The sequence below is a fragment of the Marinobacter sp. RI1 genome, assembly GCF_041155085.1.
Classification (GTDB): domain Bacteria; phylum Pseudomonadota; class Gammaproteobacteria; order Pseudomonadales; family Oleiphilaceae; genus Marinobacter; species Marinobacter nauticus.
Genome location: NZ_AP031605.1, coordinates 3,438,060 through 3,551,915, shown reverse-complemented (window position 1 = coordinate 3,551,915; position 113,856 = coordinate 3,438,060). Strand labels below are relative to the sequence as shown.

General features: G+C 57.8%; 105 protein-coding genes, 3 tRNA genes and 1 pseudogene (1 of these 109 cut by a window edge). 59 read left to right on the top strand and 50 right to left on the bottom strand.

The annotated features are described in order from the left end of the window. Positions 1 to 838 precede the first annotated feature (838 nt). A complete protein-coding gene (locus tag ACAM27_RS16095; RefSeq protein ID WP_369612301.1) occupies positions 839 to 2,515 on the bottom strand; it encodes a hypothetical protein in 1,677 nt (558 codons plus the stop codon). Beyond that, positions 2,515 to 3,846, bottom strand: coding sequence for a DNA cytosine methyltransferase (locus tag ACAM27_RS16090; RefSeq protein ID WP_369612300.1), 1,332 nt, complete (start codon positions 3,844 to 3,846; stop codon positions 2,515 to 2,517). Before ACAM27_RS16090 ends, ACAM27_RS16095 begins: the two co-directional genes overlap by 1 nt. 414 nt (positions 3,847 to 4,260) lie before the next feature. Here ACAM27_RS16090 and ACAM27_RS16085 point away from each other — a divergent pair, with 414 nt between their 5' ends. Further along, positions 4,261 to 4,821: a recombinase family protein gene (locus ACAM27_RS16085; RefSeq protein WP_369612299.1), complete on the top strand. Its 561-nt coding sequence runs from the start codon at positions 4,261 to 4,263 to the stop codon at positions 4,819 to 4,821. A 1,050-nt stretch (positions 4,822 to 5,871) separates the two neighbouring features. Here ACAM27_RS16085 and ACAM27_RS16080 read toward each other — a convergent pair. The 3 genes and pseudogenes from ACAM27_RS16080 to ACAM27_RS16070 all read right to left on the bottom strand — a co-directional run bounded on the left by ACAM27_RS16080 (position 5,872) and on the right by ACAM27_RS16070 (position 7,677). Beyond that, positions 5,872 to 7,266: a tyrosine-type recombinase/integrase gene (locus ACAM27_RS16080; RefSeq protein WP_369612885.1), complete on the bottom strand. Its 1,395-nt coding sequence runs from the start codon at positions 7,264 to 7,266 to the stop codon at positions 5,872 to 5,874. Positions 7,267 to 7,302: 36 nt separating this feature from the next. Then, positions 7,303 to 7,482, bottom strand: a pseudogene (locus ACAM27_RS16075) (DUF6538 domain-containing protein); the annotation flags it as partial. A gap of 108 nt (positions 7,483 to 7,590) precedes the next feature. Continuing rightward, positions 7,591 to 7,677 (bottom strand) — tRNA-Leu (locus ACAM27_RS16070). A 273-nt stretch (positions 7,678 to 7,950) separates the two neighbouring features. Here ACAM27_RS16070 and rnr point away from each other — a divergent pair. The 8 genes from rnr (at position 7,951) to alr (ending at position 16,060) form a co-directional block, all read left to right on the top strand. Then, positions 7,951 to 10,398: a ribonuclease R gene (gene rnr / locus ACAM27_RS16065; protein ID WP_014420680.1), complete on the top strand. Its 2,448-nt coding sequence runs from the start codon at positions 7,951 to 7,953 to the stop codon at positions 10,396 to 10,398. Positions 10,399 to 10,423: 25 nt separating this feature from the next. Beyond that, positions 10,424 to 11,161 (top strand): 23S rRNA (guanosine(2251)-2'-O)-methyltransferase RlmB, encoded by a 738-nt coding sequence (rlmB, locus tag ACAM27_RS16060; protein ID WP_369612298.1) that lies wholly within the window; start codon positions 10,424 to 10,426, stop codon positions 11,159 to 11,161. A gap of 245 nt (positions 11,162 to 11,406) precedes the next feature. After that, the gene (gene rpsF / locus ACAM27_RS16055; protein ID WP_011785849.1) at positions 11,407 to 11,820 is read left to right on the top strand and encodes a 30S ribosomal protein S6; all 414 of its coding nucleotides are present in this window, start codon (positions 11,407 to 11,409) and stop codon (positions 11,818 to 11,820) included. Positions 11,821 to 11,844: 24 nt separating this feature from the next. After that, on the top strand, positions 11,845 to 12,075 hold the full coding sequence (rpsR, locus tag ACAM27_RS16050) for a 30S ribosomal protein S18 (RefSeq protein WP_011785848.1): 231 nt from the start codon (positions 11,845 to 11,847) through the stop codon (positions 12,073 to 12,075). A 25-nt stretch (positions 12,076 to 12,100) separates the two neighbouring features. Next, a complete protein-coding gene (locus ACAM27_RS16045; RefSeq protein ID WP_014420682.1) occupies positions 12,101 to 12,964 on the top strand; it encodes a hypothetical protein in 864 nt (287 codons plus the stop codon). A gap of 20 nt (positions 12,965 to 12,984) precedes the next feature. Next, on the top strand, positions 12,985 to 13,431 hold the full coding sequence (rplI, locus tag ACAM27_RS16040; RefSeq protein WP_369612297.1) for a 50S ribosomal protein L9: 447 nt from the start codon (positions 12,985 to 12,987) through the stop codon (positions 13,429 to 13,431). 149 nt (positions 13,432 to 13,580) lie between these two features. Continuing rightward, on the top strand, positions 13,581 to 14,987 hold the full coding sequence (gene dnaB, locus ACAM27_RS16035; protein WP_014420683.1) for a replicative DNA helicase: 1,407 nt from the start codon (positions 13,581 to 13,583) through the stop codon (positions 14,985 to 14,987). Continuing rightward, entirely contained in the window at positions 14,987 to 16,060 is a 1,074-nt protein-coding gene (alr, locus tag ACAM27_RS16030) for an alanine racemase (RefSeq protein WP_022991954.1), read from the top strand. The genes dnaB and alr overlap by 1 nt, the downstream gene beginning before the upstream one ends. On the opposite strand, the gene ACAM27_RS16025 is transcribed toward alr, so the two are convergent. Continuing rightward, positions 16,029 to 16,391, bottom strand: a complete 363-nt coding sequence (locus tag ACAM27_RS16025) for a hypothetical protein (protein WP_022991953.1) — start codon at positions 16,389 to 16,391, stop codon at positions 16,029 to 16,031. The genes alr and ACAM27_RS16025 overlap by 32 nt on opposite strands. Positions 16,392 to 16,560: 169 nt before the next feature. Here ACAM27_RS16025 and ACAM27_RS16020 point away from each other — a divergent pair, with 169 nt between their 5' ends. Beyond that, complete coding sequence (locus tag ACAM27_RS16020; protein ID WP_113879837.1) at positions 16,561 to 17,433, top strand: sugar nucleotide-binding protein; 873 nt, start codon at positions 16,561 to 16,563, stop codon at positions 17,431 to 17,433. 30 nt (positions 17,434 to 17,463) lie between these two features. On the opposite strand, the gene fnr is transcribed toward ACAM27_RS16020, so the two are convergent. Both fnr and ylqF read right to left on the bottom strand, forming a co-directional pair. After that, entirely contained in the window at positions 17,464 to 18,210 is a 747-nt protein-coding gene (gene fnr / locus ACAM27_RS16015; protein ID WP_011785841.1) for a fumarate/nitrate reduction transcriptional regulator Fnr, read from the bottom strand. 267 nt (positions 18,211 to 18,477) lie between these two features. Further along, the gene (gene ylqF / locus ACAM27_RS16010) at positions 18,478 to 19,401 is read right to left on the bottom strand and encodes a ribosome biogenesis GTPase YlqF (RefSeq protein ID WP_369612296.1); all 924 of its coding nucleotides are present in this window, start codon (positions 19,399 to 19,401) and stop codon (positions 18,478 to 18,480) included. A 236-nt stretch (positions 19,402 to 19,637) separates the two neighbouring features. Between ylqF and ACAM27_RS16005 the strand changes: the two genes are divergently transcribed. Further along, complete coding sequence (locus tag ACAM27_RS16005; RefSeq protein ID WP_014420689.1) at positions 19,638 to 20,087, top strand: Spy/CpxP family protein refolding chaperone; 450 nt, start codon at positions 19,638 to 19,640, stop codon at positions 20,085 to 20,087. A gap of 62 nt (positions 20,088 to 20,149) precedes the next feature. Here ACAM27_RS16005 and ACAM27_RS16000 read toward each other — a convergent pair whose 3' ends face one another. From ACAM27_RS16000 to ACAM27_RS15980, 5 genes are all read right to left on the bottom strand, one after another. Further along, positions 20,150 to 22,627 (bottom strand): RND family transporter, encoded by a 2,478-nt coding sequence (locus ACAM27_RS16000; protein WP_113879839.1) that lies wholly within the window; start codon positions 22,625 to 22,627, stop codon positions 20,150 to 20,152. Positions 22,628 to 22,675: 48 nt separating this feature from the next. Then, positions 22,676 to 23,896: a methyl-accepting chemotaxis protein gene (locus ACAM27_RS15995; protein WP_113879840.1), complete on the bottom strand. Its 1,221-nt coding sequence runs from the start codon at positions 23,894 to 23,896 to the stop codon at positions 22,676 to 22,678. Positions 23,897 to 23,905: 9 nt separating this feature from the next. After that, positions 23,906 to 24,952, bottom strand: coding sequence for a lipoyl synthase (gene lipA / locus ACAM27_RS15990; protein ID WP_011785836.1), 1,047 nt, complete (start codon positions 24,950 to 24,952; stop codon positions 23,906 to 23,908). A 130-nt stretch (positions 24,953 to 25,082) separates the two neighbouring features. Further along, positions 25,083 to 26,360, bottom strand: coding sequence for an O-acetylhomoserine aminocarboxypropyltransferase/cysteine synthase family protein (locus tag ACAM27_RS15985; protein ID WP_113879841.1), 1,278 nt, complete (start codon positions 26,358 to 26,360; stop codon positions 25,083 to 25,085). Between the two features lie 117 nt (positions 26,361 to 26,477). Continuing rightward, positions 26,478 to 27,674, bottom strand: coding sequence for a serine hydrolase (locus tag ACAM27_RS15980; protein ID WP_181800068.1), 1,197 nt, complete (start codon positions 27,672 to 27,674; stop codon positions 26,478 to 26,480). A 117-nt stretch (positions 27,675 to 27,791) separates the two neighbouring features. On the opposite strand from ACAM27_RS15980, the gene ACAM27_RS15975 reads away from it, so the two are divergent. After that, on the top strand, positions 27,792 to 28,493 hold the full coding sequence (locus tag ACAM27_RS15975) for a transporter substrate-binding domain-containing protein (RefSeq protein WP_011785833.1): 702 nt from the start codon (positions 27,792 to 27,794) through the stop codon (positions 28,491 to 28,493). 25 nt (positions 28,494 to 28,518) lie between these two features. After that, the gene (locus ACAM27_RS15970) at positions 28,519 to 29,391 is read left to right on the top strand and encodes an ABC transporter substrate-binding protein (RefSeq protein WP_235853666.1); all 873 of its coding nucleotides are present in this window, start codon (positions 28,519 to 28,521) and stop codon (positions 29,389 to 29,391) included. Between the two features lie 379 nt (positions 29,392 to 29,770). Here ACAM27_RS15970 and ACAM27_RS15965 read toward each other — a convergent pair. The 9 genes from ACAM27_RS15965 to ACAM27_RS15925 all read right to left on the bottom strand — a co-directional run bounded on the left by ACAM27_RS15965 (position 29,771) and on the right by ACAM27_RS15925 (position 36,877). Beyond that, positions 29,771 to 29,847, bottom strand: a tRNA-Met gene (locus ACAM27_RS15965). Positions 29,848 to 29,938: 91 nt separating this feature from the next. After that, positions 29,939 to 31,030, bottom strand: a complete 1,092-nt coding sequence (ychF, locus tag ACAM27_RS15960) for a redox-regulated ATPase YchF (protein WP_011785831.1) — start codon at positions 31,028 to 31,030, stop codon at positions 29,939 to 29,941. 83 nt (positions 31,031 to 31,113) lie between these two features. Further along, the gene (gene pth / locus ACAM27_RS15955) at positions 31,114 to 31,704 is read right to left on the bottom strand and encodes an aminoacyl-tRNA hydrolase (RefSeq protein WP_369612295.1); all 591 of its coding nucleotides are present in this window, start codon (positions 31,702 to 31,704) and stop codon (positions 31,114 to 31,116) included. Between the two features lie 21 nt (positions 31,705 to 31,725). Then, positions 31,726 to 32,364, bottom strand: coding sequence for a 50S ribosomal protein L25/general stress protein Ctc (locus ACAM27_RS15950; RefSeq protein ID WP_011785829.1), 639 nt, complete (start codon positions 32,362 to 32,364; stop codon positions 31,726 to 31,728). Positions 32,365 to 32,529: 165 nt separating this feature from the next. Then, positions 32,530 to 33,480: a ribose-phosphate diphosphokinase gene (locus ACAM27_RS15945; protein ID WP_011785828.1), complete on the bottom strand. Its 951-nt coding sequence runs from the start codon at positions 33,478 to 33,480 to the stop codon at positions 32,530 to 32,532. A gap of 52 nt (positions 33,481 to 33,532) precedes the next feature. After that, a tRNA-Gln gene (locus tag ACAM27_RS15940) sits at positions 33,533 to 33,607 on the bottom strand. A gap of 22 nt (positions 33,608 to 33,629) precedes the next feature. Next, entirely contained in the window at positions 33,630 to 34,493 is an 864-nt protein-coding gene (ispE, locus tag ACAM27_RS15935; protein WP_369612294.1) for a 4-(cytidine 5'-diphospho)-2-C-methyl-D-erythritol kinase, read from the bottom strand. A gap of 3 nt (positions 34,494 to 34,496) precedes the next feature. After that, positions 34,497 to 35,123, bottom strand: coding sequence for a lipoprotein insertase outer membrane protein LolB (gene lolB / locus ACAM27_RS15930; RefSeq protein WP_369612293.1), 627 nt, complete (start codon positions 35,121 to 35,123; stop codon positions 34,497 to 34,499). Next, positions 35,120 to 36,877: a tetratricopeptide repeat protein gene (locus ACAM27_RS15925; RefSeq protein ID WP_369612292.1), complete on the bottom strand. Its 1,758-nt coding sequence runs from the start codon at positions 36,875 to 36,877 to the stop codon at positions 35,120 to 35,122. The genes lolB and ACAM27_RS15925 overlap by 4 nt, the downstream gene beginning before the upstream one ends. A gap of 234 nt (positions 36,878 to 37,111) precedes the next feature. On the opposite strand from ACAM27_RS15925, the gene hemA reads away from it, so the two are divergent. Genes hemA through ACAM27_RS15905 form a run of 4 tightly spaced genes read left to right on the top strand, consistent with a single transcriptional unit; the run spans position 37,112 to position 41,091 of the window. After that, positions 37,112 to 38,401, top strand: coding sequence for a glutamyl-tRNA reductase (hemA, locus tag ACAM27_RS15920; protein WP_014420702.1), 1,290 nt, complete (start codon positions 37,112 to 37,114; stop codon positions 38,399 to 38,401). After that, positions 38,398 to 39,489, top strand: a complete 1,092-nt coding sequence (gene prfA / locus ACAM27_RS15915; protein WP_011785823.1) for a peptide chain release factor 1 — start codon at positions 38,398 to 38,400, stop codon at positions 39,487 to 39,489. Before hemA ends, prfA begins: the two co-directional genes overlap by 4 nt. Continuing rightward, positions 39,476 to 40,333, top strand: a complete 858-nt coding sequence (prmC, locus tag ACAM27_RS15910) for a peptide chain release factor N(5)-glutamine methyltransferase (protein WP_369612291.1) — start codon at positions 39,476 to 39,478, stop codon at positions 40,331 to 40,333. Before prfA ends, prmC begins: the two co-directional genes overlap by 14 nt. Positions 40,334 to 40,344: 11 nt before the next feature. Further along, complete coding sequence (locus ACAM27_RS15905) at positions 40,345 to 41,091, top strand: molybdopterin-synthase adenylyltransferase MoeB (protein WP_141067728.1); 747 nt, start codon at positions 40,345 to 40,347, stop codon at positions 41,089 to 41,091. A 147-nt stretch (positions 41,092 to 41,238) separates the two neighbouring features. On the opposite strand, the gene phrB is transcribed toward ACAM27_RS15905, so the two are convergent. Continuing rightward, entirely contained in the window at positions 41,239 to 42,630 is a 1,392-nt protein-coding gene (phrB, locus tag ACAM27_RS15900) for a deoxyribodipyrimidine photo-lyase (RefSeq protein ID WP_369612290.1), read from the bottom strand. A 151-nt stretch (positions 42,631 to 42,781) separates the two neighbouring features. Between phrB and ACAM27_RS15895 the strand changes: the two genes are divergently transcribed. The 11 genes from ACAM27_RS15895 (at position 42,782) to ACAM27_RS15845 (ending at position 55,994) form a co-directional block, all read left to right on the top strand. Then, positions 42,782 to 43,594 carry a hypothetical protein gene (locus ACAM27_RS15895; protein WP_369612289.1) on the top strand — a complete coding sequence of 271 codons (813 nt, stop codon included), beginning with the start codon at positions 42,782 to 42,784 and terminating at the stop codon, positions 43,592 to 43,594. 20 nt (positions 43,595 to 43,614) lie between these two features. Then, positions 43,615 to 44,502 carry a mechanosensitive ion channel family protein gene (locus tag ACAM27_RS15890; protein ID WP_011785818.1) on the top strand — a complete coding sequence of 296 codons (888 nt, stop codon included), beginning with the start codon at positions 43,615 to 43,617 and terminating at the stop codon, positions 44,500 to 44,502. After that, positions 44,483 to 44,974: an ATP-dependent zinc protease gene (locus ACAM27_RS15885; protein WP_011785817.1), complete on the top strand. Its 492-nt coding sequence runs from the start codon at positions 44,483 to 44,485 to the stop codon at positions 44,972 to 44,974. Before ACAM27_RS15890 ends, ACAM27_RS15885 begins: the two co-directional genes overlap by 20 nt. A 2-nt stretch (positions 44,975 to 44,976) precedes the next feature. Continuing rightward, positions 44,977 to 45,882 (top strand): 30S ribosomal protein S6--L-glutamate ligase, encoded by a 906-nt coding sequence (gene rimK, locus ACAM27_RS15880; protein WP_011785816.1) that lies wholly within the window; start codon positions 44,977 to 44,979, stop codon positions 45,880 to 45,882. Positions 45,883 to 45,888: 6 nt separating this feature from the next. Further along, the gene (locus tag ACAM27_RS15875; RefSeq protein WP_011785815.1) at positions 45,889 to 46,956 is read left to right on the top strand and encodes a succinylglutamate desuccinylase/aspartoacylase family protein; all 1,068 of its coding nucleotides are present in this window, start codon (positions 45,889 to 45,891) and stop codon (positions 46,954 to 46,956) included. Between the two features lie 18 nt (positions 46,957 to 46,974). Beyond that, a complete protein-coding gene (locus tag ACAM27_RS15870) occupies positions 46,975 to 47,400 on the top strand; it encodes a secondary thiamine-phosphate synthase enzyme YjbQ (RefSeq protein WP_011785814.1) in 426 nt (141 codons plus the stop codon). 222 nt (positions 47,401 to 47,622) lie between these two features. Further along, positions 47,623 to 48,600, top strand: coding sequence for a TAXI family TRAP transporter solute-binding subunit (locus ACAM27_RS15865; protein ID WP_011785813.1), 978 nt, complete (start codon positions 47,623 to 47,625; stop codon positions 48,598 to 48,600). Positions 48,601 to 48,684: 84 nt separating this feature from the next. After that, positions 48,685 to 50,880 carry a TRAP transporter fused permease subunit gene (locus ACAM27_RS15860; protein WP_014420714.1) on the top strand — a complete coding sequence of 732 codons (2,196 nt, stop codon included), beginning with the start codon at positions 48,685 to 48,687 and terminating at the stop codon, positions 50,878 to 50,880. A 107-nt stretch (positions 50,881 to 50,987) separates the two neighbouring features. Beyond that, positions 50,988 to 52,802 carry an ATP-binding protein gene (locus ACAM27_RS15855; RefSeq protein ID WP_369612288.1) on the top strand — a complete coding sequence of 605 codons (1,815 nt, stop codon included), beginning with the start codon at positions 50,988 to 50,990 and terminating at the stop codon, positions 52,800 to 52,802. Then, positions 52,799 to 54,151 carry a sigma-54-dependent transcriptional regulator gene (locus ACAM27_RS15850; protein ID WP_369612287.1) on the top strand — a complete coding sequence of 451 codons (1,353 nt, stop codon included), beginning with the start codon at positions 52,799 to 52,801 and terminating at the stop codon, positions 54,149 to 54,151. The genes ACAM27_RS15855 and ACAM27_RS15850 overlap by 4 nt, the downstream gene beginning before the upstream one ends. Positions 54,152 to 54,299: 148 nt before the next feature. Further along, complete coding sequence (locus ACAM27_RS15845; protein ID WP_369612286.1) at positions 54,300 to 55,994, top strand: methyl-accepting chemotaxis protein; 1,695 nt, start codon at positions 54,300 to 54,302, stop codon at positions 55,992 to 55,994. Positions 55,995 to 56,066: 72 nt separating this feature from the next. Here the strand turns inward: ACAM27_RS15845 and ACAM27_RS15840 are convergent, their stop codons facing one another. The 3 genes from ACAM27_RS15840 to ACAM27_RS15830 are packed head-to-tail and all read right to left on the bottom strand — an operon-like array spanning position 56,067 to position 60,527. After that, positions 56,067 to 57,725 (bottom strand): acetolactate synthase large subunit, encoded by a 1,659-nt coding sequence (locus ACAM27_RS15840; RefSeq protein WP_369612285.1) that lies wholly within the window; start codon positions 57,723 to 57,725, stop codon positions 56,067 to 56,069. Further along, a complete protein-coding gene (locus tag ACAM27_RS15835) occupies positions 57,722 to 58,909 on the bottom strand; it encodes an L-lactate dehydrogenase (RefSeq protein ID WP_369612284.1) in 1,188 nt (395 codons plus the stop codon). Before ACAM27_RS15835 ends, ACAM27_RS15840 begins: the two co-directional genes overlap by 4 nt. 4 nt (positions 58,910 to 58,913) lie before the next feature. Next, complete coding sequence (locus tag ACAM27_RS15830) at positions 58,914 to 60,527, bottom strand: FAD-binding dehydrogenase (protein WP_369612283.1); 1,614 nt, start codon at positions 60,525 to 60,527, stop codon at positions 58,914 to 58,916. 90 nt (positions 60,528 to 60,617) lie between these two features. Between ACAM27_RS15830 and ACAM27_RS15825 the strand changes: the two genes are divergently transcribed. Then, positions 60,618 to 61,625: an AraC family transcriptional regulator gene (locus tag ACAM27_RS15825; protein WP_031210119.1), complete on the top strand. Its 1,008-nt coding sequence runs from the start codon at positions 60,618 to 60,620 to the stop codon at positions 61,623 to 61,625. 3 nt (positions 61,626 to 61,628) lie between these two features. Here ACAM27_RS15825 and ACAM27_RS15820 read toward each other — a convergent pair whose 3' ends face one another. From ACAM27_RS15820 to ACAM27_RS15810, 3 genes are all read right to left on the bottom strand, one after another. Next, positions 61,629 to 63,014 (bottom strand): PhoH family protein, encoded by a 1,386-nt coding sequence (locus ACAM27_RS15820; RefSeq protein WP_011785804.1) that lies wholly within the window; start codon positions 63,012 to 63,014, stop codon positions 61,629 to 61,631. A 24-nt stretch (positions 63,015 to 63,038) separates the two neighbouring features. Then, on the bottom strand, positions 63,039 to 63,530 hold the full coding sequence (locus ACAM27_RS15815; protein ID WP_369612282.1) for an HPP family protein: 492 nt from the start codon (positions 63,528 to 63,530) through the stop codon (positions 63,039 to 63,041). Positions 63,531 to 63,613: 83 nt separating this feature from the next. Next, entirely contained in the window at positions 63,614 to 64,339 is a 726-nt protein-coding gene (locus ACAM27_RS15810) for an START domain-containing protein (RefSeq protein WP_011785802.1), read from the bottom strand. A 137-nt stretch (positions 64,340 to 64,476) separates the two neighbouring features. Here ACAM27_RS15810 and ACAM27_RS15805 point away from each other — a divergent pair, with 137 nt between their 5' ends. Continuing rightward, entirely contained in the window at positions 64,477 to 65,484 is a 1,008-nt protein-coding gene (locus tag ACAM27_RS15805) for a DUF2804 domain-containing protein (RefSeq protein ID WP_369612281.1), read from the top strand. Positions 65,485 to 65,498: 14 nt separating this feature from the next. Here ACAM27_RS15805 and minE read toward each other — a convergent pair whose 3' ends face one another. The 5 genes from minE to ACAM27_RS15780 all read right to left on the bottom strand — a co-directional run bounded on the left by minE (position 65,499) and on the right by ACAM27_RS15780 (position 68,045). Next, a complete protein-coding gene (gene minE, locus ACAM27_RS15800; protein WP_011785800.1) occupies positions 65,499 to 65,750 on the bottom strand; it encodes a cell division topological specificity factor MinE in 252 nt (83 codons plus the stop codon). Between the two features lie 3 nt (positions 65,751 to 65,753). Next, the gene (gene minD, locus ACAM27_RS15795; protein ID WP_011785799.1) at positions 65,754 to 66,566 is read right to left on the bottom strand and encodes a septum site-determining protein MinD; all 813 of its coding nucleotides are present in this window, start codon (positions 66,564 to 66,566) and stop codon (positions 65,754 to 65,756) included. Positions 66,567 to 66,631: 65 nt separating this feature from the next. Continuing rightward, complete coding sequence (minC, locus tag ACAM27_RS15790; RefSeq protein ID WP_014420726.1) at positions 66,632 to 67,381, bottom strand: septum site-determining protein MinC; 750 nt, start codon at positions 67,379 to 67,381, stop codon at positions 66,632 to 66,634. Further along, complete coding sequence (locus ACAM27_RS15785; RefSeq protein ID WP_011785797.1) at positions 67,378 to 67,767, bottom strand: HopJ type III effector protein; 390 nt, start codon at positions 67,765 to 67,767, stop codon at positions 67,378 to 67,380. The genes minC and ACAM27_RS15785 overlap by 4 nt, the downstream gene beginning before the upstream one ends. Then, a complete protein-coding gene (locus ACAM27_RS15780) occupies positions 67,767 to 68,045 on the bottom strand; it encodes a DUF1244 domain-containing protein (RefSeq protein WP_011785796.1) in 279 nt (92 codons plus the stop codon). Before ACAM27_RS15780 ends, ACAM27_RS15785 begins: the two co-directional genes overlap by 1 nt. Positions 68,046 to 68,157: 112 nt before the next feature. On the opposite strand from ACAM27_RS15780, the gene dinB reads away from it, so the two are divergent. From dinB to ACAM27_RS15765, 3 genes are all read left to right on the top strand, one after another. Next, a complete protein-coding gene (gene dinB / locus ACAM27_RS15775; protein WP_023011501.1) occupies positions 68,158 to 69,219 on the top strand; it encodes a DNA polymerase IV in 1,062 nt (353 codons plus the stop codon). 161 nt (positions 69,220 to 69,380) lie between these two features. After that, a complete protein-coding gene (locus ACAM27_RS15770) occupies positions 69,381 to 69,755 on the top strand; it encodes a hypothetical protein (RefSeq protein ID WP_369612280.1) in 375 nt (124 codons plus the stop codon). 72 nt (positions 69,756 to 69,827) lie between these two features. After that, the gene (locus ACAM27_RS15765) at positions 69,828 to 70,790 is read left to right on the top strand and encodes a pectin acetylesterase-family hydrolase (RefSeq protein WP_369612279.1); all 963 of its coding nucleotides are present in this window, start codon (positions 69,828 to 69,830) and stop codon (positions 70,788 to 70,790) included. On the opposite strand, the gene ACAM27_RS15760 is transcribed toward ACAM27_RS15765, so the two are convergent. The 3 genes from ACAM27_RS15760 to ACAM27_RS15750 all read right to left on the bottom strand — a co-directional run bounded on the left by ACAM27_RS15760 (position 70,778) and on the right by ACAM27_RS15750 (position 73,268). Continuing rightward, positions 70,778 to 71,440: a hypothetical protein gene (locus tag ACAM27_RS15760; protein ID WP_022991021.1), complete on the bottom strand. Its 663-nt coding sequence runs from the start codon at positions 71,438 to 71,440 to the stop codon at positions 70,778 to 70,780. The two genes, ACAM27_RS15765 and ACAM27_RS15760, sit on opposite strands and share 13 nt — an antisense overlap. 66 nt (positions 71,441 to 71,506) lie before the next feature. Further along, positions 71,507 to 72,055, bottom strand: coding sequence for a phosphatase PAP2 family protein (locus ACAM27_RS15755; RefSeq protein WP_031211463.1), 549 nt, complete (start codon positions 72,053 to 72,055; stop codon positions 71,507 to 71,509). Continuing rightward, the gene (locus tag ACAM27_RS15750; RefSeq protein ID WP_081432101.1) at positions 72,021 to 73,268 is read right to left on the bottom strand and encodes a glycosyltransferase family 1 protein; all 1,248 of its coding nucleotides are present in this window, start codon (positions 73,266 to 73,268) and stop codon (positions 72,021 to 72,023) included. Before ACAM27_RS15750 ends, ACAM27_RS15755 begins: the two co-directional genes overlap by 35 nt. Positions 73,269 to 73,372: 104 nt before the next feature. Here ACAM27_RS15750 and ACAM27_RS15745 point away from each other — a divergent pair, with 104 nt between their 5' ends. The 4 genes from ACAM27_RS15745 to ACAM27_RS15730 all read left to right on the top strand — a co-directional run bounded on the left by ACAM27_RS15745 (position 73,373) and on the right by ACAM27_RS15730 (position 77,827). Then, entirely contained in the window at positions 73,373 to 74,410 is a 1,038-nt protein-coding gene (locus tag ACAM27_RS15745; protein ID WP_023011505.1) for an NADP(H)-dependent aldo-keto reductase, read from the top strand. A gap of 233 nt (positions 74,411 to 74,643) precedes the next feature. Further along, entirely contained in the window at positions 74,644 to 74,997 is a 354-nt protein-coding gene (locus tag ACAM27_RS15740; protein WP_011785789.1) for a hypothetical protein, read from the top strand. A gap of 140 nt (positions 74,998 to 75,137) precedes the next feature. Then, positions 75,138 to 77,351, top strand: coding sequence for an acetyl-CoA hydrolase/transferase C-terminal domain-containing protein (locus ACAM27_RS15735; protein WP_369612278.1), 2,214 nt, complete (start codon positions 75,138 to 75,140; stop codon positions 77,349 to 77,351). Beyond that, the gene (locus ACAM27_RS15730; protein ID WP_011785787.1) at positions 77,351 to 77,827 is read left to right on the top strand and encodes a peptidylprolyl isomerase; all 477 of its coding nucleotides are present in this window, start codon (positions 77,351 to 77,353) and stop codon (positions 77,825 to 77,827) included. The genes ACAM27_RS15735 and ACAM27_RS15730 overlap by 1 nt, the downstream gene beginning before the upstream one ends. On the opposite strand, the gene ACAM27_RS15725 is transcribed toward ACAM27_RS15730, so the two are convergent. Both ACAM27_RS15725 and ACAM27_RS15720 read right to left on the bottom strand, forming a co-directional pair. Continuing rightward, on the bottom strand, positions 77,787 to 78,605 hold the full coding sequence (locus ACAM27_RS15725) for a lysophospholipid acyltransferase family protein (RefSeq protein ID WP_369612277.1): 819 nt from the start codon (positions 78,603 to 78,605) through the stop codon (positions 77,787 to 77,789). The two genes, ACAM27_RS15730 and ACAM27_RS15725, sit on opposite strands and share 41 nt — an antisense overlap. A gap of 15 nt (positions 78,606 to 78,620) precedes the next feature. Then, a complete protein-coding gene (locus ACAM27_RS15720; RefSeq protein WP_022991028.1) occupies positions 78,621 to 79,382 on the bottom strand; it encodes a GNAT family N-acetyltransferase in 762 nt (253 codons plus the stop codon). A 242-nt stretch (positions 79,383 to 79,624) separates the two neighbouring features. Here ACAM27_RS15720 and ACAM27_RS15715 point away from each other — a divergent pair, with 242 nt between their 5' ends. The 3 genes from ACAM27_RS15715 (at position 79,625) to glpK (ending at position 83,715) form a co-directional block, all read left to right on the top strand. Then, positions 79,625 to 80,359, top strand: a complete 735-nt coding sequence (locus tag ACAM27_RS15715; protein WP_011785784.1) for a response regulator — start codon at positions 79,625 to 79,627, stop codon at positions 80,357 to 80,359. A 58-nt stretch (positions 80,360 to 80,417) separates the two neighbouring features. Then, positions 80,418 to 81,989: an ATP-binding protein gene (locus tag ACAM27_RS15710; protein ID WP_113879867.1), complete on the top strand. Its 1,572-nt coding sequence runs from the start codon at positions 80,418 to 80,420 to the stop codon at positions 81,987 to 81,989. Between the two features lie 244 nt (positions 81,990 to 82,233). Next, positions 82,234 to 83,715, top strand: a complete 1,482-nt coding sequence (glpK, locus tag ACAM27_RS15705) for a glycerol kinase GlpK (RefSeq protein WP_022991030.1) — start codon at positions 82,234 to 82,236, stop codon at positions 83,713 to 83,715. 3 nt (positions 83,716 to 83,718) lie between these two features. Here the strand turns inward: glpK and ACAM27_RS15700 are convergent, their stop codons facing one another. Beyond that, a complete protein-coding gene (locus ACAM27_RS15700) occupies positions 83,719 to 84,795 on the bottom strand; it encodes an ABC transporter ATP-binding protein (protein WP_011785781.1) in 1,077 nt (358 codons plus the stop codon). A 3-nt stretch (positions 84,796 to 84,798) separates the two neighbouring features. Then, positions 84,799 to 85,713 (bottom strand): ornithine carbamoyltransferase, encoded by a 915-nt coding sequence (gene argF / locus ACAM27_RS15695; protein WP_023008850.1) that lies wholly within the window; start codon positions 85,711 to 85,713, stop codon positions 84,799 to 84,801. A gap of 200 nt (positions 85,714 to 85,913) precedes the next feature. On the opposite strand from argF, the gene grxD reads away from it, so the two are divergent. After that, positions 85,914 to 86,240, top strand: a complete 327-nt coding sequence (gene grxD, locus ACAM27_RS15690; protein ID WP_014420735.1) for a Grx4 family monothiol glutaredoxin — start codon at positions 85,914 to 85,916, stop codon at positions 86,238 to 86,240. 8 nt (positions 86,241 to 86,248) lie between these two features. Here grxD and ACAM27_RS15685 read toward each other — a convergent pair whose 3' ends face one another. From ACAM27_RS15685 to ACAM27_RS15670, 4 genes are all read right to left on the bottom strand, one after another. Next, complete coding sequence (locus tag ACAM27_RS15685) at positions 86,249 to 86,983, bottom strand: hypothetical protein (RefSeq protein ID WP_369612276.1); 735 nt, start codon at positions 86,981 to 86,983, stop codon at positions 86,249 to 86,251. 35 nt (positions 86,984 to 87,018) lie between these two features. Then, positions 87,019 to 89,226 carry a DUF1631 domain-containing protein gene (locus ACAM27_RS15680; RefSeq protein ID WP_288036543.1) on the bottom strand — a complete coding sequence of 736 codons (2,208 nt, stop codon included), beginning with the start codon at positions 89,224 to 89,226 and terminating at the stop codon, positions 87,019 to 87,021. A 128-nt stretch (positions 89,227 to 89,354) separates the two neighbouring features. Then, the gene (locus ACAM27_RS15675; protein WP_011785776.1) at positions 89,355 to 90,635 is read right to left on the bottom strand and encodes an HlyC/CorC family transporter; all 1,281 of its coding nucleotides are present in this window, start codon (positions 90,633 to 90,635) and stop codon (positions 89,355 to 89,357) included. 92 nt (positions 90,636 to 90,727) lie between these two features. Then, the gene (locus tag ACAM27_RS15670; protein WP_014420738.1) at positions 90,728 to 91,534 is read right to left on the bottom strand and encodes an inner membrane protein YpjD; all 807 of its coding nucleotides are present in this window, start codon (positions 91,532 to 91,534) and stop codon (positions 90,728 to 90,730) included. 161 nt (positions 91,535 to 91,695) lie between these two features. On the opposite strand from ACAM27_RS15670, the gene ffh reads away from it, so the two are divergent. From ffh to ung, 13 genes are all read left to right on the top strand, one after another. Further along, positions 91,696 to 93,081, top strand: a complete 1,386-nt coding sequence (gene ffh, locus ACAM27_RS15665; protein ID WP_014420740.1) for a signal recognition particle protein — start codon at positions 91,696 to 91,698, stop codon at positions 93,079 to 93,081. A 165-nt stretch (positions 93,082 to 93,246) separates the two neighbouring features. Continuing rightward, positions 93,247 to 93,486: a 30S ribosomal protein S16 gene (gene rpsP / locus ACAM27_RS15660; RefSeq protein WP_011785745.1), complete on the top strand. Its 240-nt coding sequence runs from the start codon at positions 93,247 to 93,249 to the stop codon at positions 93,484 to 93,486. Positions 93,487 to 93,516: 30 nt separating this feature from the next. After that, positions 93,517 to 94,044, top strand: a complete 528-nt coding sequence (gene rimM / locus ACAM27_RS15655) for a ribosome maturation factor RimM (protein WP_011785744.1) — start codon at positions 93,517 to 93,519, stop codon at positions 94,042 to 94,044. 3 nt (positions 94,045 to 94,047) lie between these two features. Next, positions 94,048 to 94,806 carry a tRNA (guanosine(37)-N1)-methyltransferase TrmD gene (gene trmD, locus ACAM27_RS15650; protein ID WP_014420741.1) on the top strand — a complete coding sequence of 253 codons (759 nt, stop codon included), beginning with the start codon at positions 94,048 to 94,050 and terminating at the stop codon, positions 94,804 to 94,806. A 25-nt stretch (positions 94,807 to 94,831) separates the two neighbouring features. Further along, on the top strand, positions 94,832 to 95,188 hold the full coding sequence (rplS, locus tag ACAM27_RS15645) for a 50S ribosomal protein L19 (protein WP_011785742.1): 357 nt from the start codon (positions 94,832 to 94,834) through the stop codon (positions 95,186 to 95,188). A 96-nt stretch (positions 95,189 to 95,284) separates the two neighbouring features. Continuing rightward, on the top strand, positions 95,285 to 96,190 hold the full coding sequence (xerD, locus tag ACAM27_RS15640) for a site-specific tyrosine recombinase XerD (RefSeq protein WP_369612275.1): 906 nt from the start codon (positions 95,285 to 95,287) through the stop codon (positions 96,188 to 96,190). An 83-nt stretch (positions 96,191 to 96,273) separates the two neighbouring features. After that, positions 96,274 to 97,008, top strand: coding sequence for a DsbC family protein (locus ACAM27_RS15635; RefSeq protein WP_121208421.1), 735 nt, complete (start codon positions 96,274 to 96,276; stop codon positions 97,006 to 97,008). A 140-nt stretch (positions 97,009 to 97,148) separates the two neighbouring features. After that, positions 97,149 to 98,450 (top strand): homoserine dehydrogenase, encoded by a 1,302-nt coding sequence (locus ACAM27_RS15630; RefSeq protein ID WP_113879870.1) that lies wholly within the window; start codon positions 97,149 to 97,151, stop codon positions 98,448 to 98,450. An 11-nt stretch (positions 98,451 to 98,461) separates the two neighbouring features. Then, positions 98,462 to 99,862: a threonine synthase gene (gene thrC / locus ACAM27_RS15625; protein WP_222534727.1), complete on the top strand. Its 1,401-nt coding sequence runs from the start codon at positions 98,462 to 98,464 to the stop codon at positions 99,860 to 99,862. A gap of 6 nt (positions 99,863 to 99,868) precedes the next feature. Next, the gene (recJ, locus tag ACAM27_RS15620; protein ID WP_222534726.1) at positions 99,869 to 101,602 is read left to right on the top strand and encodes a single-stranded-DNA-specific exonuclease RecJ; all 1,734 of its coding nucleotides are present in this window, start codon (positions 99,869 to 99,871) and stop codon (positions 101,600 to 101,602) included. Between the two features lie 86 nt (positions 101,603 to 101,688). Next, positions 101,689 to 102,784 (top strand): peptide chain release factor 2 gene (gene prfB, locus ACAM27_RS15615; protein WP_113879872.1). Its coding sequence is split into 2 segments (ribosomal slippage): positions 101,689 to 101,760 and positions 101,762 to 102,784, totalling 1,095 coding nucleotides; the frame shifts between segments, so codons are not numbered across the junction. 52 nt (positions 102,785 to 102,836) lie between these two features. After that, positions 102,837 to 104,372 carry a lysine--tRNA ligase gene (gene lysS / locus ACAM27_RS15610; RefSeq protein ID WP_011785735.1) on the top strand — a complete coding sequence of 512 codons (1,536 nt, stop codon included), beginning with the start codon at positions 102,837 to 102,839 and terminating at the stop codon, positions 104,370 to 104,372. 4 nt (positions 104,373 to 104,376) lie between these two features. Further along, a complete protein-coding gene (gene ung / locus ACAM27_RS15605) occupies positions 104,377 to 105,108 on the top strand; it encodes a uracil-DNA glycosylase (RefSeq protein ID WP_222534725.1) in 732 nt (243 codons plus the stop codon). Positions 105,109 to 105,153: 45 nt separating this feature from the next. On the opposite strand, the gene ACAM27_RS15600 is transcribed toward ung, so the two are convergent. The 5 genes from ACAM27_RS15600 to nadB form a co-directional block, all read right to left on the bottom strand. Continuing rightward, entirely contained in the window at positions 105,154 to 105,987 is an 834-nt protein-coding gene (locus tag ACAM27_RS15600) for an HDOD domain-containing protein (protein ID WP_011785733.1), read from the bottom strand. Positions 105,988 to 106,087: 100 nt separating this feature from the next. Continuing rightward, positions 106,088 to 107,068, bottom strand: coding sequence for a folate-binding protein YgfZ (locus ACAM27_RS15595; protein ID WP_141067757.1), 981 nt, complete (start codon positions 107,066 to 107,068; stop codon positions 106,088 to 106,090). A 26-nt stretch (positions 107,069 to 107,094) separates the two neighbouring features. Further along, complete coding sequence (locus ACAM27_RS15590; protein ID WP_141067758.1) at positions 107,095 to 107,556, bottom strand: hypothetical protein; 462 nt, start codon at positions 107,554 to 107,556, stop codon at positions 107,095 to 107,097. Continuing rightward, complete coding sequence (locus ACAM27_RS15585) at positions 107,540 to 107,812, bottom strand: succinate dehydrogenase assembly factor 2 (RefSeq protein WP_141067759.1); 273 nt, start codon at positions 107,810 to 107,812, stop codon at positions 107,540 to 107,542. Before ACAM27_RS15585 ends, ACAM27_RS15590 begins: the two co-directional genes overlap by 17 nt. 38 nt (positions 107,813 to 107,850) lie before the next feature. Further along, positions 107,851 to 109,458: an L-aspartate oxidase gene (gene nadB / locus ACAM27_RS15580; RefSeq protein ID WP_181800070.1), complete on the bottom strand. Its 1,608-nt coding sequence runs from the start codon at positions 109,456 to 109,458 to the stop codon at positions 107,851 to 107,853. A 208-nt stretch (positions 109,459 to 109,666) separates the two neighbouring features. Between nadB and rpoE the strand changes: the two genes are divergently transcribed. The 5 genes from rpoE to ACAM27_RS15555 all read left to right on the top strand — a co-directional run. Beyond that, positions 109,667 to 110,284, top strand: coding sequence for an RNA polymerase sigma factor RpoE (gene rpoE, locus ACAM27_RS15575; protein WP_011785728.1), 618 nt, complete (start codon positions 109,667 to 109,669; stop codon positions 110,282 to 110,284). A 15-nt stretch (positions 110,285 to 110,299) separates the two neighbouring features. Further along, positions 110,300 to 110,866 carry a sigma-E factor negative regulatory protein gene (locus tag ACAM27_RS15570; protein ID WP_141067760.1) on the top strand — a complete coding sequence of 189 codons (567 nt, stop codon included), beginning with the start codon at positions 110,300 to 110,302 and terminating at the stop codon, positions 110,864 to 110,866. Positions 110,867 to 110,883: 17 nt separating this feature from the next. After that, complete coding sequence (locus ACAM27_RS15565; RefSeq protein WP_041654584.1) at positions 110,884 to 111,942, top strand: MucB/RseB C-terminal domain-containing protein; 1,059 nt, start codon at positions 110,884 to 110,886, stop codon at positions 111,940 to 111,942. After that, a complete protein-coding gene (locus ACAM27_RS15560) occupies positions 111,923 to 112,372 on the top strand; it encodes a SoxR reducing system RseC family protein (RefSeq protein ID WP_023008837.1) in 450 nt (149 codons plus the stop codon). The genes ACAM27_RS15565 and ACAM27_RS15560 overlap by 20 nt, the downstream gene beginning before the upstream one ends. A gap of 112 nt (positions 112,373 to 112,484) precedes the next feature. After that, positions 112,485 to 113,856: the 5' portion of a DegQ family serine endoprotease gene (locus ACAM27_RS15555; protein WP_222198101.1), read on the top strand. 77 nt of this gene lie beyond the right edge of the window; only the first 1,372 of its 1,449 coding nucleotides appear in the window; the start codon lies at positions 112,485 to 112,487; the stop codon falls past the right edge of the window.

The following is a 113,856-nucleotide window of genomic DNA, read 5'->3' as shown; positions in this document are numbered from 1 at the left end:
GTACCAGTCTTGTCGACTAAATAATCTAAAATCTAGCGGGGTATGTCGTTTTTGTCCAGAAGCTGTCCCAGTTCATTTTCTTTACGAATGTTTTGCCACAAATTTTCGAGAGGGGGACTTAGTTAGCCCACTCTGCGATACACCCCCCGTCCCCCCCCCCACACACAAACACCACAATTGGGGCTTTTAAGCGTTCAAGCTACAACCGCGCGAACAGTATTCTCGGGCTCATTGTTCTTTTTACCTCCTAAACAAAGGTGACTGACGCGCCTTGGTAATTAATATAATTGACTCAAGGTGGAGGCGGCTCCAGTTTGGCTAAGGGCTTGGACAGTGGGCCGTCGATGAAGGATAGACTGGCCAATCGAGCAGCGCACATAGGTCAGTCGCGCAGCTGTGGATTAGGAATGACATGTAGCGAGTTGAGCCCCCAGTCCTACGAGTCATGGTATTAAGGGGGGAGAGGCGCTGCTCATGCCAGGTAAGTGACTAAGTCCGTTGTGTTAATTGTTGAACATATGAACGAGCGGACGCTAAGATGTGGTCGTCATTCGAGCGCGATGACGTGATGGTGTTTTGTTATTAGTCAATTTAGCGAGCGTCCTACATGAGGTTGGCCCACTACAATCATTTGCCCCCGCGGCCCGAATACATCCGTAAGGTCTCAGAAGTCTTGAAAAGTTCTTCTGGACCTGTCTCTGAAAGGTTGATTGTACAGAGGACAAAGCTCACCAGGACACAAGCCCTCTGTACCTTGGAAGTTCTCGTCAACGAAAAGAAAGTATTGGTTAGTCAGAACCCTCGGCGTTTCCGCTGGGCGTGCTAATTGATTGATCGGTTAACGCTGAATGATGAAGCCTTGCTTTGCCAGCCACGCTAGATCATCACAAAAACAAGACGCGGTTTTCCAAACTCCCGGTGCGTTTTCTTCTATAATCTTGCCTAATTCAGAAAGCTCAATTCCGAAGTAGGGGCCGAAACCGGGGACCAAAACTACCCCTTTCAGCCCGGTAGCGTTCCCAAAGGAAGCCCCGCTGCGTGCAATTAAATCCAGTAGTAGGTATCGCCTCGCAAGAAGCGACCTGTTGGTCGATACGGCTATTCCTTCACTCGATGAATTTAATAATCCTCTTGTTTTGGCATCATTGATAGCTCGTTCCACCTCTTGCTCGGAGTAACCCTCTTGAACAAGGTGTTCTCTAGCTTTTGCCTCGTCCTCGGACAACATCAGCGCGTGCTCAATTTCAAGCGGAGTAAGGTAGCCGATATCCTGAAGCTCTCTGCGAAGTCTTATCGGTGAGCTTTTCACTTGGAAAAAGCTCTTGGTGTCATCCATCTGAAGAATGCGTTTGAGATCGCCATTGAGGGACGCAAAGTAGCCCGCCCCGTCAACATATTCGATAAATCGTGGATGATTTCCTGGGCCTAGAACCTTTTCAAGTAATTGTTTGGCGTTTTCTCTGGAGGCGGTTGTTTGGTCAACAACTTTATGTGAGACACTTCCAGAATCTCCTGCATAATACTGAGACTGAATGAACAATCGAGGCGTCCATCCATCGGTTCTGAAAGGGAGGACAAAATCATAGGCTCTGGTCTTTTTCCCTTTACCTTTCTCCGATAATGCTTTTTTTACTTCTTCTGATTCAGTTTCCGTATTCTCCAGCAAACGACCAGCTTCTACGTCTAGTACTACATCTGCGATATTAAAATCTCTATCGCGTTTCATGCCCCAATCAGAGAGCTTCTCGCGAAGAATTTCTTCCGGCTCGTGCCCACCTGTTGCAGATACAGACCCCCTAACTTGGAATCGAACCAATGGCGCAAGTAGGGCTTCAGGATTCCGATTGTTGTTTTTTGCATAGTGGTATGCGGTAACAATCTCGAGGAATTGCTCTTTACTCGGTTCATCGGATAGAACGAATGCAACAAATTGAGCCAAAAGATTGAGGGCATGCTTGAAGCATTCCCGGCGCTGATTCTCACCTGTTTGCATTCCGAAAGCTAACAAGCCCCCGACTATGTTCATATAGGTATCAGCTTTCAGAACTCTGGGAATCCTTTGCTTTGCGCTTACGAATACAATTTGGCCTTTCTTTTTTCTCTTATTCAGTACTGGGAGGCTTTCCCACTCAAGTGTCCTCTGGAGATGCAGCGGAAACTGGCACTTATTGTTATTGTCTGACTTCCCTGTTACGAGGAACAGAGTTGCGGCAAGGGCAGATAGCCTTGCTTGCGCAAAGGCTAAGGCAGCCTCAGCGTCGCTGGAGGTATTAAGGTCTGAGATTAGGAGTTTCGTAAAAGCCTTAGCCACTACTTCGCCAACTGGTAAGTTCGCGGACTGTTCAGAGTTGAGTGCAGTGCCGATATTCTCAACATAGTCCAATGCGGAGCGAATTTGCCTCATCTCAGACTGATATTTGTCTGTCGCGCTAATGTCTGTGAGTTGGGGGGTGACCCATACATCGAACTCAAGAAGTTGCTCTTCGAGGCTTTCATTAGGGATGGCCAGTTTCATTATGCCGCCTTTGCATTAGTTTCTTGGAGGTAAGCTTTGACCTTTTGTGCAAATTGAAAGCTTAACTTTGGGGGCACTGCATTTCCGACTAGCCGATATCCCGCAATTAGGGCTCTGGGACTGCTCTCAGAATTAAACAAGAAGCCATCCGGAAAACTCTGAAGGCGCGCGCACTCTCGAAGCGAAAATGGTCGATTTTCCTCGGGATGAAGGAAATACCTAGGGTTATGGAAGTTTGTGAGGATCGTGGGGGATGGCGCATCCCACAGGGGTCTTTTGAATAAGCCAGAGCAGAACATGGCGCCTTTGAGGTCAAAGCCTCCATTTTTTTCTTTCAAATAACCCTTACTAAGCAAATCCTGAATTTCATCGGCGCTGGGTTCAACTTGAGTTAGCCGCGAAATCTCATCAATAGGCAGAGGGTTGCCATTCGGAATAGAACCATATTTTTTAAGGCGCCTATTCCTTGAAATGCATTCTAGAATCTTCAGTTGTCGTTCTGAAATCTCTCCAAACGCTTCTGGTATTTCCCAAGTGTAAACGGAAGTAGGAGAGTGCCTGACGTTACAGAGTTTTTGTCCCTCTCCAATCTTGCGAATTATGTGGTCATATTTCTTGGGCCAGCTATGGTCGATCAAATGGTCTGGTAGTTTTCCCAGTTCCAGCAGGTCGCCGATCGCATCTCGAATAGTTGGAGTGTCTAACAGTACTGTTTCTTCGGTGCCACCGAAAAGACCTGATTGCGGAATGCTGAATTCCCCGTTTCTTACCGGAGCGTGGTGGGTTGCTTTAGGCCATGGGAAGTGGCGAGATCCGGCTTTTCGGGTCCCGACGAAAAAGATCCTCCGTCGATGCTGGGGTACGCCATATGCCAAGGCGTTTAAAATCTGAACATCCACATCGTAGCCCAGGGAACTGAAATCCTCTATGATCGACTGTACGAACTTCCCAGAGAAGTTTTGCTTCATCCCATCTACGTTTTCCGCAATGAAGACCTCCGGCTCAAGTGCTTTGATGGCAGATCGCATTTCTTGATAAAGGGTGTTTCGCTCGTCGTTGTGACGCTTTGGACCTGCTTTTGAGAAGCCTTGGCAAGGGAACCCGCCGAGAACGACATCGCATCGTCTCACCGCTCTTATGTCAGAATGAAACTCTTCAGTTGTGACGTCCCTTACGAAAGCGTTTTCGTCAAGGTTGCGCCGATAGATGTCAATGCTTGCTTTGTCACTATCTGCCGCGTAGACGAGTTCAAAGCCTGACTGTTTGAACCCAAGATCAAGGCCGCCACATCCACTGAATAAACTTACAACGGTAGGATTTGTAGATGTCACAGACTATTCCTGCTCAAAAAAGATGAGGTTTTCTAACTCGTTGATTTTTAGGATTTAGTGCGTAATCCTGTCGAGCCTATCGGGTATCTCGTAGATCGGATAAAGATACAGGCCTAGCTTAATAACCGCAAAAAATTCTATGCCGCTTTTCGATATAGCAGAAGCAACAGCCCCTAGAGAGTTGCTGTTCGCAGCAGCGAATGAAAACTCTCCAGTGCTCAGCTCGCCTCTCTCGCGCCAATTTGAATATGCATTAAGCTTTCAGCTTCGCGCAATGTCCATACAGATCACGGTCTACGTAGACATGCATGAGTGGCTGGAAGCTGGGCCAAGCGTGTCTCTACAGGGTTGACAGCGGAAACTGTAGACAGTTATTTTGTGGACAGATCCAATATGGACACTTGGAGATTGTCAATGAAATACGGTTATGCACGAGTCAGTACTACAGGCCAGAGCTTGGAGGCTCAGTTAGAGCAACTAGAGGCCGCTGGTTGTGATCGGATTAAGTCTGAAAAGGCATCTGGAAAGACAGCCGCTAGAACGGAGCTGCAGGGGCTTCTACAGCATGTGCTGGGACCGGGGGATACCCTGGTGGTCTGTAAGCTGGATCGTCTGGCTCGGTCTACCGCTGACCTGCTCAACATCGCAGAGGAGCTAGAGAAGCTGGGGGCTGGCCTAGAGGTACTGAATATCAACCTCGATACCAAAACTCCCACAGGTAAGCTAATGCTGACTATGCTGGGAGCTGTCGCCCAGTTCGAGCGAGAGTTGATGCTAGAGCGCCAGGCTGAAGGGATTATCAAGGCCAAGGCAGCGGGCAAGTACAAAGGCGGCCCTTCAGTGGACCCTGAGAAGCTCAAGCGCGCCCATGCGCTGGTTGTTGATGGGTGGGCAGTGACTGAGGCGGTGAAGGTTGCCGGGATCAGTCGGGCGGTCTACTACAAGCACAGGGAGAGGATAGCTACTGATCGGTAATAGTTGACAAATGGTAAATAAAATCAGCCACTTACAATTCGTTGAAAGGCTGGTTATTATTACCTCTCGGTGGCGACTGGCCACTGTGACTGAGAGGAAAGCATTATGATGTTGGCTATTGATGTGCTGAAACTATCTCTGCTGGTTGAGTGGTCTCCGGGGCACTCCTGTTATGTCCGTATTAACAATCGTGATTGGTTCTTTGGAGAAGCGGGCTGAAGGCTACTCCTAAAGGCCCTGTAGGCTCCTGTAGAGGCCCTGAAGTGTTCGCCAGCCACCTTGGTATACCTTGTGATCTAAGGTGGCCTATCGGGCGCTACAGGGGCTTTTTCAGTCTCAGCGGTTCTCTGTTCTTCTCCCTGTGGTTTTCCCTCCAACGATCCGGCCCTGTGCCTCAATTGGGCGCGCCTTTGATGCCTTTGAGGGCTTTATGCTGCTAGACCCATTCAACCCATAGGGTGGGGCGTGAGATCAGCTTGAAGGGCGTTACAGCCTGTCCGGTCGCCACTGATCGAGTTAGCCCTCGGTCGGTATCTATGGGTGTTTTGAGGTCTTTTATTCTGGCAAATTGGCTAACTGCTTAAATATTCTAAAAAGTTAATAATAACAGTGTCTTGCGAGTTTATCTTAAAGTGCCAAGAAATTAGGACCACCATAAGAGAAGGTCGAAAGAAAGATACTCTAAGTTAACTCTAAGTCTACTCTAGGTAACTCTAGGTCACCTCTGTGTCACTGTAAGTTCAGGTGAAGGTCACTGTTATTGATGACCATGACAACCATGACCAGTGTTCTCACTTAGAGGCACTACCAGTTACCTCAAGGTTACGTTCAGTACTTGTAGGTCTCTCTGGGGGGGGGTAGGGGGGGAGCTTTAGGTTCAACTGTGAGTCACGGTTATCTTTGATCACCATAACAGACATGACCAGTACCTGTACCAAAAGAGACCGCCAGCTACCTCAAGGCTAACCTTTGGTAACTCCGTGTTTCTGTAGGTTGGCTCGTGGTGGGTATCGGTCTACTGTCAATGTTGGTGACCTATTGCAACCACGATCACTGATCCGGCTTAGGGGCTGGCCCCCTCATCTCTTGGTCACTTTGGCGACTGACAGTGGCCTCCAATGGCTCTATTGGTGACGGGATGGTCTTGATGTCGTCATAAAGCATTGGCGTATCGTTGGGGCCGTATCCCCCGTGAGTATCTCTGGGTTTGTGTCCAGTGAGTACCCGTTGCCGATCTGGGTCAATTCGGGCGGTTCTGCACTCTGAGACGAGCCAGTGTCTGAAGCTATGGTTGGGGCTCAGGCGTTCCCAGTCAGCGTCAGGCAGTTGCGCCTTGATCCATTCTCTCAGCTTGTTAGCCGCTGCTTTTCGGCTCCTGTTTTTGTCTTTCCAGTTACCAGGGAATAGGTACTCTGTCCCCTCTGGGAGTGACTGCCAGTACTCAATGAATCCCTCGCCAATAATCGCAGGGTGTAGCGGTGTGAACCGTTCTGAATGTTTGTTCTTGATCTGACCCGTGATCCGTATGTAGTAGACCCCGCGTGTCTCCGATACGTCCGCCCGCTTCAGTCCCAGAATCTCACTGATACGCGCCCCCGTGAAGGCGCAAAGCCAAGGAGCCCAGCGTCTAACGTTCCGGGTCTCCTGTTTAGTTCTGTTTGGTTGTGGCTGGCGTGTTGCCCTGAGTATGGTGGCGACCTGCTCACGGGTGTACTGGTCTATGCCGCTGGTTTCAGAAGCTCTTGCCTTGACTCTGACACCCTTGGTGGGATCGTTGGCGAGCTTTTCGCGGTCGATTGCCCACTTGTACACGGCTGAGAGAGCTGCGATGTAGTTATCGTTAACGGTCTTTGCAGCTAGTGCCCGGCCTTTGGGGCTAGCTTCTTTGTTGCCCTGTTGCAGAGCTTCAGCAAATGCGCGGATGTCGTGCTTGGTGATGGCTGCTGCTGGTCTGGCTTTCAGGTATTTGTGGGCTCTCTCGATGTAGCTCTGCCAGCTATCAACCGTTTTGGACGGTAATCGTGTGCTGGCGGCGTACTGTGTGAATAGCTCCGGGAGGGTCTCAGAGTTGGCTAATGTCGCTGCTGCATATGCAGGGGGTTGCCATGCTGGATCTCCGTACTTCTTGGCGTAGGCGGCGTGGTGGGCTGCTAGTTCTGCCCGGAAGGCTCTCTCGCCTAGTCGGTGCATTATGGGTGCTGGCGGGTTGAGCCCGTGTTCTCTCAGGGTTTTCTGTATTGCCTTAACGCCCCACTGAGAGGCAACTGCTGTCCGGTGTTCCTCGTAAGCCGCATCATCTAGTCTACTGGTAATGTTGGCTTCTGGGATGTCTGACAGTTGATCTGTCAGTGTCTCGAAGTGTTCTGGGAGCCACCCCTCCTTATTTGCTTCTTCAGTAATGGCAGAGACGCGGGTGCGGTAATACTCTCCCTGCAATGCTTCCATCTCTGCAGCTCCCATAGTCATTGACCGTCTGGCATTGCTAAAGAGTAGGTCGATCTCGGCGCATACGGTCAGGGCTCTACTCTTGGCCTCACGGGGGTCAGATGTTCTGAGAGAGCGCTTTATTTCACGCTTGCCAATGATGTGGCGGATGTCATCGGGAATTCGTTTGCGGACCCAGTAAAACTGGCTGTTCTTGGGGCGGTAGGGTGAGCACATTTTTAAACCCACAACAAAACCTCTGTGTACCAGTCTTGTGTACCAGAGAGCGTCTTAAACTATTGATTCTAAGGTAAGTTCTTGATTCTCATCACTTGGGGAAAGTGATGGTGCCGAGGAGAGGACTTGAACCTCCACGGGGTTGCCCCCACTAGCACCTGAAGCTAGCGTGTCTACCAATTTCACCACCTCGGCAGGTGATTTGCAGATTCGCGTATAGTTTATTGAAAACCTAGCGTTTCTGCCAGTGGTGAGGAGTTGCCCCTCAACCGATGGCGCGTACTTTAATGATTCGTTCAGGTGCTGTCAAACATTTTTTTTAAAAAAGTTTCGGCGGCAGAGTCTGACGATTTCAGGGTATTTGTGCCTATATTGGCGCCCTTGTTAGGCAGCATTCCCATCCCAACGTTATACTGCATCAAACACGAATGATGCCGCACGGTTTGCGGTGAGACAGAAAGGATCCGAATGGTTTCCAGGAAGAACAAGCAAAGTGACCCTCATGCCCAGCGTGAGGCCCAGAAATATGACAACCCCATCCAGAGCCGGGAGTACATTCTCCAGCATCTGAAAGAGCGGGGCGCGCCGGCCACGCACGAGACCCTGTGTCAGGAACTCGGGCAGACGTCCGCGGAAGGGATTGAAGCGTTGCGCCGTCGTCTGATTGCGATGTGCCGTGATGGACAGTTGATCTGTAACCGCCGTGATGCGTTCCTGCCGATCGAGGAAGCGGATCTGGTCACCGGGCGTGTGGTTGGACATCGTGATGGTTTCGGGTTTCTGATCCCCGATGACGGTGGCTCCGACCTGTTTCTGACTGCCCGGCAGATGCGCCAGGTATTCCACGGTGACCGGGTAGCCGCCCGGGTGGATCAGGTGGATGATCGCGGGCGCCGGGAAGGCAAGATTGTGGAAGTGCTGGAGCATCGCACCTCCCAGATTGTCGGTCGCTTCTTTAAAGAGAGCGGCATCGCTTTTGTGGTGCCGGAGAACGCCCGGATCAATCATGAGATACTGGTTCCGGATGAGCAGGCGGGTAAGGCAGTTCACGGCCAGTATGTGGTGGTGGAAATTATTCGTCAGCCGACGATTCGAACCCAGCCTACTGGCCAGGTCATTGAAATTCTGGGCGAGCACATGGCGCCGGGAATGGAAATTGATGTTGCCATTCGTTCCTACGAAATTCCCCATAGCTGGCCGCCCGCCGTAGGTGAGCAGGCTGCCTCGATTCCGGCGGAAGTGGCAGAGAAAGACAAGGCAAACCGGGTGGATATCCGCAACATGCGCCTGGTGACCATCGACGACGAGAGCGCTCGTGACTTCGATGATGCCATTTACTGCGAGCCTCGTCCCCGTGGTGGCTACCGGTTGGTGGTGGCCATCGCTGATGTATCCCATTACGTCCGCCCGGGGTCGCCACTTGATGAAGAGGCCATTCAGCGCGGTAACTCGGTGTATTTTCCGGACCACGTGGTGCCCATGTTGCCGGAGAAACTCTCCAATGGCCTGTGTTCCCTGAACCCGGATGTCGACCGCCTGTGCATGGTGGCCGACATGACCATCAGTGCCGCCGGTAACATCAGCGGCTACACCTTCTATCAGGCCGTAATGCGCAGCCATGCCCGGCTGACCTACAACAAGGTCAGTGCCATGCTGGAGCATCCGGATACGGAGCAGGGCTACAAACTCAGCGCCCACTATGCGGATCTGCTGCCGCATCTGCACAACCTGTATGACCTCTACAAGTTGTTGCGAAAGGCTCGCACCGAGCGTGGGGCCATTGATTTCGAGACCACGGAAACCAAGATTGTTTTCGATGCCCAGCGCAAGATTGAGGAAATTGTTCCGGTGCACCGGAACGATGCCCACAAGATTGTGGAAGAGTGCATGCTGTGCGCCAATGTGGCGACGGCCCGCTTCCTCAAGAAGCACAAGATTCCGGCGCTTTACCGGGTGCACGACGGGCCTTCGGAAGAGCGTCTGAGCAATCTGCGCCTGTTCCTGGGTGAGCTGGGATTGCAGCTGGGCGGCGGCGACAAGCCGTCATCGGCAGATTACCAGGCCTTGCTGGGTCAGGTGGCCGACCGCCCGGATGCCAATGTCATCCAGATGGTGATGCTGCGCTCTCTGAGCCAGGCGGTGTACAGTCCTGAGGAAGCCGGGCATTTTGGTCTTGGCTTCGCCAGTTATACCCACTTCACGTCGCCAATTCGACGTTACCCGGACCTGATTGTGCATCGGGCCATCAAGTCCCGGATCCATAATCCCGAGGCGACCAAAGATCTGGTGTCTCCGAAAGTGCACGATCCCGAATTGGCAGAGTATCCCTACGATTACGCCCGCATGGAGCAGCTGGGTGAGCATTGCTCCATGACCGAACGCCGGGCCGACGATGCTACACGGGATGTCATGGCCTGGCTCAAGTGCGAGTTCCTGCGCGATCACGTGGGCGAGGAGTACGATGGCATTATCGGCGCGGTGGTGCCGTTTGGCTTCTTTGTTGAGTTGTCCGATATCTACATCGAAGGTCTGGTACACGTGTCCACGCTCAGTGGTGACTACTTCCATCACGATGCCGTCAAGCATCGTCTGATTGGTGAGCGCACGGCCGTCAGCTTCCGTCTGGGTGACGAAGTGCGAGTCCGCGTGGTGCGTGTCGATCTGGAAGACCGCAAAATCGATCTTGAGCTGGTAAGTACCCCCAGGCGCCGGAAGGCAGACCGCGATGCGCTGGAAGTGTCCAAGCGCGAGCCGCGGGGCAAAGGCAAGGGTGGTCGCTCCGGTAAAGGGCAAAAATCCGGTAAGCCGGCCAGCGCCAAGGAAAAGCTGGCCGCAGAGGCTGCCCGGGAGGCCCGGTCCAAATCGGCCAAAGGTAAACCGTCAGGCTCGGGCCGTAAGCGCAAGAGTCGCAAATAACACGTTACGCAGGAATTGATTGTCAGTGTCTCAGGAATATGTATTCGGCTGGCATGCCGTAGATGCCGTGTTGAAAAGAGAGCCGGAGCGGTTGCAAAGGGTCTGGATTCAGACCGGTCGTCAGGATAAGCGGGTGAAGTCGGTTACCGATGCCCTTGACGGTCTGGGGGTGCCCTGGAAAGTGGTGCACCGGAAAGAGTTGGATGAGCGGGTGTCCGGTGTCCACCAGGGTGTTGTTGCTGCCGTTGCGGAAAGCCGGGAGTGGACCGAGGATGATCTTCTTGCCCTGTTGGCCGCCAGCGACAAGCCGCCATTCCTGCTGGTGCTGGATGGCGTGACGGATCCCCATAATCTGGGTGCGTGCATGCGCACCGCCGATGCGGCGGGAGTGCAGGCCGTGATTGTGCCCAAGGATAAATCTGCCTCGTTGACGCCGGTTGCCCGAAAGGTCGCCTGTGGGGCGGCAGAAACGGTACCGTTTGTCCGGGTGACCAATCTCGCCCGTTTCCTTAGGGAGTTGAAGGACCAGGGCGTGTGGTTGATTGGTACGGCAGGTGAGGCGGATGCCACCTTGTATCAGGCTGATTTCAAGGGGCCGGTTGCTCTGGTAATGGGCGCCGAAGGTAAAGGCATGCGCCGTCTGACCCGTGAACACTGTGACCAGTTGATCAACATTCCGATGCTCGGCCACGTCGACAGTCTGAATGTGTCGGTGGCGACCGGTGTCTGTCTGTACGAGGCACTGCGCCAGCGCCTCGGTTAAACCTTGCACAAACAGGCCTGCGGGCCTAGAATACTTCACCCCTTTTTCAAGGGGTGGCTTTTTATTGTCTGTTGTATGGCAATGGTTAGCTTCGCTTTTGATCAAGCCTTTCTTGTAAAGCCTTATTGATAAAGCAAAAAAGAAACCGGCAGCACTTGCTGTCACCTCCTTGCTTTCACGCTCCGGCCACAACCACTGGTATGGCCACCGGGAGAAGGAAGCTGTTTAAACCGTAGGGAGAACTCATGCGTCACTACGAAATCGTTTTCATGGTACATCCGGATCAGAGCGAGCAGGTGCCCGCGATGATCGAGCGTTATACCAGCGTCATCACTGAAGATGGCGGCAAGGTACATCGCCTGGAAGATTGGGGCCGTCGTCACCTGGCTTACCCGATCAACAAGATCCACAAGGCTCACTACGTGCTGATGAACATCGAGTGTTCACAGGCAGCGATGGACGAGCTGACTCACAACTTCCGGTTCAACGACGCCATCATCCGTGACCTGATTCTGCGTCGCGACGAGGCCGTTACCGACCTGTCTCCGATGAAAGCCGCTGAGTCCCGTGAGGACCGTCGTTCCGGCGGAGACGATCGTCCACGTCGTTCAGCTGACTCTGAAGAGCGTCAGAGCGCATCCCAGGACGAAGAAGAGTAATTAACCGGAGTTAGGAGTTACGTTATGGCTCGTTTTTTCAGACGTCGTAAGTTCTGCCGCTTCACGGCAGAAGGTGTTAAAGAGATCGATTACAAGGATCTGGACACCCTGAAAGGCTACATCACTGAAACCGGCAAAATCGTGCCCAGCCGCATCACCGGCACCAAAGCACGTTATCAGCGTCAGCTGGCTACCGCTATCAAGCGTGCCCGCTACCTGGCACTGCTGCCGTATACGGACGGTCACGACCACTAAGTTTTAACGGACAGGACCCGGGACCATGCGTGCACTGGCACAGTATGTAATGCGCGGTCCCCTGCAGGCTGGCGGGGTTGCAGCGGTTACCACCGCAGTACCCTTACTGTTCTGGATTGGCGCAGCGGTAACTGGCCTGGTCGTTCTTCGACTGGGCATTCGCCAGGGGCTCAATATTGGCCTCTGGGCTTTGATTCCGGCGATCGGGTGGGCCGTTTACGGCCAGGATCCCACGGCGCTGGCGGTGCTGCTGCAGGTGATGCTGATGGCATCCATTATCCGGACGACGTTGTCCTGGGAAAGAGCGCTGTTGTCCGGTGCCTTTCTGGCGATACTGACCGGGCTGATGTTGCCTGTGATGTATCCGGCGCTGCTGAACGATCTGGTTCAGGCTGGTGTCGAGGTTTACGAGCAGTACAACACTGAAATGGCCCGTGCGCTGGGTGGTGAACTGGAACAGGTTATCCGGGACACCATGAACGCCAGCATGGCCGGTACCTACTTTGCCACCGCCATCGGTATGACGATGCTGGCAAGGTCGTGGCAGGCGGGGTTGTATAACCCCGGTGGATTCCGCAAGGAATTCCATGGCCTCAGGTTATCGCCGGCGGTAGCCGTAGTGTGCGCCATCACCATGGTGGTCGGCCCGATTCTTGGGCTGAATGCCATCCTGCTGGCCTGGGCTGCGGGCACCCCGCTGGTTCTGGCCGGGTTGGCTCTGGTGCACGGTGTGTTTGCTCGAAAGCAGTGGAGCGGAAACTGGCTGGCAATGTTTTACGTTGCTCTGGTTCTGCTGGGTCCCAATCTGTTGATGCTGTTAGTGGTTCTGGCTTTTGTGGATAGCTGGCTGGATATCCGGGGGCGTATACCCGCCGGTCCGGCTGAATAAAGCACGAAGAGGTTAACGAGATGGAAGTTATTCTGCTCGAGAAAGTCGCAAACCTTGGCTCCCTGGGTGACAAGGTAAAGGTTAAGGCCGGTTACGGTCGTAATTTCCTGCTGCCGTACGGCAAGGCCGTTCCTGCTACGGAAGCAAACGTAAAGGCGTTTGAAGAGCGTCGCGCTGAGCTGGAAAAAGCTGCTGCTGAGAAGCTGGCTGCTGCCCAGGCCCGTGCCGAAGCTCTGGAAGGCGCTTCCTTCACCGTCACCTCCAAGGCCGGTGAAGAAGGCAAGCTGTTCGGTTCTATCGGTGTTCGTGACATTGCCGATGCAGTGTCTACCGGTGGTACTGAAGTCGAGAAGAGCGAAGTTCGTCTGCCGGAAGGCCCGATCCGGGTGACTGGCGAGTACGACATCGAACTGCAGCTGCACACAGACGTTGAAGTGACCATCAAGCTGGCGGTTGTTGCCGAGTAATCGGTAGCCCAGTGACAGGTCGATTCAACCAGCACTGAAGCCGCAGGTTTCTGTGCTGAAAAACGGGCCCGAGCCGGAGACGGTTTCGGGCCCGTTGCTTTCTGGTATTCTTGTCATCTCGTTTGTTCATTTCCCTGATGTCGGTGTCTATGGCCAATCCCACTCTGAAACCTGCTTCTATTGATCCGGAAACCAGTCGCATCAAGGTCCCGCCGCATTCGGTCGAGGCTGAACAGGCGGTGCTCGGCGGCCTGATGCTGGACAACCGTCGGTTTGACGAGATCGCCGAAATTATTTCAGCGGCTGATTTTTACCGGCAGGACCATCGCCTGATTTTCGGCGCCGTGGAGCGCCTGGCCAGCGAGAGTGAGCCGCTGGATGTGGTTACCCTCGCCGAGTTTCTGGAACGGGCCGGCGATATTGAGGATGCTGGTGGTCTGTCTTATCTGGCGGAACTCGCCGAGAAAACACCCGGCGCCGCCAATATCAGAGCCTACGCTGACATTGTTCGCGAACGCTCCATTCTGCGGCAGCTGGTGGAGGTGTCCGGCAAGATCTCCGATTCAGCCTTCAACCCGCAGGGGCGAAAAAGTAACGATATTCTGGACGAAGCAGAACGCAGTGTGTTCCAGATCGCCGAGGCACGTACTAAAGAAGGTTCCGGTCCCAAGGCCATCAACCCCATTCTGGCGACCACACTCAGCCGGATTGAAGAGCTGTTTGAATCCGGCGAGCAGACGACCGGTTTGACCACTGGTTTCCGGGACCTGGACGACCAGACCTCCGGTATGCAGCCGGCCGACTTGATCATTGTGGCGGGGCGGCCCTCTATGGGTAAGACCACCTTTGCCATGAACATTGTTGAGAACGCCCTGATCAGCACCGGCACCCCGATACTGGTGTTCAGTATGGAGATGCCCGCAGATGCGCTGGCCATGCGTATGCTGTCGTCGCTTGGTCGCATTGATCAGACCAAAGTGAGGGGCGGCAAGCTGGAAGAGGATGACTGGCCCCGGCTTACCTCTGCCGTCAGTCTGTTGAAGGATAAGCCGCTTTATATCGATGACACTCCGGGGCTGAGCCCGACAGAAATGCGCTCCAGGGCCCGTCGGGTGGCGCGGGAGAACGGCGGCAAGATTGGCCTGATCATGGTCGACTACCTGCAGTTGATGCGGGTGCCGGGTAACACTGAAGGCCGGACTGCGGAGATTTCTGAAATCTCACGCTCACTCAAGGGTATTGCCAAAGAACTGGGCTGCCCGGTTGTGGCGCTGTCCCAGTTGAACCGGAGTCTGGAGCAGCGCCCCAACAAACGCCCGGTCAACTCGGACCTGCGGGAATCCGGTGCGATCGAGCAGGATGCCGATGTGATCATGTTCGTATACCGGGATGAGGTCTACAACGAGGATACGCCGGATAAGGGCATTGCCGAGATCATTATTGGTAAGCAGCGGAATGGCCCGATCGGTACCATCCGTCTCGCGTTCATCGGTAAATACACCAAATTCGAAGACCTGGCGCACGGCGATTACAGCGATTACGGTGGGGATTATTAATGCCACGCCCCACCGTTGCCCGCATTGATCTTGACGCCCTGAAACACAATTTCCGCCGGGCCCGGGAACTGGCCGGAACCGCCTATGCCATGGCGGTGGTCAAAGCCGATGGCTATGGCCATGGCATTCGCTCGGTTGCTGATGCTCTGGCCCCGGAGACCAGCCGGTTTGCGGTGGCCTGTATCGAGGAAGCCATAGCCATTCGCGGTGCCGGCCATCGACACAGCGTGGTGCTGCTGCAGGGCACCCATCAAAAGGATGATCTGGCCGAATGTGAGCGGTCGGGTTTTGAACCGGTGCTCCACTGTCAGCAACAGTTATCGTGGCTCGGTGTGGGGCGTTCTCCCAGATTCTGGATCAAGGTCAATACTGGCATGAACCGTCTGGGCTTCCGGCCCGAAGAGCTGCCGGAGGTGATGGCCGGGCTTGAGGAAGCGGGCCTGAAGCATCTTGCGATTGGTTTTGTCACTCATTTTGCCTGTGCCGATGATTCGGACAGCGAAATGACCGGGCTCCAGACCCGGATTTTTGAGCGGGCAGTAGCCCCCTGGCCGGATTTGATGCGTAGCGTTGGCAATTCTGCGGCTCACTTTCGCCCGAATCAGCCGCTGTACGAGTGGAGCCGCCCGGGGATCATGCTCTACGGGGCGTCACCCATGGAGGGCAAAACCGGTGCGGAGCTGGGGCTTTGCCCTGCGATGACCTTGCAGGCGCCTCTGATTACCACACGCGTGGTCCGTGCCGGGGAGTCGGTAGGGTATGGCGCTTCCTGGACGGCCAGTCAGGATACCCGGATGGGCATGGTGGCCATTGGTTATGCCGATGGCTACCCGCGTCACGCGGGTACCGGAACGCCAGCCGCTGTGCGCGGCCAGCGAATCCGTTTGTTGGGGCGGGTCTCCATGGACATGCTGGCGGTAGACCTGAGTGCTGTCCCTGAAGCCCGCGAGGGCGACCTGGTGGAGCTCTGGGGCAAAACCGTGAGTGTCGACGAGGTGGCCGGTTACGCCGGTACCATTGGCTATGAGTTGCTCACCGGCGTTACGTCGCGGGTGCCTCGGGTTCATGAATGATTTCTTCGATGAAATCGAGAATCGCCGCCAGGCTGCGGTCGTCCAGTTTCTTGAGGACTTTGTGAATCACCATTTTGCTGCCCTTGAGCATGCTACTGATGCCCATTTTGGCCATTCCCATCATCATGCTGCCGGCATTCAGGCGGCGTAGTGGCTCAAGGAAAAAGAAATCCAGCCCGGATTCGGTCAGTTCAACGATGAGCTCATACAGCTGGTCGATGGCCTGCTTGTCGGCTTTGCCGCGGCCTTTGAGCTCACTGACGGTATAAAGAGCCCGGGTTCTTAGTTCATCGGGGATAGGGGCCACTATATGGCTCTGTTGTTTCAGCATTGGGATTCCCGTTGTTGTATGCTTGTCGATCCGGGAGCGTTCACCGGCTCCCCGTAAGGCTGACGTTTCAGGCTGCATGATACTGCAGTAAAGTAGTGTTCCGAGCCATTGGCCCGAGTGTTTCCTGACATCCGTCACATCAGTGATATTCCGGAGGCGTTGTTTCCACGTGCATGTACTTGTTGTTCACGACTATGGCCCGCTTGGCAAGGTGCTGTTGGAGCGCCTGCGGGAAACGCATCTGCGGATCAGTCCTTTGCTGGTCAGTGATCCTGCCAATGTCGACCTGCATGCCCTGGATAACTGGATTCCTGAAGACACCGCGCTGATTATCAATGCGTTGTGGCTCGCGGATCCGGAAAAGGCGGAGAAAAACCGGGAGGCGACTCACGAAGCGGCGTTTTCATTGCCGTTGGCGCTGGCCGAGCATGCCCGTGAGCGCAAAATGGCTTTACTGCAGCTTTCTTCATGTTATGTGTTTGATGGCCGTAAACAGGGTGCCTACATAGCGTCGAATCCAGGGCAGCCTGTTAACGAGCTGGGTCGCTGGCAATGGGAATGTGAGCAGGCCCTGAGAACGCAGCTCCCGCGGCATATTATTCTGCGTACCGGCTGGAGCCTGGCCCGATTTATCGGCAAGGTTCAGCGAAGTACGGCGCAAGGTGGCCTGTCTTTGCCCGGCCGGTGTCAGGGGCAGCCGGTGGCGGTGAAAGATCTGGCGAGGGTGATCGTGGCGGTGGCGCTCCAGATCGATTGTGGTGCTGAAGTCTGGGGTACCTACCAGTATGCCGGGGCAGAAGAGATCAATCTGTATGAACTGGGGTTGGCGATCGCCGGCATGCCTGGCATTCCTGAAGGAATCAAGGTGGTGGACGAGGTGCCCGACTGGGGCCACATCGAACCGGTAAACACCACTATGGTCTGTACCAAGATCCGCAATACCTTCGGCATAAAACAGATGCCGTGGCGCACTTGGTTGTCTGAAGAGGTGGCGATGTTGAAGGAATCGAACAGCGCTGAGCGGGTTCCGGCAAATTCCTGAACCCGCTCAGGGTGTGTGACTGGTTAGTGCTTACTGGCCCTGACGGGCGAAATCCCGCGTTACCATTTGCAGCGCTTCCACATCCAGCAGTTCCACTTCCCGCCCGCGAGCGCGGATGATGCCCTGATTCTGGAAGCGGGTGAAAACCCGGCTCACGGTTTCAACTGCCAGGCCCAGGAAGTTGGCAATGTCGTTCCTGGCCATGGGCAGGCTGAAATTGGTAGCCGACATACGACGACGCCGGAAGCGGCTGGACAGCGACAGCAAAAGCGCCGCAATGCGCTCTTCGGCGGTATTCTTGCTGAGCAGCATGGCCAGTTGATGGCTGTTCTGGATTTCCTGGCTCATCAGGTGATACATGTGGTGCTGCAGTTCCGGCAGCTTGCCGGTGAGTTCCTCAAGCCTGTCGACCGGGAATTCACATACGCTGGTACGTTCCAGTGCTTTGGCAGTGCAGGCATAGTTCTCGCTGCTCATGCTGTCCAGCCCCACCAGTTCACCAGGCATGAAGAAACCGGTTACCTGTTCTTCACCGCCTTCGGTAATAATGGATGTTTTGATGGAGCCGCTCTTGACCGCAAAGCAGGAGCGAACCGGGGTACTCTGATCGAAAATATGCTCGCCGCGGTTATAGATTTTCCCCTGCTGGACAATGTCCTCAAGGCGATCAAGATCGTTCTCTTCAATGGCCAGAGGTAGACACAGGTTGCTCAGGCTGCACTGGTGACAGGAGGCCTTGAGAGGGGATACTTGGTGAAGTCGAATTGCCTGGGCCATAGTTGACGAACCATCCGGGTTGATCCATTCAAAACCGCACCGAAGCGTGTGCGGTGCGTCCTCAGCCCCAACAGGTAAGGCTTTTGCCTGCGTTCGGGGCGGACACCCTGGGCGATCCGGATACCTGGGCATGCGGCGGATTCCCATGGGTGCCAATGCTGAAACATCTGGTTTCAGTCACCTTGATTTAAATCAAGTATAGCAAAAAAGGCTAGTCTTATGCCCAAACTTTAGTCTTTACGGGTTTGGCCTTTACGCCGAGTCCGGCTAGCGTTTCTTCTTCTTGCGCTGCTCATCCTTTCTGGCTCTCTCTTCCGCCTCGGCCTGTTCCCGGGCCCGGGCTTCCACCAGTTCCTGCTCCACCATGTCCGGCGTTTCCAGCGAGATCCGGCCGAGCGTCCCGGCTCGGAGTTCGTTCAGCAGCACTTCGGAAACCTTGTGCAGATCCGGTACCCCGCCGCGGCCCAGGAAACGGCGTTTTACGGCGATGGCATCCATCAGTGCCAGCCCATCCACGGGTCTTTCGTCCAGCCCGTAGCGGTTGACGACGAGCTCCGGGTAGTGGGCAATCAGATAATCCGCCTCGAACAGCGCAACATCCTCGAAATCCAGCACAGCACTGCGGATTGCGCCGGTTACTGCCAGGCGATAGCCGCATTGCACCGGCGACAGCTTGGGCCAGAGGAAGCCAGGGGTATCGTAGAGCAGAACGTTATCCGGCAGTTTGATGGCCTGTTGTGCCCGGGTAACCGCCGGCTCGTTGCCAGTCTTGGCGGCGGGCCGGCCAGCCAGGGTATTGATCAGTGTGGATTTGCCGACGTTCGGGATGCCCAGGATCATCACCCTCAAGGCGCTTTTCTGTCGATCATGCCCGGGCGTCATCTCTTCCGCCAGCTTGAGGATGCCCAGGGCTTCCTGGCGTTGATTGTGTGTGAGCGTGACCGCACGTACACCCCGTTCCCGCTCCAGCCAGGCCAGCCACTGCTCGGTGATGACCGGGTCGGCCAGGTCTCGCTTGTTAAGCACCTTGATCAGCGGGGTATCGCCACGCAGCGAAGGTACCAGTGGATTCTCACTACTGAAGGGAATCCGGGCGTCCACCACCTCGATGATGAGGTCCATCTGGGGCATGACTTTCTTGATCTCCTTTCGGGCCTTGTGCATATGCCCGGGAAACCAGTTAATGGCCATGGTGTTTACTCCGCTGATTGATTGAGGGCGCCATTATGCAGGGGAATGACTAAATTTTCACATTCATCAAATCCCGCCAGTGCCGCGCCCTCAGAGCGAATCAAACTGAGAACCTGTACAAATTGAAGGGATATCGGGGTGAAATGAAGTAGGTGAATGCTTTAGGGTGTCACTTCAAATGATTAAAGCCAATCCGTGGTGGCTCCCGACAGGCCGCCTCAATGATGGAGAACAGTATGAAGCTCGCAAAATTCATCGGTTCCGCACTTGTCGCCCTGACTATCTCAGCGCCGGCGATCGCACAGCAGTCGCCGGGTGGTCAGCCGGATCAGGTGGCCCAGCTTGCGCAGATGGTGGGGCTGTCTGAAGAACAGCAAACCGAGATTCGCGGCATCATCGACGACATGCAGGGCGAGATCGGCGAACTGCGCCAGGATGCCCGCTCGCTGCAGGAAGACCTGCAAGAGCAGATCAAGCCGGATTACGACGAGTCTGCCATTCGTGACAATGCCGCCAAACTCGGTGATGTGACCGGTGAAATTGCAGCGCTTTCTGCCCTGATGCAGGCGAAGGTGGATGCGGTGTTCACCCAGGAGCAGCGTGATGAGCTGGATCGCCGCATGAAACAGATGCAGCAGCAGATGCAACAACAGCGTCAGATGATGCAGCCTCAGGGCCAGCAGTAATTTGCTGAGTCGGTGTATTTGAGAGAAACCCCGTCGGAGCCTGGCCCCGGCGGGGTTTTTTGTTATGGGGTATTAAACGGTCGAACCAGAATGATCAGCCTGGGCAGCAAGGTGAGCGCACCCAGCAAGGCCATGAACATGGCAAAACCGGTGAACAGGCCAAAATAAATGGTGGGAATGAAGTTCGACAGCACCAGTATGGAGAAACCGGCAATGATGGTCAGCGAGGTGTAGAACATGGCCTGGCCGATACTGCGGTGACAGCGATGCATGGTGGCCAGGTAGTCGCCGTCTTTGGCGAACTCGGTTTTGAAGCGATGGATGTAGTGGATGGTGTCATCTACCGCAATCCCGACGGTGATGGCCGCCACGGTAATGGTCATCATATCCAGTGGAATGCCCAGCCAGCCCATCAGCCCCAGTACTGAGCCTGCGGCAATCAGGTTGGGTGCCATACCCACCAGCGCCAGCTTCACGGAACGGAACAGGATCAGAAACATGACCAGGATAGCGCCAAACACCACGCCGATGGTTTTGATCTGGGAATCGAACAGGCTCTGAAGCATGTTGTTGTACATCACTGTCATGCCTGAGAGCAGTATGCGATCCCGGTCGTAACCGAGTTCGGTGCTCAGGTGGTGGCGAATGTCATCCAGCAGCTCCTGTCGACGCAGGTCTGGCATGGTTTCGAGTATGCGGATACTGAATCGCGCCTTGTCCTGCTCCTCAGAAATATAAGGGGTCAGCAGAATATCCTGTAGATCGTCCGGTACGGCGGCGGGCACAAAGGCCAGCTCCAGGGCGTCCAGGGGCTCACCTCCGTTAACCTGGGCCAGCAGTTCGAGTGTAGTCTGTATGGATAGGACTTTGCCGGTCTCCGGCAGGCTGTGCAGGTAATCATGCACCTCGCCCAGCTGGCGCATTTTCTGATAGGTGTACCAGGTATCCCGGTATTCCTCGTCACCGCAGTCTTCTACAAACGGGTCGCAGTCACTGGCGAAAGGATCCGTGTTGGCGTTTTCCGGGGCGGGTTGATCGGTGATGACCACATCCAGCGGCGTGGTGCCCCCCAGCCGGTCGTCTATGGTAACCATACCCTGATGGATTTCGGTGGAGGACTTGAAGTAGTCGATAAAGCTGTTCTCCACCGTCAGCCGGTTCAGGCCAATCACGCAGAGCACGGCAATGACCCCGGAACTGACCAGAACCGTCCCGCTGAAGCGCTCGGTGAAGCGGGCGAAGGCATCGGTGAAGGGCACCTTGTCTGAGCTCACGCGCTGGTCGATTGGGGGTGGCAGCAGGCTCAACAGGGCCGGGAAGATCAAGAAGGTAATGAGAAAAGCCACGGTCAGCCCCAGGGTCATCATCCAGCCAAAATCGATGACTGGCCGGATGCCGCTGAAGGTGAGGGAGCCGAAGGCAACAATGGTGGTGATCGCCATATAGAAGCACGGTCGGATCATGGTCATCAGGGTGTTGCGCAGGGTGGTATTCGGTGCAGCTTCGGGCTCGTCATGCTGGAATTCCCGGTAGCGCACGATCAAGTGGATGGTGAGCGACAGGGTCATGATCAGTAACAGCGAAATGAAGTTGGACGAAATCACCGTCACCGGCCATTGGGCCCAGCCCAGAAATCCGACCATCAGCCAGACGGTGAAACCGCAGCACAACAGCGGCACCACGACCCAACGCCATTGCCGGAAAATAATCGCCAGGGTGAGCAGCAGGAAAGCCAATACCCCGAAGCCAAAGGTGGAGAGATCGTTTTCGATAAACCGTATCATGTCGGCGACAATCATGGGCACGCCGCCCAGGTGGATGCTGGCGTGGTCGCGGTATTGCTCCAGTATGGCGCGAACCTGATTGATGGTGGCATCACGCTCTTCACCCAGTTGCTCGGTGTAGCGGATAAATTCGTCGCTTGTCTCCTCAAGCTGCGTCCGCTCGGCCTCGCTGGCCTCGCCCCGATTCACCTTTTCCCGGAGTTCGTTGCGCTGGTTGAGTAAGTCAAAATAGCGGTCCGGGGTTGGCAGGTTGACCTGGATGGCCGTGGTCTTGCCGTCCTCGCTGATGAGCAGGTTGGGGTACATGGGGTTGTCCAGCAACGCCTGTCGGCCGGTCGCCGGAGCCACATCGTGTTCATCCAGCGTTTTGATCTCGCTGTCGACGGTGTCCAGGGTAAGGTCCGGACTGTGCAGAAGCGGTACATTCAGAATGCTGTTGGTGGAACCGACGGCCTCAAGAGCCTGCAAGTCGTCGCGAAGAGCCCTTAACCGCGCCAGACCTTCGGTGGTAAACAGGGGCTCGTTGGAGGTGTAGGTGACCACCAGGAAATCGTCAGAGGTGGTGAAGGTCTGGTTTACCTGTCGGTACTGCTCCAGCGAACGATCGTTTTCCAGCACCAGGGATTCTGCCGAGGCATCCAGCCGGAACTGATCAAAACGCAGCGCGGTCACTGCCAGCAGCAGGGCAAACAGGGCCAGGACAATCCAGGGGTGGGGCAGGATAAAACGGTCGTAGAAGGCGCCAAGGCGATTCATGGGTTACAACTCTGCAGTCAAAAACGAGTGGAGAGTGTGCCACAAACCTCAGCGAACTGTGACCTTTGCCGAGGCTTCTTCCAGTGAACGGATCAGTTGCTCCAGACGTTGCGTCATATCCGCGCTTTCCGAGAGCTGGACGACCATGTTCCGGGTAGTCTCCCGAATGTCCTGGACATTGGTCAGAACCTGATCGGTATCGGCGGTCTGTTCGGCAGACATATCCGCGATTTCCTGATTGGTCCGGTCGATACGACCGACCACCTCGTTAATGGCTTCCAGGGCCTGGCGCCCCTTCTCGGATTCTTCCACGCATCGCTCGGCGTCGTCTGAGCTCCCCGTCATCTGTTCGACAGCGGTGTTCATGGAGGCCAACAGGCGATCCAGGGTGGTCTGGATCTGGTCGGTGGAGTCCTGAACCCGGCGCGCCAGGTTACGGACTTCTTCGGCAACCACCGCAAAGCCCCGGCCCTGTTCGCCGGCGCGGGCGGCTTCTATGGCGGCATTGAGGGCCAGCAGGTTGGTTTGCTCGGCAATGCCCTTGATTTCGGTAATGGTCTGGCCAATCTCATGGCTGTTTTCGGCCAGTGACTGCACGCTGCCAGCAGACTGGCGAACCACACTCGCCAGCCTGCGAATACTGTCGGCGCTCTGGCTGACCCGTTGGCTGCCATTTACCGCAGTTTCCCGGGCTTCTGTTGACAGGGTTTTGGCAATGCCTGCCTGTTCGGCGATGCCGACAAAGCTTTGCAGCATGGCCTCAACGGATTCGGCCGAGCGGTTGGCGCCTTCCTGTTGCCGCGTGAGGCTGTCCCTGCGTGCGGCGGCCCGCTGGGTGAGAGATTCGACCTCCTGGTGCAGGTGCTCGGTGGCCGTTTTCATGCTGCGAACGACATCAGATGTACGATCCTGCATCGCATTGAAGGCAGCGGCCATTTCGCCAATTTCATCCCGGGAGTCGACGTCGGCCCGGCGACTCAGGTCGCCGCTGGTCTGCACCGCAACCATGGTGTCCTTGAGCCGGTTAACATGGCGTTCGATAAAGGAAATCAGCAGCTGGGAACCGGCCATCTCCAGCGCCATGAGCACCGCCACGATCAGTGCAAAGCCCGGCGCGGTGTCTGCAAATACCTGGCTGAAGCTGGATTCGGTCTGGCCCGCGATCACCTGCATGGCATAGAGCACCAGCAGACACAGCACCGCAAACACGAGAATATTCAGCAACCAGAATTTGTACTTCAGCCGGATATTTCGCAACAGGGTCAGCATTGGCAGCTCTCAGTCAACGGCCTTGACCGGAATCTGCATCGCCTTGTCGGGCACGGGAACCTCCGGCACGCTCAGGCCCAGATTGTTCTTGTCGAATACCCGGTCGGCCCGGTAGCTGGAGCGAACCATGGGGCCGGACGGCACTTCCATGAAACCTTTTTCCAGACCAATGTCGCGGTAACGGTTGAATTCTTCCGGGGTGACGTAGCGCTCCACCGGCAGGTGGTTCGGCGTCGGGCGCAGGTACTGACCCAGGGTGAGAATATCCACACCAATGGCGCGCAGATCATCCATGGTTTCAAGGATTTCCTCTTCGGTTTCACCCAGACCCAGCATCAGGCTGGTTTTGGTGAGCACATCTGGCCGATGTTTCTTGGCGTGGGCCAGTACGCTCAGGGTTTTTTCGTAACCGGCACGGGGGTCTCGCACACGACTGGTCAGGCGCTTGACGGTTTCCACGTTCTGGGCGAAAACGTCCAGTCCGGAATCCACCACTTTTTCCACGTCGCTCATTACTGCATCAAAGTCCGGGGTCAGGGCTTCTACCGCCACCTCCGGGGTACGCTGTTTGATGGCCGAGACACAGGCCGCGTAGTGCGCGGCGCCGCCGTCGGGCAAGTCGTCACGATCTACCGACGTCAGCACGATGTAGCGCAGGCCCATCAGTTCCACAGACTTGGCGGTGTTTTCAGGCTCTTCCGGGTCAAGCCAGCCTTTCGGGTTGCCGGTGTCGACTGCGCAGAATTTGCAGGCCCGGGTGCACACAGAGCCCATCACCATGATGGTGGCAGTGCCGTTGGTCCAGCATTCGCCAATGTTGGGGCAATGTGATTCCTGGCAGACGGTGCTCAGCCGGTGCTCGGTTACGTTCCGGCGCACGGCATCGTAGCGCTCGCCGCCCGGCATGCGCGCCCTCAGCCATTTCGGCTTGCGCTCCAGAGATTTGCCTTCCGTGTTTGATGATGAACGCTTGACGCCGTCCTTGATGGCGGAGAAGCCGTGTTCGTTACGGAATTTGGAACCACTGGTAATGCGGGGCTTTGCGCTTTCGCTCATTGGCCAGGAACTCTCGGATAAGGGTGTGGTGAACCTTTAAGAGTAATCGGCAGGCAGGGCAGTTACAAGGCAGGTAGGGGCAATCACGGGGTTACCGGGCACGACTTTGGTCGTACCCGGTTGAGGGAAATCAAGCCTGGGATTTTTCCAGGGCCTGAGTGATATCGGCGATGATATCGTCGGCATCTTCAATGCCGATCGACAGCCGTACAAGGTCTTCGCTGACCCCCGCACTTTTCAGCTCGTCAGCATTGAGCTGGCGGTGGGTAGTGGTGGCCGGATGGCAAGCCAGGGACTTGGCGTCGCCAATGTTCACCAGTCGCAGGATCAGATCCAGGGCATCGATGAATTTGGCGCCGGCTTCGCGGCCGCCTTTAATACCGAAGCTGAGAATACCGGAGGCCTTGCCGCCACAGATCTTGTCGCAGGTCGCCTTATAGGGGCTGTTCGCCAGGCCGGCGTAGTTGACCCATTCCACGGCGGGATGATCCTGCAGGAACTGGGCAACCTTCTGGGCGTTGTCGCAGTGGCGTTCCATGCGCAGGGCCAGGGTTTCCAGCCCCTGCATGATCAGGAACGAATTGAACGGCGACAGGGCGGAGCCGGTGTTGCGAAGCGGTACCACCCGACAGCGGCCGATAAAAGCGGCTTCGCCCAGGGCTTCGGTGTAAACCACGCCATGGTAGGAGGGGTCGGGCTGGTTCATCATCGGGAACTTGTCGGCGCTGGCCTTCCAGTCGAACTTGCCGGAGTCCACCACAACACCCGCCACTGTGGTGCCGTGGCCGCCGATGTACTTGGTCAGCGAGTGAATCACGATATCCGCGCCATGCTCGAACGGGCGGCACAGAAACGGCGTGGCGACAGTGTTATCGACAATCAGCGGAATGCCGTGCTTGTGGGCAATCTCGGCCCACTTCTGGATATCCACCACATTACCGGCCGGGTTGCCGATAGATTCACAGAACAGCGCCCGGGTCTGGTCGTCGATGGCGTTCTCTACCGCCGCGAAATCATCGTGGGGCACCATCTTGCATTCGATGCCCTGGTTGGGCAGCGAGTGGGCAAACAGGTTGTAGGTGCCGCCGTACAGCTGGCTGGTGCTGACAATGTTGTTGCCCACCTTGCAGATGGTTTGCAGGGCATAGGTAATGGCCGCCATGCCGGACGCTACTGCCAGTGCGCCAATACCACCTTCCAGCGCTGCCATACGCTCTTCCAGAACCGCGTTGGTGGGGTTCATGATGCGGGTATAGATGTTGCCCTGTACCTTCAGGTCAAACAGGTCGGCACCATGCTGGGTGTCGTCGAAGGTGTAAGACGTGGTCTGGTAAATGGGCGTGGTGGCGGCCTTGGTGGTCGGGTCGCTCTTGAAGCCGGCGTGCAACGCGAGAGTAGCTGGTTTCATCACAACATTCCTTGCTGGTGGATTGTTCGTTATTGGTTTAAGGAGCCGAGTATGCCACAGGCATTCGGGCTTCGGCACAGTTCCGGCGGTTATACCGATATAAGGCAGAGGGCGGAGTCAGTCCAGGGCGCCGTATACCAGAGCTCTGAGCTCTTGTCGGATGGGATAGGACGAAGACGGCATCAGCTGGGTCATGAAAATCACCACCAGATCTTCCACCGGGTCGATAAAGAAGCTGGTGCTGGCCAGGCCGCCCCAGCCGAATTCCCCCGGCGAACCAATCGTGGCGGATTTGGCGATATCGGTTTTGACCGAGAACCCTAATCCGAAGCCGCTGCCGGCATAAGGTGTTTCAGTGAAGCCGCCAATAGACAGGGCAGGGAGATCCTGGCCGTCCGGCAGGTGGTTCAGGCGCATAAACTCCAGGGTTTTGCGGCCGATGATGCGCTGGCCCTGATATTCGCCACCCTGGCACAGGGCCTGGGCGAAGCGGAAATAATCATCTATGGTGGAGACCAGCCCGCCGCCACCCGACAGGAATTTTGGTTCCTTCAGATAGCGCGACCGCTCCGGATCATCCTGGAGTTTCATGGTATTACCGGATTGGTACAGATAGCAGGCGGCAAAGCGTTCCCTCTGGTCCGGTCGCACATGAAATCCGGTATCGGTCATGCCCAGGGGGCCAAAGATGTGCTCCTGAAAGTAGCTGTCCAGAGACTGGCCGGAGAGCAGCTCAACCAGGTAGCCCAGGACATCGGTAGACACAGAATAGTTCCACGCGGTACCGGGAGAGAACTCCAGCGGTAACTCGGCCAGCCGGTCGACCAGCTTGTCCAGAGTCAGAATGGTGCTGCCATCCAGTTTCAGCTTGCGGTAGGCGGCATCCACCTCGGTTCGCTCGGTGAAGCCATAGGTCAGCCCGGAGGTGTGGGTCATCAGATCCCGGATGGTCATGACTGAGGCCGCGGGTTCGGTCTCGAAATCCGGATAACGGCCTCCCTTGTAGACGCGTAGATTGCGCCAGCCTGGAATGTATTTGTGGACCGGGTCGTTAAGCAGGAACTTGCCCTGCTCGTACAACTGCATCATGGCAATACTGGTGACGGGTTTGGTCATGGAGTACACGCGGAACAGGGTGTCCCGGTTCATCGGTAAGTTTCTCTCCACATCCCGCAGGCCCTGGGCGTGACACCACAGAATCTCGCCATGCCGGGCTACCAAGGTAACCATTCCAGGAAGCTTCCCCGGCTGAAGGTAATGAGTGTCAAAGAAAGAAGCGATTGGCTCGAATTTTCCGGTATTCCGTTTTGGCATAGTCACTGTGCACAGGTATTGAAGAGGTTAGTTCGATCAGCGTGTTGCCGGCAGACAGGGCATTTCTGTACTACCCTGAAACCACCGTTCGATTTGCACGGGCAGGGAGCAGCTCACATGGGCAGGATACCGCACTGGCTTGCGCCGGTTTTAATCTACTTTCTCACTATACCTTCATTATCGGGTGCCGTAACTGATAAGACCGTCTATCCCGTTGGTGTTTTTGAGGGGATCCCGCGGGAAATTGGCGTTGAGAACGGCTCGCTGGTTGGCCGCTTTGCCGACATTTACCGCTGCGTCTTTGATCGCGTGGAAGGAAACTTCCAGTTTATCGAGATGCCGCTGGCGAGAATTCTCTTTCAGTTGGAGAAGGGAGAATTGGCGATTGGGTTGCCTCTTGTGCAGACGGCAGACCGCGACCAATATGCCGATTTTGGTGGCAGGCTGTTCCAGACCGAATACGTGTATCTGTTTTTGGAGCAATATCCGCCTTTGCGCCAGGTGTCCGGCCTGCGTTATGCCTTTGTGCGTCGGTTCATAGGCAACCAGTTTCTTCAGGGAGACAACGCCAGTGCGGTCATGGTGGCTGAATGGAAGCAGGCCGTTGATATGGTGAAGCTTGGCCGCGCTGATATCGTGGTTTTACCGGCGGTTCTTATCGACCATTTGATGGCGGGGTATGAAAAGCCGTTCTACGTGCGAACCGCGGCGTGGGTAGATCTTTCGTTGTATGTGTCTCATCGCTTCGGTGCGGGGCGATTGACACCGGAATTCCGCAAAGCTGTTCGTGATTGCGAATCCTATGATGACCGCGAGTAATGGCTGACCCGGATTCTATCCTTTTTTGTGGAGCAATCGTTCAAAAAGAAGTACTGTATTCGGTAGCGGCATAAACTGTTTACCGGTGGCCTATCCCTTGATATCAGACTCTCTGTACCGTTTTCTCTTCTATGTTCTGCTGTTGATTCCTGGTGCAGTGAAGTCAGACACGTTCCCACTGGCTCCCCTCATCGTCATGGCGCCCGACATACCCGGGATGTCGGAGCCAGGAGAAAGTGGCCGAGATGTAGAATTGGTGAATGCTGCGCTTGAGGCCTGCGGCTGGGAAGCCGAATTTGTCTACCAGCCCTTCGGTCGCCACATCCGCACTTTTCGCGACCTGACTGCCGCCGATGCCGTTATGACGGTCCCGCTATCTTTGGACATACCGGGGTTCTCCACGTCTGCTTATATCTGGTACCACAACGGCGCCTTCTATAACGCGTCGGTGGTTGGTCCCATAACGACAATTGATGATTTGGCAGGGTTAAGAGCGGTTACGTTTCAGAATGGCATCGACATACTCAGGCTTTCTGATCTCGTGGATGAGTTTGAGCTGTTGCTGGAGGTGACTGACCAGACGATCCACGCCCGGATGCAGTTAATGGGCCGCGTTGATGTCATTCTTGCCGACGGTCTTGTGGTGGCTACTCTGGACAGGCGGATCCGTTCAGACCGTCGTTTTGGGGAGAGTTGGCCAAAAGAGCTGGACGATTTTGTATTCTATCCGGTTTTCAATCCTACTCCTTACAAAGTGGTTTTCCGAAGTGAGGAGCTTGCCACTCAGTTTGACGAATGCTTTGATCGCCTCAGTGCGAAAGGCCGGATAGTTGAAATCAACAGCAAACACATTGATCAGTATCAGGAGCTGCTGCTGCACCGTTATTTGGGGTTCTAGTCAGTTCGCATCGCGGTGTCGTTGAGAATGCTCTATTGCGGAGCCTGGTACTTCTGCATTGGAAGCAGGCGTGTCGTCCAAAGGGATTTGTTTCTTTCTCGTTGCTCTTAAAAGGGGACGCTCACCAGGTTCTTTTGACCGTTGATACTGACAGTCCCCGACTAACCGTCTCTGATGGCGGCTATCTGATTCTGAACTGGTCTTTATGTTCAGAGCGGAAGCATCCTCAATAGCTTCTCCATCCGGCATTCACTAACCGTGATTGACAGTGTGTTTCGGGGTGCAATAGCGCCGGCAAAGTTGTTGTGGGCAACCGGGGGTCAAAAAGGGGATAGCCACAAAAAAAGGGCTACAGCGTGAGCTGTAACCCTTTGAATTCTGGTAGCAAGGGGCGGAGTCGAACCGCCGACCCCAGCATTATGAGTGCTGTGCTCTAACCAACTGAGCTACCTTGCCATTTCGCTTCGGGACACGCCCCAAACGAGGCGCGTATTTTCGGTATTTGGGCTCATTCTGTCAAGGCTTTACGGCCAAAAAATACCGAAAATTACACGTTGAACCGGAAGTGAATAACATCGCCGTCTTTGACGATGTAATCCTTGCCCTCCAGGCGCCATTTGCCGGCATCTTTGGCGCCGGCTTCGCCGTTGTACTGTACGAAATCGTCGTAGCTCACCACCTCAGCCCGGATGAAGCCGCGTTCGAAGTCGGTGTGGATAACGCCGGCCGCCTGAGGGGCTGTGGCGCCGATTCTGACGGTCCAGGCACGCACTTCCTTCACGCCGGCGGTAAAGTACGTTTGCAAGCCAAGCAGGCCGTAACCGGCGCGGATCACACGGTCCAGCCCAGGTTCTTCCATGCCCATTTCGTCCAGGAACATGGATTTCTCTTCGTCTTCCAGTTCAGAGATCTCGGCTTCCAGCTTGTTGCAGATGGGTACCACGACTGCGTTTTCAGAAGCGGCAATCTCACGCACCTTGTCTAGGTGGGGATTGTTCTCGAAGCCGTCTTCGTTCACGTTGGCGATGTACATGGTGGGTTTGACGGTAAGCAGGCAAAGCTCGCGAATCAGTGCCATCTGGTCTTTGTCCAGGCCCATGCTGCGCACTGGCTTGCCTTCGTTCAGTACCGGCAACAGTTTTTCAAACATTTCCAATTGGGCCTTGGCTTCTTTGTCGCCACTCTTGGCGACGCGCTGGACGCGTTTGATGGCTTTCTCTACGGTGTCGAGATCGGCCAGGGCCAGCTCGGTGTTGATCACTTCGATGTCGGAAGCAGGATCTACCTTGTTGGCCACGTGGATGACGTTTCCGTCTTCAAAGCAGCGCACCACGTGAGCAATGGCATCGGTCTGGCGGATGTTGGCCAGGAACTGGTTGCCCAGGCCTTCGCCCTTGGAGGCGCCGGCGACCAGGCCGGCGATGTCGACGAACTCCATGGTGGTGGGCACCACCCGTTCCGGCTTGACGATCTCCGCCAGTTTGGTGAGGCGCGGGTCTGGCATGGCCACCACGCCGGCGTTCGGCTCGATGGTGCAGAACGGGAAGTTTTCCGCGCCGATGCCGGCTTTGGTCAGTGCGTTGAACAGGGTGGATTTGCCGACGTTGGGAAGGCCGACGATGCCGCAGTTAAATCCCATGGAATGCCTCTGCTGGAACTGAAAAATTTGGGCGGATTATACCGGTGTATCGGTAAGGGTGCGAGTAAGGGGATGTGCCTTGCTCAGGGCGTTGGTTTGAAGCTGTGCAAACGGTTCATGGCGGCAGCCAGTTTGCCGCTGGCGGCATCCGGTAATACCCGCATGACTTCGTCAAACACGGCGGTCAATTGTTCGGTTTCCTGTTTGCCCAGTCGGCCCAGTACAAAACCGGTGACTTTGCGGCTGTCGCCGGGGTGGCCTATGCCAAGGCGCAGGCGCTGGAAATCGTTGGTGCCCAGATGGGCGATGGTGTCGCGCAGCCCGTTGTGGCCGCCGTGGCCGCCGCCTTTCTTGAGTTTGGCCGTGCCGGGAGGCAGGTCAAGCTCGTCGTGGGCAACCAGAATCTGTTCAGGGGGGATCTTGAAGAAGTCCGCCAGGGCCTTGATGGCAGTGCCGCTGCGGTTCATAAAGGTGCTGGGGTTCAGTAAGTGCAGGTCCAGGCCCTGCCACTGAATGCGGGCGTATAGCCCGTGATACTTCTTTTCGGGACGGAGCGTCTGACCCGCTTCGCGGGCCAGCGCTTCGACGAACAGGGCGCCGGCGTTGTGGCGGGTATTCTCGTAGTCAGAACCGGGATTTCCCAGTCCAACCACCATGACAATATCCTGTGCCATTTGCCGTTGCCCCCGGAGTTATTACTCCTCGCCGCCTTCTTCGCCTTCCTCGCCTTCAGCGTCGTCCGCCTTGGCGCCTTTCGGCTTGTGGATAGAGGCAACTGGCAGGTCGTGGTCTTCGCCCTGCTGCAGAGCGGCAACTTTAACGCCTTTCGGCAGTTTCAGGTCGCTCAGGTGAACTACCTGATCCATCTCGACTTCGTTCAGGTCGACTTCGATGAACTCGGGCAGGTTCTGCGGCAGACAGATCACTTCAACTTCGGTCATGGTGTGGGAAACAATGCCACCCTGGAGTTTCACGGCCGGAGCTGTGTCTTCGTTGATGAAGTGCAGCGGTACGTTAACGTGAATCTCGTGGTCCTTGTCAACGCGCAGGAAGTCGGCGTGAGTCAGGATGGGCTTGTACGGATGACGCTGCAGATCCTTCAGGATCACGCTCTCTTTTTTGCCCTGAATGTCGACGGTCAGGATGTGAGAGAAGAAGGCTTCATTTTCGATGGCCTTTTTCAGTTCATTGTGCCAGATGGCGACCGGAGTTGCGTCTTTGCCGCCACCGTAGATGATGGCCGGAATCTTACGCTCTTCGCGACGCAGGCGGCGGCTCGCACCTTTCCCCTGATCGTCACGAGGAAATGCTTCAATAACAAAATCCTGAGACATGGTAATTACCTCGTTGGTCATCTGAGCGGCCCGCGACCAGGCTCTGAACAGATGAGCATTTCAAAAAGACCGGAGTTTTCCGATCGACTAAAAGAGTCGGGAGCCCTGTTGGACTCCCGACCCGGAAACTGCCTTTAAGTCTGAGGGTTACAGCGATAAGGCTGTTCAGACGTTCTCGAACATGGCACTGATGGACTCTTCGTTGCTCACGCGGCGAATGGATTCGGCGAGCAGCCCAGCCATGCTGAGGGGGCGGATTCTATCACAATTTTTGGCTTTGTCACCCAGCGGGATGGTGTCGCACACCACCAGTTCGTCCAGCTCCGAGTTGTTGATGTTCTCGATGGCCGGGCCGGAAAGTACCGGGTGAGTAATGTAGGCAACCACGCGGGAGGCGCCGTGCTCTTTGAGCGCGTTGGCGGCTTTGCACAGTGTGCCGGCGGTGTCGACGATGTCATCCACCAGGATGCAGGTCTTGTCGCGGACGTCACCGATGATGTGCATTACCTGGGAAACGTTGGCCTTTGGGCGACGCTTGTCGATAATGGCCAGGTCGGCATCATCCAGGCGCTTGGCAACAGCGCGGGCGCGGACAACGCCGCCTACGTCCGGAGATACGACGACAAAGTTCTCGAACCGCTGTTTTTCAATGTCTTCAAGCAGTACCGGGGTGGCGTAGATGTTGTCCACCGGGATATCGAAGAAGCCCTGAATCTGGTCGGCGTGCAGGTCTACGGTCAGCACACGATCCACGCCAATGCTGGAGATCATGTCGGCGACCACTTTGGCGCTGATGGCTACCCGGGTAGAGCGAACGCGACGATCCTGACGGGCGTAGCCGTAGTAAGGAATAACGGCGGTGATTCGTGTGGCGGATGCACGACGCAGGGCGTCAGCCATCACGATCAGTTCCATCAGGTTGTCGTTGGTGGGGTAGCAGGTGGGCTGGATAATGAAAACGTCGTGACCACGAACATTCTCATTGATTTCAACGGTGGTCTCGCCATCGCTGAAGCGGCCTACAGTGGCCTGGCCCATGGGAATATGGAGTTTTCTGGCAATATCACGCGCAAGTTCGGGGTTGGCATTGCCAGCGAAAATCATCAATTTGGACACGACAGCATCCTTCTCAGTATCGGCGTTTGATTCAGAAGAAGCGGGAGAAAGGTGGCTGGGGTGGCAGGATTCGAACCTGCGCATGACGGGATCAAAACCCGTTGCCTTACCACTTGGCGACACCCCAATATCATCGTGCTTTTTTGGCATCATTTCAGCTCTGTCAGCTTTTTGTGCAGAGGTGAATGGTTCACCCCTTTAGCTACGAACCCCGTGATGCCGGAGGGTTTGCTTTCCCAGATAATCCGGACTGCGGATTCTGTCGGGAAACGTCCAAAAATGCAAGCCCCGGTTCCGGTTAATCTTGCAGGTCCGAATTGTGAAAGCCACTCCAGGCTCTGGTTAACCTCAGGATACAGTTTTCGAACTACATCCTCACAGTCGTTTCGGTACCTCGAGGCGTCTCCCTCAAAAGCGGGGCGTATTTTGATTTTTGGTGTGTCCCTTGTCAACCCTTCGGCTGAAAAAATCTTTCCGGTGCTGATGTTGCACTCGGGTTTGAGCACCACAAACCAGTCTTCCGGCGGGTTTGTGGGGGTCAGCTTTTCGCCGACACCCTCGCCAAAGGCTGCATGGCCACGCACAAATACCGGCACATCGGCGCCCAGGCGCAGGCCGATTTCTGCAAGCTGGTCTTCGCCCAGATTCAGTTCCCAGAGGCGGTTCATTGCAAGCAGGGTGGTTGCGGCGTTGGAGCTGCCGCCACCCAGGCCGCCGCCCATGGGCAAGCGCTTGTGGATGTGAATGGTAACGCCGGGGAGCGTGTTCTCGGTGGTTGCGGACAGGGCTTTGGCTGCCCTGATCACCAGGTTGTCATTGTCCGGAACGCCTGATACGGGTTCTGCCAGTCGTATGCCGGGCTGCTCCGGAGTCAGTGTGAACGTGAGTTCGTCGCCATAGTCCAGAAACTGGAACAGGGTCTGGAGCTCGTGGTATCCGTCCGGGCGCCGGCCAACGATATGCAGGAACAGGTTGAGTTTGGCGGGCGAGGGCAGGGTAATCCGGGTTAACAATACTCAGTCCTCTTGTTGCCATTCGCTGATGACCACGCGTACCCGTTTGTCGCCGTTCAGGGCTGTGATCCGGGCAGGAAGCGCGGGCAGGCTGTCAATGAATGGCTGCCAGCGGTCATAGCGAATTTCCCAGCCATCCTGCCGAAGGATGGCCAGTTGGTGCTGTTCGTCGAACAGCAGGCGGAAATCACCCTCCGGCGCCGGCAGTCCTCGAACCCACCAGGCGAGGTTGTCGATGGGCAGGTTCCACCCTGTAGCGGCGGCCACCAGGGTTTCCGGGTCTGAGGACTGGTAGGTCTCACCATTGGCCAGAGTTAATTCTATGAAGCCTGGAACGCCCGTGAGTCGTGTTGTGCCCATGCCCAGGAATGAGGATGACAGCGAGAGGTCGTAGCGTTCACCCTGCTGGCTCCAGCCGTTGATAATGGCAGTGCCGCTGTCTGAGGGTTGTTTTACCGCCAGCTTTCCTCTCAGTTGCCATTGGTCAAAGCGGCTCAGGTGGTTGCTGCGCTCGGCCCAGTCGGCGGGCGGCTGGTTGGTCATGCCCTCGGGCAAGGGTTCCAGCTGGATGGTGGTACAGCCGGTTATGGCACCGGTTAGCAGTGCCACGCCAAGTAGTCTTCGGATCATTGGTTGGCCCCATCACTGGTCAGCCGGTCGATGGTTTCCCGAAGAATTTCATGGTCCGGGTTCTGGTCCAGTCCTTCTTCCCAGATGATGCGTGCCTGTTCTTCATTACCGGTTACCCACAGGACTTCGCCATAGTGTGCCGCTACTTCCGGGTCCGGGTAGGCTTCCCAGGCGCGGGCCAGAAAGTCGAGGGCCTGATTCGTTTCGCCCTGGCGAAACAGTATCCATCCCATACTGTCCAGAATGGCCGGGTTCTCCGGATCCAGCGCGAGGGCTTTCTCAATATAACCGCGGGCTTCATCCAGGCGATCAGTGCGCACCGTCAGAATGTAGCCCAGGGCGTTCAGGGCAACGGCATTTTCCGGTTGCAGTTCCAGGATGGTTTTCAAATCCTGTTCGGCACCAGCCGGTTCTCCCATAGTGTCCTGCAGCATGGCCCGCGCATAGCGAAGTTCAACGTTGTTGGGGTAGCGTTCCAGTGCGGCATCGGCTGCGGCAAGGGCTTGCTCATTCCGCTCCTGGTCGATCAGCAGATTCACCTCCAGCAGCCAGAACTTCTCGGCGTGATCAGGGGCTCGCTCGCGCAGGTTCTGGATGTGGGCAATGGCCTGGTCCAGTTCGCCGGCCTGGGCCTGCAGTTCGCTGGCACGGGCCAGCGACGGGAAGAAATAGTTTCCCCGTTGCACGCTCTGGTAGTACTCGATCGCCTGGTCGGTATTGCCGGCATCTTCCTCAATGTGTCCCAGGTAGTAGCTGGCTTCGTCTTCATGGTGGCCCTGCTCGATCAGGCGGGTCAGTTCCTCCCGGGCCAGTGCGGGTTGCTGGTTTTCCAGGGCGACCAGGGCGTGTGAGAGTCTCAGCCCAGGGGTGTCCGGATAGCGTTTTACCAGCCGTTCAAATTCGTCCTGGGCGGCCTGCAGTTCGCCCTCGTTAATCAGCATGCGGCCATAGAGGGTGCCCATCTGGCGGTTGTCCGGGAAGCGCCGGGTATTGGTCGTCAGGTAATTCAGGGCCTCACGTTTCTGCCCGGTCTGGTAGAGCAGATCACCCTTGAGGATGATGGCGGGCTGGAAGTTCGGCGCCTGCTCAAGCAACTGGTTAATCTGCCGGAGGGCGACGGTCGGGGTGCCAGTTATTTTCTGCAGCAGGGCAATGCTGTACTGCAGTTCGGGGTTATCCGGGTGCTTGACTGCCAGTTGACTGTAAAGCGTCAACAGCTCCTGTTGCTGCGCGGGCGGCAGTCCCGCGGCCATGGCAGCGAGGCTGTCAAAATCCGCATCTTCTCCCTGGTCCATGATCTGCTCCATATGGAACAGGGCGTTTTCCAGTTTCTGGCGCTTGACCGCCTGAATGGCCGATATCCGATGTGCTTCCAGATTGTCGGGGTCCACGTCCAGCCAGAGTGTAGCCAGCTGTTGCTGGGCATTGTCTGCATTCAGAGACTGGGCGATCCGCATGGCCCGCTCAATCACGCCGGTGTCCCGTGAGGTTTTCGCAGCCTGGAGGTAATTGACCAGGGTGACATCGTAACGGCCACGCTGGCCTGCCACTTCAGCCGACAGAAGCTGGTAAAGCACTTCCGGTTCGAATTCGGCATAGTTGATGGGCGTGGCAGGCGGGGTAGCTGCGGGGGTATCGGTCCCGGTTACCTCATCGGCGGGTTCTGGGGTACCAGAAAATACGGCGCAGCCCGGAAGTGTGACGAGAGTGAGTCCCAACAGGCAGGTAACCAGATACGGTGCGGATTTTTGCATGCAACTTCCTGTGTGCTATCGGCGATAGGTCTGTGAAAACCGTTTTCTGCCCGGTAATTGAGGCAGATCGGGTTGCGGCCACGGCCAAGGCCCTATAATGGCATAAGCGTCTGAACTTGCCCAACCTGTCCGCACTTGCCGAAGGCGACGGGTTTTCGGGTGGCGACTGAGCAGTTGCCCCGGTAGAATGGCGAGTGATTATCCATAATCAGGGCAGGGTTTTCTGTACTCCAAATGGCACTAGTAACGCTGGGAATCAACCATCGCACCGCACCCGTGGAGATCCGCGAGCGTGTGGCGTTCACGCCGGAGCGAATGGCCGAGGCCTTTTCAGAACTCCGTGCTGCCTCCGGTGCCAGCGAGGCGGCTATCCTGTCCACCTGCAACCGGACGGAACTCTATCTGGCCGGCGATGACGACTGTGCCCCCTCGGTGTTGCGCTGGCTGGCCGGGTTCCACGAGCTGGATGTGGCCGACCTTGAAAACGTGCTCTATGTGCATCGGGATTCCGATGCGGTGCGCCATATGATGCGGGTGGCCGCTGGCCTGGATTCCATGGTGTTGGGCGAACCGCAGATTCTGGGCCAGCTCAAGGATGCCTATGCCCTGGCGCGGGAACACAGCGCCACCGGTTCCTTCCTGTCCCGGTTGTTCGAGCAGACCTTTTCAGTAGCCAAGCGGGTACGCACCCAGACGGCCATTGGTGAAAACCCGGTGTCGGTTGCCTATGCCTCGGTCAGCATGGCGCACCACATTTTTGCGGACATGTCCCGCAACAAGGCGCTGCTGATTGGTGCCGGGAAAACCATTGAACTGGTCGCCAGGCACCTGGCAGAAGCCGGTGTGCGCAGTTTCCTGGTGGCCAACCGTACACTGGAGAAGGCCCAGGCGCTGGCAGAAGCCCACGGTGGTAAAGGCATTCTGCTGTCGGAAATTCCGGATCATCTTTCCGACGTGGATATCGTGATTTCCTCCACCGCCAGCCCCTTGCCCATTCTGGGCAAAGGCGCGGTGGAAAGGGCGTTGAAGAAACGCAAGCACCGGCCCTATTTCATGGTCGATATCGCCGTGCCCCGGGATATTGAACCGGAAGTGGCGTCACTGGCCGACGTCTACCTCTATACCGTAGACGACCTGCGCCAGGTGATTGAAGAGAATATTCGTTCCCGGGAAGGCGCGGCCCGGGAGGCGGAAAACCTGATCAGCAGTGGCGTTCAGGATTTTCTGGATCAGCTGCGTGCCCTGGATGCGGTTTCCACCCTCAAGGTGTTCCGTCAGCGTGCAGAATTGCTGCGTGATGCGGAAACCGAGAAAGCCCTGCGCGCCCTGCGCAACGGCACTGATCCTGAGACGGCTCTGCGCTCACTGGCGCGGGGCCTGACCAACAAACTTCTGCACCAACCCTCGGTTCAGGTACGCAAGGCGATGGCCGAAGGCCGTACCGAAGTGACCGAATGCCTGAGGGAGCTTTACCAGCTGGACGCACTGGAAGCTGACGAGCCCACCACCACGGAAAAACTATGAAACCATCCATCCAGTCCCGCCTCGAACAGCTTGTTGAACGGTTCGAGGAGGTGAACGCGTTGCTGAGTGATGCATCGGTGATTGCCAATCAGGATAAATTCCGGGACCTGTCCCGCGAATTCGCCGAGATTGAACCGGTGGTCAAGTGTTTTCAGGCTTGGCGACAGTCTCTGGAGGACATCGATGCGGCCACGGAGCTGGCCAAAGACGGCGATGCAGACATGCGGGAAATGGCCGAAGAGGAGCTGGCCAGTGCCCGGGCTCGCAGTGAAGAGCTGGACGAAGAATTGCAGCGTTTAATGCTGCCCAAAGACCCCAATGACACCAAGAATGTGTTTCTGGAAATCCGTGCCGGCACTGGGGGCGACGAAGCCGCTATCTTTGCCGGCGACCTGTTTCGCATGTATTCCCGCTATGCCGAGAAACGCCGGTGGCAGGTCGAGGTGCTCAGCGAAAATGAAGGGGAGCACGGCGGTTTCAAGGAAATCATTGCCCGCCTCTCTGGCGATGGCGTTTATGGCACCCTGAAATTTGAATCCGGTGCGCACCGGGTGCAGAGAGTGCCGGAAACCGAATCCCAGGGCCGCATCCACACCTCGGCCTGCACGGTTGCCGTGATGCCGGAGGCCGACGAAGCCGAAGCCGTTGAGATCAACAAGGCCGACCTGCGAGTGGACACCTTCCGCTCCTCCGGTGCCGGTGGTCAGCACGTGAACAAAACTGACTCGGCCATCCGCATCACCCATTTGCCCACGGGCATTGTGGTGGAGTGCCAGGAAGAACGTTCCCAGCACAAGAACCGCGCCAAGGCCCTGAGCCTGCTGGCCTCCCGCCTTCAGAATGCCGAGCTGGAAAAGCAGCAGAAGAGTATGGCGGAAACCCGCAAGAGCCTGGTGGGCAGCGGTGATCGTTCCGAACGTATCCGCACCTACAACTTCCCTCAGGGCCGGGTAACGGATCATCGTATCAACCTGACTCTGTACAAGCTCGACGAAGTGATTGCCGGAGATCTGGACGCCGTGGTGGTTCCCTTGCAGCAGGAACACCAGGCGGAACTGCTGGCAGATATGGCCAATGAGCAACAGTGAATGTTCGCTCAGCTGTGAGGCCCTGCTGAGAGAAGCGGCAGGCCGGATTGGTGGTGAATCTCCCAGGCTGGATGCCGAACTCCTGTTGAGCCATATCACCGGCCTGACCCGCACCAGTTTCCGGGCGTGGCCGGAGCGGGACGTGCCGGTGGAGCAGGCAGAGCGGTTCTTCGCGTTGGTGGGCGAGCGTGCCAGCGGCCAACCCGTTGCCTATCTGCTGGGGGAGCAGGAGTTCTGGTCTCTCCCTCTGAAAGTCAGTCCGTCCACCCTGATCCCCAGGCCAGATACGGAGTGCGTGGTAGAGGCCGCGCTGTCGCTGGAATTACCTGCCAGCGCAAGCGTGCTGGACCTCGGCACCGGGACCGGTGCTATCGCGCTGGCTCTGGCCAGTGAACAGCCTGGCTGGCAGATTATGGCCAGTGACCGTGTTGAAGACGCGGTCGCCCTGGCCCGGGAAAACAGCCAGCGCCTGAGCCTGCCCATTACCGTGGTAAAGAGCCACTGGTTTGACCAGATTCCCGCCGGTACTTTCGACCTTCTGATTTCCAACCCACCGTATATACCGGCCAGCGACCGACATTTAAGCGAAGGCGATGTGCGCTTCGAGCCTGAATCTGCCCTTGTGGCCGGAGACGACGGCCTGGACGATATTCGCCTGCTGGTGACCGAAGGACTGAAATGGCTCAATCCCAATGGCTGGATGCTGCTGGAGCATGGCTACGACCAGGGCAGCGCCGTACGGGATTTGTTTGCCAAAGCCGGATGGCGCAACATAGAAACCCGCAAAGATTACGGCGGCAATGATCGCATGACCCTGGCCCGAAAACCGGCCAGCGACCAATAGCGAGAACAACTATGCTCAGCGACGAAGAACTCCTCCGCTACAGCCGGCAAATCCTGATGCCCCGGTTCGACATCGCCGGCCAGGAAAAACTCAAAGCCGCCCATGTACTGGTTATCGGCGCTGGCGGCCTGGGTTGCCCTGTGGCCCTCTACCTGGGCGCCGCAGGTGTTGGCCACCTGACTCTGGTTGACGATGACCAGATCGAGCTGGCAAATCTGCAGCGCCAGATAGCCTTTGAGCAAAGCTGGCTGGGCAATTCAAAAGCCGAGCGTCTGGCAGAGCGGGTGAGGGCCATCAATCCGGAAATTACCGTTAACGCAGTCAATCGCCGGGTGGATGGCGATGATCTGCGCCAGCTGGTGAGCGAATCCACACTGGTGCTGGACTGCACGGACAACTTCAACACCCGGTTTGCATTGAACCGGGCTTCGGTTTCTTCGAAAGTGCCCCTGGTTTCGGGTGCTGCAATAAGAGGTGAAGGCCAGCTTTCCGTTTACGATCCTCGCCAGTCGGAAAGCCCTTGTTACCACTGTCTGTATCCTGAACAGGGCAACGAAGACCTGACCTGCTCAGAAGCCGGCGTCATCGCTCCGTTAGTCGGCATGATCGGCTCGGCTCAGGCCATGGAAGCAATAAAAGTAATCTCAGAGGTAGGCAGGCCGCTTGTCGGTCGCTTGCTCCTACTCGACGCCTGGCAAATGGAGTGGCGAGAAATAAAACTCGCAAAAGATCCAGACTGCTCCGTATGCGCAGGCTAACGCCAAAGTAGTGTCGGGTTGGGAATGCCCTTCCAAAAATTTGCGGAGCCATGGATGGCGGAGCAGAAGCGCCACAGGGATGTGCCGTAAGGAGCGGTTTTTGGAAGGGCATTCCCAACCCGACACGGCGGTTAACACGCCAAATGATCAGTCCTTTAGCGCCTGAAACCTGGCAATGGCCTCTTTACGGGACTCTTTCAGATCGACAATGGGTCTGGGGTAGCCTTTCGGGATAACACCGCCCTTGGAAGGATCATGAATCCGCTTGTTGTCCAGCTTTGCCAGCTCCGGCACCCAGTTCCGAATAAACTCCCCCCTAGGATCAAACCGCTCACTCTGGGTCACCGGATTGAACACCCGAAAGTAGGGCGCAGCATCGGTACCCGTTGAGGCACTCCACTGCCAGCCACCGTTGTTAGACGCCAGAAAGCCATCCACCAGATTCTGCATAAACCAGGCTTCACCAAGCCGCCAGTCGATAAACAGGTTCTTGGTGAGGAACATGGCAGTGATCATCCGCAGGCGATTGTGCATCCAGCCGGTGGCTTTCAGCTGGCGCATGGCTGCATCCACAATAGGGATACCCGTGCGGCCTTCCTTCCAGGCTTCGAAATGCTCGCCCGGCGTATTCCAGGCCAGAGCCTCGGTTTCCTCCTTGAACGCACGCCCCATACTCACCCGCGGGTAGTGATAAAGGATATGGATGTAGAAATCCCGCCAAGCGATTTCATTGATCCAGGTTTCCACGCCTTCCCCGGAAAGGCCTGATTGCTTTGCCGCAATCAGGCACTGGCGCCCGGAGAGCACGCCATTGGCCAGGTAGGGGGAGAGCTGGCTGGTGCCATCCAGGGCCGGGAAGTCCCGATTATCTTTGTAGTCCTTGGAGCGCTCCGCCAGAAATGCCTCCAGCTGCTCGTGGGCGGCATCCTCTCCCGTCGGGACCAGGGGCTCCGGTGCCTCTCTGAACGGAGCCGGCAGGGTGTCGGTCTGTTCGGGTTTGACCGCGTTGCCGATCGCGGCGGGCCTGGGGTGCAGAGTGGGCCGTGTTTCCTCTATCCAACTGCGCCAACGACGGGAGAAGGGCGTAAACACCGAATAAGGTTCGTTCTGCTGGGTCAGAATCTGGCCAACCGGGGCGACTGTCTGATCACGGTACTTGCTCACCCGGATGCCGAAATCCACCAGGCGATCGCGCAGTGCTTTATCCCTGCGGCGTTCGTTAATGCCGTACTCCTCGTTGAAATGGACGTCGGCAATGTCACTGTCCTTGCACAACTGCAGCAGTGCATCGCTGCCATCCGAAAAACGCTCGGCGTTCAGGAATGTCAGTGGAACGCCAAGCTCAGCCAGTTCCCGGGCCAGAGCGTTGGCGTGTTCAAGAACAAAGCGTACCCGGGCGGCAGACCAGTCGTGTTCCTTCCATTGCTGAGGGGTGACTACAAAACACGCGCGCACCGGTTCTCCTGACTGGCACGCGGCCGTCAGGGCAGGGTTGTCGGCAAGCCGAAGGTCGTTACGGAACCAAACCAGTTGTGTCATCGGGTCATCCAGGTCGTTGACGGGTGCATATAAGGGTAAATACAACCCAAAAAATCATAGGCTTGTATATTCGCTGCAACTACCGGATTGGATTATAGTTAAAACCAGCCGCCACCGAATCACGCTGACAACAAGGAGCCGTTTCGCAGGCATGACCGAGCAAACCGAAAGCCAGCGCGAAGGTGTCTGGGCGCACCCCTATCAACTGGCATCCGGCCAGACACAGCAACATCAGCTAGGGCATACCCGGGTCTGGATTACCCTGCTGGACCTTGAGTGGCAGGTGCGTGAGGAGAAGCTGGATATTCATTCCGATCCCCTCCATTGGCAGGAAACCCTGGGCCATACCGTGCCATCCGCTGCTATCCCGGTGCAGCGTTTTGTGCGTATGGATGATCAAGGTATCGTCCGTTTCAACCCCGCTATGGGCTGTCGTCCCACGGTTATACGGCCGTTCCAGCCTTTGACCATTCCTGCCGGTGGGCGCTGTTTGCTTTACGTGGGAACCTCCTTGTGGATGAAAGTGTGTGTAGGCGATGGGCAAACAGAGCTGACCGAGATCCCGCTGGCCGTGCCCTCCATGACCTGGCTTGGCCGTAACACCATGGAGGGAGAGCTTTGCTACGCTTCCTCCACGTTTGGTCGTCTGGCACTTGAGGCGGTGCCGAAACGTCCCTGGCGGGCCGTTACTCCGGTGACCATTATCAATCGCCGTGAGCAGTCACTGCTGCTGGAGAGGTTCAGCCTGCCCACGCCATTGCTGGCCCTTTATCGTAACGAGCTTGGACAGCTGTGGACGCCGGGTGTCACGGTGGAGTGTGAAACCGATATGAACTCTGCCAGCCTGAATATTGAACAGTCGGTACCCGCCTGTGCCGGTCAATGCCAACTGGTGGCGCCGCCCCGGGAAAAGCTGGCCAAAGGGCGCCGCCTGGTGCGGGCGTTTGACCGGATGTTTGGCTGACAGAATCAGGAGCAACTCTGTTGATTGAGGCTATTGAGGCTACGCTTATTCAATTGATCAGTGGCATTGCCTGGGGGCAGTGGCTGGCGGCGGGATTTTTGCTGGTGCTGGGTATCTTCCTGGGTACCATGCTGGCCCGGAGCGTCGGGCGGCTGGTCGAAAGCCGCACTTCACGGCACCACCAGGTGCTCATCCGGCGCCTGGTGTTCTATGTGATTTTCGTGCTGTTTGCTATCGCAGCGCTGCGGGAAGCCGGGTTTTCACTGGAAGTGGTGCTGGGGGCGGCCGGTATTCTCACGGTAGCCATTGGCTTTGCTTCGCAGACATCGGCTTCCAACATCATCAGTGGCCTGTTTCTGGTGATGGAGCGTCCGTTTGAGATAGGCGATGTCATCGAAGCGGATGCCACCATTGGTGAGGTGGTGGCGATTGATCTGCTCAGTGTAAAGCTGAGAACACCGGACAACCTGTATGTGCGTATCCCCAATGAAACCCTGATCAAAACCCGGGTGGTGAACCGGTCCCGGTTTCCGATCCGGCGGATCGATTTGGTGATCGGTATCGCCTACGCTGAAGATGTGGAGCGGGTGCGGGATCTGTTGCTCGGGCTGGCGGAGACCAATCCGCATTGCCTGGAAGAGCCCCGGCCATTTGTGCTGGTGACCGGTTTCGGGCCTTCGTCTGTGGATCTCCAGTTTTCCTTCTGGGTGGCACGGGAGGATTTCCTGGAAGGTAAAGGCGGCATGATGGTCGCCATCAAGAAGGCACTGGACGGGGCCGGTATTGAAATACCGTTTCCCCACACCAGTGTCTACGCCGGCAGTCATTCCGAACCTTTCCGCATACAGCTGGTCGGGTCGGAACAACAGCAAGAAAAGGAATTACCGGATGTCGACAATAAAACCTGAAGCCATTAAAACCACTCCCCCGAAAGCCGCGGAGAACAAGGTTAGTCTGGGGTGGCGGGAATGGGTGGCGCTGCCTGATCTTGATATCCAGCGTATCAAGGCCAAGGTGGATACTGGCGCCAGGACATCCTGTCTGCACACGTTCCGAACCGAGCCCTATACCGAAAACGGCGAACGTCGTGTGAAGTTCTGGGTGCACCCGGTTCAGAACGACCTGCACCATGTGGTGGAATGCGATGCCCGGGTGCTGGATGAGCGCACGGTATCGGATTCCGGTGGCCACAAGGAACAACGCCTGGTGATTGAAACCACGCTGGTCCTGGGCGACCAGAGCTGGCCCATTGAAATGACACTGACCAACCGGGACTCCATGCGGTTCCGGATGTTACTTGGGCGCACCGCCATGGCGGGACGCTCAACGATTTACCCCGAAGCTTCTTATCTTGCCGGCGAGCCGGCACCAAGGACTTGACTATGAAAATTGCGGTACTGTCCCGAAACCGTCACCTGTATTCGACCCGGCGTCTGGTGGAGGAAGGCATTAACCGTGGCCACGAAGTGAAGGTCATCGACTGCCTGCACTGCTCCATGAACATCACCTCTGCCGACCCGAAAATCCACTACCACGAAGAGGTGCTGGAAGATTTTGATGTTGTGATTCCCCGCATTGGTGCCTCGGTCACGTTTTACGGCACTGCGGTGCTCAGGCAGTTTGAGATGATGGGCGTGTTTCCGGTGAATGAATCGGTTGCCATTACTCGTTCGCGCGACAAGCTGCGCTCTTTACAGTTGCTGGCCCGCAAAGGTGTCGGCATGCCGGTGACCGGTTTTGCCAATAAACCGGACAACGTGCCGGAATTGCTGAAAATGGTGGGGGGGGCTCCGGTGGTGATCAAGCTGCTGCAGGGCACCCAGGGCATCGGCGTGGTGCTGGCGGAAACCCGCAAGGCGGCAGAAAGCGTGATCGAGGCCTTTATGGGCCTGAAAGCCGATATTCTGGTGCAGGAGTTCATCAAGGAAGCTGGTGGCGCCGATATTCGCTGCTTTGTGATCGGCGACAAGGTTATTGCTGCCATGAAACGCCAGGGCGCTGAAGGCGAATTCCGCTCCAATCTGCACCGCGGTGGCACCGCCTCGCTGGTGAGAATTACTCCGGAAGAGCGCCGAACTGCCATTACTGCCGCCAAAGCCATGGGCCTGAACGTCGCCGGCGTGGACCTGCTGCGTTCCAGCCGAGGTCCGTTGGTGATGGAAGTGAATTCCTCGCCTGGCCTGGAGGGTATTGAAAATGCCACCGGAAAGAACGTGGCGGGCATGATCATCAACTGGACCGAAAAGAACTATAAACCCTGGAAAACCAAAACCCGGGGCAGGGGATAAGAAGGCATGGCCAGAGCTCCGTTTGAGATTGCCGGCGTAGAGGTGAAAGCCGGTACCCGGGAGACCGTGGAAGTCCCGGTGGCAAAACTCTACACCCATACCCCGCTGCATATTCCGGTGGAAGTGGTACACGGCCGCCGGGATGGCCCGGTATTGATGGTCTGTGGCGCCATCCACGGCGATGAGATCAACGGTGTTGAAATCGTCCGCCGTGTATTGAAGAACTCCGCGTTGCGGCACCTGAGGGGCACCCTGGTGGCGGTCCCGATTGTCAATATCTTCGGGTTCGTGCAGCGTACCCGCTACCTGCCGGACCGGCGGGATCTGAACCGCTGTTTCCCGGGCTCAGAGAGTGGTTCTCTGGGCGGGCGTATTGCCTATCTGTTGCGCACCCAGATCATGGAAAGCGTCACCCACATTATCGATCTGCATACCGGCGCCATTCACCGGTTCAACCTGCCGCAGATCCGCGCCGAGCTGAAAAACCCGGAAACATCCCGCATGGCTGAAGCCTTTGGAGCGCCGATCATTATCAATGCCGGTCTGCGCGAAGGCAGCCTGCGTGCCTACGCCGATTCACTGGATATTCCGGTCATTACTTTTGAAGGCGGCGAAGCCCTGCGCTTTGACGATGTCGTCATTGCCAGCGGCGTGAAGGGCATTATCCGGGTAATGCGGGAACTGGAAATGGTGCCGGCCAAGAAAGGCCCCAAGGCGCCGAAAAAGCGTTCGGAAACGGCGGCCAATTCGCAGTGGGTGCGGGCAGATATCGACGGCATCATGCGGCCGGTGGCCAGGCTGGGCCAGAAGGTCCGCAAGGGGCAGCGGCTGGCCATGGTAGCCGATCCCTTTGGCGAGACTGAAGTGGCTATTACTTCACCCTGTTCCGGGATCGTCATCTGTGTGAACAACCTGCCCTTGGTGAACGAAGGTGAGGCCATCTACCACGTGGCGCGGTTTGATGAGTTGGGTGAGGCCGAGAAGGCCATGGACTACTTCCGCAGTTCCTTCGAGAGCGAGATGTCGGAAGAAGCCGTGGTGCCGGTACACCCCTGGGATGAACTTCAGAAGTAACCGACTGTTGGAGCACGTATGATCTGGCACCAGAACACTATTGAGCTGGCCCCGCTGCCCAGGGGATTTAACCTGGTGACCAACGAAATCCTGGCCCAGGCGCCGGAACTGACTAACTGCGAAGTGGGGTTGCTGCACCTGTTCATACAGCACACCTCCGCTTCTCTTGCCATCAATGAAAACGCCGACCCGGACGTGCGTGGCGATCTGGAGCGTCACTTCAATGTGATGGTGCCGGAACACGCCGACTATTACGAGCACACCCTGGAAGGCCCGGATGACACCACCTCCCACATCAAAAGCGTGATTATCGGGCCGTCGCTGACCATCCCCATCAGCCATGGCCATCTGGCTCTCGGTACCTGGCAGGGTATCTACCTGTGCGAACACCGGAATCATGCCGGTGGTCGTAAAATTGTGGCGACTTTGCAGGGTCGTTGGTAAGCGTTCAGGCGCTCCCCATAGGGGTGGGTTTCCACCCATAGGCGATTCTTCTCTGGGTGGAAATCCACCCATTAATTGCATGTCCTTCCGGCCAATCCGGCTTAGAAATCTGTTTTATAAGTAGTTTCCCGAACTGGCCTGGCCCTTGCTGAATGCTCCCCCAGCGAGGCCGGGCAGGTCTCATCAGCACCCAACCAACAAGATGAATCGGGAGCATTTCTTATGAAACTTCAAACCATTCTGGCGGCTGCGATCGCCTCCTCCGTTGTTGCTGGCCCTGTGATTGCCCAGGATCGTGCCGGCTGGCCTGAGAGCTTTACCGTTGGCACGGCAAGCCAGGGCGGCACCTACTTTGCCTATGGCTCCGGCTGGGCGAACTTTGTGGCGGAGAATCTGGGGGTGTCTGGTGGCGCTGAGATCACCGGCGGCCCGGTTCAGAACATGGCGCTGGTCCACACCGGAGACCTGAAGTTTGGCCTGACTACCATGGGCCCCGCCCGTGAGTCCGTGGACGGGCAGAGCCCGCTGGCACCGGGCATGAAGATGGACAACGTCTGTGCCATGTTCCCGATGTATGAAACCCCGTTCTCCATTGCCACGCTGTCCAGCTCCGGTATTACCAGCATCTCCGAGATTCCGGACGGCGCCACCATTGGTTTCGGGCCAGCCGGTTCCACCTCGGATACTTACTTCCCGCGCATGATGGAAACGCTGGGCGTCAAGTTCGAGCGCCGTAACGGCAGCTGGTCAGACCTCGGTGGCCAGCTTCAGGACGGTCTGATTGATGTGGTGGCCTTCGCAGCCGGTATTCCCATTCCGGCGGTCAGCCAGCTGGAAGTCCAGACCGACGTTAACGTGATTGGCATGAACGATGACGAAGCCAAGAAGATCGTCGATAACTTCCCGGTGTCTGAATTCGTGATTCCGGCCAGCACCTACCAGTCCCTGGATGCTCCGTCCCGTGTGGTCTCCATGTGGAACTTCGCCATGGTGAACTGCGATATGCCGGAAAGCTTTGTGTATGAAATCACCAAGCTGACCATGGAGAACAACGACAAGATGGTGTCAATCCATAAGGCAGCGCGCCACTCCGTCCCCGAGAACTACACCAAGAACAAGGTACTGCCCTGGCATCCGGGTGCAGCACGCTGGTTCAACGAGAACGGCTATCCCATCGAAGACGCTGCCATCAAGCAGTAATGAACCTGGCCGAAGGGTCGCCTGACGACCCTTCGGCATCCGGTCGATACCGATTCACCGCCTCTCAGACAGGCAGGACTTATCATGACCAAAGAACAATCCCATGCCAGCGGTGAAATCCAGCTGGCAGAAAACCTGACGGTCAATGAAGACCATGTATTGGCCCACAATGTGGACGAAGAGCCGGTGGAGGCGAACCGCCGCCTGTACACCGGTATTTTGCTGAAGTTCGTCGTGTTGCTGGCGATTGCCTATTCGGCGTTTCACCTCTACACCCTGAACGTGTCGCCCATGGAAACCTGGTCGTTCCGTATTGTGCACGTGGCCGGTGCCCTGGTGTTGGGCTTTATCTTGTTTGCCGGTGCCCGCTTCGTTTCCGGTGAAGAAGGTGCTGCGAGGCATCGCTGGACCACCTGGTTTGCAGCAGTCGCACTGATTCCCGCGCTCTATGCGCTGTACCAGACTTATGCCTTCCACCAGATGATTCTGGGTGGCACCCTGCGGATTCCCGCCGAACTTGAAACCTGGCATTTTGGCTGGCCGCTGCTGGCGGCTTCCGGTGTGGGTATTGTCATGAGCTGGTTCCACCAGCGCGATCGTGCCCGGTTCAGCGTGCCGGATCTGGTTCTGATCGTCTGCTCTGTGGCGGTTGCTGCCTACCTGCTGGTGGTGTTCAACACCTCCATGCGGATGACCACCGGCACCGCGTTTGCCCCCGTGGGTATTTCTTTCGCCGCTGTGGCCGGTACCGCGCTGATTATGGAGCTTACCCGCCGGGTAGCCGGTATGGCTCTGGTGGTGATTGCGCTGGTGTTTCTGGCCTACGTCTTCGCCGGCCCCTACCTTCCGGGCTTTCTGGGGTATCCCGGGCTGTCGGTGCAGCGCTTCTTCAGCCAGGTCTATACCGATGCGGGTATTCTCGGGCCGACCACGGCGGTGTCTTCGACCTACATTATCCTGTTCATTATCTTCGCCGCGTTTTTGCAGGCGTCGAAGGTAGGTGACTACTTTGTGAATTTCGCTTTTGCGGCGGCTGGCCGGTCCCGGGGTGGTCCCGCCAAAGTCTCCATTTTCGCCTCTGGCCTGATGGGTATGATCAACGGCACCAGTGCCGGGAACGTGGTATCCACCGGTTCCCTGACCATCCCCTTGATGAAGCGGGTTGGCTACAGCAAGGAATCCGCCGGCGCGGTTGAAGCAGCAGCGTCTACGGGCGGGCAGATCATGCCGCCGATCATGGGTGCGGGCGCCTTCATCATGGCGGAGATTACCGGTATTCCCTATACCGAAATTGCCATTGCGGCGATTATTCCGGCGATTCTGTACTTTGCCTCGGTCTACTTCATGGTCGATTTCGAGGCCAAGAAGCTGGGCATGCGGGGCATGCGCGAAGACGAGCTGCCCAATTTGCGCCTGATGCTGCGCCAGGTATACCTGTTTGTGCCCATCATCATTCTGATCGTGGCGTTGTTCCAGGGCTACTCGGTGATTCGTGCCGGTACTCTGGCCACGATTTCTGCGGCGGTGGTCAGCTGGATTTCCCCCAACAAGATGGGCCTGCGGCAGATTCTGCATGCGTTCGAGATAGCGGCCTATATGTCGATTCAGATCATCGTGGTCTGTGCGGCCGCCGGTGTCATTGTGGGTGTGATCTCACTCACCGGCGTTGGCGCGCGGTTCTCGGTGCTGTTGCTGGATGTGGCGGCCCACAGCCATCTGCTGGCTCTGGTGTTTGCCATGTTTATTTCCATTCTGCTGGGCATGGGCATGCCGACCACCGCAGCTTATGCCGTTGCAGCTTCGGTCGTGGCTCCGGGCCTGGTGCAGTTGGGGATTGAGCCGCTGACGGCGCACTTCTTTGTCTTCTACTTTGCCGTGGTCTCGGCCATCACGCCGCCTGTGGCACTGGCGTCCTATGCGGCGGCGGGTATTTCCGGTGCCAACGCCATGTCCACATCGGTCGCATCATTCCGGATCGGCATTGCGGCGTTCATCGTGCCCTTCATGTTCTTCTACAACAGTGCGCTGTTGATGGAAGGAGGGTGGTTCGAAATCGGACGGGCGCTGATTACCGCTACCTTTGGCGTGTACCTGCTGTCTGCCGGTGTGCTGGGCTGGTTCGCACGGTCGTCCGCCCCGGTTCTGGTACGGTTGTTACTGGTGGCCGCAGCCCTGCTGACCATCGAGGGTGGTTTGTGGACGGATCTGGCCGGTATCGCGCTGGCGGTAATCGCCATGCTCATCCAGCGCAAGCGTGCGCCGGCTCTGGCCGCAGCCTGATCTGGCCAGTACCCGGAGGACAACCTGCCGCTGAGCGGGTTGTCCTGCCGGTCCGGGGGCGCTAGGCTTGGCCGAAGCCCCTCTTTGATGTCTCGGAACTGAATTCCATGCTCCAGCGCTTCAGCGTCGTTGTGATTCTGGTTGTCATCATGCTGCTGTCCTGGCTTCTGGGCGGTTGGTACGGTTATCGCCAGCTGGAGCAGGAGGCCCTGCAAGAGGCTTTCCGGTACCGACAACTGGTTGCGAATGAGCTGAACCGGTATCTGCCGGTACCGGCTCTTATCGCCGAACACCCCCTGTTAGCCGACGCGCTCAAGCAACCGAATGATGCCGTGACCCTGCTTCGCGCCAACGAGCAGATGCAAAGAATGGCCACCATTGTTGGTGGCTCCGACATCTATTTGATGGATCTTTCCGGCATGACTATTGCCGCCAACAATTTTGGTCAGCCGGACACCTTCGTTGGCAATAATTACGCGTTTCGCCCCTACTTTTATCAGGCCGTCCGCACCGGGGAATCTGTTGCCTACTTTGCGCTGGGCTCCCGCTCCCTGGAACGAGGCCTTTACTTCACCCATCCGGTGCGCGACCAGCGGGGAAACATGCTGGGGGTGGTGGCCATCAAGGTGCTGGTACACGAGCTGGAATCCCAGTGGCACCGGCCGGAATCCTCCCAGCAGGCTGAAATGGTGGTGCTGGACGGCGACGGTATCAGTTTTCTGTCCAGTCGCAGCCAGTGGCTTTATCGGGATTTCCGGCCCGGAAACGATGCCGAAAAAGCCAACCGGATTCACCAGCGGTACCCGGAGCGGGAGCTTCGGCCTGTCGATTTCTCGATTTCCGGCAGGCCCTGGGGGCTGGCTGAAGAATCCGCCCGAATCCAGTTGCGGGACAACGACAGGGTTGGCACCTATCTGACCGTACAAATCGGTCTGCCCCGTCTGGACTGGATCCTGCTGGTACTGACGGAAACCCGATCGGTCCTCTGGGTTCGCGCCGGGTTTGTGGCCGCAGGCCTCGCGCTGTTCCTGGCCGGTTTCCTGACCTGGCTTTACCTGCGGGAGCGCTACCGGCGAGAGCGTGAGCTGGCCTTGCGGGGTGAACAGCTGGAGCGTCGCGTGGCACAGCGTACTGCGGACCTGAAACGCTCCAACGATCAGCTGCTGGGGGAGATCCAGGAGCGAGAACGCGCCCAGACCGAATTGCGCGAAACCCAGCAGGAACTGATTCAGGCAGCCAAGCTGGCGGTGCTGGGGCAGATGTCTGCGGGGCTGAACCACGAGATTAATCAGCCCCTGACGGCGATTCAGGGCTATGCCCGCAATAGCCGGAAGTTTCTGGAGCGGGGCGCCACCGACATGGTGGATGCGAATCTGGCGGAAATCGTTGGCCTGTGCGACAAAATGGCGGAGCTGATCCGGCAGTTCAAGGTTTTCGCCCGCAAGTCTGAGGGGCCGCCGTCGATAGTCGATCTCAGGCTGGCGGTTGATGCGGCTCTGAAGATTATCCGTGCCCAGAACAGCAGCACCGGCATCGAGATGCGCTGGCACCGGCCCGATCAGCCGGTCATGTGCCATGGCGATCTGATCCGCATTGAGCAGGTGATGGTCAACCTGATGGCGAATGCGGTCCAGGCGCTGGAAGGCCGTGACGATCCGGCTATCGATATTATGATTGATGATGACGGTGATCACTGGCGTTGCCGGGTGCGGGATAACGGTCACGGTCTTCCTGGCAACACCGAGCAGGTGTTTGAGCCGTTTTTTACCACCCGCTCGGTCAAACAGGGCCTGGGTCTTGGGCTATCCATCTCGCGCCAGATTGTTGAGGCACTTGGTGGCAGTCTGGTCGGCCACAACCGTAACGACGGCCCGGGTGCAGAATTTGTTCTGAAACTGAAACAGCGTAGGGCAGAGGAATGACAACAGCTTCGGTCATTTTCGTGGATGACGACCCGGATATCCGGCCACTGATGGAGCAGACCCTGGCGCTGGAAGATATTCCGGTGGCCTGCTTTGCCGATGGTGCGTCGGCCTTGAAACAGATTCATCCCGAGTTCGAGGGCATCGTTCTGTGCGATTACAACATGCCGGGTATGGATGGCCTGGAGCTGTTGCAGAATATCCGGGCGCTGGATGAGGATATTCCGGTGATCCTGTTGACCGGCCAGGGCGACATCAGTACCGCCGTGTCGGCCATGCAGCAAGGGGCCTATGACTTTATTGAAAAGCCATTTGATCACGAGGAGCTGATTGAACTGCTGCGCCACGCTCTGGAAAAGCGCCACCTGGCTTTGGAAAACCGCCGGCTGAAAGCCCAACTGAAGCACCTGGCACGGCCTGGCCCACGCATGCTGGGGGACTCCCCCGCCATGCAAAAGGTGATGGCTACCATCGACCCGGTACTGGATATCTCGGCCAATATTCTGCTCCATGGCGAGACCGGCTCCGGTAAGGATGCCCTGGCTCGCTATATTCATGAGAACAGTCCCCGCAGCGGCCACAATTTCGTGGCCATCAACTGCGGTGCGGTGCCGGAGCACCTGATTGAGAGTGAACTGTTTGGCCATGAGGCCGGGGCGTTTACCGGTGCCGACAAGCGCCGTATCGGCAAGATTGAGCATGCACACCGGGGTACCCTGTTCCTGGATGAGCTGGAAAGCATGCCCATGCCGTTGCAGGTAAAGCTGCTGCGGGTTCTGGAGGAGCAACGGGTCGAACGTCTGGGCAGTAACCAGGTGGTGGATGTGGACGTGCGAATTATCGCCGCGACCAAGTCCGATCTGAAGGAACTGAGTGACAAGGGCGACTTCCGTTCCGATCTGTACTACCGCCTGAACGTGGTGAAGGTGGATATTCCGCCATTGCGGGAACGCAAGGAAGACATTCCCAAGCTGTTCCACCACTTCGCCCTGATTGCCGCCGCCCGTTACGATCGGGAAAGCGTGCCGCTGGACGCCCGCCAGGCAGCCCGGCTGATGCAGCATTCCTGGCCGGGAAACGTGCGTGAGCTGCGTAACCTGGCTGAACGTTATGTCCTGTTGGGGCCGGCAGCACTGGCAGAAGGTGACTCAGCAAGCGGCCCCAGTATCGCCAGCCGGCAAACGCTGTCGGAGATGATGGACGGCTTTGAACGCTCCGCCATTGTCAGCGCGCTGAACGCCTGCCATGGCAGCATCAAGGACACCATGGTCCAGCTCGGCATTGCCCGCAAAACCCTGTACGACAAAATGAAGAAACACGGGCTGGACAAAGCCGAGTTCAAGGACTGACCGTTACAAAAGATAACGCCCTGGTTGCACCGGTTTTACAAACTACGAGGTTTCCTCGATAAATCTGTCGTGTGTTTTTCTGTAGGATTGCTAATCTTTTTTTAGCGGACTTCTCCGACAGCCATTCCAACCACGGAAAACACACCACATGAAGAATTTGACCATCCAGGCGAGGGTGCTGTTGCTGGCACTGGTGCCGGTTATTGTTCTGACTGCATTGCTGACCACTTACAACCTGAATCAGGCCCGCTCGATCGGAGAGCAGGCGGTTGCAAGCTTCTCGGAAGACATGGAGGACAGCAAGCGCCAGGAGCTGCGCAACTATCTGGAGCTGGCAAAAACGTCCATCCAGCATCTTTATGAGCAGCCGGGCTCGGCCAATGATCCTGAGGTCCAGCAGCAGGCCTGGGACATCTTGCGGCAACTGCGTTTTGACGACTCCGGCAGTGAGGGCTATCTGTTCGCCTATACCACGGAAGGTGTTTCGGTGATGCATGGTGTCAATTCCGCCTTGGAAGGCCGTAACCTCTGGGGCTTTCAGGACCCGAACGGCACCTACCTGATTCGCGAACTGATCGAGGCTGCGCGCAATGGTGGCGGCTATGTACCCTATGGCTGGAAACACCCGGAAACCGGCAACGTAGCCCCCAAGTTAGGCTATGCCGAAATGCTGCCGAAATGGGGCGTGATGATTGGCACCGGATTCTGGATTGACGGCCTGGAGTCTCAGGTTGCTTCCATGGAGCAGCGGGTGGGAGATTCCCTGGGTGAGGCTATCATTGGTTCGGTGACCACCTCCCTGATCGCCCTGGCCATTATCGTCTTTCTGGCCCTTGTCGTGGTTCGGGGCATTATCCGTCCGTTGAAGTCGGCGGTGACGGCGATGAATGGCATTGCCAGTGGCGACGGGGATCTTACCCGTCGGCTGGAGGTCTCGGGTCGGGACGAGCTGTCGCAGCTGGCCACGGCGTTCAACAGCTTTGCGGATCAGGTCCATGGGCTGGTCCGCCAGGTCCGCCAGTCGGCCGAGACATTGAATGACACCACCGGCGAGTTGAACGAGGTCATGGTGGAAGCCGAGCAGGGCGTTGAGCGCCAGAAATCGGAAAGTGATCAGGTGGCCACCGCCATGAACGAGATGACCGCCGCAGCCCAGGAAGTGGCCGGTAATGCCAGTGAAGCGTCGGATTCGGCTGGCCACGCTACCGCTCAGGTAACCGATGCCCAGGGGCTGGTGTACCAGGCCATCGAGGTGATTGGTGGGCTATCCAAACAGGTGGAAGAGGGGGTTCAGGTCATTGAAAAACTGGGCACCGACTCCCGCCAGATCGACAGCGTGCTGGAGGTTATTCGGGAGATTGCCGACCAGACCAACCTGTTGGCCCTGAATGCTGCCATCGAGGCGGCTCGGGCCGGGGAAGCCGGCCGTGGCTTTGCCGTGGTTGCCGACGAGGTACGTACGCTGGCAAGCAGGACTCAGAAGAGCACTCAGGAGATCCAGGCGACCATCGAGCGGCTGCAGAAAGGTGCCCAGCAGGCGGTAACGCTGATCGGCGCCATCAGCCAGCGCAGCGAGGAAACCGTGGAGGAAACCCGCCAGGTGAACGAAGCGCTGCAGCGTATTTCCCAGGCCGTGAACACGATTACCGATATGAACACGCAGATTGCCAGTGCTGCGGAAGAGCAGACCAGCGTGTCGGAAACCATCAACCAGAATGTCCACGAAATCGTGGCAATCTCGGAACAGACTGCCCAGGGAACCCGTCGCGCCGGCGAAGCGACCCAGCGCCTCAAGGCACTGGCCGGTGAGTTGACCGACGAGGTCAGCCGCTACCGGGTCTGAGCAGAGTTACCTATCCAGTCGAAGGAAAAGGCGCAGTCACGCAAGTGACCTGCGCCTTTTTTTTTGCCCGGATCAGGGCGCGATTTTCTTTTTCAGAGCTTTGGTCAGCGGCCTTGGCAGGCTCGGCAGCGACTTCAGCAGCCAGGGCAGAACCTTTCTTTTTACGCCATTCAGGGATTCCGGCACCACCGCTTCAATCAGGTGCGGGCCGGGGTTGTGTTTGGCGTATTCCATGGCTTTGATCAGCTCTTCCGCCGTGGTTACCCGGGTGCCGTGCACGCCCATGCTCTGGGCCAGCAACGCGTAGTTGGTGACCGGGCCACTGATGTCGAGTTGGGATTTCGCCTTGGCACCGGCTTCTTCTGCGCCAACCCGTTCCAGTTCTACGTTCAGGATCGAGTAGGAAGCGTTGTTGAAGATGATGGTGGTCACGTTCAGATTTTCCCTCGCCATGGTCCACAGGGCCTGGTTGGTATACATGGCGGTGCCGTCACCGATCAGTGCGTAAACCTGGCGATCCGGACAGGCGATGGCTGCACCGACGGCGTTGGGCATGCCTTGCCCGATGGCCCCGCCGGTGAGGGTGATCAGGTCGTGCCGTGGCGAGCCTGCGGTCATGGCGTTCAGCATCAGGCCGGAGGTGATGGCTTCATCCACGATAATGCTGTTCTCGGGCATCAGTTCGCCCACCGCCCGGCAAACCTTTTCGGCGGTGAGTTTACCTTTGGGCAGGCCGGGGCGGCCGGGCGCCTGCAGCTTGGGTTGGGCATTGCTGGCACCGAGAGTATCGGCCAGCTTTTTCAGGCTGGCGGTGGCATCCTGCTCCGGCGTGCTCAGGGTGTGAGCAGTGCAGTTGTCTGGCACCAGGTAGCTTTGTTTGCCCGGATAGGCGAAGAAGGATACCGGGGCCTTGGCATCCACCAGAATCAGGTGGTCAAACTCGGAGAGCTGCAGAGTGGCCAGTTCCGCCAGGTAAGCGATCCGCTCCACCGGCGGCAGGCCGGCGCCCCGTTCAATGCGGGTTGGGAAGGTTTCGGCAAACAGGGTGACACCGTTGTGGGCGGCAATGCGTGCCGCCTCCAGCAGAGCGGGCTCACGCAGGGCGCGGCCACCCAGCAGCAGGGCGGTTTTCTTACCGCTCTTAATGGCTTCTGCGGCCGCTTTAACAGCGCTATCTTCAGCTGCTGGCGCTTGTGGTTGAGTGGGTGCGGCACAAGGCTTGCCGCCTTCGCCCCAGGACACATCCGCCGGCAGAATCAGGGTGGCTACCTGGCCCGGCAAACCCCGGGCGGCGGTGATGGCTTCGGCGGCATCCTGGCAAAGAGCTTCTGTGCTTTGTGACGTGCGCACAAAATTGGGGGAGATGTTGCGAGCGACCGTTTCGATGTCAGACTGCAACTGGGCGTCGTATTTCACATGGTAGGTGGCATGGTCGCCAACAATGTTGACCACCGGTACCTTACCCTTGCGTGCATTGTGCAGGTTCGCCAGGCCATTGCCCAGGCCACAGCCCAGGTGCAGCAGGGTAGCAGCGGGTTTGTCCGCCATCCGGGCGTAGCCGTCGGCGGCGCCAGTGGCGACGCCTTCAAACAAGGCCAGCACGGCCCGCATCTTGGGTTCGCTGTCCAGAGCGGCGACAAAATGCATTTCGCTGGTGCCCGGGTTGGTAAAACAGACTTCAACACCCGAATCCACCAGGGTTTTCATGAGTGCCTGAGCGCCGTTGGTCATTGTTGTTCTCCAGCTTGGGTCAATTCGTTTGTATTGGTCCGGTCGAGATGAGTCTCGTTGATATCGGCAATTCTGGTGACGCCGGTCAGGGTCATGGCCAGTTTCAGTTCCTGCTGCCAGGTGTTCAGGAGCCGGGTTAATCCGGCCTGGCCTTCCGCCGCCAGGGCCCACGCCCAGGGCCGGCCCACCATCACGCCGTTGGCTCCCAGCGCGAGGGCCCGGAAAACGTCCACGCCGTTGCGAATGCCGCCATCCACCAGGATCTCGGTGTCGTTGCCGACGGCGGCCACGATATCAGGGAGTTTGCTGGCGGTGGCGGCTACACCGTCGAGCTGACGACCGCCGTGGTTGGAGACCACGATGCCATCGGCGCCTACGTTGACGGCTGCTTTGGCATCATCCACTTCCAGTATGCCTTTCAGGATCAGTTTCCCTGGCCAGCGTTCCCGCAGCCATTCGATGGCCTGCCAGGTGACGGAGGCATCGAACTGGGTATCGACCCACTGCTTGAAGGAGTCCAGGTTACTGGCCTCTGGCACCGCGTCGCTCAGGTTGCCAAAGGTCAGGGGTTTACCTTTTATCGCTACCTGCCATAGCCACCCGGGCCTGGATAGCAGTTGCTGCGCTTTGAGCGCAACGGAACGGGCGCCGGCGCTGTTCAGGCCGTTGCGGGTGTCCCGATGCCGGGGGCCGGGCAGGGGCAGGTCGATGGTAAAGATCAGCGTCTGGCAGCCGGAATCCCAGGCTTTTTTTAGCAGGTTTTCTACGTAGCCCCGGTCACGAATCATGTACAACTGGAACCAGAAGGGCGCCGTGGCGGCTGCTTTCACTTCTGCCAACGGGCATATGCCAACGGTGGAGAGGGTGAAAGGCACCTCGGCGGAGTTGGCTGCCTTCACAGCCTGGGCTTCTCCCCGTTGTGCCATCATGCCGGCCAGCCCCAGAGGCGCCAGGGCGACAGGCATGCTGCAGGATTGCCCAGCCAGCTCGGTGCGGGTGTCCACGTTATCGACATCAATCAACACACGCTGGCGCAGGGCGATATCCTGCCAGCCGCGGACATTGGCCCGCAGGGTGTGTTCTTCGGTAGCGCCGCCGTCCAGGTAATCTGCCAGAAACCGGGGCAGTTTACGGCGGGCGAGTTGCTGGTAATCGGCGGCGGTGGCCGGATAACTCAGGGGCATGGTCTCAGTTTCCCTTGGTGATGGAGCGGGCGGCAGCCCGCGCCGTCAGAATGCAACCGGGCAGGAAGGTGCCTTCCAGTGACCGTTTGCCATTGCTTCCACCGCCGCCAAAACCGGCCGCTTCGCCGACACAGTACAGGCCGCGGATGGGTTGCCCGCTGGCATCCATTACCCGGCTTTGCAGGTCGGTGCGAAGGCCACCCAGGCTCTTGCGGGTGGTCAGTTGCATGTGAATGGCGATATACGGCCCGGCGCCTGGTTTCTGCAGAGGCGCCGGTTTGCAGGTGCGCAGCCGGTCCGGCCCCCACTGGCGGGCGTGGCGGATCATGCGGATTTGGGCATCGTTGTTCAGTTGATCGCCCTTGCTGAAATTGGCATCGAAAGCATCGGCGGTGGCTTTCAGAGTGGCAGCGTCAATGTCCAGAGAGCAGGTCAGGGCGTTCATTTTCTTCGCCAGCCCTTCCAGGGTGTCATCCACCAGGAAGTGACGGCTTTCGTTCTGCATCTGATTCACCAGCGGTTTGTTGCCCAGCAGCAGTTCTTTCAGGAACAGCGGGAATTGTTTGTCCCGGATGCGGGCATTGTGTTCAGCGCCGGAGATGGCAAATTCTTTCAGTGCGATGCGCCGGTTCAGCAGGTGCCAGGTCCAGGGTTTTTCCTGATCGGCTACCCGTTGGCACAGCCAGTGAGTATCAAAACCGGTCACCAGGGGCTCCGGGCCGATGCGCTCGCCCCGGTGGTTCAGCCAGAGCGCGGATTTACATGGAATGGTAGACAGGCCATGGCCCGGGAAATGCGGGTAGGGGTGGGGAAAGCCGGCGGCATAGTTCCACATTTCGCCTGCGTGGGTGATGCGCGCGCCCAGGTGGTCTTTGGCCCAGTGATGCAGTTTGCCATCGGCAAACGGGTGGGCACCGTTAAGCATGGTGGCCGGTTGCGGCCGATGTCTGGGCCAGTTGGCCCGGCACTCGGCGTGGCTGCCGTTGATACCGCCCATAGCCAGCACCACATTCGCAGCCTCAAATCGCACTTCTTCGCCGGTTTCCTCGTTGATGGCAACGGCGCCACAGACCTCACCGGCCTGATGGTCGAGTGCGGTAATTCGGTGCCGGTGATGAATGGCCAGTCTGCCACCGGTACTGGCTTCGTGCAGGGCATTGACCATGCAGCGCACCAGTTCCCGGGAGGTGCCCCAGGTGATGTGGTAGCGGGGCACGCTGTTGCCATCGCCAAAACGGCCTCGCTCCACCCAGTTCACCGCCGGCATGAATTTGATGCCCTCGTTGGCGAGCCAGTCGTGCACCTCGGTACGGGAATGCTCAACGTAGTAGCGGGCCCACTGCATGGGCCACTCATCGTTCGGGTCCAGTTCGCCGAAACGCAGCCAGTCGTTCAGCGCCAGTTCCGGCGAATCGGCGATTCTCATGCGCCGCTGCAGCGGCGTGTCAATCAGCATCATGCCGCCGAAGGCCCACAGCGCCAGACCTCCGAAGCGTTCGGGGCTGTCACGATCAACAATGGTTACGGACTTGCCCGCCCGCAGCGCTTCCAGAGCGGTGACAATGCCCGCCAGGCCGCCGCCGGCAATCAAAAGGTCTGAGCTAACAGGTTTCACCATGATGCGTTTCCGGATTGTATTTTTGGTTTTGTTGTTACAGACCATATAACGCTATGATCGGTTCTGAATTGACTTCAGAGGCCATAATAATTGACGTTAGAAGCCACCGTATCCATGGGCTGGGTCAATACCGTGATCGATGCCGCGAGGAATCTGGGCGTTCCGGAGAACCTGTTGCTGGAAACCGCTGGTCTGCCGGCCGGGGCCCTGTCTCTCGAACGATGGCCCATCGACTTCATTACCCGTCTCTGGCACGCCGCGGAGCAGTGCACGCGGGATCCCGGGTTTGGTCTGAAAGTTGGCGCCGGCGTGCGGCCGGCCAGTATTGATGCGGTCAGTTTCGCCATGCAGAGCGCCGCCACGCTGCGCGAAGCCATCACCCTGGTCCAGAAATACCAGCGGCTGATCTCTGATGGCGGTCGCTTCCAGATGATACCGGGTAGCAGGGGCACCTGGATTGTCTACCACCCCCGGCAGGGGCGTCTGGCGTTCAGTCCGCATCAGATTGAAGCCGTGCTGTCGGCCGTGGTCAGCCTGACCGACTGGATTGCCGGTTCTGCGGTTGGGCCTGTGCGAGTGCAATTCAGTCAGGCCCGTCTGGGGCCACTGTCAGGGTACCGGGAGGTGTTTGGTTGCCCGGTGGAGTTCGAGCAGGCGTTCAGTGGTTTGCTGGTGGGTAATGAGGTGCTGGACAGGCCTTTACCACAGGCAGATCCGGCCCTTGCCCGTGTACATGAACAGTACAATGCAGGGCGGCTGGCGGCGCTGGAAAAGGGCGCTGTGTCGGCAGAGGATCTGCGACAATGGCTGGTCGCCCGGATGGGGCCAAACCTTCCACGACGGGCAGAAGCGGCCAGGATGTTGGGCCTCAGCGAACGCACGTTGGCCCGTCGGCTGGAGGCGCAGGGCTATACGTTCAACAGCTTGTTGGACGAGGTGCGCCGGGAGCTCGCCCTGGCAGCGGTGCGGGAATCGGGATTGTCCCTGGCAGAGATCGCTTTATCGCTCGGATTTGCAGAGGCCAGTACCTTTTACCGGGCATTCCATCGCTGGACGGGCATGCCCCCGGCTCGCTGGCGCAAACAGGGGGCGCACTGAAGCCTACAGATTGGCTTCGGCAAACTCGGCCAGTACCGAACGGGGTACGCCTTGCAGATGGATGTGACCGCCATGGCGGAAGCCCTTGAAGCGCTCAGTCATGTAGGTCAGGCCGGAGCTCAGGGGGCTCAGATAGGGGGTGTCTATCTGTGCCAGGTTGCCGAGGCAGATCACCTTGGAGCCGTTACCGGCCCGGGTGATGATGGTCTTGATCTGGTGCGGGGTCAGGTTCTGTGATTCATCAATGATGATGAGACTGTGCTGGAAGCTGCGGCCCCGGATGTAGTTCATGGATTTGAAGTGCAGAGGCACTTTGCTGAGGATATAGTCGACGCTGGCGGTCATGTTCTCATCGTCTTCGTGCAAAGCTTCCAGGTTGTCCACGATCGCACCCAGCCAGGGTTCCATTTTCTCGGCTTCGGTACCGGGCAGGAAACCGATATCCTCATCCAGGCCCTGGGTGGAGCGGGTCGCGATGATGCGTTTGTAGAGTTTGCTGGCCACGGTCATTTCAATACAGGCGGCCAGGGCCAGAATGGTTTTACCGGAACCCGCCGAGCCGGTCAGGTTCACCAGGTGGATGTCGGGGTCCAGTAACAGGTTCAGGGCCATGGCCTGATAGATATCTCTGGGCACCAGGCCCCAGACTTCTTCATTCATCAGGTCATGCTGGTGCAGATCCTTGAGCACCAGTTGGTCCTCGGAGATATCGACGACCTTGCCGATGAAGCCCTGCTCGTCAATCACGAACTCGTTGATGTTCAGTTTCGCCAGTTCCCCTTCGCGTTTGAGCAGGTGTTCCGTCACTCCCTCCCGCTGGATGGTTTCCACCTTGGCGATACCGTCCCAGAACGAGTTCGGGAACTCCTTGTAGCCCTTGGGCAGCAGGTCAATGTCGTCAAGTAGCTGGTCGTTGTGGTAGTCCTGGGCTTCGACACCAAAGCCGCGGGCCTTTAACCGCATGTTGATGTCTTTACTGACCAGGATGATATCCCGTGACTTGTGGCGTGCCTGCAGGGCGGCGAGGGTGTTGATGATCTTGTTGTCGTTCAGGTGCTCCGGCAGGGAATGATTGCCGGCACCTTCGGTGCTCATGATGATTGAGAGGGTGCCCAGTGGGTCCGCTTTCTTGCCGCGCAGAATCGGCACGCCTTTCTCGATGTCCTTGGGGCTGGCATCACCCAGCAGTTTGTCGATGTTACGAATGGCCTGGCGGCAGTCGGCAGCAACCGTCTGTTTGCCGGATTTCAGGCTGTCGAGCTCTTCGAGGACAGTCATCGGAATGATGACATCATGTTCTTCAAAGTTCAGGAGGGCATTCGGGTCGTGAATCAGGACGTTGGTGTCGAGGACATACATTTTCCGGCGAGCTTGCGGTGCTCTTGGCATAGGGGGCGCTACCTCTCTGGTGGCTCAGTCGGTCTCGGCGCAGCGTTGCGTCAGGTCTCTGTCGGAGATCAGTTTCAGCATGTCATAAGTGGTTATGATACCGGTGATTTTTGAACCCCGGGTGACAAAGATCCGGTGCAAGTGCTCTCGCATCATGATATTGGCAATGTCTCGCACTGGCGTGTCTTCGTCAACCGACAAAACAATGGGCGTCATGATGTCCCGGACTTCAACCGGAACCTTGCCCATCTCTTCGAAGATGACCATACGCAGACGCCGGGCCTCTTCCTGCTCCTCTTCGGTCAGCCTGGGCTGATCGCCGGAACGGGAGGCATTCCACCGGAATTCGGTAATGTCCTTGAGGGTGGCTATGCCGATGATGTCGCCGTTGTCGTCGGTAACCGGGCTGCCGGTGATTTCGTTGTCGGTGAGGAACCTGGCGAGGCGATCCATAGTCCAGTTGTGGGGGACGGCCTTGATGGTCGGGGTCATGATCTCATGGGCGAGAACACTCATGTGCGGGCATCTTCCGTTTGCTGTGCTTTTGATGAAGCTTAGCCGTTCCGTGGCCTGCCGTCACCCCTGCATCGTGGGTCGGGTTAACGGGCTTCCGGGCTTACGCCCTGCAATGTGCCGTCTTCGCCCCATTGCAACTGGTAACCCTGATAGCGATCCTGTTTGGCGACGGCTTCCAGTGCGAGGATGGATTTGACCGGTATATCGACAATCAGGCTATTGACCAGCCACCCGGGCAATGCGCCGTTGGGTTCGGTGTGCTGCACCCAGACCATTCGGGTTCGGTCGCCCTCCGGGGTAAACCGGTAGAGTGTGTCGGAGCGGTCCACCCGCACGCGACTGTTGAACTCGGCCCGCATGTTGGGAGTGGCGTTTAGGTCCATGATAATCTCGCCGGTGGACGCGTCGCCGCGGGTACGGATGCGCAGTACATAATCCCGGTCGGCTACCGGCCACGGCATATCATTGACCGAATAGGCATAGCGATCGTGGAAGTCCCCCTGGCCAAAGGCATGGGATTCGGTGCAGTTGTGAACCCATTCCTCACAGGATTCCGGATTGACCATGACGGCCATCAGGTTCTCGATAGGAACGTCCAGTTCCGCTACTGCCTTGAAAGCCTCGAACCCCGAGCCTTCCCGCGCCATGGTGTATATCCGCACATTGTCCACTTCCTTGCGCAGTGACCAGGCCTCGGCATCTTCCGATGGCAACGGGCCGGTTTCACTGGCGGACACAGACAAGGTCATCAACAGGCCCATAATGCCGGAAATCAGGCGGCTAACGCCGTGGGCTCTGGTTGTGGTCATAGGCTAAACTTCCGTTGTAAGAGTGAGCCGAGTCTACCACGGGGCGCATTGGCCCCCGCCTGTGAATGCGGGGGTTTGTGAACCAGGTAGCTTAGTTACACAACGCACACCACGATTGGCCTGATCTGACGAACATTATGACAACACAGAAACTGGTAGATGCCCGCGGACGAATAACGCCAGGGCTGATGGAGCACCCTGTCGACACCATCAATTATCTCGACTACGACCTACGCACGGTGATGGACAAGCCTCGGACCCGCCTGGCCAGACACTGGCGTTTCAACCAGTTCCAGTTTGTCAGTGCGATGGCGCCGGGCTGGGTGTTTGGCCTGGCTATTGTTGATCTGAACCTGGTGGGTAATGGCTTTTTCTATCTGTTCGATTTCGAGAGCGGGCAGATGTTCGAGCATTCGTTTTTGCAGCCTCTGGCCAGGAACACGAACATAGAGCCCTATCCCGAACGCGGTTACGCCCGGTTCCGCAAAGGCGATTTGAGCATGGCCATCGAACCGGCCACGGGCGGTCGGAATGTGAGAGTGAGCGGGCCCGGTAATATCCGGGTGGATCTTGAGTTGCGGGACACCGAACAACCCTTGCGGCTGGTGTCGCCGGCCGGATACAACGGCTGGGTGTTCACCCGGAAATCGGCCGGGCTGACGGTGGACGGTGAAGTGCGCTTGGGCGATGTGGTCTGGCGTTGCGATGAGTCTACCCGTGGGTCCATCGACTGGAGCTGCGGCTTCATGCGCCGGGAGACTGCCTGGAACTGGGCCAGTCTGGCTGGGGTTGCCGACAATGGTGTTTCAGTGGGGCTGAATCTGGCCGCTGGTGTGAACGAGACCGGGATGACCGAGAACGCGCTCTGGCTCGACGGGCGTCGCATTCTGCTGGGGCCGGCCCGATTCGAGTTCGATCGCTATCAGCCCGGGGCGGACTGGCGGGTCACCACCGACGATGGCCGCGTTGACCTGCGTTTCGTGCCCGCTGGCGCGCGCCGGGAAAAGCTCAACGCCTGGGTTATTGCCTCCAATTTCCGTCAGTTTGTGGGCACTTTCCAGGGTACGGTTGAGGATGAAAGCGGCAAAAAAATCCCCGTAAACGGGTTACGGGGATTGATGGAAGATCACTTTGCCCGGTGGTAAGCCGGGCGTAGCCATCACTTTTCGGGCAGGGTGACGTTCAATTCCAGCACGGAGCAGTGGTCATTGCGATCCACCTCCACCTGTACCATGTCGTCGCTGATCTGAACGTACTTGCGGATCACCTGCAACAGCTCCTGCTGCAGCTGGGGCAGGTAGTCCGGCTGTTCACGCTGGCCCCGCTCATGGGCCACGATAATCTGCAGTCGCTCCTTGGCGACACTGGCCGTACTGTTTTTCTTGCTTCTGAAGTAATCGAAAAAACTCATCCCTTAGCCCCCTTTGAACATCCGTGAGAAGAAGCCTTTTTTCTGGGACGTCATGAAACGGTGTTCCCGTTCCTCGCCCAGCAGCCTCGCAACGGCATCTTCATAGGCTTGGCCGGCATCGCTTTGCTCCTCCAGAATGACCGGCAGGCCCTGGTTGGAGGCATTCAGTACGATCTGGCTCTCGGGAATCACGCCAAGCAAGGGAATGGCCAGGATTTCCTCAACATCCTGTACCGACAGCATCTCGCCTTTTTCTACCCGGTCCGGGTTGTAGCGGGTCAGTAGCAGGTGTTCCTTGACTGGGTCCTGCCCCATTTCCGCTCGCCGGGATTTGCTCTGCAGTATGCCCAGGATGCGGTCTGAATCCCGTACCGATGAGACTTCCGGGTTGGTTACGACAATCGCCTCGTCGGCATAGTAGAGCGCCATCAGGGCGCCATGTTCGATGCCGGCCGGGGAGTCGCACACGATGTAGTCGAAGGTTTCGGACAGTTCGTTGATGACCTTCTCCACACCATCTTTGGTGAGAGCTTCCTTCTCGCGGGTCTGGGAGGCAGGCAGGATGTAGAGCGTTTCTACCCGCTTGTCCTTGATCAGGGCCTGGTTGAGAGTCGCTTCGCCCTGAATGACGTTAACGAAGTCGTACACCACCCGGCGTTCGCAGTTCATGATCAGGTCCAGGTTGCGCAGACCCACGTCGAAATCAATCACGACGGTCTTGTGGCCACGCTTTGCCAGACCAGTGCTGATGGAGGCGCTGGTGGTGGTTTTGCCCACGCCGCCTTTTCCTGAGGTAACGACAATGATTCTAGCCAAGGTTCAGTTCCTGTTTCTCGGTGGATTCGTCATGGTTTCAACTGTTGTTATCGGTTGTCACAACATCAGGCCTTGTCCAGTGGCGTCACCACCAGTACATCGTCCCTGAGCTGGATCTGCACAGCGCTTTTCCAGCCAATGTCCTGAAGATCTTCGGAGATTTTATAGTGTCCGGCGATGGACACAAGCTCCGCCTCAAGTGACTGGCAGAACACCCGGGCAGACTCGGCACCGTGAATGCCGGCCAGCGCCCGCCCGCGTAACGGGCCGTATACATGAATATTGCCGGCAGCCAGAACTTCGGCTCCAGCCTGCACCGGCGCAAGGATGATCAGATCGCCTTCCGGCGCGTATACCTGTTGGCCAGATCGAACCGGTTGATTGATGATTTTTGCCGGTGCCGGTTCGTTTGCAGGCTCCGGTGCAGCGGCCGCTTCCGGTTCGGCTTGTGCCGGGGCTTCCTGGGCCGGCTTTTCTTTCAGGCTGCCGCCGGGCAGCAGTGCCAGGGAGGCTCCCCGGGCAAGCCGGCGCTGATCGTCGTTGGCGGCACGTACGCCAATCACATGGATGTTGTGGCGGCGGCAGGTCCCGATCATCTTGAAAAAATCGAGTTCGCTGTCCAGGCCTTCATATTTCTCCAGGCTGATAATCAGCGGGATGTCTTTGAAGAAGCCCGGCGCCTGGCTGATCTTGTCCCGAAGATTGGCTTCAAATTCGTCGTTGTCGAAGTAGTAAAGCTCAAGGGCGGTCAGGGAAACACTGGCACTCTTCAGTTGAAAGCTCTGTTTTGTGTCGGTGGCTGCGGAATCGCTCATGGATGGACCTGTTCTCCGGTGTCTGAGGCATGGGCATCTCCGAGGGCGCGCAGCGGAGGGGCATCGAAACGGATGCCGGACCAGCCCGTGCTGATAAACTGGCGAATGTTACCATGGCTGTCCCCGGCCGGGTCGCCGAGCACCTGCTCGTAGTGTTGGGCGAACAGGCGCAGGGTGTCGGTCTCGCTCAGATTACAGTACTGACCCAGGCCGAAGACCCGGCAGGAGCCAGCGTTTTCGCCAGTCTCGTTGCGAAGCGGGCCGTTGCTGAAACCGGTGGGCCGAAATTCGAAATACTGATTGATCAGTTTCAGGGTGTCGTCGAAATCGGCATGACCGGCCTGCACTGAGGCCAGGTGGATACGAACCGCTTCATTAACATTCATTATTTGTGATCCTGCTTGGGGCCGGTCTGGTAGTTGGCTTTCCATTCTTCGTACGGCATGCCGTAGATTTCTTCCCGGGCGTCCGGATCTGAAATGTCGAACCCCCGCTCTCCCGCTTCGGCCCGATACCATTTGGACAGGCAGTTGCGACAGAAACCCGCCAGATTCATCAGGTCGATGTTCTGGACGTCGTTGTTTTCACGCAGGTGCTGCACCAGGCGCCGGAAGGCGGCGGCTTCGATTTCGGTGCGTTCAGACTCGGGAATCGGGTTACTCATGGGGCCTCGCTGTTGCTTGCCGGGACTATCGGGATTTCCTGACATTCTCGGCATGTTACCGTAAGATACAAGGCTGTATAAACGTACAGATTGTTAACGTGAGCCCGCCCCTATGGCCCAGCGCAAGATCATTCATGTGGACTGCGACTGCTTCTATGCCGCCGTCGAGATGCGTGACGACCCAAGCTTGCGGGATGTTCCGCTGGCGGTGGGTGGCGAGGGCGGCCGTGGTGTGGTGACCACCTGCAACTACCGGGCCCGGGCTTTTGGCGTGCGTTCGGCCATGCCCGGCAGCGAAGCCCGGCGGTTGTGCCCCGGCCTGGTCACGGTACCGCCGGACATGGGCCGTTACCGGGCAGTTTCCCACCAGGTGATGGCGATACTGCGGGAGATGACCGATCTGGTTGAGCCCTTGTCCCTGGATGAGGCGTTTCTGGATGTGACCGATGTTGACGCGTTCAAGGGCAGTGCCACCTTGATGGCGCGGCACCTGCGGGAGCGGGTGAGCAGGGAAGTCGGCATTACCATTTCCGCCGGCGTGGCCCCCAACAAGTTCCTTGCCAAAATTGCCAGTGACTGGCGCAAGCCCGATGGTCTGTTTGTGATTACGCCGCCGGAGGTGGCCGACTTTGTAAGCGAGCTGCCGGTGGAAAAGCTCTTCGGTGTAGGGCAGGTGACCGCGGCCCGGCTGCACGCCCTGGGTGTGAAAACCTGTGGCGATATGCAGGCGCTGGGTGCCGACGTGTTGATCGAGAAGTTTGGCAAACAGGGCTATCGTTTGTTTGAAATGGCCCATGGCCGGGACAATCGCCCCGTTGTGGTGTCGCGGGTGGCCAAGTCGGTGAGCGTCGAGCGCACCTTTTCCCAGGACCTCCCTGACCGGAGCGCCTGCGATACCGTGATGCCGGCCCTGGTGGCCGACCTCAATCTTCGCCTCTCGCGCAAGGGGCAGCACAAGCCGATACACAAGCTGTTCGTGAAAATCCGCTACAGCGATTTTTCCACCCACACACTGGAGCGGGTTCGGGAGTCCGTTACCGAGCCGGCCCTGGTGGATTTCCAGCCACTGCTCGAAGAGCTGATGCCCAAAGACCGCCCGGTTCGCCTGCTGGGAGTGGGAGTCCGGTTCCGCAATGACGATGCTCCGGTCACCCAGTTGCGCCTGTTTGACTGACTTCGGTCCCCGCGGGCATATCCGCCATTTTTTTAGTTTAAAACGGTATGGCTGCCGCTTTGACGTGACAGTGTGTCACCTCTAGCTTTTAGGTGACGCTATCCTGCTGTAAGCGTTGCGGGCCACGCCCGCCCCGAAACAACAATCGCAGGAGAACAAGAATGAACAAAGCTGGCTGTTGTGGCCCCTGGCGCTCCGGTGCGCTGGCGGGCTTGTTGTTATTGTTGCTGTCGGCTCCGGTATCGGCGGAGCTGGGGGATTATGGATTCTGGCGAACCCTGGGTAACCTGGCGTCGCCGCCCGGTGCCGATAATCCGGTGACATCGGATCAGCGCCAGGGTGCCTACCCTTTGTTGGCCAATCCCGATGGCTACGAGAATTTCTCGGCGGGGGCCTACTACCAGTGGCAGACCATCGCACTGGCGCCGGAAACCGGCGCTGTATGCGGTAACGGTTCGGAGTACAAGTTCTTCGTGAACCGGGTGCCGAACACTTCCAATACCGTGGTTTATTTTGAAGGTGGCGGTGCCTGCTGAGATTACGAGAGTTGCAGTGGCCAGACCGGGATCCGGGGAGCTCGTAATCCCGATGGTATCCCGGATGATTACATGTCTCTGTTGAATCCCGGCGCCAGCCTGGTGAGCCCGTTTGTGGTTCGTCTGCATCCCTGGACCCGGGTAAAAACCCAGAACTGGAACATGGTCTACGTACCCTACTGTACGGGGGATATCTATTCCGGCGACCGGGTGGCGGTGTATGAAGATCCTGAAGGCGAGGCGGAACCTCTGATCTGGCATCACAACGGCCTGAGGAATACCCGGGCGGTGATCAGCTGGCTCAAGGACAACCTGCAACGCCCCGGGCAAATGCTGGCGACCGGTTGCAGTGCTGGTGGCATTGGTGGCTTGACCAACTATCACCCAACCCGGCGGGACATGGCGCCAACTCGCAGTTTCCTGATCAACGATTCAGGCCCTGCCTTCAGTGCGCCGGTTGGCGCTGACCCTCAGCAGTATCCTTCGGTGCTGCTACAGAGCTTCATCAGGCAATCCTGGGGGCTGGACCAGCCGGGTGGCCCGCTGGCTTACCTGAAGTCCGGTTTACCGGCACTGAACCTGAATGACCTCGGCAGCCTGTATCCTGCGCTGGCGACGGCGCTGCCACAGGACCGCATGGGGCATACGCATTTCTGGCGGGATCTGAACTACTCCTCCTATTCCTATGAGCGCTTCTTCCCGGAGATCGAGAATGCGCCGGATCAGGCCACCAAGGAGGCTTTGCTGCATCAGAAGTGGGCCGTGGACACCGAACGGTTGACGCAGACGCTGGCCGGGCTGGATAACTTCGGCTATTACCTGCCCATGTTTCGGGACGTGAATGAAAGTCACTGCACGTCCATTATCGAGTTCGCCAATTCGGATATTCAGGAGTTGGGCCTGGAACTGGGGGATTTCGTCAATAACGTGATGAATGGCAGCGGTGCGGTGATGCAGGCCTCGGAGACCGATACGGTGGCCGATTACAATAAACCGTTCAACCTGTTGTACTGGTCGCTGGATCAGTTGCTCTGATTATTGCCGGCGGACCGGCCCATGGCCTCTACCCGAGCTTCCTGAAGGCGCTCGCGCAGGTATTGGTCCCGGGTCAGTCCGCCGGGAATATCATCCATGGCCATCACTTCTTCCACAATCGCCTTTTCCCGGGCCTTGTAGCGTTCGAAGTCCGGCCTGGGTTCGTCCAGCCAGGCCTGCAGTCTGGCTCCGGATTCAGCCCGGTACCGGTCCATGAGTTGCTGTGCGGCGGCTTTTGCTGCCTCCTCATCCGGCTCCAGAATCTGGATCATCGCCAGTTGAATTAGCGCGGCTTCCGGAGCACTCATCTGCACAGATCCCTCGTATTCGTTCATACGCTCTTGCAGGGCATCGGCCAGGGCCCGGCGTTCCTGTTCGGGGAGAGATGGGGCGTTGGCAAAGAAATCGTGCAGGTCATCTTCAAATTCAAGCCGCTGGGCGTAGGCCTTGACCTTGGGGTTGTCCAGCAGCGCCTGTTGTTCTGGTGACAGGGCATCGGAAGAGGGCGGGGGGGCCTCGGCCGGATCTGAAGCGGTATCCGGAGCGTTTCCGGCTGGTGGTAACTCGGGTGGCGGGGTATTGGTCGGCCACAGGAGCGCCAGCGCCAGAATAATTGCGGCCCCGGTGACCAGCAGGATCTTTGTGTTCATGACTCACTCCGGCAGGATTCTCCGGAATCAGTGTAGACCAGAATGCGGCAACTGCCTGGGTTGGGCTCAGCCGGCCAGCCACTGCATAGAGGCCCAGCCCATGGTGCCACCAATCAAGGCGCCGGCCAGGACATCGCTGGGGTAGTGGAGCCCGAGAATGACCCGGGATGCCGCCACTGACAAGGTGAATGGAAGCACACACCAGGCCAGGGCCGGGAGCGCAACGAACAGCATGGCCTGAAAACACACCGCGTGCAGGGTGTGGCCGGAGGGAAAGCTGTACCGGTCCAGTGGCGGCGTTGCACAGTTAATAACCGGAAACGAAATAAAAGGCCGCTCGCGGATCAGCCAGCGTTTGAGGGCCTTGTAGGTCAGCGTGCAGGTGAGCCCGGTAAGCGCCATTTGAAGTGCCAGGGCCGGGCCAGAGTCCCCGGCGTAGAAAGGCAGTAAGAGAATCAGCGCGTACCAGAACCAACCGTCGCCAAGTCGGCTGACGACTCGGAAATACCCCAGAATCGGCCGGAACCGTACGCTGCGATTAATGGCCTGGCAGACCGCGAATTCTCGCTGGTCTGCCAACTCAAAGAAGCGAGATGCCTTGCTTGTTAATGCCATGGTATCGGGCCTGTGCAGTTTGGTTTAAAACCAGCTGTTCAAACTGGTCGATCTGGCTGCTCCAATTCAATTCAAGAGCGTCCAGGCGAGCCTGGGCGCGGACTCGGTTCAACAGTGAGGGCTGGTCGGCCAGTCTCAGGGCGTGATTGACGAAGGCTTCGTCGTCTGTCAGTTCAGCCTTCATGCCGTTTTCGTCATGTCGGATATGTTCTGCGGCTGCAGCATCGTCGAAGGCGACGATGCCCAGTCCGCTGGCCATGGCTTCCAGCACCACGTTGCCGAAGGTGTCGGTTTTACTGGGAAACAGGAACAGGTCACCGGAGGCATAGTGCCGGGCCAGATCTTCGCCCCGTCGTGTGCCACAGAATATGTAGTCCGGGTGCCGGTCTTCCAGGGAGCGGCGCATGGGGCCATCCCCTACCAGCACGAAGCGGGCATTAGGATGCAGGCCGCGGATACGCTCGAAGCAGGCAACAGCCATGCGCAGGTTTTTTTCCGCAGCCAGGCGCCCGACATAGAGTACGGCACGTTCGTTGTCGTGCAGCCCCCATTGCCGACGCAGGGATTGGTCGCGTTTGTGGGGGGTGAAGCGCTGGCAATCCACGCCCCGGCTCCAGAGGCCGGTGCAGGTGATCCCCATGTCCCGGGTCACCCGCTGCATGCGACCGGTAGGCACCAGGGTGATGGCTGTTCTGTTATGGAACCAGCGACCGTAGGCACACAGTAACCGTTCGAGCAGGCCCGCTCCGTAATAGCGAGAATACTGATGGAAGTTGGTATGGAACCCGGAACTGACAGGCAGGGCGAGGCTGCGAGCCGCGTTCACGGCCGCCACGCCGAGAGGCCCCTGGGTTGCCACATAGATGCCGTCGGGCCGCTGTTTCTGCCAGAGCTTTTTCAGGCTCGAGGGGCGGGCGGTACCGAAGCGCAGATCTGCGTAGCCGGGAAGAGGCAAGCCATTAACCACCAGTTCGGTGGAAAACAACCCGCTCCCGGTACTCTCAAACAGTCCTTTCTGTTCGTGGGGCTGCCGGGGGCGCACCACGGTTACATGGTGGCCCCGTTGCATCAGCCCCTGACACAGGTGCCGCATGGTGTTGGCAACACCATTGATTTCCGGCGGAAACGTCTCGGAAACAATGGTAATGTGTTGCGGTCGCCGTTCGGTCAACTGGGCTTCGGTCACGGGGGTTCCTGAAGGTTCTGCTGTCATGCCTTTACTATGGAAAGACGCCATGACAGAAATGCGACAACTCCGTGACATTCCGTTTACGTGTTTATACCCCGTCTCTTATCGACCTATTGCAAGGAGATTCCATGCAAACGCGAAAACTTGGCTTTACAGATATCGAGGTCAGCCTGATCTGCCTGGGAACCATGACCTGGGGCGAGCAGAACAGCGAGCAGGAAGCCTTTCAGCAGCTCGACTATGCCATGGAGCAGGGCATCAATTTCATCGACGCCGCTGAAATGTATCCAGTGCCACCCAGGGCAGAAACCCAAGGCCTGACCGAGCAGTATCTGGGCAACTGGCTGGCCCGCCGTGGCCAGCGTGATGACCTGGTGATCGCCAGCAAGGTGGCCGGGCCGGGTAATGGCCTCGGGTATTTGCGCGGTGGCCCGAGGCTGACCCGGGAGCATATCCGCTCTGCCTGTGAGGGCAGCCTTAAGCGCCTGCAGACGGATTACATCGATCTTTATCAGGTGCACTGGCCGGACCGGAGCGCCAATTTTTTTGGCAAGCTCGGTTATGACCGCAATCCCGATGAGCAGATGACGCCCATTGAGGAAACACTGGAAGCGCTGGATGAACTGGTGCGTGAAGGAAAGGTCAGACACATCGGGCTTTCCAACGAGACACCGTGGGGCACGATGCAGTACCTGCGCCTGGCGGAGCAGCGTGGCTGGCCCCGGGTGGTCTCTATCCAGAACCCCTACAACCTGTTGAACCGTTCCTTTGAAGCAGGCCTGGCGGAGTTCGCCCATCGTGAAGGCACCGGCCTGCTGGCCTATTCACCACTGGCCTTTGGCATGCTGACCGGCAAATACCTGGGGGGAAAATGGCCGGAAAAGGCCCGGCTGACTCTGTACGAGCGGTTCAGTCGCTATACCAATGACCGGGCGGCGGACGCCACGAGGGCCTATGTTGAGCTGGCTCACCAGCATGGTCTCACGCCGGCCCAACTGGCACTGGCCTGGGTGAACAGTCGGGAGTTCGTAACCAGTAACATCATTGGTGCAACCACCATGGAGCAGCTCAGGGAGAACATCGGGGCAGCCAGTGTGACTCTGAGCCCCGACCTCGTGTCCGCCATCGAGGCGATCCATGCCGAGTTCACCTATCCCTGCCCTTGAAGACTGTATGCATAAGGGCTTGCAGTAGCCAGGTGCGATCCTGCCGCTCCGACCAGCGGCAGAATCGTTACATACTGCAATATAAGTGATCATTTATTGACAAAAAAGCTGGTGCCAGGCGACGGAACGCTGGCGAAATTGTGTGCAAAATCACACCAATCTTCGTCGCAATCATTAGACTTTGGTACTGTGAATTAAATAAAGCCAATGTCGATACCGGATTTCCTGTTGCCATGATTCTTCGCCTGTTCGTCGTCCTTCTAGCCCTGAATAGCGTCGCCTTTGCGATGCGGGCTGACGCTGCGCAGCCCATGTTGTCGGAACCGATGCTTTCCGAGCGCATGATGGCCGAGCGCGACGAAATGACGACGGCGGAGGATGTTTACGAACTTCAGGAATGGATGTCCGGCGATTATGAAGACGACCGCAGCGATGCACTTACCGCTATCGGCTCCCGTCTGCTCAGCCTGAGCCTCAGCCGCTCCCGCACTGCTGAAAAGACCTATGCTTCCGATCCGGCTCAGCCTGACCACGGCATCGCCCTGTTGAACGAAGGTGCCTGCCTGAACCTGCGCTGGAAGTTCTGACCGCTGTTCCCTGGCGTGCCCGCCATCTTTCTCCCGACCTTCCGCTTTGTCAAAATGTCATGACCTGACGCATTGTCAGCTTGAATCTGCCGTGTGATCATCCACCTTAATTGAGATTCTCAAGCGACGAGGAGCCGGTAATGGCAGCAGAGAACGGAGTCTATTGCGACGACGCAGAACGGTGTGTTGATCGGGTGATTGAACGGGTTGGCAAGCGCATTACCCTGGGCTTGCCGCTTGGTCTTGGCAAGCCGGTGAGGTTTGTGAATGCGCTCTATCAGCGTGCCAAGGATGATCCGGACATTGAGCTGCATATTGTGACCGCGCTCTCCCTGTTAGCGCCTGAGGGCAGTTCTTCACTGGAAAAACGTTTCATGGGGCCCTTCGCCAAGCGCCTGTTTGGCGATATTCCGGAACTGGCCTATGCCCGTGATGTCGCCAATAACCGCTTGCCAAGCAATGTCCAGGTGTCTGAATTTTTCTTCAAAGCTGGCAGCTACCTGAACAATCGCAACCAGCAGCGAAACTATGTATGCACCAACTACACCCATGCCGTTCGCGATCTGATGGCGCAGGGTGTGAATGTGGTGGGGCAGACGGTTTCCCCAGGCGAGCCCAATGGCTTTCCGGGCCAGGTGAGCTTTAGCTGTAACCCGGACCTGTCACTCGATATCCTGCCGCTGCTGCGGGAGCGTGAACAGCAGGGCGTACCGGTGGCCATGGTGGCTGAAATCAATCAGTACCTGCCCTGGTTTGGCCATCATGCAGCCGTCGAGGAACAGCAGTTTGATCTTCTCTTCAGTCATCCATCGACAGACTATCCGTTATTCTCGGCTCCTCAGATGGCCATCAGTCCGTCTGATCACCTCATCGGATTCTACGCCAGCTGCCTGTTGAAGGATGGCGGAACCCTTCAGGTTGGCATCGGTTCACTGGGAGCCTCGCTGGTTCACAACGCCATTCTGCGCCACAAGCACAATGATGCCTGGCGCGCAGTTTATGACCACCTGGATGTGGGATCCAGGTTCCCTGTGGTTGACAGCTGCGGCGGTACCGGTACGTTCGAGACCGGCCTGTATGGCTGTAGTGAAATGATGGTGGATGGCTTCCTGTATCTGATGCAGGAGGGCATCCTGAAGCGGGAAGTATTTGATCATGCCGGTTTGCAGACTCTGATCAACCGGGGCGAGATTACCCTGACGCCGTCGCTCGACATGCTGGATGTGCTGGTCCGGGAAGGGCTGATCGACTCGCCATTGCGGGCGCGGGATGTCAACTGGCTGATTCAGTACGGCATTCTGCGGGACACAGTGGAATTCCGTGGCGGACGCCTGCGCCTGAGTGAAGATCACGCTGTAGAAGCAGACCTCAGCCAGGATCAGACCCGTGAGGCGCTGGCGGCCCTGGGTCTTGGTTCAAGGCTCACCGGTGGTATTGCCATGCACGGTGGCTTCTACGTGGGGCCGGAGGCCTTCTACCAGGCTCTGAGAGATCTGTCGCCAGAGAAGCGTGACAAGATCTGCATGACCAGTGTCAATTTCATCAACCACCTTTACGATCACCGTTTCGGAGATCAGAAGCTCAAAGCCGCCCAGCGTTTGCACGGTCGGTTTATCAACTCTGCGATGATGTACACCCTCAATGGCGCGGCAGTGTCAGATGGGCTGGATGATGGTCGCGTGGTCAGTGGTGTGGGGGGGCAGTACAACTTTGTTTCGATGGCCCATGAGTTGCCCGGGGCGCGCTCCATCCTGGCTCTCAGAGCCACCCGCATGTCGGGTGGGCAGGTAGTGTCCAACATTGTATTCAACTATGCCCATTGCACCATTCCAAGACATCTCAGGGACATTGTGATCACGGAGTACGGCATTGCCGATTTGCGGGGGCGGTCCGACGAAGATGTGTTCCTGGCGCTGATCCGTATTGCCGATTCCCGTTTCCAGGCGGATTTGCTGAAACAGGCCCAGAAGGCGGGCAAGGTCCGTGACGATTTCCGCTTGCCTGCGGACTGGCAGAACAATACGCCGGCGTCGGTTCGCCAGGCTTTGGCTGCACCCGGTAAGGGCGACTGGTTCCCGGCGTTCCCGTTCGGCCGGGATTTCACCGATGAGGAGCTGACCCTGGGGAAAGCCCTTAAAGGACTGAAAGCCGCAACCGCCACTCCCCGTGGTAAACTGGCGACCCTTTGGCAGGCCATCCGGGCTGAAGACGATACTGGCCAGTACGCGGTGCTGCTCGAACGCATGGGGTTGAACAACCCCTCAGGCATTCGGGAGAAGCTGGATCGCAAACTGGTGATACATGGCCTGCAGCAACTTGAACCCGCGACAAAGACAGGAAGCGAAAACAGCTGATGCAAGCCGATAACCCGAACACCCGGCCGGATGTTTTTACCGTCCATTACGTGCTCAAGAACCGCATCGGTGAGCTGGTGGATACGTCTGAAGGCAGCGAGCCTCTGCACTTTATCTACGGCAGCCCCGAGATCATTGCCGGCATTCAGGAGGCGGTGAAAGACCGAAACGTAGGTGATTGCCTGGAAGTGACCGTGCCACCGGAAATGGCCTATGGCGAATACCGCGAGGACCTGGTGCGCAAGGTGCCCCGTTCCTTGTTTGAGGGCGTTGAAAACCTGGATGTGGGCATGAAGTTCCAGACTAACTCCGGCGATCAGGCCCAGGTGGTACAGGTGGTGGCGATAGACGGCAATCTGGTCAAAGTGGATGCCAATCACCCTTTAGCCGGTTTCACCCTCTATTTTGATCTGGAAATTGTGGGTCGTCGCGAGGCTACTGAAGACGAGGTAGCTCAGGGTCGCCCGCTGTTCTGATAGGGCGTTCGGGTACCTGGTCGAGCTCGCCCGAGTGAATGCGTGCGAGGCCCTGGCTGATCTGCTGGTGTATGCTCCCGGTCAGCTCATTCAGGGATAGATCCGGATCCGGTCCAAGGGGCGGATGCAGTATTACGATGATCTGCCCCGGCGGCTGTCGCAGCAGCCTGAACAGATGACAGTGGAAACTGTCATCGCCCACAAAGGGCGCCAGTGAGTCAGGGCGCCGTTCTCGCCGATAACCGATGGACACTGGCTGTATGGCCGTGTTGCTGTCCCGGGCGGCGCTCATCAACAGTCCGTGCATGGGTAATACGGCTAGCCCGGTGCTGGTGGTTCCCTCTGGATAGACCATCACCGATTCTCCAGCCTGCAGGCATTGCGCGATACTGGCTTTGATAGCTCTGGCCTGACCGCCGCCACGTTTGATGAACAGCGTGCCGGCCTGCCGGGCCAGCCAGCCGATCACCGGCCATTGACCTACTTCCGCTTTTGACAGAAACCGCATGGGCGTGATGCTGCCAAGAACCGGGATGTCTGACCAGCTGATGTGGTTGGCGACAAACAGGGCGTTTTCCGGGCAGGGCTGGCCATAAACCTGAACCTGCCAGCCCAGGCACTGACATGCCTTCCGAAAACAGATTGTGGCCCAGGGATTCTTGTCCACCGGTCTGGTCCTGGCCAGATCGGAGATCCGGAGCAAAGCCGCCAGCGCGCAGGCTCCGACAAGGAAGCCTGCAAACATTGCTAAGCGAAAGCTCAGTCGAAGCCAGCTCATCGGCAATCCTCCGAATCAGGCGGGGCGACGCAGGAAGTGCCGGCTGTAGCGGCCGGCCAGGTTACTGACCTCCAGCAGCACCAGCATGTCGGCACAGCGGAATTCAGGATCCCAGCAAGGCTCGCCACAGACCCTTGCGCCCAGGCGCATGTACGCCTTGATCAGGGGCGGTATGTCCACAGAGCGTTCTGATTCCGGATGGGCAAGATGTGGCAGTTGGCGCTTTGGCGTTACCCGGCAATGCGGCTCAGACAGATGCTGTTGTTGCAGAAGCCGGGCCACATGCCAGGCTTTTGCCCCGCCGTCGGCCATGCTGATACTGGCGCAGCCGATCAGATGGGTAACGTTGCGCTGCACCAGGTACTCCGCCACCGCTGACCACAGCAGCGTGATGGTGCCGCCATTGCGGTAGTCCGGGTGCACGCAGGTGCGGCCGAGTTCAGCCAGTGTTCCGGGCAGGGCTTCCAGAGCCGCGAGATCAAACTCGCCTCGGGAGTAGAAGCCGCCAACTGAAGCCGTATCGTCCTGGTGAAGTATGCGGGTGGTGGCCACCAGTTCACCGGTGTCTGCGTCAGTGACGATCAGGTGATCGCATGCCGCATCGTAGGCATCGGCATCAATACCCGGGATTGTGGCGCCGAGATCGCTGCCATACTCCTCGGAGAATACCCGGTAACGCAGGCGCTGCGCCGCTTCTATGAGCTCCGGGTCACGGGTCAGTTCGGTACTCAGGTTACGGCCCCGGCGGGGTTGAAGGCTCGCGGTGGTTGCAGTCATGGCTTGGCCTCTGTGTTTCTGTTTCAGGTCAAGGCTATGAAGCCGGTATGACAGCGCGGTGACGCCAGGGTGACGTCTCTGTGACAGTGCGAGACCCTTTTCAGGAAAACGGATATGTGTCACAGGCTGTAACCCTTTGGCGGTTCCATGTATATTTCTGAATAGCATGTATAATTGCTGTAACTGAACGTTGCCTGTATCGTCGGGTGTACAACCCTGAAACCGGAATAAAATAATCAGAGATGGATGGCGTGGAACAAACAAACGAGAGTTGGCGAATCCTGATCGTAGAGGACGATGAGCGGCTTGCGGATCTGACCCGCGAGTACCTTGAGAACAATGGCCTGACAGTGTCGTTGGAAACCCACGGGGGAGCCGCTGTTGAGCGGATCCGCAACGAGCAGCCTGATCTTGTGGTTCTGGATCTGATGCTGCCTGGCGAAGATGGTCTGTCCATCTGCCGGCGGGTACGGCCGTTCTTCAATGGCCCTATTATTATGCTCACCGCCCGGACAGACGACCTGGACCAGGTCCTGGGCCTGGAAATGGGCGCGGATGACTACATTGGCAAACCGGTCCAACCGCGCGTTCTGCTCGCCCGCATCCGTGCCATGCTGCGCCGGGTAGAAACCTCGCCCGTTAGCGGGCAGGAGACGTCCGGGGAGGAGCCGGTGCGTTTGCAGTTCAACGACCTCGTGGTCGATCGTTCCATGCGTGAAGCCTGGTTAAGTGACGAGAGTATTGACCTCACCAGTGCTGAGTTCGACCTGCTCTGGCTGCTGGCCAGTAATGCCGGGCGGGTGCTGAGCAGGGAAGAGATTTTCACCGCACTCCGGGGCATCGAGTACGATGGGCAGGATCGTTCCATTGACGTTCGCGTGTCCAGGATCCGCCCGAAAATCGGTGATGATCCCATCCACCCGCGCCGTATCAAAACCGTTCGCAGCAAGGGCTACCTGTTCGTCAAGGAAGCCTGATCGCGCCTGAGGCGTTGCCGCCCCGAAGGTGGCAACGCCGGTTACCAGGGTTGGCCCGATGTCCCTGAAATTTTTCCTGAAAGCCTACGCTCGTATTGCGGCCATTGCGGCGGCGGTCGTGCTGGTGTGCGTCCTGCTGTTTAACGGCATCAACTCCGTTCGCGAACAATACTGGCATGAGCAGGCCATGACACCGGTTATGCGTTGGCTGGCGGCGGCCCCGGATCCGCTCAGTCAGTATCACTGGATGGCCCCGATGTTTGGTCTGCACAGTGGCGTTGCGGCCGACTTCGGGCTTTCCCGGGTTGCGCTTGAGCGCCTGGGCTATGGCCAGGTCGTGGCGCAGTCAACCGATAGCGGGTATGGCTATTATGTCCTTGGTCTCGGGGGCGAGGTACTCGGCATACACCTAGAGCAACCCTACCGGGATCTGGCCCGGGCAATCTCGTTGATGGTGCGTTGGCATCTGGATACCAGCCCTGCGGCTCAGCGTGCGGATGTGGCGCAGCAATTGGCAGAGTCTCTGAATCTCGATATCCGTCTGGTTCAGAAGGCCGAGGATCTGCCGGATCAGCAGGCACTTGAGCGGCTTGGCGACACCGGGCTGGCGATTTTTGAACACGGTGATAACCGTGCCAGGGCGCTGGTTCGTTTGTCGGAAGGCGCATTGGTTGTGGTGACATTGCCTCCCCCCTTCAATCCCTGGGGTTGGCCGATTATCTTGCTGCTGACCGCTGTTGTCGGTGGCGTGCTGGCAGTGGCCCTGTTTCTTGCGTTGCGTTTTGTAGAGAGTCATCTGCGCAAGGTTGAGTCGGTAGCGATTCGTATTGCCCGGGGTGAGATGGGAGCCCGGGTGGAATCCGAGCAGGGCACGCTCGTGTCCCGGCTGGGGACTTCGTTCAATGGAATGGCGGAACATATCCAGCGCCTGGTGCAGGTGCAGCGGGAAATGATTCACGCGGTTTCCCACGAACTGAGAACGCCGGTGGCCCGTATCCGGTTCGGCGTCCAGATGATTGAATCCGGTAGTACCCAGGAAGTGCTTGAAAAGCAGCTCGAGGGCATTGATGGCGACATCCAGGAGCTCGACGAACTGATTGACGAGATCCTGACCTATGCCCGGCTGGAGCAGGGCGGGCCGGTGTTCAGTCTCCGGGAGGGATCGGTCACGGATATAGTCAGGCAGGTTGTCTCCGAACAGCGGCTTATCCGGGAGGGAGTCGACATTGAGTGTCAGATTGACGAAGCTTCGGAGCGCTGGGCACAGGCCGATATGGAGCCTCGTTACATTCACCGGGCGGTTCAGAACCTGGTCGGCAATGCCGCGCGCTATGCCGCAGGCCGTGTGCAGGTGAGTTGCCATCTGGATGAAGATAATTGCCGGATTGATGTGGAAGACGATGGCCCGGGCATTCCGGAACAGGATTGGGAAAAAGTGTTCACCGCCTTTGCCCGGCTAGATGACAGTCGTACCCGTACCTCAGGCGGCTACGGGTTGGGCCTGTCCATTGTTCGCAGGATTCTGTACTGGCACGGCGGGCAGGCGTTTGTGGGCCGCAGTGATGTTTTGGGTGGAGCCCGGTTCAGCCTGGTCTGGCCGCGCCTGAAGCCCGCAGACCCGGATTTGTGAACCAGTGCTCGGTGCCTCACCTGATGTAACAAAGCTCTACACAACCACAACTGAACCCTCTGCAGCCCTGGGTAATACTTCAAAGCGTAAGGGATGACTTTTGAGGTTGTAGTTCTTACGAACTTTCCTTGTTTCATTCGTCATTTGAGGGCCGGTTTTTCCGGCCCTTTTTTTATTTCCGCGCCGCGTCACACCGCTCGATCTCCGTCCTGTTAGAATCTCCTGAAAACAACAGGAGGTTTTGATGTCCCGATATCTGCTTGCCATAGACCAGGGTACCACCAGTTCCCGCGCCATCGTGTTTGATGACAAAGGCGCTCAGGTAGCCGTTGCCCAGCAGGAGTTTCACCAGTACTTCCCCAAAGATGGTTGGGTTGAGCACGATGCTATGGAAATATGGGACAGTACGCTGGCGGTCTGTCGTTCAGCCCTGAACAACGGCAAAATTAAGGCATCTGACCTCGCAGGCATCGGCATTACCAACCAGCGGGAAACCACTGTGATCTGGGACAGGGCGACGGGGCAGCCGATTCATCACGCCATTGTCTGGCAGGATCGCCGTACCGCGTCCTGGTGTACCAAGTTGCGCCAGGATGGCCATGAATCCCTGGTGGTTGACCGCACCGGATTATTGATTGATCCCTACTTCTCTGCCACCAAGATAGCGTGGATTCTGGACAACGTTGACGGTGCCCGCCAGCGCGCGGAAGCCGGTGAGTTGGCCTTTGGCACCATTGATACCTGGTTGCTCTGGAATCTGACCGGCGGCAAGCACCATCGTACCGATGCCACCAATGCGTCCCGCACTGCACTGTTCAATATCCATACACAGCAATGGGACCCGCAGCTGCTCAAGCTGTTTCGGGTGCCTGCTGCTCTGTTGCCGGAGGTATTCGACAGTGCAGCTGAGTACGGGTTGACGGAACCCGAATGTCTGGGCGCTTCGGTGATGATTGCCGGTATTGCCGGTGATCAGCATGCCGCTTTGATCGGCCAGGCCTGTTTTGAGCCGGGAATGGCCAAGAGTACCTATGGCACAGGCTGTTTCCTGATGCTCAACACCGGCCAGCAGGCCCTGCGCTCTGAAAACCGGTTATTGACGACGGTAGCCTACCGCCTCAACGGCAAACCCTGCTATGCCATCGAGGGCAGTATTTTTGTTGCCGGCGCCGCCATGCAATGGCTCAGGGATGGGCTTCGGCTGATTTCCCATGCCCGGGAATCGGCGGAGCATGCGGCGACGGTCGGTGTGAATAATCCGGTGTATCTGGTGCCCGCGTTCACCGGCCTGGGGGCCCCGCACTGGGACCCCAACGCCCGGGGTGCGATCCTGGGGCTGACGCGGGATACCGGCATTGCCGAGATTGTCACGGCGGGTTTGCAATCGGTGTGCTATCAGACCAAAGACCTGGTGCGCGCCATTCGCAACGATGGCGCCCGACTGGAATCCCTGCGAGTCGACGGAGGCATGGCTGTGAACGACTGGGTGATGCAGTTTTTATCGGACATTCTCAATGTGCCGGTTGACCGGCCGAGCGTGACCGAAACCACGGCGCTGGGGGCCGCATATCTTGCGGGTTTGCAGACCGGGGTTTTCGATAGCCTGGAGCAGATTACGTCGCTTTGGGAATGCGAGCACCAGTTCCGGCCGGATATGGCGCCGGGGCTGCGGGAGTCACTCTATGCCGGCTGGCTGGATGCTGTTGAGCGAGTCTGTAATCACTGAGGTTCAGTGGCCGGTGCGTTCGAAGGCGATCAGGTGATCAGCCTCCACCCGGACCGGTACCTGCTCACCCAGGTTAAAGTCCAGGTGGCTCCGGAAGAGGGCCTCAAATTCAGTGTCTTCTGAACACCGGAAACGATAGAGCGTGGAGGTTCCGGCAAAGGTTTTTTCCACCACCTTTGGCTTCAGCTCTGAGTCTTCATCGAAAACAATGTCGTCCGGCCGGATCAGGACGTCCAGCAGGGTGCCTGGTTGCCATTTGTAGGCCCGGTTGCCATGGATGACGCCCAGTTCCGATTCTATGGTGTCAGGGCCCAGGGCCTTGCCGGGAATAAACCCACCTTGCCCGACAAAACTGGCCACGAACCGGTTCGCCGGCTCATGGTAGAGGTTGTAGGGTACATCCCACTGTTGAATCTGCCCGTCCCGGAGAACCGCCACCTGATCACACATGGCAAAGGCTTCCTGCTGATCATGGGTAACCAGGATGGCGCTGATGCCGAGGGTCTTGAGGATTTCCCGCACATCCAGGCTCAGCCGGCGGCGCAGATCTGTGTCCAGGTTGGAGAAAGGCTCATCCAGCAGGATCAGTGTTGGCTCTGGTGCCAGTGCCCGGGCCAGGGCCACCCGTTGTTGCTGGCCGCCGGACAGCTCGTGGGGATAGTTGTCTGCAAGGTCCTGGAGGTGCACCAGGTTCAGCAACTCCATGACCTTTTGTCGACGTTCCGCTTTGCTTAATGACTTCAGACCGAAGCCGACGTTATCGGCAATGCTCAGATGCGGAAAAAGGGCATAGTCCTGGAACACCATGCCAATCTTGCGCTTTTCCGGTTGCAGTGCCCGCCCGGGCAGGCTGATGGCCTGTGACTGCAGGCGGATTTCACCCCGGGAAATCGGCAGGAAGCCGGCCAGCGCCCGGAGAATGGTGCTCTTGCCACAGCCGCTGGGGCCCAGCAGGCAGCCAATATCACCGTGGCTGAGGGCAAAGCTGACGTCCTTGACAACGGAATCACCGCCGTAGCCACAGGACAGATTGTTTACTTCCAGCAGCCAGTCTGCGGGGGGCACCAGGGCTTCGGGCATGGATCAGTCCAGACGATTGAGAATCAGGAATTCCAGCAAGGCTTTCTGGGCATGCAGCCGGTTTTCCGCCTCATGCCAGACTGCCGAGCTTTCGTGGTCCATCATGTCTGCCGAAATCTCTTCACCCCGGTGGGCGGGCAGGCAGTGCATGAAGAGGGCGTCTTTGTCGGCCTGAGCCATCAGAGCCGGGTTGATCTGATAGCTGCGGAAGGCTTTTTCCCGGGCTTTCTGCTCGTCTTCCTGGCCCATGGAAGCCCAGACATCGGTGACCAGCAGTTGGGCGCCTCGTGCTGCCTCTTCTGGCGCGCGCACAACGGTCACCCTGTCAGCATGCTGTTCGATCAGTTGTTGATCCGGTTCGTAACCCTCTGGGCAGGCAACGTTCAGGTGGAAATCGAAACGCTCTGCAGCGTTTATGTACGAGTGGCACATATTGTTGCCGTCACCAATCCAGGCCACGGTGGCACCACGGATGCTGCCGCGAAGCTCCCGATAGGTCTGCATGTCGGCCAGCAGCTGGCAGGGGTGGAATTCGTCGGTGAGAGCGTTGATCACGGGCTTGCTGGAGGCAGTGGCAAAGCGCTCGACCGTTTCGTGGGCAAAGGTACGGATCATCACCGCGTCGACCATGCTGGAGATCACAATGGCAGAATCCTCGATCGGTTCGCCGCGGCCAAGCTGTGTATCCTTGGGCGAGAGGAACATGGCGCTACCCCCGAGCTGGGTCATGCCGGCTTCGAAGGAAACCCGGGTCCGGGTGGACGATTTTTCGAAGATCATTGCCAGCACCCGGTTTTTAAGGGTGTCCCTGGTCTGGCCTGAACGCCACTCTTTGCGTAATTTGGAAGCATGATCGAGCAGATCTTCCAGTTCCGCCGTGGTCATGTCGTTCAGTGTCAGAAAATGTCTTGCTGCCATGAAAGGCCCCTGTTTCAAGCAAACTGCCCGTTCGGAAAAGCCAACAAGTCTAGCCCGTCGCTACCCTGAAAACAACGCCGGGCGCGGTGCTGTTGTTCTGGGTCAAAACGGACGGTTTGTTGAGGCCTGAGGCACCCGTGTACAATAAGCGCAAAGGCCGTTTGGCGGCAAAGCTGACTCCCAACCAGAGGAATGAGTTCATGGACATCAATGAAACCATCAAGAGCCAACTTGAAGAGAACCCGGTTATTCTTTACATGAAGGGCACCCCGCAAGCTCCGCAGTGCGGTTTCTCGGCACGTACTGTTCAGGCTCTGATGGCGTGCGGTGAGCGCTTTGCGTTTGTGAATATTCTCGACAATCAGGAACTGCGTGAGGCCCTGAAAGTCTATTCCAGCTGGCCAACCTATCCGCAGCTCTACATCAACGGTGAGCTGGTGGGTGGTTGCGACATCGTTCTGGAAATGTCAGAAAGTGGCGAGCTGGCCAAGATGGTCAAGGATGCTGCGGGTCAGGCCGAAGCCTGATCATTCTGCTACTCGTAACGGTATTTAAGCTTTATCGTAAAACGACCTCCTATCCCACTCTCTGGAGCGGGATAGGGGCTTGCCTCTAAAGCCGCCCGGTATATTGCGGCGTCTACATCCTTTAGGTCCGTTGATTTAACGATTTTCGCGCCCGTCACCGCGCCATTTCCCATTAATCTGAGTTCTATTTCTGCTATCCATGTCTTTGATCCCTCCGAGTCTACAGGCACCCTAATCGTCTCTCGGAAGAGATATTCCGACAAATGACTTGAGAGTTTTGCGACAAAAGGGTCTCTTTCATCGGGAGTCTCAGTCTTTTGCTTTACTGGCTCCGGCGTTTCTACGGCCTCGCTTGCACGTGCAGTCAATGCAGGTGTAGCAACTGATGCAGGGGATTCGAAGGATGTTGCCCGGGTTTGGGTGCTTTCGGTTGTCCGCTTCGGGGAATCTGGCTGTGTCGCGGTGACGGTTTGCGATTCGGGCGGAGCACTGAAGGTAGATTCTGTCGAGGTTACCACCGGCTCGGCCGGCGGGATCTCGAACTCGGAGTGCCTGAGCTTTGGCGGTTCCGGGCTTGCCACGCTCTCTGGTGTCGGGACGGCCGCCGGGGTTGTCAGCGTAAAAACCAGTCGGTGAGTCAGTTCCCGGGCCTCCTTCAGAGGCGATGGAAGCCCGGCCAGTACCAGAGTGTGAGCCAGTATGGCCAGGGAAACCGCCAGCAGGAGCCGATAGGATGCCGGCATTGAGGGTGAACGAAAACCCGTGTCCGGCATCTATATCAGGCGGTTTTTGTGCGCAGGTTGCCCACGACGGCATTCAGGGCCCGGTCAATCAAGGCACCCTGTTCGAGCAGCGTCAGGCGGCCACGGCGCATCTCATGAGCCAGCTCAACACGGGTTTTCTCAATGACTTTCAGGCCCATACGGTTGACGAACACAAAGCAGTCCGCTTCATCAATAATGGCTGAGAGCTTGCAGCGGAAGCTGGTGCCGTTGACCAGGCGGAACTCCACCCAGTTGCCAATTTCGATAGTGTCGAGCTTGGCCACATATTCGGCAATCGCAGCATCTTCCAGTTCCTGTTGCCGTTCAACGGCGGTCTGGTGCACGGTCGGGGCTTCGTCTTCGGCATCCGACGGTGCATCCTGACGGGCTTCGATGGCGGCGTTGGTCCGGAAGGCCTCAGCCAGCTCATGCTTCAGGTGCCCCATCATCTGATCAAGCCGGGTGGCGTTGTAGGAGACTTCCTCAAGTCCTGCCCGCAGTGATTTCAACAGACCGGGCACAACCCGAACCCACTGGTCACGCTCTTCATCTTCTTCATGGGGGTGCAGGCACCAGATCAGGTCATCCACGACCCGTGCTGTTTCGTGCCAGCGATGTTCGGTGTCGTCCTTCAGGTAGGCCAGGAACATAACCCGGCTCCAGCCATTCATCAGAATATCGCTGACCGAGTCCGGAAGCCGGTAACGGGATACTTTTTCCCGTAACAGCCGGTCCACCTCTTCCTGGGCCTTCTGGGATTTGATGCGACCACGTTCCGATTCTCGTGTTCTCTGTTCCACCAGGGAGGCCTTACGGTTTTCTCGCTCCAGGAATTGCTCAAATTCTTCGTTCAGGGTTTCGAACAACTGAATGTTGCCATCGAATTCATTGAGGATTCGTTGCACCACGTTGTGTATCTGACCGTACAGCTTGTCTCGGGTTTTCTCATCGCTACTGCTCCAGCCAATGCCCGCGCGGGCGAGGGAGTTGAGCAGCTTGCGGGCCGGGTGGGTTGCCTTGCTGAAGAAACTCTTGTCCTTGATCACAACCTTCAGAATCGGAATCTGCAGGCGACTGATCAGCACCTGAACCGGGGCGGACAGGTTGTAGTCATCAAGGATGAACTCGAACAGCATGGAGACCAGATTGATCAGATCTTCATCCACTTCATTCAGTGCGGGCTGGCGACCATCTTGAGCGTCGGCCTTAGCCAGCAGTTGCTGAACGACCTGGCGCAGGTCGACGGTTACGGGCTCACCCGTGCTAAGGTCGTCGGTTTCCGGCCAGTTTTGCTGAAGCGGAATGGCGTTGAGCATATCGGCCAGTTCCCGGCCTCCGACCACTCTCAGAGAGGGATCGGCGCTGCGTGGGGGCATGCCGGCATTGGACCTTTGCAGAGCCAGCATCTGACGGATCTGGTCAAACAGTACGGTGTCTTCCGGGCGTTGATCGTAGCCGGCAGTCGCCTCGCTGGGGCTTTCGGCAGAGCTGTCTGCTGTTGCAGATGGCTTCTGGTTCTGGCTCTTCTTGCCGTGATAACGGAAGTTCGGGATAACGCCGGCCTGGATCAGAATGCGATTGGCTTCATCCAGGAGCATGCCCAGGTTGGAGATCACGTAACGGTCAAATTGCTTGAGCAGGATGAGCCGTTCGCGAATCTGGATATCGAGGGCCTGGATCGCTTCGGTAAAAGCGCTGCACAGGTGCTCCGGTGCCATCGGGTTGACTGGCTCCTGCTCGGTGGCGTCCGGATAGATCTCGGTAAAACGGGCCTGCAATTGCAGTAAAGGGCCTTGGAAGTGCGCCTTGGCCTTGGTGGTCATGGCGTTGAAGGCAACCTGTTCTTCCAGATCGTCATTGCCAACCAGCGAAAGAGTGTCGGCACTGGCCTGCGGGCTGGCTTCGGTTGACGGAAGCTGGCCGGCATGGGGCGGGTTGGCAAAGAACTGGGCAACCGTATTCTGAAAATGACGCTCTACGCCCTTGCGCTTGATGCGAATCTCGCGCATGGCTTCGAAGTAGCGGTTTTGTTCATTGTTGCTGCGGGCATTGTTGGCCAGTTCGAAGAGTGAATCATCGACGGCATCGAAAGCCCCCTGCAACAAATCACCCAGCCCCGCAACAACGGTGTCGCGGATGCGGGCTACCTCCGCAGGAACCGGTCGGGTGCTTGCCGCTTCCCTGTGCTCGCGGAGGTAATGTATGCCGGACTGCTTGTTCATGGCCGACTCCTGTTTACGCCTCAACCGGATACATGACCGAGCCTGATTCTTGTCTGTTCTGATTATTGGATAAATTTAGCGCATTTTGATCTGCATTAACATGAATAAACGCTAACCTGCGATCAGGTTCATAAACTCCGGCCACGCTTTTTCTTGCGTTTGGGGTGGACAATGGCGGCTTTAACCACGTTGTCCTTGATTTGCAGGACTTCAATACGATGACCGCCAACTTTCAGACACACGTTGGTGTCCGGAATATTTTCCAGAGTTTCGGTGATAAGTCCGTTCAGGGTTTTCGGGCCATCGGTTGGCAGATGCCAGCCCAGGGTCTTGTTGATCGTCCGCACGGCGGCACTGCCATCGATGATAAAGGTGCCGTTGTCCTGGGGAATGATGTCGGGCGAGGTGGCGGCATAATCGGTGGTAAATTCCCCGACGATTTCCTCAAGAATATCCTCAAGCGTAGCCAGGCCCAGTACATCGCCGTATTCATCCACCACAATGCCGAACCGGCGTTTGCCTTTCTGGAAGTTCAGTAGTTGGGTATTGAGCGCAGTGCTCTCCGGAATGAAGTAGGGTTCCTGGCACAGCTGCATGATCATCGCCTTGTTGATGTCTGCCTCCTGCAGCAGCCTGGCCGCGCTGCGAAGGTGCAGAATGCCCTGAATGTTGTTGATGTCACCCTTGAAGATAGGCAGTCGCGTGTGTTGGCTGCTTCTGAGCTGGCGCAGGATAGTGTCTGTGTCGTCTTCCAGGTCGATGCCGACGACTTCGTTTCGGGGCACCATGATGTCATTGACGGTGACATTCTCCAGATCCAGGATGCTGACCAGCATGTCTTTGTGCCGGGCCGGAATCAGTGCGCCGGCCTCGTTCACCACGGTTCTGAGTTCTTCACGGCTGAGATGATCTTCCGAGGCCTGGGCCGAGGAGACGCCCAGAACGCGAAGAATGCCGGTGGTAAACAGGTTGACCGTCCATACCAGCGGGTACAGAAGTTTCAGCAACGGCCCAAGAATATGACTGGCCGGGAAGGCAATTTTTTCAGGGAACAGGGCTGCGAGAGTTTTCGGGGTGACCTCGGCAAAAATGAGGATAACGATCGTCAGCAGTAAGGTGGCAATTGCGATACCGGCGTCGCCCCAGAGGCGAATCGCGATGACCGTGGCGATCGATGACGCAAGAATGTTCACGAAGTTGTTGCCGATCAGGATAACGCCGATCAACTGGTCGGTTCGGTTAAGCAGGCCTTGCGCTCGCTGGGCCCCTTTGTGGCCGGTGTTCGCCATGTGTTTCAGGCGGTAGCGGTTCAGGGACATCATGCCGGTTTCAGAGCTGGAGAAAAACGCAGAGAGGATGATCAGTCCGACAAGTAGAATAAACAGCGCGGTGAGCGATGTTTCGTTCAAGAGAGCAGCCCTTATATTGAGGATAAGTTGCGAAAATAGGATTTGAAGGTAACAGGTGTCAAGCGGGTTAGGTCAGTAAGGGGGTTCGGGTCTCAGACGCCCCGGTGGAAAACCAGCTCGAGAACAAACTTGCTGCCGTAGAAGGCCAGCATCAGCAGTGCGCAGCCTGCCAGTGTCCAGCGACTGGCGGTGATGCCGCGCCAGCCTTTGGTGTAGCGGCCTACCAACAGTCCGACAAAAACCAGCAGGGACAGCAGGGAAAAAATGGTTTTGTGGGCCAGATCCTGAGCAAAAAGGTCTTCAATGAACACAGCACCAGTGACAATGGCGAGTACCAGCAGCACAACGCCCGCCCAGACCATTTCAAACAACAATGACTCCATGGTTTGCAGCGGTGGCAGGTTCCTTACCAGCAAGCTGTTGTAGTTGCGCTTGAGCTGCCGGTTCTGTACGTACAGTAAAACCGCCTGTATGGCTGCCAGGGTAAACAGGCTGTATGCCGTGACTGACAGGGCAATGTGAGACAGCATGCCGTAGCTTTCTTCGGACACCAGACGAGACGGTGTGTGGGTAATCAGCGCCATGACAATGGTCAGTGCTGCAATCGGATAGGCCGCAATGAACAGGCTTTGTACGGGTTTGCTCAGATTTAGTCCCAGAAGCAGAAAGACAATGAGCCAGGAGATCAGAACGGAGCTCTTGAAGAAACTGAAGTCGAAGCCGCCGTCCAGGTGTACGGTCTGGGCAATGAGCAGGCCATGGCCGATCAGGGCAAGCACGCCAATCAGTGTCGTAACCGCCAGGTTGCTGTGGACCTTGCCACGTAAATGGAGGGCCTGAAGCGCGGTTCCAACGCTATAGAGGAAAAGTGCGGTAACCGCGAGAATCAGCGTTCCCATGACATCCTTAATCGTGTTGCCTGATGAAGTGAAATCGGCGCGGAGTTGTTCAGAGGCTCCGTAGTCTGGGTATAATGTCGCGATTATGCAACAGGAATCAAGCAGGCCGACCTGGCTTCTTGATCTGTGTGAACAAATTCTCCGGGGTACGGAAGAGCAACATGTTTGAGAATCTCCAGGACCGGCTATCCGGTAGCTTGCGCAAGATCTCGGGCCAGGCGCGCCTGACTGACGACAATATCAAGGACACGCTCCGTGAAGTGAGGATGGCCCTGCTGGAGGCTGATGTCGCCCTGCCGGTGGTCAAGGCCTTTATTGAAGGGGTTCGTGAGCGTGCGATTGGCCAGGAAGTTCAGCGCAGCCTGACCCCGGGCCAGGTCTTCGTTAAGGTTGTCCAGCAGGAGCTGGAACGAGTCATGGGGGAGGGCAATGAATCCCTGAACCTCGCCACGCGTCCGCCCGCGGTTATTATGATGGCGGGCCTCCAGGGTGCGGGTAAAACCACGACGGTGGCCAAGCTGTCCCGTTTCCTGAAAGAGCGTGAGAAAAAGTCCGTGCTGGTGGTCAGTGCCGATATTTATCGGCCGGCGGCCATCCGTCAGCTGGAAACGCTTGCCGGTGAGGTGGGCGTTGAGTTCTTCCCCAGCACCACCGAGCAGGACCCGGTGGATATTGCCAATGGTGCCATCGAGGCTGCCCGCCGCAAGCACATTGATGTGGTTATCCTGGATACCGCGGGTCGTCTGCACGTGGATGAGCAGATGATGGGTGAAATCGGTCGCCTGCATAAGGCGGTGAACCCGGTTGAAACCCTGTTTGTGGTTGATGCCATGACGGGCCAGGACGCGGCCAATACCGCCAAGGCATTTAACGATGCGTTACCGCTGACCGGCGTGGTGCTGACCAAGACCGACGGCGATGCCCGTGGCGGCGCGGCGTTGTCCGTGCGTCATATCACCGGCAAGCCCATCAAGTTCCTGGGTATTGGTGAAAAGTCAGACGCCCTGGAGCCTTTCTATCCGGATCGTGTTGCCTCCCGCATCCTTGGTATGGGGGATGTGCTCTCCCTGATTGAGGAAGCTGAGCGCAAGCTGGACCGAAAGAAAGCCGAGAAGCTCACCAAGAAGATCAAGAAGGGTAAAGGTTTTGATCTGGAAGACTTCCGCGACCAGCTCCAGCAAATGAAGAATATGGGCGGTATCGGCGGACTGTTGGACAAGTTGCCGGGCATGGGGCAGATGGCCCAGATGGCACAGGCTCAGGTTAACGACAAGTCGGTTGGTCAGATGGAAGCCATTATCTGCTCCATGACGCCAAAAGAGCGCCGTTATCCGGATGTCATCAATAACTCTCGCAAGCGTCGGATTGCCGCCGGTTCTGGTACACAGATCCAGGACGTGAACCGTCTGCTCAAGCAGCACAAGCAGATGCAGAAGATGATGAAAAAGTTTGGCAAGAAGGGCGGGGTGGCTAACCTGATGCGCGGTATGGGTGGTATGATGCCGCCCGGCGGCGGTGGTGGCATGCCCCCGTTTGGCCGTATGTAAAAAGCCTTACATATAAAATGGGGAAACCGGTGGTTTCCCTGTTTTCATTGGCGCTTTTTTCGCATAGAATAGCGCCCCTTTCGAGTATGGGTCTTCCCGTCAGCCGTGAAACGGTGTGTCGGGAATCGTACAAAGTTCGTACAACAGAACAGGATATTGGTCGAAATGGTAACAATCCGTTTGGCTCGTGGCGGCTCCAAGAAGCGCCCGTTCTACCATCTGACAGTCACTGACAGCCGTAACTCCCGTGACGGCCGTTTCATTGAGCGTGTTGGTTTCTTTAACCCGATTGCCCGTGGTCAGGAAGAGCGTCTGCGTGTTAATCGTGAGCGCGTTGATTTCTGGCTGGGCCAGGGTGCACAGGCCAGTGAGCGTGTTGCTCAGCTGCTGAAGGCTGCTCAGTAATAGCATTGTTGGTACCGGGGTTGTAAAGGCATGACGCAGAATTCGCAGGAAACTGTGATCGGCCGGATCACCTCGGTGTTCGGGGTAAAGGGTTGGCTTAAGGTCTTCTCTTACACAGACCCGAAAGACGGAATACTGAACTACCGTGACTGGACTCTGCTCCTGGACGGCAAGCGTATTCCGATCAGGCTTGAGGAAGGTCGCCGCCAGGGGCAGGGGATCGTCGTCAGGCTTAAAGGTATTGATGATCGTGAAGTAGCCCGCACCTATTGCGGAGCGGAGATCCGGGTTCCCACCGAGCAACTGCCGGAACTGCCCGAAGGGGAGTTCTACTGGCATCAGCTGGAAGGTCTGGATGTCTTCACGGTAGAAGGTGAGTGCCTGGGTAAGGTGCATCACCTTCTGGAGACAGGCTCCAATGATGTCCTGGTGGTGCACGCTACGGCGGGCTCTATTGACCAGCGCGAGCGTCTGATTCCCTATCTGCCGGATCAAGTGGTTCAGCAGGTGGATCTCAAAGGCTCTCGCATGGTGGTTGACTGGGATCCGGAGTTCTGACGGGTGTGGATTGGCGCAGTCAGTCTGTTCCCGGATATGTTTTCTGCGGTGACGGATTACGGGATTACCGGGAGGGCAGTGCGTGAAGGTCTGTTGACCTTTCAGAGCTGGAATCCTCGGGATTACACCCACGATCGTCATCGCACGGTGGATGACCGGCCTTATGGTGGTGGTCCTGGGATGCTGATGAAAATTCAGCCTCTGCGGGACGCAATCCAGGCGGCCAGGGCATCGGCACCCGGCAAGGCCTGTGTGGTCTATCTTTCGCCGCAGGGTGAAAGGCTGGATCAGTCGGTGGTGGAGTCACTCGCCGCCGAGCAGCAGCTGATTCTCGTTGCCGGTCGTTATGAAGGTGTGGATGAGCGCCTGATTGCGGCAGAGGTCGACCGGGAGGTATCCCTTGGGGATTTCGTTCTCTCGGGTGGCGAGCTGGCAGCGATGGCTGTAATTGATGCGGTAACACGCCTCATCCCCGGAGCGCTGGGTCATGCGCAGTCGGCAGAGCAGGATTCCTTTGCCGACGGATTGCTGGATTGTCCGCACTACACCCGGCCCGAGGTTTACGAAGGTCAGGCGGTGCCGGAAGTTCTGTTGGGCGGTCACCATGAACAGATCCGGCGTTGGCGATTGAAAGAATCGTTGAGGCGAACCAGTGAGCGGCGCCCCGACCTGCTGGAAAAGCGGGAACTTACGGAAGAAGAGCGTCAGTTACTGGAAGAAATTTTGAACGAACCGGGTGCCTCTGAGTCATCAGGGCATTGAAAGATTGGGTATCAGGAGCATTACGATGAGCGGCAAGAACAACATCATCAGTCAACTTGAAGCAGAACAGATGACCAAGGAAATCCCTGCGTTCGCGCCGGGCGATACCGTGGTTGTACAGGTTCGCGTAACTGAAGGTAACCGTGAGCGTCTGCAGGCGTTTGAAGGCGTGGTTATCGGCAAGCGTAACCGTGGCATGAACTCTTCCTTCACTGTTCGTAAGATCTCTTACGGCGTGGGCGTTGAGCGTACTTTCCAGACCTACTCCAAGCTGATAGACAGCGTCAGTGTGAAGCGTCGTGGTGACGTGCGTCAGGCCAAGCTTTACTACCTGCGCGACCTGTCTGGTAAGGCAGCTCGTATCAAGGAAAAGCTTAACTGATTCAGATTCGTCTGTTCAGTACCAAAAAGCAGCCTCAAGGGGCTGCTTTTTTTATGGTTTAATGCCTGCGATGTCTCCGGAATCGAAGAGGGTGCTGTGCCAAGGCCAGAAGATGAGCAGTTGATAGAGCGTTTCAGTGACGCGGTCTGGCTTGAGGATGGCCTTGGCGAGCAAACCCGGCAGGCCTATGCCAGTGATCTGTGCCGTTTGTCCGGGTGGCTGGAGCAGCAAGCTGGGGCGCCAACCCTGCGCAGCGCACGACGCACAGACCTTCTGGCCTGGATGTCCCGGGGCTTGTCCGACGGCCTGAAAACCAGCACGGCGGCCCGCCGCCTGTCTGGCGTAAGGCGCTTCTATCGTTTTCTGTTGCGTGAAGGCATTATTGCCGAAGACCCAACGTTGCGGATTGACAGCCCTAGGTTGCCCCGGCGCTTGCCGGATACCCTGACCGAGGCCGACGTGGAGTCGCTGCTGACTGAGCCGGACCCGGAGCAGCCAGTAGAATTGCGGGATCGGGCCATGCTGGAGATTCTCTATGGCTGCGGACTTCGGGTTTCCGAGTTGACGGGGCTGACGGTGGACCAGGTCAACCTGAGGCAGGGCGTGGTTCGCATTCAGGGCAAGGGCGGCAAGGAGCGTTTGGTGCCGCTGGGTGAGGAAGCTGTGGACTGGTTATTACAGTATATGCGGCAGGCCCGGGGCGAGCTGCTGCGAGGCAAAACCAGTGATGCCCTGTTTCCGGGTAATCGTGGCACCGCCATGACCCGGCAGGCCTTCTGGTATCGAATCCGGCATTATGCGATTCGCTGCGGAATCACCAAGCACCTTTCTCCTCATACGCTCAGGCATGCATTTGCCACCCATTTGCTCAATCACGGGGCGGATCTTCGGGTGGTGCAGATGCTGTTGGGGCATTCAGATCTGTCGACCACCCAGATCTACACCCATGTTGCGCGGCAAAGATTGCAGGATCTTCATCAGGCCCATCACCCCAGGGGTTGACTGCGGCCGCTCCGGAGGCTGAACTAATCCGATTTTCCGGTGTCGCAGACACCACACAAACCGACAGAGGTAGTTTCAAGCTCATGAACATCAAATCAGTAGCAGTGTCCGTTGGACTGGCGCTGACCCTGGTCGGGGCGCCAGCCTCCCAGGCAGGCGAAGCCGAAGACCGCATTGCCCAGCGGCTGACCGAGGCGGTTCCCGGTCTCAAGGTGAACTCTGTTCGCGAATCTGAGGCAAAAGGGTTGTACGAAGTTCAGAGCAACAACGGCGACACCATCTACACCACGGAAGACGGCACCTATCTGCTGACGGGCGATCTGCTGAAAATCACCGAAAACGGCATTGCCAACGTTACTGAAGAATCCCGTGCGGGTTCCCGTAAGGACCTGATGGCGGATTACGGTGGCAAGGGCGTGATTTCCTATCCGGCCAAGGGTAAAGAGAAGGCGGTCGTTAATGTGTTTACCGATATCGATTGCCCCTATTGCCGGAAGTTGCACGATGAAGTGCCCCAGTTGAATGAGTACGGTATTACCGTCAATTACTACGCGTTTCCCCGTTCCGGGCCAGGTACGGCCTCCTTCAATAAATATATCTCGGTCTGGTGCGCTGACGATCAGCAGGCCGCTATGGATGCCGCCAAGGCCGGGCGTTCGGTAGAGCAGAAGAGTTGTGAGAACCCGGTGGCAGAGCAGTATCGGCTCGGCGGCCAGGTTGGGGTGACCGGCACGCCGGCTATTTTGCTGGAAGACGGCAATATGGTGCGGGGTTATGTGCCGGCCCGAAATCTGGCCGAGGGTCTCGGTATTCTGTGACCCTGTCGGTGTTCGTCGCCAGTCGTCATCTTTGTTGAAAGTGTGACCGATTCAGGGCTTATTCAGCCGGCCCTGAATCGGTATACTATGCCCCCTTATTGCAATCCATCAGCACCCCCATCGGGATCAGAGGTGAGAGCTTGAAAGACGTCAATGTCGGAATTTGCGGACTGGGAACCGTAGGCGGCGGTACATTCAATGTCCTGACTCGCAACGCCGCGATTATTGCGGGTCGTGCCGGCTGCAACATCCGGATTGCCCGGGTGGCGAGCCGCCATAGCCGCGATGACCTTGATCTGGGCAATGTCCCGTTCAGTACCGACATTTATGACGTGGTGAACGATCCTTCGATTGATATCGTGGTGGAGCTGATTGGTGGCTACGATGCGGCCAAAGAGCTGGTGCTGGCGGCCATTGCCAACGGCAAGCATGTGGTGACTGCCAACAAGGCCCTGATTGCCGTGCACGGTAATGAGATTTTCGACGCAGCGGAGAAGGCCGGCGTTGTGGTTGCCTACGAAGCCGGCGTTGCCGGCGGCATTCCGGTAATCAAGTCTGTGCGTGAGGGCCTGGCCGCCAACCGCATTGACACCATTGCCGGCATTATCAATGGCACCGGCAATTACATTCTCACCGAAATGCGCGCGGGCCGGGAATTTGGTGAAGTCCTCAAAGAAGCGCAGGCGCTGGGCTACGCGGAAGCGGATCCGACGTTCGATGTGGAAGGTATTGATGCCGCTCACAAACTGACCATCCTGGCGGCGTCCGGGTTCGGCGTTCCCCTTCAGTTTGAGAAAGGTTTTACCGAGGGAATTTCCGGTATTACTCCATATGATATTTCCCACGCAGAGTTGCTGGGGTACCGGGTGAAGCACCTGGGCATCGCCCGTCGTCGTGAAGACGGTATTGAACTGCGGGTGCATCCGACTCTGGTGCCACAGAGTCATCTGATTGCTCAGGTTGATGGCGTTCTTAACGCAGTCCTGGTGGATGGCGATGCTGTTGGCCAGACTATGTATTACGGTCCTGGTGCCGGGGATGAGGCTACAGCATCTGCGGTCATCGCAGACATCGTGGACGTCGCCCGCGCGGTGGCCAGCAACAGCCAGCAGCGCATTCCCTACCTCGGATTTACGCCGGACGCCCTGGAAGACCTGCCGGTGCTGCCAATGGAAGATGTCCAGTCGGCTTACTACCTGCGAATCCAGGCCTTTGACCATCCGGGTGTGTTGGCCAAGATTGCTGCCATTCTGAGTGAGCATGGCATCAACATCGAGTCAATCATGCAGAAAGAATCCGAATTCAAGGATGGCCGGATTCCGGTCATCATCCTGACCCACACGGTTCAGGAGCGCCAGATGAACCTGGCCATTGACGAGATGGAATCCCTCGCCGACATCGATGGCAAGGTTGTCCGTATTCGCGCAGAAAACTTTAACTGACAGGTACGCACGTGAGATACATCAGTACACGGGGTGAAGCTCCCGCACTGGGCTTTGAGGACGTTCTTCTGACCGGGCTGGCCACCGATGGTGGCCTCTATGTGCCGGAATCGTTGCCGCACTTCAGCCTGGAAGAAATTCGTAGCTGGCGCGGGCTTCCCTATGCGGAGCTGGCCTATAAAGTGATGTATCCGTTCGTAGAGGATGCCATCCCGGCGGACGACTTCCGCAAGATGCTGGATGAAACCTACAGCGTGTTCAGCCACCAGGCGGTGGCACCGCTGGTGCAGCTGGACACCAATGAGTGGGTGATGGAGCTGTTCCGTGGCCCGACACTGGCGTTCAAGGACTTTGCCCTGCAGCTGCTGGGCCGCTTGCTGGACTACGTTCTGGAGAAGCGCAACCAGCACGTTGTGATCATGGGGGCCACCTCCGGTGATACCGGTTCTGCTGCCATCGAGGGCTGCCGCCGGTGCGAGCACGTGGATATCTTTATCCTGCATCCGCATCAGCGAGTGTCTGAAGTGCAGCGCCGCCAGATGACTACGGTGCAGGGCGACAACATCCATAACATCGCAGTCAAAGGCAACTTCGACGACTGTCAGCGCATGGTGAAGGAGAGCTTCGGCAATCAGTCCTTTCTGGGCGGCAAAACCCAGCTGGCGGCGGTGAACTCCATCAACTGGGCCCGGATCATGGCCCAGATCGTGTACTACTTCCAGGCGTCTCTCGCTCTGGGTGGCCCGGACCGCAGCATGGCGTTCTCTGTGCCTACAGGCAACTTTGGCGATATTTTCGCCGGCTACCTGGCCAAGAAAATGGGGCTGCCCATCAGCCAGCTGGTGATTGCCACCAACCGCAACGATATCCTGCATCGCTTCATGAGCGGCAACAAGTATGAGCAGCACCAGCTGGAGCATACCCTGTCGCCGAGCATGGACATCATGGTGTCCAGCAACTTCGAGCGCCTGCTGTTTGATCTGCACGGCCGTGACGGGGCGGCGGTCAAAGCCTTGCTGGAAAACGCAGCCAAAGGCCCGGTCAGCATTGAAGACTACCGCTGGAAGCACGCCCGCAAGCTGTTCGACAGCGATGCGGTGGACGACAAAACCACCTGTGAAACGATTCGTGACGTCTACGAGCAGAATGAATATCTGCTGGATCCGCACACCGCCATTGGCGTACGCGCTGCCCGCAACTGCCGCCGCGACTCTGCCGTGCCCATGATCACCCTGGGTACCGCGCACCCGGCCAAGTTCCCGGATGCGATTGCCGAATCCGGCCTGAGCGTGAAGCCGCAATTGCCGGCCCACATGGCTGATCTGTTCGAGCGGGAAGAGCGCTACACTGTGCTGGATAACAATGTGTCCGAGGTGCAGGGCTTTATCTCCAAGCATTGGAAGAACGCCTGATCCGGCATGACTCCTAAAAAGATCCTGCGTCGCCCCCAGCCGTCCGATGTGACGGGCTGGGGGCAAAACCTGCCTCCCATCCTTCGCCGTCTGTACGCCGCTCGTGGTGTGCAATCCGACGACCAGCTTCAGTACACCCTGAAACACCTGGCGTCGCCGATGCAGCTTCGCGGTATTGATCGCGCAGTTGAACTGCTGGTCGAGGCGATTGTGCAGAAACAGCGGGTGATGGTGTTGGGAGACTTCGACGCCGATGGCGCCACCAGTACTTCGGTGGCAATGCTGGGTTTGTCTATGCTCGGTGTGGCGGCGATTGATTTCCGGGTGCCCAGCCGATTCTCTGATGGCTACGGCCTGACACCCGGCATCATCCACCGGTTGCAGGAAGACGGGGATTTGCCGGATCTTCTGGTGACCGTCGACAACGGCATCTCCGCCATCGAAGGCGTGCGTGCTGCCCGGGAGCTGGGCATCAAAGTGGTTATCACCGACCACCATCTGGCCGGAGAAGAGCTGCCAGATGCCGATGCCATTGTGAACCCCAATCAACCCGGTTGCCCGTTCCTGAGCAAAAATGCGGCGGGAGTGGGCGTGATGTTCTACGTGCTCATGGCGCTGCGTAAGCACCTGCGAGACAACAACCGGCTGCCGGACCCGGAGCCTAACCTGGGTAGCCTGCTGGACCTGGTGGCCCTGGGTACCGTGGCCGACGTGGTTCCGCTGGACCATAACAACCGCATCTTTGTGGAGCAGGGCATCCGCCGCATCCGCAAAGGCGAAGCCAGACCGGGCATCCTGGCTCTGCTGGAAGTAGCCGGCCGCGACTACACCGAAATCAGCGCCACCGATCTGGGTTTTGTGGTTGGCCCGCGCCTGAACGCTGCCGGCAGGCTGGACGACATGAGTATCGGCATCGCCTGCCTGCTCGCCGACAGTCGCGACGAAGCGCTGCGTCTGGCCCGGGAACTGGACAACTTCAACCGCGAACGCCGCACCATTGAAAAAGACATGAAAGCCCAGGCCCAGGACCTGTTGGCCTCCATGTCCCTCGATATTGATGGCCTGCCCTGGGGGCTGGCCCTGTTCGACCAGGACTGGCACCAGGGCGTGATCGGCATCCTGGCGGCCCGCATCCGCGAACAGACTCATCGCCCCACCATTGCTTTTGCGCCCGACGACGACGGCGAACACCTGAAAGGCTCTGCCCGATCCATCCCCGGCCTGCACATCCGGGATGCGCTGGCCGTGGTCGATGCGAAGAATCCGGGCTTGATGAAAAAATACGGCGGCCACGCCATGGCCGCCGGCATGACCATCGCCCGGGACGACCTCGAACGTTTCAGCAACGCCTTCGACCAGGCCGTGCGTGACACGTTGAAACCGGAAGACCTCGAAGCCGCCATCACCACTGACGGCCCGCTGGCCCCGGAAGAGCTGAACCTGGACACCGCCTACCTGCTCAAACGCGCCGGCCCCTGGGGGCAGCACTTCCCCGAGCCGGTGTTTGACGGCGAATTCCGGGTAGTGAGCCAACGCATTGTCGGCGAGAACCATCTGAAGCTCGTGCTGCAGCCGGTTGAGGGCGGGGGCATTATTGATGGTATTGCGTTCAACACCGGGCCTGAAGTGCCGGACTTTACCCGGAGTGGCGCGCGGGTGGTTTATAAGCCTGATGCCAATACGTTCCGGGGGCGGACTAATTTGCAGCTTCTGGTGGATTATCTGGAACCTTTGGGCTGATTAGGCTTGCTGATTTAACCCGCAAATTCCGGTAGAATCCGCCCTCTGTTTTTATCGCACCATTTTCCAAAGCGAGACAAGGTTTCATGGAAATTAATCCCATAGTGACGAAGATCAAAGAGCTTCGCGAGCGCACTGAAGCGCTGAGGGGGTATCTTTGACTACGATCAGCGAAGTGAACGCCTGACCGAAGTCGAACGCGAACTCGAACAACCCACCGTCTGGGACGATCCCGAGCGGGCCCAGGCATTGGGCAAAGAGCGCTCAGACCTTGAACTGATCGTTAAAACCATCGACAACCTCACCAACGGCCTGGCCGATGCAGAAAGCCTGCTCGACATGGCGGTGGAAGAGGACGACGAAGGCACCGTCCAGGAAATCGAAGCCGATCTCGAAAACCTTGATAAAGAACTCGAGAAGCTCGAATTCCGCCGCATGTTCTCCGGCGAAATGGACGCCAACAACGCCTACCTGGATATCCAGGCCGGCTCCGGCGGTACTGAAGCCCAGGACTGGGGCAACATGCTGTTGCGCATGTACCTGCGCTGGGCCGAGCGTCGTGGCTTCAAGGCCGAAATCGTTGAACTGCAGGAAGGTGAAGTGGCCGGCATCAAGAGTGCCACCATCCACATCCAGGGCGACTACGCCTACGGCTGGCTACGCACAGAAACCGGCGTACACCGCCTGGTGAGGAAATCCCCGTTTGATTCCGGCAACCGTCGCCATACCTCTTTCTCTTCCGTGTTTGTATCACCGGAAGTGGACGACAGCTTCGAAATCGAGATCAACCCGGCGGATCTGCGGGTCGATGTGTATCGCGCTTCCGGCGCCGGTGGTCAGCACGTAAACCGGACCGAATCCGCAGTGCGACTGACACACAACCCCACGGGCATCGTGGTGGCCTGTCAGGCCGGCCGAAGCCAGCACCAGAACAAAGACCAGGCCATGAAGCAGCTCAAGGCCAAGCTCTTTGAGCTGGAAATGCAGAAGCGTAACGAAGAGAAACAGAAAGCCGAAGACTCCAAGTCTGACATCGGCTGGGGTAGCCAGATCCGTTCCTACGTGCTGGACGACAGCCGTATCAAAGACCTGCGCACCAAGGTGGAAACCAGCAACACCCAGTCGGTGTTGGATGGTGACATCGACAAGTTTATTGAAGCCAGTCTGAAGATGGCGCTGTAGACGGCGCCATCCAAACCAAACCGGACCATTCCGACTTCTTTAGTGAGCCAAGATGACTGAACAGACCCAGAACGCCGCACAGCATGAGGATAACAAGCTGATTGCCGAGCGCCGCGCCAAACTGGCTGCGCTGCGCGAGCAGGGCAATCCGTTCCCGAATGACTTCCGTCGCGATGCCACCGCCGCCGAACTGCAGGCGAAATACGGTGATAAATCCAAGGAAGAGCTGGAAAGTCTGGGCATCAAGGTGGCCATTGCCGGCCGCATGATGCTCGACCGCAAGGCGTTCAAGGTGGTTCAGGACATGACCGGCCGCATCCAGATCTATGCCTCCAAGGATGTCCAGAAAGACACCAAGCACTGGGATATGGGCGACATCGTGGGCGTGCGTGGCACTCTGTCGAAATCCGGCAAGGGCGACCTGTATGTGACCATGGATGAATACGTACTGCTGACCAAGTCACTGCGCCCGCTGCCGGAGAAGCACAAGGGGCTGACCGACACCGAAGCCCGCTATCGGCACCGGTACGTGGACCTGATGGTGAACGAGGACAGCCGCCGTGTGTTCCATGCCCGGTCGAAGATCATCAACGCTATGCGCCAGTACTTCGCCGAGCGTGATTTCATGGAGGTGGAAACCCCCATGTTGCAGGTGATTCCGGGTGGCGCCACCGCCCGTCCGTTCGTGACCCATCACAACGCTCTGGGCATCGATATGTATCTGCGCATTGCTCCGGAACTGTTCCTCAAGCGCCTGGTGGTCGGTGGCTTTGAGCGAGTGTTCGAAATCAACCGTAACTTCCGCAACGAAGGGCTGTCTACCCGGCACAACCCCGAGTTCACCATGGTCGAGTTCTACCAGGCCTACGCCGATTACAACGACCTGATGGACCTGACCGAAGACATGCTGCGTACCATCACCCAGAAGGTGCTGGGTACCACCACTGTAATCAACACACGGGTACTGAAAGACGGTAGCGAAGAGACCATCGAATACGATTTCGGCAAGCCGTTCGAGCGCCTCACTGTGGTCGACGCCATCCTGCGCTACAACCCGGACATCACCCGTGAGCAACTGGCTGACGACGCACAGGCCCGAGAAGTGGCCAAGAACCTGGGTATCCACGTGAAAGACATCTGGGGCCTGGGCAAGGTGCAGATCGAAATCTTCGAAGCCACCGCCGAGCATCGCCTCACCCAGCCGACGTTCATCACCGAGTACCCGAAAGAAGTGTCGCCTCTGGCCCGCTGCAAAGACAGCGATCCGTTTGTGACCGAGCGCTTTGAGTTCTTCGTGGGCGGTCGGGAGATTGCTAATGGCTTCTCCGAGCTGAACGATGCCGAAGACCAGGCCGAACGCTTCCAGGCCCAGGTGGCTGAGAAAGACGCCGGCGACGACGAAGCCATGTTCTACGATGACGACTATGTCATGGCCCTCGAATACGGTTTGCCGCCTACCGCCGGTGAAGGTATCGGCATCGACCGCCTGGCCATGCTGCTGACCAACTCGCCATCCATCCGCGACGTCATCCTGTTCCCGGCCATGCGCCCGGAGCACAAGGCGGAACAGAAACCGGAAAGCGAGTAAGCCCATGCACCCTGCCGAGGCACTGGCTCAACAACTGAAGCCCGGCCGCGGCTGGGACCAGTGGCTGGCGGATGAGTTCCGCCAGCCCTACATGCGGCAACTGGCCGAATTCCTCGCCGCCGAGGAACAGGCCGGCAAGGTTCTGTATCCCCCCAGCACCCACTGCTTCAATGCCCTCAACAGCACACCGCTGGCGAACGTAAACGTAGTGATTCTTGGCCAGGACCCCTACCACGGCCCCGGCCAGGCCCATGGTTTGTGCTTTTCCGTGCGCCCTCAGGTTCCGCCACCACCGTCCCTGGTCAATATCTTCAAGGAAATCGAAACCGACCTGGGCATTGCGCCACCGGATCACGGCTGCCTGCAGCCCTGGGCAGAGCAGGGCGTGCTGCTACTCAACAGTGTCCTCACGGTCGAGCAGAGCAATGCCGGCGCCCATCAAGGCAAGGGGTGGGAGAGGTTTACCGACAAGGTGATCGAAGTCATCAACCGGGAGCGTGACAACGTGGTATTCCTGTTGTGGGGCAGCTACGCCAAGAAAAAGGGCCAGCACATTGACCGGAACCGCCACCTGGTTCTGGATGGCCCACACCCGTCACCGCTCAGTGCCTACCGTGGATTCTTTGGTTGCCGGCATTTCTCGAAGGCTAACGAATGGCTGAGGGGGCAGGGCAGGCCCCCCGTTGATTGGGCATTGCCAAGCAAAGCTGCGTTGATTGCCAAGTATAAACAGTGACGCGCTGACGAAGGCGGTCGGCAGACTCCCGAAGAAAGCCGGAACCTATTGAAGCAGCGCCATAGCTGCTTCCATCTGCGCATTCAGATCCTCTTCCTCGCTCATATCGATATTCGGATCCAGTCCCAGCCGATCGAACGCAGAAATCTTCGTCCAGTCCATCTCGTTCCAGGGGTGATCGCTCCCGGCAACCAGCTGCAGGTTGGCCACCATGACCAGATCGGCATAATCCGCTGCCGGCACCTCACGCTGGAAGTTGGCGTATTCCAGAGGCACATTCTGCAGTTCCTTCGGAAAATCCCATTTTTTCAGAATCATCGAGCCAATACGCGGGTGCAGCTCATCAATTACATTGTCCAGCATGATGCTGCTGATCTGGATATCCTGATCCTCCACATAACGCAGAATCGGCAGAATACCGATCAGGTGCACCAGGCCAGCCAGCGTTGCCTGATCCGCCTTCAGGCGGGTGTAATGTTGCGCCAGAACATGGCACACGCCCGCCACTTCGGTGCTGGTCTGCCAGGTGGCACGCAGGCGCTTGTCGATCATATCTGACGTGGCCTGGAACATCTGTTCCATCGCCAACCCCATGGCCAGATTACTGGTGTAAGCCATACCCAGGCGGCTGACCGCCATGTTCAGGTTCTCGATGGCGCGACTGCCGCGAAACAGCGGGCTATTGCACACCCGGATGATACGCGCCGAGAGCGCCGTATCGTTGCTGATGACCTTCACCAGATCGGCAATGGCAGAGTCTTCGGACTCGGCAATCTCCCGCACCTGAAGCGCTACCTCTGGCAGGGTTGGAAGTACCAGCTTGTCGTTTTCAATGGCAGCCGTCAGGTCAGACTTGATGGTTTCAACAATATTGGCCATGGTCAGTTAGGTTCCACTTGTCTGGAGGCATCCCGCGTACGGGGATAAAACCGGTATGTGTTTTAATTTATAGCAAATTTTTCCGGTATTTCCTGTCAACTTATGTATCCTGCTGTTCGGCTTTCTCTCGTTCAGGGACCGGATAGGGTATCGGCCGCACCTCAAGTTGCAGGCCCTCATGACCGTCTACGCCCAGATGCTTGCTGGCCGCGTCATGTCGGATCACCGCCAGCATTTCCCCCTGCTGCTCGCCAGTCAGTACTGAGTTAACCACCTCGCCCACGGCACTGCCATCGGCGATCAGGCGGGTGCCGGGTGCCGGGGCGGCATCAGTGCCGGAGAAAGCGACCCGGAACAGGCTTTTCTTTAACTGGCCGAGGAAATGCATCCGCGCAATCACTTCCTGTCCGGTGTAACAGCCTTTCTTGAAGTGAATGCCTTGCAGATGCTGAAGGTTGAGCATCTGGGGAACATAGGCTTCCCGGGTTGCCTTGGTCAGCCAGGGTACGCCGGCGCTGATCTCCGAGGCCTGCCAGGTCGGCATGGAAAGTTCGGAGGTGGGCGGCAACGAAGGCTGGGCATCAGTTTGCCAGAGTTCGAAGCGAGCGAGGTGGTCGCTGTCATCTTCCACACGAATCAGGTACCCGTTGTCGGTACTTAACACCTGACCGGGGCGGGTCAGTTCGTCTGTGGCCACGCCGGCAACCTGTCGGGCGGTCTCGATCCCCAGCAGACCGGTGATCCGGCCTGCGTCAAGAACGGCAAGCGATGTGCCCCGGAACAGCATCAGGTACTTGTTCAGGTGCTGAACGGTGTCTTCTGCGGTCTCCCGCTCGAGGCTGAGTAGCAAGTCTTCGCCATCCCGGACCAGTCGGGTAATGCAGTAGGCTCTGCCCTTCGGGGTGCAGGCTGCTGCCCTGAGCGACTGTCCGGCAGTGACTTCGTCAACACTCTGGCTGAACTGGCCCTGGACAAACTTGTCGGTACCCGGCCCGCTGATTCTGGCCAGAACCCGGTCGGTCAGATGAGCCCAACCCTCGTAAGTGGGATTGGCTGGCGTTTCGGTATTGGCGTTGGTCATCGAAAACTCCGGATGGAATCGGGGGTTCACCGTGAAATAGCTGCTGGCCCTGCCACGAGCCACATGCGCAGCCGACGGAATGCCTGTTCGGAAACATTGCCACGACATAGCCGGGATGGGCTGAGCAGGATCGCGGTCATGGTGTCTGATCTGGTGACAACGGACTCTACTTTCAAGATCAGAAAGGATGCACCGAGGGAGCTGCAGCCGCAAACTCTGGTGGTAACTTCCCGGCCATCGGCCAACTGGCATCGAAGATGCCGATCGTCAGTTGCCAGGCTGATAATGGCATTGGCTCCAAGGAGCCGGCCACAACGCCGGAAGTCCTGCCAGCCCAGAAGCAGGGAAACCGGTAACAAAACCAGTGCCAGCGGGGCGACGGACAGGCCGATTGCCAGTAGTACGGCAGACAACGCCAACCAGGGCAGGCTGGCGCAAATACCCGCGGCCCTGGAGGACGACAGGTTCAGCTCAATCGGGCTGGACACGGTTCAGGATCATGTCAACGATGTGACGAAGATCCGGGTCCTCCGGCTTGCTGCGCTGCATGAACCACTCGAACATGTCCGTATCCTCGCAACTCAACAGCTTGCGGTAGCGGGCCTGGTCTTCCACTGAAAGATCCCGGTATACCTCTTCAAGGAACGGGAGCAGCAGGACGTCCAGTTCCAGCATGCCGCGGCGGCTGTGCCACCACAGGCGATGAAATTCAGTGTGATCCTGAGAAGTATTGGTTTCGGACATAACGGATTCTGCCTTTGGAAACGGAGTAAGGCCCGGTCTCAGGGAGACGGGGTGCGGTAAGTCGTCGGCACCAGCACGGTATCCTGGGCGTCATTCAGCAGGCCCGGATAATCCAGTGTGTAATGCAGGCCTCGGCTTTCCTTGCGTTGCAGTGCCGAGCAGATGATGAGGTCGGAGACTGTGACCAGGTTGCGCAGTTCGATCAGGTCATTGGAGACCCGGTAGTTACTGTAAAACTCGCCGATTTCACGGGACAGCAAATCAACCCGGTGTTTCGCCCGCTGCAGGCGTTTGGTGGTTCGGACGATGCCGACATAGTCCCACATAAAGTGCCGAAGTTCGTCCCAGTTATGGGAGATGATGACGTCTTCGTCGGAGTCCCGCACCTGGCTTTCGTCCCAGTCCGGGGCTGACGGTGGTGGTGGAATGTCAGCCTCCCTGCGGGTGATGTCCTGAGCCGCGGCCCGGCCATATACCAGACATTCCAGCAACGAGTTGCTGGCCATGCGGTTGGCGCCGTGCAGGCCGGTGAAGGCGGCTTCGCCAACGACATAGAGTTGGTTGATGTCGGTACGCGCCCGTTCATCACTGACAATTCCGCCGCAGGTATAATGGGCAGCAGGCACCACGGGGATGGGTTCGCGGGTAATGTCGATCCCGAAGCTCAGACACTTTTCGTAAATGGTCGGGAAGTGCTGTTTGATGAAGTCGGCCGGCTTATGGCTGATATCCAGGAACAGGTGGTCTGCACCCAGGCGCTTCATCTCATGGTCAATCGCCCGGGCAACAATGTCCCGGGGCGCGAGTTCCGCCCGTTCATCAAACCGGTCCATAAATCGACTGCCATCCGGCAGCCGGAGCACGCCACCTTCGCCCCGAACCGCCTCGGTAATCAGGAAGGACTTGGCGTGCGGGTGGTACAGGCAGGTGGGGTGGAACTGATTGAACTCCATATTGGCAACACGGCAACCGGCTCGCCAGGCCATGGCAATTCCATCTCCGGAAGCGCCGTCCGGATTGGTCGTGTAGCGATACGCCTTGGAGGCGCCGCCGGTGGCGATGACGGTGAACCTGGCTCGAAACAGTTCCACATGATTGTCTTCGAGATTCAGGATGTAGGCGCCGACGCAGCGGTTGCCGGGAAGCGCAAGCTTGCGGTTGGTAATCAGGTCCACAGCCACCCGGCCGGCTTTCAGGTGAATATTCGGCCTGGCCTGGGCCTGGCTCGCCAGGGTGGTGGAAACCGCGTGGCCGGTGGCATCGGCGGCGTGGATAATCCGGCGATGGCTATGGCCGCCTTCGCGGGTGAGGTGGTAGTCCTCGCCATCGTCCTGCCTGGTGAACTTCACGCCGGAGTCGATCAGCCATTTGATGCTTTCCTTGCTGTGTTCCACGGTAAAGCGGACCGCATCCTCGTGGCACAGACCGCCGCCCGCGTTGAGGGTGTCCTGTATGTGATTCTCCACGGAATCGGTATCGTCCAGAACCGCAGCGATGCCTCCCTGGGCCCAGAGGGTGGCGCCAGAGCTGATATCGGCTTTGCTGATGACGCAAACCCGCAAGTGCTCCGGAAGATTCAGCGCAACTGTAAGGCCGGCAGCGCCGCTGCCGATGATCAGAACATCGTATTCGTAGGACTGTGGCATTGAGTCGTGGTCGCGGGCCATAATGTGGACGTGTATTGAACTAAACTTTACGCTTGCTGTCTATTTGGGCTAACGGATAACCCTGTCAGCCGGGTGCGGTCTGCATCAAGGGTTAGTGAACGAACGCTGGAACAGCCCAATGACACAAGCCACTCGTATCGAGGCCAGACCACTGGCTCCCAAAACAGGACTTTCTGTTGCTTCGTCCATGACGCCTGAAAATGACTGGAAACCCGGTGAGCAGTCCGACAGCCAGACGGATCTGCAGTTGGTTCGCAAGGTCCGGAACGGAGATCGTGCGGCCTTCGATCTGCTGGTGGTGAAATACCAGTCCAGGGTCGCGTCTATTATCAGCCGCTATGTCTACGACAGCCAGGAAGTCATGGATCTGACTCAGGAAACCTTTGTCAAAGCCTTCCGCGCGATTGATCGCTTTCGCGGCGACAGCGCGTTTTACACCTGGTTGTACCGGATTGCCGTAAACACCGCCAAGAATTTCCTTGAGGCCCGCGGCAGGCGGCCCCAGGGATCGGCGGATGTCACCGATGCGGAAAACTTTGATGATGGCGGCCGACTGCGTGACCCGGCCTCGCCGGAGCGGTTGCTGCAGAGGGAGCAGTTGCAGAAAGCTCTTGCGGAAGCCATTGCCAGCCTGCCGGAGGAACTGCGGTCGGCGTTCCTGCTCAGGGAATACGATGGCCTGAGTTATGAAGATATTGCCCGGATACTGGAGTGCCCCATAGGTACCGTGCGCTCAAGAATTTTCCGGGCGCGGGACTCGGTGGATCGCCACCTTGGCCCGCTCCTTGATCAGTCAGTAACGTGAATGAGGTTGCATCCTATGGATGAGCGTCTCAGAGAAACACTGTCTTCGATGATGGATGACGAGGCCGATGAGCTATCGGTTCGTCGGTTGTTGTCACATGGCAACCAGGAGGACGTGCGCGGCCAGTGGCAGCGATGGCAGCAGATACGTGATCTGATGCACGAGCAGCACGGTCCTGCCGATGGTATTGATGTTGCCGGCGCGGTGAGGGAAGCGCTCGATGGCCATGCTCGCTCAGAACAGGCCCGGTCGCCGGTGGAGGTGCCCAGGGTGTCGGTCTGGCGCTGGCCGGTGGCCGCCATGGTGTTCATGGCGTTGATTGTGGGCTTCGGCGCCGGAGCCGGCTGGGATACCCGCACCGGAGTACCTGTTCAGGCACTGGCCGGCGGCAGTGCCGAGCCTTCAGCCTCTGCGGTAACGCTGTCGGCGGCGGTTGAGGAAGTGGCACTACAGCGGCTGGACGAAGACCAGTTGCGCCAGATGCGTCAGTACCTGCTTGAGCATGCCCAGCACAACAGCGTGGGTGCAGGTCGTGGCTCGGTGGGTTACGCCCGCCTGGTCAGCGCCAGTGGTAACTATTGAACCGGGAGCATGGGTTTATGAATAACCGGGTATCCAGCAGGTCGGTATTCGGAGCGGTTGCCGCTCTTGTGGCTCTGCTGTGCCTGTTGATCAATCCGGTGAGGGCCGAGTTGGCCAGCGAGACAAAGAAAAGCGGTGAAGCCCCGGCGGCCATGGCCTGGCTGGAGCGGCTTGGCCCTGCACTCAACATGACATCGTACCGCGGGGTCTTTGTTTATGCCCGGGGCGATCAGGTACATTCCATGCGCATCGCCCACCGTTACCGGAACGGGCGTGTTGAGGAACGCCTGGTGATGCAGGACGGCGGCAGTGGTGAAATCGTCCGTAAAGGCATGAACGTGGTCTGTGTATTGCCTGACCGGGGCAGGGTCCGGCTGGACGAGGTGATTCCTTCCGGCCCGTTCGCAGAAGCGTTTACCAGTCAGTTGATGCCGTTTGGCCGCTGGTATCTGCCTGAACTGGCGGGTGAAGACCGGGTCGCCGGCTACGATGTGGTGATCGTGGCGCTCGGGGCCCGGGATGATGATCGCTACAGCCACCGCCTCTGGCTGGAAAAAGAGACGGGGCTACTGGTCAAGAGCCAGGTGCGGGATGTAAACGGTGAGGTACTGGAGCATTTTCAGTTCACCGATCTTGAGATCACTGACGATATTTCCGACGAGGAACTCGAGGTTCAGACCCGTGGTCGTGAGATTAGCCGTACCCTGGACGATGGCCGGAAACAGGAGTCATCGGTTGGCCGGATGAATGGCTGGACTCTGTCCTGGCAGCCGGAGGGCTTTGTGCCGGCGGCTGCACCACGTTCGGGCAGTGGCAAGGCCGTGGCGTTCTCCGATGGCCTGGCTGCGTTTTCCGTATTTGTCGAGCCTGTCGGGCGGCTGAAAATGCCGACAGGCGCTTCCCGTATCGGGGCAACCACCATCTACATGCGCGAAGTCATGGTCTCTGATCGCCCCTTCCTGATAGCGGTGGTTGGTGAAATTCCGCCGGGCACTGCACGAAAGGTGGCAGATGCCGTGGAGGTGGATGACGATTTCGTAGCTGAGCTGTCCGGTCATGATCACGGAAACCGGTAAAGTCGTGGCCCTGGTGGGTGATCAGGTTTGGGTTCAGACGATAAGAACCAGTGCCTGTCAGAGTTGCTCGGCCCGCTCGGGCTGCGGGCAGCGAGCCCTGGCTGCGGTATCCGGCGGCCGGGCGAACCAGGTGCTGGTAGATAATTCCGTGGGCGCCCGGGTGGGGGATGAAGTGGTCATCGGGCTGGATGAACAGTCGCTGCTGAATGCCTCGCTGATTATTTACGGTTTGCCGTTGGTGCTGATGGTGCTTGCCAGTGTGATGGCTCATAACTGGGCCGCGGGGTCAGACCTGGGCGCCATCGCCGGAGCGGTGGCAGGCCTGGGCGTCGGGTTCTGGCTGGTGCAGCGTTGGCAGGCCGGGGCCGGTGATCGCTACCAGCCGCGGTTGTTGAGGGTAAAGACAATTCCATCCTCGACATGTCCATGATCCCTACCGTTTTTTAAGTTGAAAATTCACGTCCCAGCCCCAGAATAGCTCTATAAACGCAAGTAAAATCAGGGGGTTCTACATGCCAGAAAAAAATATAGAAGCTGCCCGTATGCCTTCCCTGGCCAGGCCCGGAGCCATACTGGGCGTTCTGCTGATGCTGGCTGCCATGGTGTCGGTATTCTGGAGCCAGGGCGTCGCAGCCAGAGGCCTGCCGGATTTCACTGAACTGGTAGAAGATAACTCCAGTGCGGTGGTGAATATCAGTACCACGACGGATCCGGGCAGCCAGAGCTCTGGCTTCCATGGGCTCCCTTTTGATGAAAGGCAACTGGAGCAGTTGCCGCCTTTCCTTCAGGATTTTTTCCGCGGCCCGCAGTCTCCTTTTGGTGGTTCCCCTCGGCCGCAGCAGCCGCGCAGGAGCATGGGCTCCGGCTTTATTGTGTCAGCGGATGGTTACGTACTGACAAACAATCACGTGGTTGAGGGTGCCGATGAAGTGATTGTGCGCCTGAATGACCGCCGCGAGTTTTCCGCCACTATCGTGGGTACCGATCCCCGGTCGGATATGGCGGTTCTCAAAATCGAGAATGGTGAAGACCTGCCGGTGGTCAGCGTTGGACGTTCCCGGGATCTGAAAGTCGGCGAATGGGTTTTCGCGATCGGCTCGCCATTCGGGTTTGACTACACGGTGACGGCGGGCATTGTCAGTGCTCTGGGCCGCTCGCTGCCATCCGAGAACTACGTGCCGTTTATCCAGACTGACGTTGCCATTAACCCCGGTAACTCCGGTGGCCCGCTGTTCAACCTGGAAGGCGAAGTGGTGGGCATCAACTCCCAGATTTACACCCGCTCCGGCGGCTTCATGGGGGTGTCGTTCGCCATTCCGATTGACGATGCCATGAACGTTTTCCGCCAGCTCCGTGACAAAGGCACCGTCGCCCGGGGTTGGTTGGGCGTGCTCATTCAGGAAGTGAACCGGGATCTGGCCGAGAGTTTCGGGCTGCGCCGTCCCCGTGGCGCGCTGATTGCCGAAGTGATGCCGGATTCACCGGCGGAGCAGGGTGGCCTTGAAGCCGGTGACATTGTGCTGGAATACAATGGCGAGGATGTTCAGTTGTCCTCTGACCTGCCGCCCATGGTTGGCCGCACACCGGTAGGTGAATCGGCGCGCCTGACCGTGTTGCGCGGTGGTGATGAAATCACCCTCGACGTGGAAATTGGCAAGTTGCCGGAAGACGGCGATGACGCTGCCCAGCCCTCAACCGGTAGCCGCGACGATAGCGCGGGCGCACCGCTTGGGTTGTCCGTTGAGCCACTGGCCCCCGAGACTGCTCGCTCCGTCGGCGTGGAAGGCGGTGTTGTAGTCGCTGGGGTGGATCGTGGCCCGGCTTTTGAGGCTGGTATTCGTGCCAGGGACATCATTACCGAGATCAACCGCCAGCAGATTCGCTCGGTGGAGGACTTCCGGTCGGTGGTCCGCG

Coding starts and splice junctions, on each gene's coding strand:
- ACAM27_RS15750 (WP_081432101.1), bottom strand. CDS start 73,268: ATGACAGCAGAACCTTCAGGAACCCCCGTGACCGAAGCCCAGTTGACC.
- dinB (WP_023011501.1), top strand. CDS start 68,158: ATGGCCCAGCGCAAGATCATTCATGTGGACTGCGACTGCTTCTATGCC.
- glpK (WP_022991030.1), top strand. CDS start 82,234: ATGTCCCGATATCTGCTTGCCATAGACCAGGGTACCACCAGTTCCCGC.
- ACAM27_RS16025 (WP_022991953.1), bottom strand. CDS start 16,391: ATGCTGAAACAACAGAGCCATATAGTGGCCCCTATCCCCGATGAACTA.
- rplI (WP_369612297.1), top strand. CDS start 12,985: ATGGAAGTTATTCTGCTCGAGAAAGTCGCAAACCTTGGCTCCCTGGGT.
- ACAM27_RS15870 (WP_011785814.1), top strand. CDS start 46,975: ATGATCTGGCACCAGAACACTATTGAGCTGGCCCCGCTGCCCAGGGGA.
- ACAM27_RS15985 (WP_113879841.1), bottom strand. CDS start 26,360: ATGAAACCAGCTACTCTCGCGTTGCACGCCGGCTTCAAGAGCGACCCG.
- argF (WP_023008850.1), bottom strand. CDS start 85,713: ATGGCAGCAAGACATTTTCTGACACTGAACGACATGACCACGGCGGAA.
- ACAM27_RS16005 (WP_014420689.1), top strand. CDS start 19,638: ATGAAGCTCGCAAAATTCATCGGTTCCGCACTTGTCGCCCTGACTATC.
- nadB (WP_181800070.1), bottom strand. CDS start 109,458: ATGCCACAGTCCTACGAATACGATGTTCTGATCATCGGCAGCGGCGCT.
- ACAM27_RS15740 (WP_011785789.1), top strand. CDS start 74,644: ATGATTCTTCGCCTGTTCGTCGTCCTTCTAGCCCTGAATAGCGTCGCC.
- rpoE (WP_011785728.1), top strand. CDS start 109,667: ATGACGCCTGAAAATGACTGGAAACCCGGTGAGCAGTCCGACAGCCAG.
- ACAM27_RS15725 (WP_369612277.1), bottom strand. CDS start 78,605: ATGAGCTGGCTTCGACTGAGCTTTCGCTTAGCAATGTTTGCAGGCTTC.
- lolB (WP_369612293.1), bottom strand. CDS start 35,123: ATGATCCGAAGACTACTTGGCGTGGCACTGCTAACCGGTGCCATAACC.
- minC (WP_014420726.1), bottom strand. CDS start 67,381: ATGAGCGATTCCGCAGCCACCGACACAAAACAGAGCTTTCAACTGAAG.
- ACAM27_RS15570 (WP_141067760.1), top strand. CDS start 110,300: ATGGATGAGCGTCTCAGAGAAACACTGTCTTCGATGATGGATGACGAG.
- prmC (WP_369612291.1), top strand. CDS start 39,476: ATGAGCAACAGTGAATGTTCGCTCAGCTGTGAGGCCCTGCTGAGAGAA.
- ACAM27_RS16045 (WP_014420682.1), top strand. CDS start 12,101: ATGCGTGCACTGGCACAGTATGTAATGCGCGGTCCCCTGCAGGCTGGC.
- ACAM27_RS15710 (WP_113879867.1), top strand. CDS start 80,418: ATGTCCCTGAAATTTTTCCTGAAAGCCTACGCTCGTATTGCGGCCATT.
- ACAM27_RS16000 (WP_113879839.1), bottom strand. CDS start 22,627: ATGAATCGCCTTGGCGCCTTCTACGACCGTTTTATCCTGCCCCACCCC.
- ACAM27_RS15715 (WP_011785784.1), top strand. CDS start 79,625: ATGGATGGCGTGGAACAAACAAACGAGAGTTGGCGAATCCTGATCGTA.
- ACAM27_RS15830 (WP_369612283.1), bottom strand. CDS start 60,527: ATGGTGAAACCTGTTAGCTCAGACCTTTTGATTGCCGGCGGCGGCCTG.
- ACAM27_RS15735 (WP_369612278.1), top strand. CDS start 75,138: ATGGCAGCAGAGAACGGAGTCTATTGCGACGACGCAGAACGGTGTGTT.
- ACAM27_RS15670 (WP_014420738.1), bottom strand. CDS start 91,534: ATGGGAACGCTGATTCTCGCGGTTACCGCACTTTTCCTCTATAGCGTT.
- ACAM27_RS15720 (WP_022991028.1), bottom strand. CDS start 79,382: ATGACTGCAACCACCGCGAGCCTTCAACCCCGCCGGGGCCGTAACCTG.
- ACAM27_RS16095 (WP_369612301.1), bottom strand. CDS start 2,515: ATGAAACTGGCCATCCCTAATGAAAGCCTCGAAGAGCAACTTCTTGAG.
- lipA (WP_011785836.1), bottom strand. CDS start 24,952: ATGAGCGAAAGCGCAAAGCCCCGCATTACCAGTGGTTCCAAATTCCGT.
- ACAM27_RS15885 (WP_011785817.1), top strand. CDS start 44,483: ATGTCGACAATAAAACCTGAAGCCATTAAAACCACTCCCCCGAAAGCC.
- ACAM27_RS15980 (WP_181800068.1), bottom strand. CDS start 27,674: ATGCCAAAACGGAATACCGGAAAATTCGAGCCAATCGCTTCTTTCTTT.
- ACAM27_RS15730 (WP_011785787.1), top strand. CDS start 77,351: ATGCAAGCCGATAACCCGAACACCCGGCCGGATGTTTTTACCGTCCAT.
- ACAM27_RS15995 (WP_113879840.1), bottom strand. CDS start 23,896: ATGCTGACCCTGTTGCGAAATATCCGGCTGAAGTACAAATTCTGGTTG.
- alr (WP_022991954.1), top strand. CDS start 14,987: ATGCCACGCCCCACCGTTGCCCGCATTGATCTTGACGCCCTGAAACAC.
- ACAM27_RS15560 (WP_023008837.1), top strand. CDS start 111,923: ATGATCACGGAAACCGGTAAAGTCGTGGCCCTGGTGGGTGATCAGGTT.
- ACAM27_RS15815 (WP_369612282.1), bottom strand. CDS start 63,530: ATGAGTGTTCTCGCCCATGAGATCATGACCCCGACCATCAAGGCCGTC.
- ACAM27_RS15950 (WP_011785829.1), bottom strand. CDS start 32,364: ATGTCTCAGGATTTTGTTATTGAAGCATTTCCTCGTGACGATCAGGGG.
- ACAM27_RS15760 (WP_022991021.1), bottom strand. CDS start 71,440: ATGAACACAAAGATCCTGCTGGTCACCGGGGCCGCAATTATTCTGGCG.
- ACAM27_RS15600 (WP_011785733.1), bottom strand. CDS start 105,987: ATGGCCAATATTGTTGAAACCATCAAGTCTGACCTGACGGCTGCCATT.
- hemA (WP_014420702.1), top strand. CDS start 37,112: ATGGCACTAGTAACGCTGGGAATCAACCATCGCACCGCACCCGTGGAG.
- lysS (WP_011785735.1), top strand. CDS start 102,837: ATGACTGAACAGACCCAGAACGCCGCACAGCATGAGGATAACAAGCTG.
- ylqF (WP_369612296.1), bottom strand. CDS start 19,401: ATGGCCATTAACTGGTTTCCCGGGCATATGCACAAGGCCCGAAAGGAG.
- rpsF (WP_011785849.1), top strand. CDS start 11,407: ATGCGTCACTACGAAATCGTTTTCATGGTACATCCGGATCAGAGCGAG.
- ACAM27_RS15835 (WP_369612284.1), bottom strand. CDS start 58,909: ATGCCCCTGAGTTATCCGGCCACCGCCGCCGATTACCAGCAACTCGCC.
- ACAM27_RS15745 (WP_023011505.1), top strand. CDS start 73,373: ATGCAAACGCGAAAACTTGGCTTTACAGATATCGAGGTCAGCCTGATC.
- ung (WP_222534725.1), top strand. CDS start 104,377: ATGCACCCTGCCGAGGCACTGGCTCAACAACTGAAGCCCGGCCGCGGC.
- ACAM27_RS15780 (WP_011785796.1), bottom strand. CDS start 68,045: ATGAGTAACCCGATTCCCGAGTCTGAACGCACCGAAATCGAAGCCGCC.
- prfA (WP_011785823.1), top strand. CDS start 38,398: ATGAAACCATCCATCCAGTCCCGCCTCGAACAGCTTGTTGAACGGTTC.
- ACAM27_RS15585 (WP_141067759.1), bottom strand. CDS start 107,812: ATGTCCGAAACCAATACTTCTCAGGATCACACTGAATTTCATCGCCTG.
- ACAM27_RS15820 (WP_011785804.1), bottom strand. CDS start 63,014: ATGCCAAGAGCACCGCAAGCTCGCCGGAAAATGTATGTCCTCGACACC.
- ACAM27_RS15925 (WP_369612292.1), bottom strand. CDS start 36,877: ATGCAAAAATCCGCACCGTATCTGGTTACCTGCCTGTTGGGACTCACT.
- ACAM27_RS15975 (WP_011785833.1), top strand. CDS start 27,792: ATGGGCAGGATACCGCACTGGCTTGCGCCGGTTTTAATCTACTTTCTC.
- ACAM27_RS15850 (WP_369612287.1), top strand. CDS start 52,799: ATGACAACAGCTTCGGTCATTTTCGTGGATGACGACCCGGATATCCGG.
- ACAM27_RS15810 (WP_011785802.1), bottom strand. CDS start 64,339: ATGACCACAACCAGAGCCCACGGCGTTAGCCGCCTGATTTCCGGCATT.
- ACAM27_RS15855 (WP_369612288.1), top strand. CDS start 50,988: ATGCTCCAGCGCTTCAGCGTCGTTGTGATTCTGGTTGTCATCATGCTG.
- ACAM27_RS15595 (WP_141067757.1), bottom strand. CDS start 107,068: ATGACCAACGCCAATACCGAAACGCCAGCCAATCCCACTTACGAGGGT.
- ACAM27_RS15755 (WP_031211463.1), bottom strand. CDS start 72,055: ATGGCATTAACAAGCAAGGCATCTCGCTTCTTTGAGTTGGCAGACCAG.
- ACAM27_RS15840 (WP_369612285.1), bottom strand. CDS start 57,725: ATGACCAACGGCGCTCAGGCACTCATGAAAACCCTGGTGGATTCGGGT.
- minE (WP_011785800.1), bottom strand. CDS start 65,750: ATGAGTTTTTTCGATTACTTCAGAAGCAAGAAAAACAGTACGGCCAGT.
- rpsR (WP_011785848.1), top strand. CDS start 11,845: ATGGCTCGTTTTTTCAGACGTCGTAAGTTCTGCCGCTTCACGGCAGAA.
- rimK (WP_011785816.1), top strand. CDS start 44,977: ATGAAAATTGCGGTACTGTCCCGAAACCGTCACCTGTATTCGACCCGG.
- phrB (WP_369612290.1), bottom strand. CDS start 42,630: ATGACACAACTGGTTTGGTTCCGTAACGACCTTCGGCTTGCCGACAAC.
- ACAM27_RS15895 (WP_369612289.1), top strand. CDS start 42,782: ATGACCGAGCAAACCGAAAGCCAGCGCGAAGGTGTCTGGGCGCACCCC.
- ACAM27_RS15685 (WP_369612276.1), bottom strand. CDS start 86,983: ATGCCGGCATCCTATCGGCTCCTGCTGGCGGTTTCCCTGGCCATACTG.
- rplS (WP_011785742.1), top strand. CDS start 94,832: ATGAGCGGCAAGAACAACATCATCAGTCAACTTGAAGCAGAACAGATG.
- ACAM27_RS15565 (WP_041654584.1), top strand. CDS start 110,884: ATGAATAACCGGGTATCCAGCAGGTCGGTATTCGGAGCGGTTGCCGCT.
- rpsP (WP_011785745.1), top strand. CDS start 93,247: ATGGTAACAATCCGTTTGGCTCGTGGCGGCTCCAAGAAGCGCCCGTTC.
- ACAM27_RS16080 (WP_369612885.1), bottom strand. CDS start 7,266: ATGGAAGCATTGCAGGGAGAGTATTACCGCACCCGCGTCTCTGCCATT.
- pth (WP_369612295.1), bottom strand. CDS start 31,704: ATGGCACAGGATATTGTCATGGTGGTTGGACTGGGAAATCCCGGTTCT.
- grxD (WP_014420735.1), top strand. CDS start 85,914: ATGGACATCAATGAAACCATCAAGAGCCAACTTGAAGAGAACCCGGTT.
- ACAM27_RS15875 (WP_011785815.1), top strand. CDS start 45,889: ATGGCCAGAGCTCCGTTTGAGATTGCCGGCGTAGAGGTGAAAGCCGGT.
- ACAM27_RS16085 (WP_369612299.1), top strand. CDS start 4,261: ATGAAATACGGTTATGCACGAGTCAGTACTACAGGCCAGAGCTTGGAG.
- ACAM27_RS15860 (WP_014420714.1), top strand. CDS start 48,685: ATGACCAAAGAACAATCCCATGCCAGCGGTGAAATCCAGCTGGCAGAA.
- dnaB (WP_014420683.1), top strand. CDS start 13,581: ATGGCCAATCCCACTCTGAAACCTGCTTCTATTGATCCGGAAACCAGT.
- rnr (WP_014420680.1), top strand. CDS start 7,951: ATGGTTTCCAGGAAGAACAAGCAAAGTGACCCTCATGCCCAGCGTGAG.
- ACAM27_RS15635 (WP_121208421.1), top strand. CDS start 96,274: ATGAACATCAAATCAGTAGCAGTGTCCGTTGGACTGGCGCTGACCCTG.
- ACAM27_RS15905 (WP_141067728.1), top strand. CDS start 40,345: ATGCTCAGCGACGAAGAACTCCTCCGCTACAGCCGGCAAATCCTGATG.
- ACAM27_RS15770 (WP_369612280.1), top strand. CDS start 69,381: ATGAACAAAGCTGGCTGTTGTGGCCCCTGGCGCTCCGGTGCGCTGGCG.
- recJ (WP_222534726.1), top strand. CDS start 99,869: ATGACTCCTAAAAAGATCCTGCGTCGCCCCCAGCCGTCCGATGTGACG.
- ACAM27_RS15865 (WP_011785813.1), top strand. CDS start 47,623: ATGAAACTTCAAACCATTCTGGCGGCTGCGATCGCCTCCTCCGTTGTT.
- ACAM27_RS15845 (WP_369612286.1), top strand. CDS start 54,300: ATGAAGAATTTGACCATCCAGGCGAGGGTGCTGTTGCTGGCACTGGTG.
- ffh (WP_014420740.1), top strand. CDS start 91,696: ATGTTTGAGAATCTCCAGGACCGGCTATCCGGTAGCTTGCGCAAGATC.
- ychF (WP_011785831.1), bottom strand. CDS start 31,030: ATGGGATTTAACTGCGGCATCGTCGGCCTTCCCAACGTCGGCAAATCC.
- ACAM27_RS15785 (WP_011785797.1), bottom strand. CDS start 67,767: ATGAATGTTAATGAAGCGGTTCGTATCCACCTGGCCTCAGTGCAGGCC.
- ACAM27_RS15805 (WP_369612281.1), top strand. CDS start 64,477: ATGACAACACAGAAACTGGTAGATGCCCGCGGACGAATAACGCCAGGG.
- rimM (WP_011785744.1), top strand. CDS start 93,517: ATGACGCAGAATTCGCAGGAAACTGTGATCGGCCGGATCACCTCGGTG.
- ACAM27_RS15765 (WP_369612279.1), top strand. CDS start 69,828: ATGTCTCTGTTGAATCCCGGCGCCAGCCTGGTGAGCCCGTTTGTGGTT.
- ACAM27_RS15700 (WP_011785781.1), bottom strand. CDS start 84,795: ATGCCCGAAGCCCTGGTGCCCCCCGCAGACTGGCTGCTGGAAGTAAAC.
- fnr (WP_011785841.1), bottom strand. CDS start 18,210: ATGGCCCAGGCAATTCGACTTCACCAAGTATCCCCTCTCAAGGCCTCC.
- ACAM27_RS15680 (WP_288036543.1), bottom strand. CDS start 89,226: ATGAACAAGCAGTCCGGCATACATTACCTCCGCGAGCACAGGGAAGCG.